Annotated in this window: 107 protein-coding genes, 1 tRNA gene and 2 pseudogenes; 76 read left to right on the top strand and 34 right to left on the bottom strand. The window is 59.1% G+C overall.

Going from position 1 to position 113686, the window contains the following annotated elements:
* Nucleotides 1-73 precede the first annotated feature (73 nt).
* From B5M06_RS03470 to trxC, 3 genes are all read left to right on the top strand, one after another.
* On the top strand, nucleotides 74-1084 hold the full coding sequence (locus B5M06_RS03470; RefSeq protein WP_054067802.1) for a class I SAM-dependent methyltransferase: 1011 nt from the start codon (nucleotides 74-76) through the stop codon (nucleotides 1082-1084).
* Between the two features lie 9 nt (nucleotides 1085-1093).
* A complete protein-coding gene (locus tag B5M06_RS03465; protein ID WP_054067801.1) occupies nucleotides 1094-1300 on the top strand; it encodes a DUF2905 family protein in 207 nt (68 codons plus the stop codon).
* A gap of 188 nt (nucleotides 1301-1488) precedes the next feature.
* Nucleotides 1489-1932: a thioredoxin TrxC gene (gene trxC / locus B5M06_RS03460; protein WP_054067788.1), complete on the top strand. Its 444-nt coding sequence runs from the start codon at nucleotides 1489-1491 to the stop codon at nucleotides 1930-1932.
* Here the strand turns inward: trxC and B5M06_RS03455 are convergent.
* The 4 genes from B5M06_RS03455 to B5M06_RS03440 form a co-directional block, all read right to left on the bottom strand.
* Complete coding sequence (locus B5M06_RS03455; protein WP_080025158.1) at nucleotides 1885-2310, bottom strand: DUF779 domain-containing protein; 426 nt, start codon at nucleotides 2308-2310, stop codon at nucleotides 1885-1887. The two genes, trxC and B5M06_RS03455, sit on opposite strands and share 48 nt — an antisense overlap.
* Nucleotides 2311-2485: 175 nt before the next feature.
* The gene (gene exaC, locus B5M06_RS03450) at nucleotides 2486-4006 is read right to left on the bottom strand and encodes an acetaldehyde dehydrogenase ExaC (protein ID WP_054067787.1); all 1521 of its coding nucleotides are present in this window, start codon (nucleotides 4004-4006) and stop codon (nucleotides 2486-2488) included.
* A gap of 158 nt (nucleotides 4007-4164) precedes the next feature.
* A complete protein-coding gene (locus B5M06_RS03445) occupies nucleotides 4165-5940 on the bottom strand; it encodes an SWIM zinc finger family protein (protein ID WP_054067786.1) in 1776 nt (591 codons plus the stop codon).
* A gap of 13 nt (nucleotides 5941-5953) precedes the next feature.
* Nucleotides 5954-7198, bottom strand: coding sequence for a multifunctional CCA addition/repair protein (locus B5M06_RS03440; protein ID WP_054067785.1), 1245 nt, complete (start codon nucleotides 7196-7198; stop codon nucleotides 5954-5956).
* A gap of 108 nt (nucleotides 7199-7306) precedes the next feature.
* Here B5M06_RS03440 and B5M06_RS03435 point away from each other — a divergent pair, with 108 nt between their 5' ends.
* Nucleotides 7307-7762, top strand: a complete 456-nt coding sequence (locus tag B5M06_RS03435; protein WP_054067784.1) for a hypothetical protein — start codon at nucleotides 7307-7309, stop codon at nucleotides 7760-7762.
* Between the two features lie 65 nt (nucleotides 7763-7827).
* The gene (gene queC, locus B5M06_RS03430; RefSeq protein ID WP_054067783.1) at nucleotides 7828-8532 is read left to right on the top strand and encodes a 7-cyano-7-deazaguanine synthase QueC; all 705 of its coding nucleotides are present in this window, start codon (nucleotides 7828-7830) and stop codon (nucleotides 8530-8532) included.
* Nucleotides 8533-8612: 80 nt separating this feature from the next.
* On the opposite strand, the gene B5M06_RS03425 is transcribed toward queC, so the two are convergent.
* Together B5M06_RS03425 and B5M06_RS03420 are read right to left on the bottom strand one after the other, a co-directional pair.
* Nucleotides 8613-8888, bottom strand: a complete 276-nt coding sequence (locus B5M06_RS03425; RefSeq protein ID WP_054067782.1) for a hypothetical protein — start codon at nucleotides 8886-8888, stop codon at nucleotides 8613-8615.
* Between the two features lie 25 nt (nucleotides 8889-8913).
* Complete coding sequence (locus B5M06_RS03420; protein ID WP_054067781.1) at nucleotides 8914-9486, bottom strand: 5-formyltetrahydrofolate cyclo-ligase; 573 nt, start codon at nucleotides 9484-9486, stop codon at nucleotides 8914-8916.
* Nucleotides 9487-9501: 15 nt separating this feature from the next.
* Between B5M06_RS03420 and B5M06_RS03415 the strand changes: the two genes are divergently transcribed.
* A complete protein-coding gene (locus B5M06_RS03415) occupies nucleotides 9502-11487 on the top strand; it encodes a lytic transglycosylase domain-containing protein (protein ID WP_054067780.1) in 1986 nt (661 codons plus the stop codon).
* Nucleotides 11488-11884: 397 nt separating this feature from the next.
* Here the strand turns inward: B5M06_RS03415 and B5M06_RS03410 are convergent, their stop codons facing one another.
* Entirely contained in the window at nucleotides 11885-12817 is a 933-nt protein-coding gene (locus B5M06_RS03410; protein WP_240183989.1) for an MBL fold metallo-hydrolase, read from the bottom strand.
* Nucleotides 12818-12831: 14 nt separating this feature from the next.
* On the bottom strand, nucleotides 12832-14538 hold the full coding sequence (locus B5M06_RS03405; protein WP_054067778.1) for an AMP-binding protein: 1707 nt from the start codon (nucleotides 14536-14538) through the stop codon (nucleotides 12832-12834).
* Between the two features lie 185 nt (nucleotides 14539-14723).
* Here B5M06_RS03405 and B5M06_RS03400 point away from each other — a divergent pair, with 185 nt between their 5' ends.
* From B5M06_RS03400 to B5M06_RS03355, 10 genes are all read left to right on the top strand, one after another.
* Nucleotides 14724-15206, top strand: coding sequence for an Lrp/AsnC family transcriptional regulator (locus B5M06_RS03400; RefSeq protein WP_054067777.1), 483 nt, complete (start codon nucleotides 14724-14726; stop codon nucleotides 15204-15206).
* 616 nt (nucleotides 15207-15822) lie between these two features.
* Entirely contained in the window at nucleotides 15823-16533 is a 711-nt protein-coding gene (locus B5M06_RS03395) for a GNAT family N-acetyltransferase (protein ID WP_054067776.1), read from the top strand.
* A 117-nt stretch (nucleotides 16534-16650) separates the two neighbouring features.
* Nucleotides 16651-17529 carry an HlyC/CorC family transporter gene (locus tag B5M06_RS03390; RefSeq protein ID WP_054067775.1) on the top strand — a complete coding sequence of 293 codons (879 nt, stop codon included), beginning with the start codon at nucleotides 16651-16653 and terminating at the stop codon, nucleotides 17527-17529.
* Between the two features lie 23 nt (nucleotides 17530-17552).
* Nucleotides 17553-19091 (top strand): apolipoprotein N-acyltransferase, encoded by a 1539-nt coding sequence (gene lnt / locus B5M06_RS03385; protein ID WP_240184029.1) that lies wholly within the window; start codon nucleotides 17553-17555, stop codon nucleotides 19089-19091.
* 170 nt (nucleotides 19092-19261) lie between these two features.
* Nucleotides 19262-19786 (top strand): bifunctional 3-hydroxydecanoyl-ACP dehydratase/trans-2-decenoyl-ACP isomerase, encoded by a 525-nt coding sequence (fabA, locus tag B5M06_RS03380; RefSeq protein ID WP_054067773.1) that lies wholly within the window; start codon nucleotides 19262-19264, stop codon nucleotides 19784-19786.
* Nucleotides 19783-21003, top strand: a complete 1221-nt coding sequence (gene fabB / locus B5M06_RS03375; protein WP_054067772.1) for a beta-ketoacyl-ACP synthase I — start codon at nucleotides 19783-19785, stop codon at nucleotides 21001-21003. Before fabA ends, fabB begins: the two co-directional genes overlap by 4 nt.
* Nucleotides 21004-21103: 100 nt before the next feature.
* A complete protein-coding gene (locus B5M06_RS03370) occupies nucleotides 21104-21661 on the top strand; it encodes a D-glycero-alpha-D-manno-heptose-1,7-bisphosphate 7-phosphatase (protein WP_054067771.1) in 558 nt (185 codons plus the stop codon).
* Between the two features lie 39 nt (nucleotides 21662-21700).
* Nucleotides 21701-22462: a lysophospholipid acyltransferase family protein gene (locus tag B5M06_RS03365; protein ID WP_054067770.1), complete on the top strand. Its 762-nt coding sequence runs from the start codon at nucleotides 21701-21703 to the stop codon at nucleotides 22460-22462.
* 38 nt (nucleotides 22463-22500) lie between these two features.
* Complete coding sequence (locus B5M06_RS03360) at nucleotides 22501-23208, top strand: M48 family metallopeptidase (RefSeq protein WP_054067769.1); 708 nt, start codon at nucleotides 22501-22503, stop codon at nucleotides 23206-23208.
* Between the two features lie 140 nt (nucleotides 23209-23348).
* Complete coding sequence (locus B5M06_RS03355) at nucleotides 23349-23774, top strand: rhodanese-like domain-containing protein (protein ID WP_054067768.1); 426 nt, start codon at nucleotides 23349-23351, stop codon at nucleotides 23772-23774.
* A 243-nt stretch (nucleotides 23775-24017) separates the two neighbouring features.
* On the opposite strand, the gene galE is transcribed toward B5M06_RS03355, so the two are convergent.
* Both galE and lysM read right to left on the bottom strand, forming a co-directional pair.
* On the bottom strand, nucleotides 24018-25037 hold the full coding sequence (gene galE / locus B5M06_RS03350; protein ID WP_054067767.1) for a UDP-glucose 4-epimerase GalE: 1020 nt from the start codon (nucleotides 25035-25037) through the stop codon (nucleotides 24018-24020).
* Nucleotides 25038-25108: 71 nt separating this feature from the next.
* Entirely contained in the window at nucleotides 25109-25588 is a 480-nt protein-coding gene (lysM, locus tag B5M06_RS03345; RefSeq protein ID WP_054067766.1) for a peptidoglycan-binding protein LysM, read from the bottom strand.
* Nucleotides 25589-25806: 218 nt separating this feature from the next.
* On the opposite strand from lysM, the gene B5M06_RS03340 reads away from it, so the two are divergent.
* From B5M06_RS03340 to rfbC, 5 genes are all read left to right on the top strand, one after another.
* Nucleotides 25807-26580 carry a type III pantothenate kinase gene (locus B5M06_RS03340; protein WP_054067800.1) on the top strand — a complete coding sequence of 258 codons (774 nt, stop codon included), beginning with the start codon at nucleotides 25807-25809 and terminating at the stop codon, nucleotides 26578-26580.
* 74 nt (nucleotides 26581-26654) lie between these two features.
* The gene (gene rfbB, locus B5M06_RS03335) at nucleotides 26655-27713 is read left to right on the top strand and encodes a dTDP-glucose 4,6-dehydratase (protein ID WP_054067765.1); all 1059 of its coding nucleotides are present in this window, start codon (nucleotides 26655-26657) and stop codon (nucleotides 27711-27713) included.
* Nucleotides 27710-28600: a dTDP-4-dehydrorhamnose reductase gene (gene rfbD / locus B5M06_RS03330; RefSeq protein ID WP_054067764.1), complete on the top strand. Its 891-nt coding sequence runs from the start codon at nucleotides 27710-27712 to the stop codon at nucleotides 28598-28600. The genes rfbB and rfbD overlap by 4 nt, the downstream gene beginning before the upstream one ends.
* A 60-nt stretch (nucleotides 28601-28660) precedes the next feature.
* The gene (gene rfbA / locus B5M06_RS03325) at nucleotides 28661-29548 is read left to right on the top strand and encodes a glucose-1-phosphate thymidylyltransferase RfbA (protein WP_054067763.1); all 888 of its coding nucleotides are present in this window, start codon (nucleotides 28661-28663) and stop codon (nucleotides 29546-29548) included.
* A complete protein-coding gene (gene rfbC / locus B5M06_RS03320; RefSeq protein WP_054067762.1) occupies nucleotides 29545-30093 on the top strand; it encodes a dTDP-4-dehydrorhamnose 3,5-epimerase in 549 nt (182 codons plus the stop codon). The genes rfbA and rfbC overlap by 4 nt, the downstream gene beginning before the upstream one ends.
* A 1000-nt stretch (nucleotides 30094-31093) precedes the next feature.
* On the opposite strand, the gene B5M06_RS03315 is transcribed toward rfbC, so the two are convergent.
* Nucleotides 31094-32233: a TFIIB-type zinc ribbon-containing protein gene (locus tag B5M06_RS03315; protein WP_240183988.1), complete on the bottom strand. Its 1140-nt coding sequence runs from the start codon at nucleotides 32231-32233 to the stop codon at nucleotides 31094-31096.
* Between the two features lie 159 nt (nucleotides 32234-32392).
* Nucleotides 32393-33502 carry an SPFH and helix-turn-helix domain-containing protein gene (locus tag B5M06_RS03310; RefSeq protein WP_054065216.1) on the bottom strand — a complete coding sequence of 370 codons (1110 nt, stop codon included), beginning with the start codon at nucleotides 33500-33502 and terminating at the stop codon, nucleotides 32393-32395.
* Between the two features lie 347 nt (nucleotides 33503-33849).
* Between B5M06_RS03310 and glyQ the strand changes: the two genes are divergently transcribed.
* From glyQ to B5M06_RS16950, 5 genes are all read left to right on the top strand, one after another.
* Nucleotides 33850-34788, top strand: coding sequence for a glycine--tRNA ligase subunit alpha (gene glyQ, locus B5M06_RS03305; RefSeq protein WP_054065215.1), 939 nt, complete (start codon nucleotides 33850-33852; stop codon nucleotides 34786-34788).
* 473 nt (nucleotides 34789-35261) lie between these two features.
* Entirely contained in the window at nucleotides 35262-37376 is a 2115-nt protein-coding gene (gene glyS, locus B5M06_RS03300; RefSeq protein WP_054065957.1) for a glycine--tRNA ligase subunit beta, read from the top strand.
* 97 nt (nucleotides 37377-37473) lie between these two features.
* On the top strand, nucleotides 37474-38712 hold the full coding sequence (locus tag B5M06_RS16805; protein WP_114070903.1) for an oligosaccharide flippase family protein: 1239 nt from the start codon (nucleotides 37474-37476) through the stop codon (nucleotides 38710-38712).
* A gap of 10 nt (nucleotides 38713-38722) precedes the next feature.
* Entirely contained in the window at nucleotides 38723-39667 is a 945-nt protein-coding gene (locus B5M06_RS03290; RefSeq protein WP_080025157.1) for a glycosyltransferase family 2 protein, read from the top strand.
* 147 nt (nucleotides 39668-39814) lie between these two features.
* Nucleotides 39815-40945, top strand: coding sequence for a hypothetical protein (locus tag B5M06_RS16950; protein ID WP_162777389.1), 1131 nt, complete (start codon nucleotides 39815-39817; stop codon nucleotides 40943-40945).
* Between the two features lie 89 nt (nucleotides 40946-41034).
* Here B5M06_RS16950 and B5M06_RS03285 read toward each other — a convergent pair.
* Nucleotides 41035-42349, bottom strand: a pseudogene (locus B5M06_RS03285) (integrase core domain-containing protein).
* Nucleotides 42350-42421: 72 nt separating this feature from the next.
* Between B5M06_RS03285 and B5M06_RS03280 the strand changes: the two are divergent.
* Nucleotides 42422-42754: pseudogene (locus tag B5M06_RS03280) on the top strand (transposase); the annotation flags it as partial.
* Between the two features lie 152 nt (nucleotides 42755-42906).
* On the opposite strand, the gene B5M06_RS03275 reads toward B5M06_RS03280, so the two are convergent.
* Genes B5M06_RS03275 through B5M06_RS03265 form a run of 3 tightly spaced genes read right to left on the bottom strand, consistent with a single transcriptional unit; the run spans nucleotide 42907 to nucleotide 45593 of the window.
* On the bottom strand, nucleotides 42907-43731 hold the full coding sequence (locus tag B5M06_RS03275; RefSeq protein ID WP_080025155.1) for a glycosyltransferase: 825 nt from the start codon (nucleotides 43729-43731) through the stop codon (nucleotides 42907-42909).
* Nucleotides 43732-44610 (bottom strand): glycosyltransferase, encoded by an 879-nt coding sequence (locus tag B5M06_RS03270; RefSeq protein WP_054065840.1) that lies wholly within the window; start codon nucleotides 44608-44610, stop codon nucleotides 43732-43734.
* Entirely contained in the window at nucleotides 44607-45593 is a 987-nt protein-coding gene (locus B5M06_RS03265; protein ID WP_240183987.1) for an MraY family glycosyltransferase, read from the bottom strand. Before B5M06_RS03265 ends, B5M06_RS03270 begins: the two co-directional genes overlap by 4 nt.
* 217 nt (nucleotides 45594-45810) lie before the next feature.
* On the opposite strand from B5M06_RS03265, the gene argB reads away from it, so the two are divergent.
* The 15 genes from argB (at nucleotide 45811) to B5M06_RS03185 (ending at nucleotide 61704) form a co-directional block, all read left to right on the top strand.
* Nucleotides 45811-46701, top strand: a complete 891-nt coding sequence (gene argB / locus B5M06_RS03260) for an acetylglutamate kinase (RefSeq protein WP_054065842.1) — start codon at nucleotides 45811-45813, stop codon at nucleotides 46699-46701.
* Nucleotides 46702-47246: 545 nt separating this feature from the next.
* Complete coding sequence (locus B5M06_RS03250) at nucleotides 47247-47972, top strand: response regulator transcription factor (protein WP_054066143.1); 726 nt, start codon at nucleotides 47247-47249, stop codon at nucleotides 47970-47972.
* Nucleotides 47973-48088: 116 nt separating this feature from the next.
* Nucleotides 48089-49165 (top strand): sensor histidine kinase, encoded by a 1077-nt coding sequence (locus B5M06_RS03245; protein ID WP_054066144.1) that lies wholly within the window; start codon nucleotides 48089-48091, stop codon nucleotides 49163-49165.
* A 90-nt stretch (nucleotides 49166-49255) separates the two neighbouring features.
* A complete protein-coding gene (slmA, locus tag B5M06_RS03240; RefSeq protein ID WP_054066145.1) occupies nucleotides 49256-49945 on the top strand; it encodes a nucleoid occlusion factor SlmA in 690 nt (229 codons plus the stop codon).
* 209 nt (nucleotides 49946-50154) lie between these two features.
* A complete protein-coding gene (locus tag B5M06_RS03235; protein WP_077345550.1) occupies nucleotides 50155-50850 on the top strand; it encodes a TetR/AcrR family transcriptional regulator in 696 nt (231 codons plus the stop codon).
* A gap of 42 nt (nucleotides 50851-50892) precedes the next feature.
* On the top strand, nucleotides 50893-52689 hold the full coding sequence (locus tag B5M06_RS03230; RefSeq protein WP_054066146.1) for an acyl-CoA dehydrogenase C-terminal domain-containing protein: 1797 nt from the start codon (nucleotides 50893-50895) through the stop codon (nucleotides 52687-52689).
* Between the two features lie 57 nt (nucleotides 52690-52746).
* Nucleotides 52747-53181 (top strand): DUF2147 domain-containing protein, encoded by a 435-nt coding sequence (locus B5M06_RS03225; RefSeq protein ID WP_054066180.1) that lies wholly within the window; start codon nucleotides 52747-52749, stop codon nucleotides 53179-53181.
* An 87-nt stretch (nucleotides 53182-53268) separates the two neighbouring features.
* Nucleotides 53269-55671: a 3-hydroxyacyl-CoA dehydrogenase/enoyl-CoA hydratase family protein gene (locus B5M06_RS03220; protein WP_054066147.1), complete on the top strand. Its 2403-nt coding sequence runs from the start codon at nucleotides 53269-53271 to the stop codon at nucleotides 55669-55671.
* Nucleotides 55672-55694: 23 nt separating this feature from the next.
* Nucleotides 55695-56120: an endonuclease domain-containing protein gene (locus B5M06_RS03215; protein WP_077345552.1), complete on the top strand. Its 426-nt coding sequence runs from the start codon at nucleotides 55695-55697 to the stop codon at nucleotides 56118-56120.
* Nucleotides 56121-56135: 15 nt separating this feature from the next.
* Nucleotides 56136-57332, top strand: a complete 1197-nt coding sequence (locus B5M06_RS03210) for an acetyl-CoA C-acyltransferase (protein ID WP_054066149.1) — start codon at nucleotides 56136-56138, stop codon at nucleotides 57330-57332.
* A gap of 3 nt (nucleotides 57333-57335) precedes the next feature.
* Nucleotides 57336-58355 carry an alpha/beta hydrolase family protein gene (locus tag B5M06_RS03205; protein ID WP_080025153.1) on the top strand — a complete coding sequence of 340 codons (1020 nt, stop codon included), beginning with the start codon at nucleotides 57336-57338 and terminating at the stop codon, nucleotides 58353-58355.
* A gap of 1 nt (nucleotide 58356) precedes the next feature.
* Nucleotides 58357-59214, top strand: coding sequence for an acyl-CoA thioesterase (locus B5M06_RS03200; protein WP_054066150.1), 858 nt, complete (start codon nucleotides 58357-58359; stop codon nucleotides 59212-59214).
* Nucleotides 59215-59280: 66 nt separating this feature from the next.
* Nucleotides 59281-60069: an enoyl-CoA hydratase gene (locus B5M06_RS03195; RefSeq protein ID WP_054066151.1), complete on the top strand. Its 789-nt coding sequence runs from the start codon at nucleotides 59281-59283 to the stop codon at nucleotides 60067-60069.
* A 394-nt stretch (nucleotides 60070-60463) separates the two neighbouring features.
* Nucleotides 60464-60955: a thioesterase family protein gene (locus B5M06_RS03190; protein ID WP_054066152.1), complete on the top strand. Its 492-nt coding sequence runs from the start codon at nucleotides 60464-60466 to the stop codon at nucleotides 60953-60955.
* Between the two features lie 146 nt (nucleotides 60956-61101).
* Nucleotides 61102-61704 carry a bactofilin family protein gene (locus tag B5M06_RS03185; RefSeq protein WP_054066153.1) on the top strand — a complete coding sequence of 201 codons (603 nt, stop codon included), beginning with the start codon at nucleotides 61102-61104 and terminating at the stop codon, nucleotides 61702-61704.
* Between the two features lie 306 nt (nucleotides 61705-62010).
* Here B5M06_RS03185 and B5M06_RS03180 read toward each other — a convergent pair whose 3' ends face one another.
* Nucleotides 62011-62463 (bottom strand): acyl-CoA thioesterase, encoded by a 453-nt coding sequence (locus B5M06_RS03180; RefSeq protein WP_054066154.1) that lies wholly within the window; start codon nucleotides 62461-62463, stop codon nucleotides 62011-62013.
* A 45-nt stretch (nucleotides 62464-62508) separates the two neighbouring features.
* Between B5M06_RS03180 and B5M06_RS03175 the strand changes: the two genes are divergently transcribed.
* From B5M06_RS03175 to B5M06_RS03160, 4 genes are all read left to right on the top strand, one after another.
* Entirely contained in the window at nucleotides 62509-64329 is a 1821-nt protein-coding gene (locus B5M06_RS03175) for an ABCB family ABC transporter ATP-binding protein/permease (RefSeq protein ID WP_054066155.1), read from the top strand.
* A 39-nt stretch (nucleotides 64330-64368) separates the two neighbouring features.
* The gene (locus tag B5M06_RS03170) at nucleotides 64369-65301 is read left to right on the top strand and encodes a 2-hydroxyacid dehydrogenase (protein WP_054066181.1); all 933 of its coding nucleotides are present in this window, start codon (nucleotides 64369-64371) and stop codon (nucleotides 65299-65301) included.
* A 193-nt stretch (nucleotides 65302-65494) separates the two neighbouring features.
* The gene (locus B5M06_RS03165; protein ID WP_205245358.1) at nucleotides 65495-67315 is read left to right on the top strand and encodes a Na/Pi cotransporter family protein; all 1821 of its coding nucleotides are present in this window, start codon (nucleotides 65495-65497) and stop codon (nucleotides 67313-67315) included.
* A gap of 270 nt (nucleotides 67316-67585) precedes the next feature.
* A complete protein-coding gene (locus B5M06_RS03160; protein WP_174566390.1) occupies nucleotides 67586-67942 on the top strand; it encodes a DUF1304 domain-containing protein in 357 nt (118 codons plus the stop codon).
* 128 nt (nucleotides 67943-68070) lie between these two features.
* On the opposite strand, the gene B5M06_RS03155 is transcribed toward B5M06_RS03160, so the two are convergent.
* From B5M06_RS03155 to B5M06_RS03145, 3 genes are read right to left on the bottom strand one after another with little or no spacing between them, the layout of a single operon-like run.
* A complete protein-coding gene (locus B5M06_RS03155) occupies nucleotides 68071-69108 on the bottom strand; it encodes a DctP family TRAP transporter solute-binding subunit (RefSeq protein ID WP_054066157.1) in 1038 nt (345 codons plus the stop codon).
* A 44-nt stretch (nucleotides 69109-69152) separates the two neighbouring features.
* Nucleotides 69153-70451 carry a TRAP transporter large permease gene (locus tag B5M06_RS03150; RefSeq protein WP_054066158.1) on the bottom strand — a complete coding sequence of 433 codons (1299 nt, stop codon included), beginning with the start codon at nucleotides 70449-70451 and terminating at the stop codon, nucleotides 69153-69155.
* A complete protein-coding gene (locus tag B5M06_RS03145; protein ID WP_054066159.1) occupies nucleotides 70448-70996 on the bottom strand; it encodes a TRAP transporter small permease in 549 nt (182 codons plus the stop codon). The genes B5M06_RS03150 and B5M06_RS03145 overlap by 4 nt, the downstream gene beginning before the upstream one ends.
* 244 nt (nucleotides 70997-71240) lie before the next feature.
* Between B5M06_RS03145 and B5M06_RS03140 the strand changes: the two genes are divergently transcribed.
* From B5M06_RS03140 to B5M06_RS03120, 5 genes are all read left to right on the top strand, one after another.
* Nucleotides 71241-72191 (top strand): LysR substrate-binding domain-containing protein, encoded by a 951-nt coding sequence (locus B5M06_RS03140; RefSeq protein ID WP_054066160.1) that lies wholly within the window; start codon nucleotides 71241-71243, stop codon nucleotides 72189-72191.
* A gap of 286 nt (nucleotides 72192-72477) precedes the next feature.
* Complete coding sequence (locus B5M06_RS03135) at nucleotides 72478-73374, top strand: amino acid ABC transporter substrate-binding protein (protein WP_054066161.1); 897 nt, start codon at nucleotides 72478-72480, stop codon at nucleotides 73372-73374.
* Between the two features lie 107 nt (nucleotides 73375-73481).
* The gene (locus B5M06_RS03130; protein ID WP_054066162.1) at nucleotides 73482-74237 is read left to right on the top strand and encodes an amino acid ABC transporter permease; all 756 of its coding nucleotides are present in this window, start codon (nucleotides 73482-73484) and stop codon (nucleotides 74235-74237) included.
* A gap of 3 nt (nucleotides 74238-74240) precedes the next feature.
* The gene (locus B5M06_RS03125; RefSeq protein WP_054066163.1) at nucleotides 74241-74912 is read left to right on the top strand and encodes an amino acid ABC transporter permease; all 672 of its coding nucleotides are present in this window, start codon (nucleotides 74241-74243) and stop codon (nucleotides 74910-74912) included.
* 30 nt (nucleotides 74913-74942) lie between these two features.
* Nucleotides 74943-75680 carry an amino acid ABC transporter ATP-binding protein gene (locus tag B5M06_RS03120; protein WP_054066164.1) on the top strand — a complete coding sequence of 246 codons (738 nt, stop codon included), beginning with the start codon at nucleotides 74943-74945 and terminating at the stop codon, nucleotides 75678-75680.
* A 104-nt stretch (nucleotides 75681-75784) separates the two neighbouring features.
* On the opposite strand, the gene B5M06_RS03115 is transcribed toward B5M06_RS03120, so the two are convergent.
* Complete coding sequence (locus B5M06_RS03115; protein ID WP_240183986.1) at nucleotides 75785-76555, bottom strand: siderophore-interacting protein; 771 nt, start codon at nucleotides 76553-76555, stop codon at nucleotides 75785-75787.
* Nucleotides 76556-76655: 100 nt separating this feature from the next.
* Here B5M06_RS03115 and pyrC point away from each other — a divergent pair, with 100 nt between their 5' ends.
* From pyrC to B5M06_RS16800, 4 genes are all read left to right on the top strand, one after another.
* The gene (pyrC, locus tag B5M06_RS03110) at nucleotides 76656-77699 is read left to right on the top strand and encodes a dihydroorotase (protein WP_054066166.1); all 1044 of its coding nucleotides are present in this window, start codon (nucleotides 76656-76658) and stop codon (nucleotides 77697-77699) included.
* A gap of 118 nt (nucleotides 77700-77817) precedes the next feature.
* Nucleotides 77818-78642, top strand: a complete 825-nt coding sequence (locus B5M06_RS03105; protein WP_054066183.1) for a DUF3025 domain-containing protein — start codon at nucleotides 77818-77820, stop codon at nucleotides 78640-78642.
* A gap of 95 nt (nucleotides 78643-78737) precedes the next feature.
* Nucleotides 78738-79613 (top strand): protease HtpX, encoded by an 876-nt coding sequence (htpX, locus tag B5M06_RS03100; RefSeq protein ID WP_054066167.1) that lies wholly within the window; start codon nucleotides 78738-78740, stop codon nucleotides 79611-79613.
* 159 nt (nucleotides 79614-79772) lie between these two features.
* Nucleotides 79773-80336, top strand: coding sequence for a YXWGXW repeat-containing protein (locus B5M06_RS16800; RefSeq protein ID WP_114070910.1), 564 nt, complete (start codon nucleotides 79773-79775; stop codon nucleotides 80334-80336).
* Between the two features lie 64 nt (nucleotides 80337-80400).
* Here the strand turns inward: B5M06_RS16800 and B5M06_RS03095 are convergent, their stop codons facing one another.
* Nucleotides 80401-81303, bottom strand: a complete 903-nt coding sequence (locus tag B5M06_RS03095) for a LysR family transcriptional regulator (protein ID WP_054066168.1) — start codon at nucleotides 81301-81303, stop codon at nucleotides 80401-80403.
* Nucleotides 81304-81431: 128 nt separating this feature from the next.
* Here B5M06_RS03095 and B5M06_RS03090 point away from each other — a divergent pair, with 128 nt between their 5' ends.
* From B5M06_RS03090 to B5M06_RS03000, 19 genes are all read left to right on the top strand, one after another.
* On the top strand, nucleotides 81432-83552 hold the full coding sequence (locus B5M06_RS03090; RefSeq protein ID WP_054066169.1) for a 3-hydroxyacyl-CoA dehydrogenase NAD-binding domain-containing protein: 2121 nt from the start codon (nucleotides 81432-81434) through the stop codon (nucleotides 83550-83552).
* A gap of 195 nt (nucleotides 83553-83747) precedes the next feature.
* The gene (locus tag B5M06_RS03085; protein WP_054066170.1) at nucleotides 83748-84944 is read left to right on the top strand and encodes an acetyl-CoA C-acyltransferase; all 1197 of its coding nucleotides are present in this window, start codon (nucleotides 83748-83750) and stop codon (nucleotides 84942-84944) included.
* 25 nt (nucleotides 84945-84969) lie between these two features.
* Nucleotides 84970-86166 carry an acyl-CoA dehydrogenase family protein gene (locus B5M06_RS03080; protein WP_054066171.1) on the top strand — a complete coding sequence of 399 codons (1197 nt, stop codon included), beginning with the start codon at nucleotides 84970-84972 and terminating at the stop codon, nucleotides 86164-86166.
* A 25-nt stretch (nucleotides 86167-86191) separates the two neighbouring features.
* Entirely contained in the window at nucleotides 86192-87328 is a 1137-nt protein-coding gene (locus B5M06_RS03075; protein ID WP_054066172.1) for an acyl-CoA dehydrogenase family protein, read from the top strand.
* Between the two features lie 112 nt (nucleotides 87329-87440).
* Complete coding sequence (locus B5M06_RS03070; RefSeq protein WP_054066173.1) at nucleotides 87441-88247, top strand: oxepin-CoA hydrolase, alternative type; 807 nt, start codon at nucleotides 87441-87443, stop codon at nucleotides 88245-88247.
* A gap of 81 nt (nucleotides 88248-88328) precedes the next feature.
* Nucleotides 88329-89570: a CaiB/BaiF CoA transferase family protein gene (locus B5M06_RS03065; protein WP_054066174.1), complete on the top strand. Its 1242-nt coding sequence runs from the start codon at nucleotides 88329-88331 to the stop codon at nucleotides 89568-89570.
* 108 nt (nucleotides 89571-89678) lie between these two features.
* The gene (locus tag B5M06_RS03060) at nucleotides 89679-90683 is read left to right on the top strand and encodes a Bug family tripartite tricarboxylate transporter substrate binding protein (RefSeq protein WP_054066175.1); all 1005 of its coding nucleotides are present in this window, start codon (nucleotides 89679-89681) and stop codon (nucleotides 90681-90683) included.
* Between the two features lie 24 nt (nucleotides 90684-90707).
* The gene (locus tag B5M06_RS03055; RefSeq protein WP_054066176.1) at nucleotides 90708-91691 is read left to right on the top strand and encodes a Bug family tripartite tricarboxylate transporter substrate binding protein; all 984 of its coding nucleotides are present in this window, start codon (nucleotides 90708-90710) and stop codon (nucleotides 91689-91691) included.
* A gap of 129 nt (nucleotides 91692-91820) precedes the next feature.
* Nucleotides 91821-92570, top strand: coding sequence for an electron transfer flavoprotein subunit beta/FixA family protein (locus B5M06_RS03050; RefSeq protein ID WP_054066177.1), 750 nt, complete (start codon nucleotides 91821-91823; stop codon nucleotides 92568-92570).
* 154 nt (nucleotides 92571-92724) lie between these two features.
* Nucleotides 92725-93657 (top strand): electron transfer flavoprotein subunit alpha/FixB family protein, encoded by a 933-nt coding sequence (locus B5M06_RS03045; RefSeq protein ID WP_054066719.1) that lies wholly within the window; start codon nucleotides 92725-92727, stop codon nucleotides 93655-93657.
* Nucleotides 93658-93997: 340 nt separating this feature from the next.
* Nucleotides 93998-94270 (top strand): FmdB family zinc ribbon protein, encoded by a 273-nt coding sequence (locus tag B5M06_RS03040; protein WP_054066720.1) that lies wholly within the window; start codon nucleotides 93998-94000, stop codon nucleotides 94268-94270.
* An 8-nt stretch (nucleotides 94271-94278) separates the two neighbouring features.
* Complete coding sequence (locus tag B5M06_RS03035; protein ID WP_054066721.1) at nucleotides 94279-94902, top strand: DUF502 domain-containing protein; 624 nt, start codon at nucleotides 94279-94281, stop codon at nucleotides 94900-94902.
* Between the two features lie 45 nt (nucleotides 94903-94947).
* Nucleotides 94948-96750, top strand: coding sequence for an aspartate--tRNA ligase (gene aspS / locus B5M06_RS03030; RefSeq protein ID WP_054066722.1), 1803 nt, complete (start codon nucleotides 94948-94950; stop codon nucleotides 96748-96750).
* A 136-nt stretch (nucleotides 96751-96886) separates the two neighbouring features.
* Nucleotides 96887-97360 carry a dihydroneopterin triphosphate diphosphatase gene (gene nudB / locus B5M06_RS03025; protein WP_054066723.1) on the top strand — a complete coding sequence of 158 codons (474 nt, stop codon included), beginning with the start codon at nucleotides 96887-96889 and terminating at the stop codon, nucleotides 97358-97360.
* A gap of 29 nt (nucleotides 97361-97389) precedes the next feature.
* Nucleotides 97390-98160, top strand: coding sequence for an endonuclease/exonuclease/phosphatase family protein (locus tag B5M06_RS03020; protein ID WP_054066747.1), 771 nt, complete (start codon nucleotides 97390-97392; stop codon nucleotides 98158-98160).
* Between the two features lie 68 nt (nucleotides 98161-98228).
* Entirely contained in the window at nucleotides 98229-98969 is a 741-nt protein-coding gene (gene folE, locus B5M06_RS03015; RefSeq protein ID WP_054066724.1) for a GTP cyclohydrolase I, read from the top strand.
* Between the two features lie 98 nt (nucleotides 98970-99067).
* Nucleotides 99068-99949 carry an EamA family transporter gene (locus tag B5M06_RS03010; RefSeq protein ID WP_054066725.1) on the top strand — a complete coding sequence of 294 codons (882 nt, stop codon included), beginning with the start codon at nucleotides 99068-99070 and terminating at the stop codon, nucleotides 99947-99949.
* A 15-nt stretch (nucleotides 99950-99964) separates the two neighbouring features.
* Nucleotides 99965-100189 carry a hypothetical protein gene (locus B5M06_RS03005; RefSeq protein ID WP_054066748.1) on the top strand — a complete coding sequence of 75 codons (225 nt, stop codon included), beginning with the start codon at nucleotides 99965-99967 and terminating at the stop codon, nucleotides 100187-100189.
* Between the two features lie 108 nt (nucleotides 100190-100297).
* Entirely contained in the window at nucleotides 100298-100945 is a 648-nt protein-coding gene (locus B5M06_RS03000) for a LysE family translocator (protein ID WP_054066726.1), read from the top strand.
* A 91-nt stretch (nucleotides 100946-101036) separates the two neighbouring features.
* On the opposite strand, the gene B5M06_RS02995 is transcribed toward B5M06_RS03000, so the two are convergent.
* The 5 genes from B5M06_RS02995 to B5M06_RS02975 all read right to left on the bottom strand — a co-directional run bounded on the left by B5M06_RS02995 (nucleotide 101037) and on the right by B5M06_RS02975 (nucleotide 106417).
* Nucleotides 101037-102539: an ABC transporter substrate-binding protein gene (locus B5M06_RS02995; protein ID WP_054066727.1), complete on the bottom strand. Its 1503-nt coding sequence runs from the start codon at nucleotides 102537-102539 to the stop codon at nucleotides 101037-101039.
* 148 nt (nucleotides 102540-102687) lie between these two features.
* Nucleotides 102688-103554, bottom strand: a complete 867-nt coding sequence (locus B5M06_RS02990; RefSeq protein WP_205245372.1) for an ATP-binding cassette domain-containing protein — start codon at nucleotides 103552-103554, stop codon at nucleotides 102688-102690.
* Nucleotides 103551-104594: an ABC transporter ATP-binding protein gene (locus B5M06_RS02985; protein ID WP_054066729.1), complete on the bottom strand. Its 1044-nt coding sequence runs from the start codon at nucleotides 104592-104594 to the stop codon at nucleotides 103551-103553. Before B5M06_RS02985 ends, B5M06_RS02990 begins: the two co-directional genes overlap by 4 nt.
* A gap of 18 nt (nucleotides 104595-104612) precedes the next feature.
* Entirely contained in the window at nucleotides 104613-105458 is an 846-nt protein-coding gene (locus tag B5M06_RS02980; protein ID WP_054066730.1) for an ABC transporter permease, read from the bottom strand.
* The gene (locus B5M06_RS02975; RefSeq protein WP_054066731.1) at nucleotides 105455-106417 is read right to left on the bottom strand and encodes an ABC transporter permease; all 963 of its coding nucleotides are present in this window, start codon (nucleotides 106415-106417) and stop codon (nucleotides 105455-105457) included. The genes B5M06_RS02980 and B5M06_RS02975 overlap by 4 nt, the downstream gene beginning before the upstream one ends.
* A 204-nt stretch (nucleotides 106418-106621) precedes the next feature.
* Between B5M06_RS02975 and B5M06_RS02970 the strand changes: the two genes are divergently transcribed.
* A complete protein-coding gene (locus B5M06_RS02970) occupies nucleotides 106622-106873 on the top strand; it encodes a YfhL family 4Fe-4S dicluster ferredoxin (protein ID WP_054066732.1) in 252 nt (83 codons plus the stop codon).
* 59 nt (nucleotides 106874-106932) lie between these two features.
* Here the strand turns inward: B5M06_RS02970 and pth are convergent, their stop codons facing one another.
* From pth to B5M06_RS02935, 7 genes are all read right to left on the bottom strand, one after another.
* On the bottom strand, nucleotides 106933-107586 hold the full coding sequence (gene pth, locus B5M06_RS02965) for an aminoacyl-tRNA hydrolase (RefSeq protein ID WP_054066749.1): 654 nt from the start codon (nucleotides 107584-107586) through the stop codon (nucleotides 106933-106935).
* A 122-nt stretch (nucleotides 107587-107708) separates the two neighbouring features.
* Nucleotides 107709-108326: a 50S ribosomal protein L25/general stress protein Ctc gene (locus B5M06_RS02960; protein ID WP_054066733.1), complete on the bottom strand. Its 618-nt coding sequence runs from the start codon at nucleotides 108324-108326 to the stop codon at nucleotides 107709-107711.
* A gap of 128 nt (nucleotides 108327-108454) precedes the next feature.
* Nucleotides 108455-109414 carry a ribose-phosphate pyrophosphokinase gene (locus B5M06_RS02955; protein ID WP_054066734.1) on the bottom strand — a complete coding sequence of 320 codons (960 nt, stop codon included), beginning with the start codon at nucleotides 109412-109414 and terminating at the stop codon, nucleotides 108455-108457.
* A 42-nt stretch (nucleotides 109415-109456) separates the two neighbouring features.
* A tRNA-Gln gene (locus B5M06_RS02950) sits at nucleotides 109457-109533 on the bottom strand.
* A 44-nt stretch (nucleotides 109534-109577) separates the two neighbouring features.
* Nucleotides 109578-110441 (bottom strand): 4-(cytidine 5'-diphospho)-2-C-methyl-D-erythritol kinase, encoded by an 864-nt coding sequence (ispE, locus tag B5M06_RS02945; RefSeq protein ID WP_054066735.1) that lies wholly within the window; start codon nucleotides 110439-110441, stop codon nucleotides 109578-109580.
* 42 nt (nucleotides 110442-110483) lie between these two features.
* Entirely contained in the window at nucleotides 110484-111005 is a 522-nt protein-coding gene (locus B5M06_RS02940) for a lipoprotein insertase outer membrane protein LolB (RefSeq protein WP_054066736.1), read from the bottom strand.
* A gap of 5 nt (nucleotides 111006-111010) precedes the next feature.
* A complete protein-coding gene (locus B5M06_RS02935) occupies nucleotides 111011-112759 on the bottom strand; it encodes a tetratricopeptide repeat protein (RefSeq protein ID WP_054066737.1) in 1749 nt (582 codons plus the stop codon).
* A gap of 56 nt (nucleotides 112760-112815) precedes the next feature.
* On the opposite strand from B5M06_RS02935, the gene mutM reads away from it, so the two are divergent.
* Nucleotides 112816-113652, top strand: a complete 837-nt coding sequence (gene mutM / locus B5M06_RS02930) for a bifunctional DNA-formamidopyrimidine glycosylase/DNA-(apurinic or apyrimidinic site) lyase (protein WP_054066738.1) — start codon at nucleotides 112816-112818, stop codon at nucleotides 113650-113652.
* The last annotated feature ends 34 nt before the right edge of the window (nucleotides 113653-113686 follow it).

Genomic DNA, 113686 nt, shown 5'->3' with positions numbered 1-113686 from the left:
AACGAGTGCCTTGCACTCGCACATTGACAAGGCCATTGCCCAGGCTGGCGGATGGATTGGCTTTGACCGTTTCATGGCGCTGGCGCTGTATACGCCGGGGCTGGGCTACTACGCGAACGACACTGCCAAATTCGGTGCGCTGCCCGATTCCGGCAGCGACTTTGTGACGGCGCCGGAGATCTCTCCCGTATTCGGCCAGCTGGTAGCGGCGCAGATGGCCGAAGCCATGGAGCGCACCGGCACGCGTGAGATCTGGGAGTTTGGTGCAGGCACGGGCGCGCTGGCGCTGCAGATACTGGACGAGCTGCAGCGTCTGGGCGTGGAGGTGGAGCGCTACACCATCGTCGATCTGTCCGGCACGCTGCGCGCGCGCCAGCAGGAGCGCCTGGCACCCCATGCCCCCAAGGTGGTCTGGGCCAGTGCGCTGCCCGAGCACATGCAGGGCGTGATCGTTGGCAATGAGGTGCTGGATGCCATGCCCGTGCAGATCATTGCGCGCGTCAACGGCCAGTGGTTCGAGCGCGGTATTGCCGTGGAAAACGGCCAGCTGGTCTGGGCCAACCGCCCCACGGACTTGCGCCCGCCGCTGGAGGTGGATGGCGAGCACGATTACGAAACCGAGATTCACGCCCAGGGCGAAGCCTTTATCCGTACGCTGGGTGAGCGCCTCACGCGTGGCGCGGCCTTCTTCATCGACTACGGCTTTGGCGAGTCGGAGTACTACCACCCGCAGCGCCACATGGGCACCATGGTCTGCCACTACCAGCACCAGGTGGACAGCGACCCGCTGGACAAGGTGGGCCTCAAGGACATCACGGCCCACGTCAACTTCACAGGCACCGCCGTGGCGGCGCAGGATGCAGGCTTTGAGGTGCTGGGCTACACCACGCAGGCGCACTTTCTCATCAACTGCGGCCTGCAGGCCAAGCTGGACGCTCTGAGCCAGACTGAGCGCGTGCCCGCCATGAAGCTGATGATGGAGCATGAAATGGGCGAGCTGTTCAAGGTCATCGGTCTGGCCAAGGGCGTGGAGCCCTGGGACGCGCTGGGCTTTGTGCGCGGTGACCGCACCCACCGCCTGTAGGACGTGCCCATGATTCGCTGGATGCTCCTGATCTTTATTCTGCTGGTGCTCGTCAACAGTGCCACAGGCATCATCCAGAAGATCGGGCTGGGCCGTCTGCCGGGCGACTTCAACTTCCGCTTTCTGGGGCGGCAGTTCTTTGTACCCTTTGCCAGCGCGGTGCTGGTGACGGTGCTGCTGTTCAGCCTGATCAAGCTGGTGGCCTGGTTGCTCTAGAAATAAAAGCTGTCAGCGCTTGTATTGACTAGGTTTCAGATGGTTTTGATACTGAGATCAAGCAAACACAAGCGCTGGCAGCTTCATTTTCAGGAGTTTTCAGGCATGGATGCTGCGGCACTTGCAAACACGGCAGGCAGCACCACCTGTGAAGCAGCTTGTCTTCCAGTTTTTTCAAGGACTGCACCATGACTGTTCTCGCACCCCTGCACGTTGTCTGCCCCCACTGCCACAAAACCAACCGCGTGGCCGAGGCAGATTTGTCCGCCGCTCCCAACTGCGGCAGCTGCCACCAGCCCCTGTTCACCGGCCAGCCCGTGCAGCTGGATGCGGAGAGCTTTGCCAAGCACGTGGGCCGCAGCCATCTTCCGGTCGTCGTGGACTTCTGGGCCCCCTGGTGCGGGCCATGTCGCATGATGGCTCCCGCCTTTGCGCAGGCAGCCCAGCAGCTGGAGCCAAACGTGCGCTTTGCCAAGCTTGATACCGAGGCCTATCCCCACGTGGCCGCACCCTACGGTATCCGCAGCATTCCCACCATGATCATTTTTGAAGACGGCAATGAAGTCGCCCGCATCTCTGGCGCATTACCTGCGGGTGACATCGTGCGCTGGGTGCGGGCGCAGATGGGGTGATGAGTCACAGGCATTGACTGGCGGCAGCTGCGCCAGCTCTTCATCCGTAAACACGCGCGAGCGGGTCAGAAAGGCCTTGCCTTCCGGCCCTTCCAGCGAGAGTGTGCCGCCGCCATGGCCCTCGATCACGTCGATGATGAGCTGGGTGTGCTTCCAGTATTCGAACTGCGAGGTGCTCATATAAAACGGCAACCGGCCAATCTCGCCAAGCTTCACATCCCCGGGGCCAATGGTGAGCTCGCCCTCGATATAGCAGTTGGCTGCGCTGTTGTCGCAGCAGCCACCCGACTGGTGAAAGAACAGGCGCGGGCCGTGCTTGGCCTTGAGCACTTCGATCAGCTCCAGCGCGGCAGGCGTGGCTATCACGCGATCAACCATGGTGTGCTCCTTCTCAAAAGATAGCTGCTCAGGCTTGCTGCATGGGCGCTAGATGCCAATTTCATCCATAAGAAGGGTGGCGTAGCGCCCCGCAGGCGAGGCGCGCTCGCGAAGGCAGTAGCAGCGCTACGGCGAGCGGGCGCAACGACGCATCCGGGGTGCTATGACAGCCGTCTCAGAAGAAGCCCAGCTTGGTTTCGGAGTAACTCACCAACAGATTCTTGGTCTGCTGGTAGTGGTTGAGCATCATCTTGTGGTTTTCACGGCCAATGCCGGACTCCTTGTAGCCACCAAAGGCCGCGTGGGCCGGGTAGTGGTGGTAGCAGTTGGTCCACACACGCCCGGCCTTGATGCCGCGGCCCATGCGATAGGCCACATTACCGTTGCGGCTCCAGACGCCCGCCCCCAAGCCGTAGAGCGTGTCATTGGCAATTTCCAACGCTTCCTCCTCGGTCTTGAAGGTGGTCACGGCCAACACGGGGCCGAAGATTTCCTCCTGGAAGATTCGCATCTTGTTGTGGCCCTTGAAGATGGTGGGCTGCACATAGTAGCCACCGTCCAAGTCTGCACCTAGCTGGGCCTGCGCACCGCCGATCAGCACCTCGGCACCTTCCTGTTTGCCCAGATCAAGGTAGGACAGGATTTTGGTGAGTTGCTCCTTGCTGGCTTGCGCACCCATCATGGAGTTGGGGTCCAGTGGGTTGCCATGCTTGATGGCTTGCACACGCGCCAGCGCGCGTTCCATGAACTTGTCGTAAATCGACGCATGGATCAGTGCGCGGCTGGGGCAGGTGCAGACCTCACCCTGATTAAAGGCAAACAGCACCAGACCTTCGATGGCCTTGTCGAGGAAGCTGTCGTCCTTGTCCATCACATCGGCAAAGAAGATGTTGGGCGACTTGCCGCCCAGTTCCAGCGTGGCGGGAATCAGGCTGTTCGAGGCCGCCTGGGCAATCACGCGGCCTGTGCTGGTGGAACCGGTGAAGGCAATCTTGGCAATGCGCTTGCTTTGCGCCAGCGGCATGCCGGCCTCACGGCCAAAGCCGTTGACGATGTTGAGCACGCCCGGCGGCAGCAGGTCGCCAATCAGGTTTGCCAGCACCAGGATGCTGATGGGCGTCTGCTCCGCAGGCTTGAGCACCACACAGTTGCCAGCGGCCAGCGCAGGCGCAAGCTTCCACGCAGCCATCAGGATGGGGAAGTTCCACGGAATGATTTGGCCGACCACACCGAGGGGTTCATGGAAGTGGTAGGCCACGGTGTCGTTGTCGATCTGGCTGATGCCGCCTTCCTGCGTGCGGATAGCACTGGCAAAGTAGCGGAAGTGGTCGGCAGACAGTGGAATATCAGCGTTCAGGGTTTCGCGGATCGCCTTCCCATTGTCGATGGTTTCCACATAGGCCAGCAGTTCGCGGTTGGCATCGATGCGGTCGGCAATTTGCAGCAGAATGTTGGCGCGTTCGGTGGCGCTGGTTTTGCCCCAAACATCGGCCGCGGCGTGGGCAGCATCCAGTGCTTTTTCAATATCCGCAGCTGTGCCGCGCGCCGCCTTGGTGTAGATCTTGCCGGTGATGGGCGTGACCACGTCAAAGTACTGGCCTCCTGCCGGTGGAACCCACTGGCCGCCAATGTAGTGGTCGTAGTGGGCTTGATACTGGTGCAGTGCACCAGGTTGTCCGGGGAGTTGATAAACCATGACAGCACTCCTTTCAGATGACGGAATAAGGCTTGGAAAGCCCATATTCCGTCGTCTGTCGGTTCCGTGGGAGCGGGAATTCCCTTGTCCTACAGACGTTGCAGCGCAGCTATCAGGGTTCAGGTCGTTAACCAGCGCGATGTTGGCGCTGGCAGCCCTCAGTCGGCAGGCAGGGTGATGGCTTGCAAGCCTTCCATGAACTTGCGCTTGGCCTTGTAAGTCAGGCGCAGTGATTGCAGCCATGCCTGTGCATCAGCCTGCGGCATGCGTTGCACGACCAGTTGCACCAGCCGAAGGGCCTGGGCATACGGGCTGGACGCTTTTTGCATTTCGCGATCAAAAAGTGGCTGCAAGATGCCGACGGCCTGTGCAGCATGGGTGGCTGGCAGGCGCACGGCGAGCTGGCACAGAGTTTCTGTCTCGCAGCTGGCGCTGGGGCGCTGCATGATGGTCAGCGCATATTTCCAGTCGTTGTCCCGCAGCAGCCAGCGGATGGCATCGCCCATATTCTTGTACGGACTTGGTGATGCCTGCTCCCACATTTTTTCGATCAGCGCATTACGGGCGGAAAGGCGGGTATGACCGCAGGCCACGGCGCACTGCAGATACAGCGCCAGTTGAGGGCCCTCGTGCGAACGCTCCAGCGCCAGCTGTTCGGACAGGGCCAGCGCCTCCTGGTCCCAGCCATCACGCATGTAGCAGGCCAGGAGTGCCTGGCGCAATGCAAAGCTGGAGGGGTGGTGCTGCACGCCGAGCTGGGCCATGGTCATGGCTTCGCGGTGGCGCTGGTGGCGTTCACAAAAGCGATAGGCATCCAGCCATTCATCATCGGTCTGGGCTGTCTGCTGCATCAGTGCGATGAGGGCGCTGACGTCCATGCTCTGCTCCATGGCCCACAGATAGCGCTTGCGCAGCAGATAGCGTTTGCGGGAACGCTCCCATGCATCTGGGTTGAAGACCTTGTGTCGTGAGTGGGCAGGTGCCGGGGGAGAGGCTTTGCACCATGCCTCCCACTGCGCCACGGCATGTCGGCAGTAAGCCTGCTGCAGTGGCGTGCCCGCGTGGCGCAGAAAGGCTTCCTCGTCCCAGTTGCCGAGCGGGTCTTCTTCCAGCAGCTTCAGCCAGTCCTTGAGCCAGTTGGCTGGTGGCGGCGTGGCCTGTACGCTGCGCATCAGCATGTCCTGTAGCCAGACATGCAGATCGTAGAGCTGGCCATAGGAGTCATCGGCTGTCTCCCACAGTTTGTACAGACGGCGCAGTGCCATGGTGCAGGCGGTGCGGATGCTGTCGGCCTGCGTGGGTAGCAGGTCTTCCCAAGTTTGTAGTGCCTGCATGGCATGTTCGGCCCAGCGGCTCAGTTCTCGGCCATACAGACCTTGTCTCTGGGGCATGGCCTTGGTGAGAAAGCTGCGCCATTGCGCGGGTGTCATGGGCGTGTGCTTGGCCTGCTCGGTCTGTCGCCACAGACGTAGTTGCAGGGCAAATTCCGGACTGCGGTCGCACTGTTCGGTAATCCAGGTGTGCAGGGCCTGCAGTGACTGCGCTTGCAGAAAGTCCATGTCCGCCTGCATTTCTTGCAGGCGTGGCGACAGCTTGCGTGCCGGTGTGCCGGTGGAGGCATTGGTGTCGGCCGGTGTCTGTGTGGATTTCCAGGTCAGATAGGCGGCTACCATGTGTTTGCAGACGTACACGGTCTCTGCATGCGGACAGGTGCAGGTGGACTCCTCTGGATGCTCCACATCCAACTCTACCCTGTAGGGTGTGCTGCCTTCCACCGTGAAGCACAGGCCTTCATGGCCGTTTTCGGGCTCCAGAGCGGTGACGGTATCGTCCAGAAAATAGTTAATGCCGCTTTCGCGAATGGCAGCACTGGTGAGTTTGCGCCACGCTGCGGGTAGCTCGGGAATGGCGGGAGACTGGCTGCGAAATGCCATGAGAGGTTCGTACTCAGGTGTTGGAGTTCAGGAATTGCTGCAATGCTGTGGTGCGTGCAGCGCTGACGGCCTCCCCAATCGCCTTGCCTTTGAGGCCTTGCTCCGCAGCGGTTCTGGCAATCGTGGCTGTATCCACCTGCAGCGCTGCCTGCAGGGCGTTCCATAGCCGTTCGCGCTGGGGGTAGGGGCGGTTTTCAAAGCCGGTGCGCCCACGTGCATCGCATTCACAGGCCAGCAGGGCCTGGGCAAAGCGCTCGGGTTTGCGGATGGCGTCGCAGCGCTCCAGCAGGCGCATCAGCGCGGCCGCACCAAACTCCTGGCTGCGGTGGATGTTGCCGTGCTCGCGTGCCACCAGATCGGCCAGTTCCTTGCAGTCATTGGGCACGCGCCAGCGTTCGCACACGGGCTTGAGCAGCTGGGCGCTGCGCTGCTCGTGGCCGATGTGGCGCGGCAGCATATCGGCAGGTGTGGTGCCCTTGCCAAAGTCATGGCACAGGCAGGCAAAGCGCACGGGCAAGGGGGCGTCGAGCTGCGCGGCCATGTCCAGCACCAGCATGGCGTGGATGCCGCTGTCCACCTCAGGGTGGTATTCGGTGCGCTGCGGCACGCCCCACAGGCGGTTGAGCTCCGGCAGCAGCACTTGCAGGGCACCGCAGGTGCGCAACACTTCGAACATGCGAGAAGGGGCCGCTTCCATCAGCCCACGGCTGATTTCCTGCCACACGCGCTCTGGCACCAGGTGGTCGGCTTCACCAGCCTCCACCATTTCACGCATGAGCTGCATGGTGTCCGGGTGGACGCTGAAGTCGGCAAAGCGCGCCGCAAAGCGTGCCACGCGCAGGATGCGCACCGGGTCTTCGCGAAAAGCTTCGGTCACATGGCGCAGTACTTTGGCCTGCAAATCGGCCTGGCCGTTGTAAGGGTCAAAAACGTCACCAGTGCCCGTCCAGTCTGCGGTAGCAGCTATGGCATTGATAGTGAGGTCACGCCGTGCCAGGTCTTCTTCCAGCGTGACATCGGGCGAGGTGTGCACCACAAAGCCACGGTAGCCCACACCGCTCTTGCGCTCGGTGCGGGCCAGCGCGTATTCCTCGTGGGTCTGGGGGTGCAGAAAGACGGGGAAGTCTTTGCCCACGGGCGTAAAGCCGCGCGCGGTCATGGCTTCGGGTGTCGCGCCAACGACCACCCAGTCGGTGTCATGAAAAGGACGTTGCAACAGGCGGTCGCGCACGGCACCGCCGACCTGGTAAATCTTCATGCTGTGAAGTGTAGGCGGGCGCAGCGCGTTGCGTTTCCCGGGTGCTGAGAAGACATGGGCTTTGTTGGTAGAGTCGCTGCCTTCTTCTTGCTATTGTTGGAGAGCCTTATGTCCATATTGTCAGATCTCACCATTGCCCAACTCAATCCCGATGGCAGCGTGCCGCTGCCGGAAGACCCCGCTGCACAGGCCGAAAAAGCCGCTGCCGCGCTGGAGCGTGAAGCGCAGTTCGAAGCCATGCAGGCCCAGATGCAAGAGCTGCAGGAGATTCTGGCCAGGCCGCTCAAGGACATTCTGGCCGAGCATGAAAAGCTCAAGCAGAACGCGGCGGCCTGGGATGCCTATGCTGCCATGTGGATGCTGGGCCAGCGCGCCATGCGCCGCGTGGCCATGGACCTGGCAGCCAAACAGGGCCTGAGCGAGGAAGAGGTGGTCCAGCGTGCGCTGGACTATGCCAACAGCGTGCTCAATGTTGAGGATGAAGACCTGGGCGGCACGCTCAAGCCCGCGCAGCTGGAGCACATTGGCCGCCACAAGGCCTTTTTGCGCAAGCAGTTCAAGTAGCAGCAGCTACGCGCTGCGTAGTCTCCGCAGCAGCAGGGCCGGGGCATGTGCTGTAATTGCGCGCCATGCATACCTCGGCTCTTGTGATGTTTTCCGGTGGACAGGACTCCACCACTTGTCTGGCCCATGCGCTGTCCAAATACGAGCGCGTGGAAACGCTGGGTTTTCACTACGGTCAGCGCCACAGCGTAGAAATGGATGTGCGCCTGGATGTGCGTGAAAAGCTGCGTGCAGGTTTTCCGCAGTGGGCCAGCCGCCTGGGCGAAGACCATGTGCTGTCGCTGGACGTGCTGCAGGAAATTGGCGGCTCTTCGCTCACCGATGATATGGCCTTTGCCCTGCAGGCTGATGGCCTGCCCAACACCTTTGTGCCCGGGCGCAACCTGCTGTTCCTGACGGTGGCGGGGGCGCTGGCCTACCGCCGTGGCATTCAGGTCATCGTCACCGGCGTGTGTGAAACAGACTTTTCAGGCTATCCCGACTGTCGGGACGACACCATGAAGGCCATGCAGCTGGCACTCAATCTGGGGCTGGAGCGCCGCCTGCGCATTGAGACGCCGCTGATGTGGATCGACAAGGCGCAGACCTGGCAGATGGCCCAGGACCTGGGGGGCGACAAGCTCGTGGAGCTGATCGTCAAGGATACGCACACCTGCTACCAGGGCACGCGCGATGTGCTGCATGACTGGGGCTACGGCTGCGGCAGCTGCCCGGCCTGCGATCTGCGTGCCAAAGGCTGGCAGCGCTGGAAGGCCACGCAGGCTTCATAAAAAATAGCTGCTCGCGCTTCAACTACAAGGTTTTCAGATAGAAAACTATCTGAAACCCTTTATTTTTGAGCGCTACAAGCTCACTTTTTTGCAGATTTGCTGGGTTGCATGCCACGCTGGCCGGAGCGGATCTGCTCGGCCATGTCGCTGAGCCAGGCCTGGCTCTCGGGGGTGTCAAACAGAAAATCCCAGATGGCATTGTGCTGGCGCATGGTCAGACTGGCGGGGCCGTGCTTGCGCATATGGGCATGCAGGCGGTTGACCTCTTCGCGGGTCAGGGGCTCGCGCATGATGGTCAGCGGAGGGCGACGGCGAATCAGGCGCTGGGGAACAGATTTCTTTTTGCGAGCAGGCATGCCAATCTCAATCTAACAAACGGCCTTACACAGGCCAGACCACACCATTGTCGTTGAGGATGGTGTCCAGCGGCAGGTCGTGGGGCTGCGGCGTGAAGTCTTCGATAAAGCCCGGCGCAAAGCCCAGTCCCACGGTGTAGGGGCGGGGTGTCAGCGCGGCCAGTGTGCGGTCGTAGAAACCACCACCATAGCCCAGCCGGTAGCCCCCGGGGCCATAGCCTACGCAGGGTACAAAAAGCAGGGTGGGAGTGAGTACTTCCGTATCCTTGGGTTTGGGAATACCGTAGGCGTCTTCTTCCATCGGGCATCCGGGGTACCATGCATGAAAACGCATGGTTTTGGTGACTTTGTCGATCACGGGCAGGCCAATGCGGCGGCGCAGCGGTTTGTCCAGCAGTTCGCCGTCTTCCTTCCAGCGGTGCAGCACGGGCAGGGGGTCGAATTCGCCCTTGATGGGCCAGTAGGCACCGATGATGGTGTCGGGCCGGTCCACCAGCCAGACGCGCATCACGCGCTGCAAATCATCGGCACGCTGTAGGCGGTCAGCCATATTCAGGCGTTGTTGCACCAAGGTGCGTCGTAAGGCTGCTTTGTCCATCACATAATTCCCAGTATGCAATTGCACAAGATTCTGACATCGCTTTGCGCCGCCGCGATTTTTGGCGGCGTGGTTTCCTCGGCGAGTGCCCAGACGGCACCCGGAGATAAGGTGCTTTTGCAGATGCAGGAAGCTGCACGCAAGGGCGACAAATCCCGGCTGACCGCACTGCTGCCGCAGGCGGCAGGCCATCCGCTGGAACCCTGGGCTGCCTACTGGGAGCTGAAGGCACGCTTGCCCGAGGCCACACAGGCGGAGGTGGATGCCTTCCTGCAGCGCTGGCGCGGCACCTACCAGGAAGACCGCCTGCGCAATGACTGGCTGCTGCTGCTGGGCCAGCGCCGTGCATGGGCAGACTTTGACCAGCAGCTGGCGGAATTCCGCATGCGTGACGACAAGGAAGTGCGCTGCTATGAGCTGGCCGTGCAGACCATTGAAGGCCGCGCAGCGCCAGAGACGGCAGAGGAAGTGCTGCGCCTGTGGTACGGCCAGCGCGATGGCGACGATGGCTGCACCTATGCCGCCAGCGAGCTGTATGCCGCCCAGCAGCTCAAAGACCATGCGGTCTGGAAGCGTGCCCGCATTGCGGCAGAAGCCAACCGCCAGACGGCCGTGCGCCGTGCCGTGGCCATCGTGGCACCGGACTCCGTACAGCACGTGGCCGAGGTCTTTGCCTCCCCCATCAAATACCTGGCGGGCACCAGCAAAGTGCGTGGCAATACCCGCCGTGAACTGGCGGTGCTGGCCCTGCTGCGCGTGGCCAATCAAAACCCTGCACAAGCCGCAACGCTGATGGAAGATACATGGGCCAGCCAGCTGAGCGCCGAAGAGCGCGACTGGGTCTGGGGCGTGATTGGCAAGGTCAGTGCACGCCGCCTCTCGGACGATGCCGTGGGCTACTTCGCCAAGGTCAGCAAGCCCGGCCGCATGCCTGACGATGCCCAGGAGTGGATGGTGCGTGCCCAGCTGCGTGCAGGCAACTGGCATGCCGTGCGCAAGGCGATTGATGCCATGCCTGCAGCTTTGCAGGCGGACAGCACCTGGGTGTACTGGAAAGCACAGGCCCTGCTGCGCGATCGCCGCGCCAGCGAGGCAGACCAGGCACAGGCCCGCCAACTGCTGCAAAGCATTGCAGGCGTGAAGGGCTTCTACGAAAAGCTGGCGCTGGAAGATTTGGGCCAGGTGGTGCAGATGCCGCCAGCCCCCGCGCCGCTGACCCCGGCTGAAAAAGCCGCTGCCGCCCAGAACCCGGGTCTGCAGCGTGCGCTGTATGCCATCAACATGGGCCTGCGCAGCGAAGGCGTGCGGGAGTGGAACTACACCATTGGCCTGCATACCCCCGGTGGTATGAAGGACCGTGAGCTGCTGGCCGCTGCTGACCTGGCCTGCCAGAAGCAGGTGTGGGACCGCTGCATCAACACCAGCGAGCGCACCCGCGAAGTGGTGGACTGGAACCAGCGCTTCCCCATGCCTTTCCACGATGCGGTGATTGCCCAGTCCCAGAGCATTGGTCTGGACCCGGCCTATGTGTATGGCCTGATTCGTCAGGAAAGCCGTTTCATCATGGATGCACGCTCGCATGTGGGCGCTTCGGGGCTGATGCAGGTCATGCCAGCCACGGCCAAATGGACGGCCAGGAAAATCGGCATGACGGATTTCAAGCCGCACATGATCAATGACCGCGATGTGAACATCACCATCGGCACCTCCTACCTGAAGCTGGCGCTGGATGACTTTGATGGCTCCATGCTGCTGGCCGCAGCGGGCTACAACGCAGGCCCCGGCCGCCCCCGTAACTGGCGCAACGGTCCGGTGCTCGACGGTGCCATCTGGGCAGAGAACGTGCCGTTTACGGAAACGCGGGACTATGTGAAGAAGGTGCTGTCTAACACCACCAACTACGCTGCTTTGATTACCGGCCAGCCCCAGTCGCTCAAGGCCCGTCTGGGAAAGGTGGGCCCCAAGGACACCGTCACGGCGTACAACCGCGATTTGCCTTAGGGGTTATTCCTCTCTGGGGGGCGGTAGCGATGGGGCCATCACTGCCTCCAACCAAAGCAGGCGGTGTGGCATGCGTCAGGCAGGCCCCCACCCTAACCCTCCCCCAGTGGGGGAGGGGATTCTTTTTTCCCCACTTCAGCATCCTTCATACCCTCACCCCAGCCCTCTCCCACAAGTGGGAGAGGGAGTCTTTTTCCTTTGCCCAGTGAGGGAAGGTATTCTTTTCCCCTCTCCCGTTTACGGGAGAGGGTTAGGGTGAGGGTGAATTTCTAGATGCAGGCAGGGTGGTGTGCGCCAGATTGGCCCCCACCCTAACCCTCCCCAGATGCGGGGAATGGCATTTTCTCCTTCCCCCTCTGGGGGAAGGCAGGGATGGGGGCCAGCACGCCCCTTCCAGTTAACGGTTCATCAATACAGGCGTGCCGTCGAGCAACTCCAGCGTGGCGGCCCTGCTGTCCACCAGTTCCTGCACCAGCGCATCCAGCCATGCCTGCAAGGGCTGGGCCGCGAAATAGCGTTCGTGCAGCATGCCCATATAGGGTGTCTGTGCGCACCAGGCCCACACCTGCGTCAGTGGCAGCTGCTGCCACTCCAGCAATTTGTATTTGAGCAGCACCTTGGCCGCGTAGCGTGCATGGCGTTCAGGCTGCTGCATGAAGTGCTGTAGCCGCCTGCGTGCTGTGGCCAGTGCGGTGCTTGCATCGCTGAACACGGGGCCATGCCCGGGCAGTACGAGCGCGGGTTGCAGGGCTTCAATCACGTCAAGCGTTGCAGCGACTTCTTCAAAGGCCTGCGTGCCTTCGATTTCCGGAAAGACCACGCCAAAGCCGTTTTCCCAGAGTGCATCGGCTGAGATCAGCAGACGCCGCTCAGGCTCGAACAAGATGATGGAATGCGGGTCATGGCCTGGCGCGGCATGGATGTGCCAGGGACGGCCACCCAGTGCAATCTCCGTGCCCGGCTGCAGCACATGCTCGGCGTGAAATGGCGGGCAGGCCTGGCCGGTCGGGGTGTAGCTCAGCGCTTCAGGGTTCCAGTTGGCCACATGTTGCGCCTGACCTGGCGCAATCCAGGTCTGTACCTCGGGCCACGCGGCCTGCAGCGCCGCATTGCCGCCACAGTGGTCGCTGTGCAGATGGGTGTTCAGAATGCGCCCCAAAGGCCGTGTGCCGATACAGCTGCGCACCAGGGACAGTGTCTGCTCGGCATGGATGCAGTAACCGGTGTCCACGATGGTGGCGGCATCGGCATCCAGAAACACGATGTTGTTGGCCGAGAGCCAGCCACGCTCCAGAAAAAACATACTGGGCCACAGGCCCGGAGTGGTCATGGTGTGCGGCATCTTCAATGCGGCTGTGCAGGCGTTGCTGCCGGGTTGTCGCGCAATGCGCGGCGCAGGATCTTGCCCACATTGGTTTTGGGCAGTTCGTCGCGGAACTCGATGTACTTGGGGCGCTTGTAGCCTGTCAGGTGGTCGTGGCAGTAGCGCAGCAGGCGGTCTTCGGTCAGGCTGGGGTCGCTGCGCACCACAAACACCTTGATGGCTTCGCCCGAATGCTCATCTGGCACGCTCACGGCAGCGCACTCGAGCACGCCAGGGCACAGCGAAATCACGTTTTCCAGCTCGTTCGGGTAGACGTTGAAGCCGCTGACCAGAATCATGTCCTTCTTGCGGTCAATCAGCTTGGTGTAGCCGTTTTCATCCATCACGCCGATGTCGCCGGTGCGCAGGTAGCCATCTGCGGTAAATGCCTTGGCGGTTTCCTGGGGCTGGTTGTAGTAGCCCTGCATCACGTTCGGGCCGCGAATGCAGATTTCGCCTGCAGCGCCAATGGGCAGGTCGTTGCCGTCGTCATCCTTGATGGCGATTTCCACGCTGGGCAGCGGCAGACCGATGGTGCCGCTGAAGGTGGTGGCGTTGACCGGGTTGTTGGTGCCAATGGCGCAGGTTTCACTCATGCCCCAGCCCTCCACCATGACCCTGCCCGTGACCTTCTGCCATTGCAGGGCTGTACCTTCGGAAGCAGCCATGCCCCCCGCCTGCGTGACGGCGAGTGAGGAAAAGTCGATCTGGCGGAACTGCTCGTTCTGCAGCAGGGCATTGAACAAGGTATTGACAGCGGGCAGGGTGTGGAAGGGGCGCTTGCGCAGCACGGCCACAAACTTGGGAATGTCGCGCGGGTTGGGAATCAGGCTCAGGCTGGAGCCCTGGCGCAGGGTGAGCAGCAGCAGTGTCAGCGCGAAGATGTGGTACAGCGGCAGCGCAGCAATGCCGTGCAGCTTGCGCATGTCGGCGCGGCCTTCGTAGGCGGGAGCAAACCAGGCTTCGGCCTGCAGCGTGGCGGCAATGATGTTGCGGTGCGTCAGCACAGCGCCCTTGGCGAGACCGGTGGTGCCCCCCGTGTACTGCAGAAAGGCAATGCTGTCGTGGTCCAGCTGGGGGCGCTCCAGCGACCGCTGTGCGCCGCGAGACAGCGCTGTTCTGAACGGGGTAAGTGTGCAGCCGTTCAGCGGCAGCTCAAACGCAGGCACCATCTTGGCCAGGTGACGCACGGCAAAGGTGATCCAGCGGCCATACACCGGCCCCAGCAGGTCGCCCATGGCCGTCAGGCAGATGTGCCGGATGCCGCTGCGTGGCAGCACTTCGGCCAGGGTGTGGGCAAAGTTTTCCAGAATCACGATGGCGGTCGCGCCAGAGTCCTTGAGCTGGTGCTCCAGCTCGCGCGCTGTGTAGAGCGGATTGACATTGACACAGGTGTAGCCGGCGCGCAGCACGGCAGCCATGGTCACGGCAAACTGTGGAATATTGGGCAGCATGATGGCCACGCGTGCACCAGGCTCCAGCTGCAGGCTCTGCAGCCATGCACCCAGCTGGCGCGAGCGCTGCTCCAGCTCCCGGTAGCTCATCCACACGTCCATGCAGACGCTGAAAGGCTGGTCCGCATATTTCTGCATGGACTCTTCCAGAAGGTCTACAACGGAGCGATAGATGCTGGTGTCAATCTCATGGGGAACACCGGCGGGATAGTGCTTGAGCCACAGATGGTCCATATCAGCCTCTCTTGTGCGTGGTGAGATGGACCATTGTTGAGTTGGCTGCGGTAGCGCATGAATGGGGCTTTTCCCGGTGTCAAGGGTTTGCGCTGAGGCAGTGTTTTGCGCCAGATAGCGTTTTGTTTGAAAAATGCAGTCTTAAGTCTTATATATGAGTTGCCGCATGCATAAAATCTCGGCTCATGAGCACAGAACATAACCTCGATAAGCTGGATCGTTCCATTTTGCGCCGCTTGCAAGAAAATGGACGAGAGACATACGACGTGATTGGCGAGCAGGTGGGGCTATCGCCCAGCGCGGTGCTGCGTCGCGTCAAGCGCCTGGAAGAGGCCGGCGTGATTGAGCGTTATGTCGCACTGGTGCCGCCCGAAAAAGTGGGGCTGGGCCTGACGGCCTACCTGAATGTGCGTCTGGAAAAAAGCACGGAAACCCACAAGCGCAACCCCATGGATGCCTTCAAGCAAAGCGTGCAGGGCTGGCCTGAGGTGGTGGAGTGTGCATCGCTGACCGGTGAGATGGACTACCTGCTGCGCGTGGTAGTGGCTGACATGCAGCACTACAGCCGCTTCATCATGGAAACCCTGCTCAAGCACCCCAGCGTGTCGGACTGCAAGACCAGCTTTGTGCTGGACCGTGTAAAAGCTACCACAGCAGTGCCTGTTTAAAAACAATAGCTTGTAGCGCTTGTAAATAAAAGAATTCAGGTAGAAAAGTATCTGAAAACATTGCTAATCAAGCGCTAGCAGCTATTGATTTTGATGATTTGAGACTCTGTCATGGCAGCACCTGCGGGTGCTGTTGGTTTTTCTGTGGTGCAAAAGCCATGTTCTGTGCGTAATATGCCCTTCAGGGAGGCATGTAAACCTGCACGACAGGGTTTTGATGCTGCAATGCAGTAAATTATGGAAAACCCTAGGGCGTGTTCACATAAACATTGGGTTCGCGCAGCCACGACAAGGCTGGCAATGCGCGACGCACGGCGCAGCGCGGGTGCGCACCCGCGCAAGGTGGGCAACAATGCAGTGGCAGCCTTGTCGTGGCTGCCCCTGATTATGGAGCTCACAAATGGGGTTGAAGGCTTGGGGCGGTCTGCGTTGTTGCGGCGGCTTGCAAGGCGCTCGGCATTGCTGCGCCACCGCGCCTAGCACCCCATCCCCAAGCCTTCAACGCGAATCTCAAGCTTTATGTGAACACGCCCTAGTTCTGCCTGCCATCCTCTCCGGGGCATGCAGCTGTACCGACTTGTACCTCAGACTCCGCCGTTTGCAGAGGAATTCATCCATGACTGAGCTGATCCGCTGGATTACCACGCCCTGGAAAGCAGGCAGGGAGTTGCTGCGCCGGTCATCGGCCAAGCGCAATGTGCCTGCGCTGGTGCCGATTCGTGAACTGTCCGAGCGCCACCGCGCACGCATCCGCGCCCACCTGCTCAAGCTCGATGAAGGTGACCGCTACCTGCGCTTTGGCTATGCCGCCAATGACGAGCAGGTGGTGCGCTATGCCGACAGCCTGGACTTTGAGCGCGACAACATCTTTGGCATCTTCAACCGCCGCCTGGAGCTGATCGCCATGGCCCACCTGGCCTATACCGATCTGGCCGAGCACCGCAACTGCGCGGAGTTTGGTGTGTCAGTGCTCAAGACAGCGCGCGGTCTGGGGCTGGGCACACGGCTGTTTGCACGGGCCATGCTGCACGCCCGCAACAAGGGGGTGAACATGATGTTCATCCATGCACTGAGCGAAAACACGGCCATGCTCAAGATCGCCCGCAACGCGGGTGCTCGTGTGCGCCGCGATGGCACGGAGTCTGAGGCCTACCTGCAGCTGCCAGAGCCCAGCCTGGACAGCCGTATTTCCGAGATCTGGGGCAACCACGTGGCCGAGGTGGACTACCAGTACAAGAAGCAGGCCAAGCAGTTCTGGACCATCCTGGCCGATGTGCAGGAAATCCGCCAGGGCGTGCGCGATGGGCGCAATCAGTCTTCCCCTTGAAGCAGAGGTCTTAAATATGCCTGTGCCGGGGTGATGTGGGGCCTGCCATTGCCCTCAGGGCAGAATCCGCTATCCTTGAGGCCCTGTTCATAACGGCATGTCCTGCACTGAAAGACTGTGTCAGACCCGCATCCTGCGCGCCACGCTGAGCGCGAAGATAAGCGTACTTTTCTCCAAAAAATCATCGAGTTCATCCATCCAGGGCTGGATTCCAAGGATGAACTGATCGAAACCCTGGCCGAGGCTGAAGACAACCAGGTCATCGGCACCGACGCCCGCGTCATGCTCGAAGGTGTGCTGCGCATGGCAGACCGCACGGCCGCCGACATCATGGTGCCCGCACCCAAGATGGATGTGCTGGACATCAATGCGCCGTACGACGAGCTGCTGGTACAGGTCATTCGCGACGCGCACTCGCGCTTTCCCGTCTATGAAGGTGACAGGGGCAACATCATTGGCATTCTGATGGCCAAGGACTTGCTCAAGCTGCAGCGCGCTCCCACCCTAAATGTGCGCGCCCTGCTGCGCCCGGCATCATTTGTGCCGGAAACCAAGGGGCTGTACGACCTGCTGCGCGAATTCCGCAGCAATCGCCACCACATGAGCATCCTGATTGATGAGTTCGGCGAAGTGGCCGGGCTGGTCACCATGGAAGACGTGCTGGAAGAAATCGTCGGCGAGATTGAAGACGAGTTCGACATCCCGGAAGAAAACAGCGACATCTTTGCGCTGGCAGACGATACCTACCGCGTGGCCGGGCAGACCTCGCTGGAGCAGGTGGAAGAAGCCTTCGGGGTGCAATTTGCGCACGACGATGCCGACGACTTTGACACCATTGGCGGCTGGATCAGCCACGCCATGGGGCGTCTGCCCAAGCGCGGCGAAGTCTTCGAGGCGGAAAACCTGCGCTTTGTGGTGCTGCATGCCAAGGGTGGCGCCGTGCGCTGGTTCCAGGTCACACGCCTGGAACGCAATGGACACAGCGAGGCTGCATGACAGCTGCCCTTGACCGCAAGGGCATGACGCCGCACAAGGCACGCTGGCTGTGGCCACTGGCCCTGGTGCTGGCTGGAACGCTGCAGGCCGTGGCGCTGGCCGTACCCCAGACCGGGCAGCCGCAGTGGTGGCTGCAGGTGCTGGCACTGTCCGTACTGTGCGCTGCCTTGCAGCAGTCGCGCAGCAGCAGGCAGGCAGCATGGTGGGGCGGCCTCTTTGCCACAGCCTGGCTGTCGGCCACCTTCTGGTGGCTGTTTATTTCCATGCATACCTATGGCGGCCTGCCTGCGGTGCTGGCCGTGCTGGCCGTGCTCGCACTGGCGGCTTTTCTGGGCAGCTACTACGCGCTGCTGATGGCGCTGTGGCGCCGCTGGGCGCGGCCTGGCTGGCAGGCTGTGGGCCTGTTCGCCGCCTGCTGGACGCTGGGCGAGCTGGCGCGCGGCACGCTGTGGACAGGCTTTCCCTGGGGGGCGATTGGCTACGCCCATGTGGATGGGCCGCTGTCTGCGCTGCCTCGCTGGGGGGGCGTGTATGGCACTGGTGCGGTAGCAGCCGTGCTGGCCATGGCGCTGGTGCAGTTGCGTGTGCTGGCACAGCGCCCCAGGCTGGCGCTGGTGGCAGCTGGTGTCTTTGGCCTATTGCTTGGTGGTGCATGGTTCAGCCAGCAGCAGGCGCAGCAGCAGCCGGGGCGTGCAGCGGTGGATGTGGCCTTGTTGCAAGGCAATATTCCACAGGATGAAAAGTTCATGCCGGGCTCTGGCGTGGTGCAGGCTTTGCAGTGGTATGGCGAGCAGCTGTTGCAGGCGCCAGCCTCTTTGGTTGTCGCGCCTGAAACGGCCTTGCCCATGCTGCCACAGCAGCTGCCTTATGGCTATCTGGAGGCGCTGGAGCAGACCTATCGCGCGCCAGAAAGTCGCTCGGCTGCGCTGATTGGCATTCCTTTGGGTGACAGCGTGCAGGGCTATAGCAATTCCGTCATCGGCTGGGTGCCCGGGGAAATGACAGAATATCGCTACGACAAGCAGCACCTTGTACCTTTTGGGGAGTTCATTCCTCCCCTGTTTCACTGGTTTGTGCGCATGATGGAAATTCCGTTGGGCGACTTCCGGCGAGGCAGTCTGGGGCAGGCTTCCATGGACTGGCATGGCGAGCGCTGGGCTCCCAATATCTGTTACGAAGACTTGTTCGGCGAAGAACTGGGCATGCGTTTTGGCGATGAGGCCCATGCTCCCACGGTCTTTGTCAATGTCAGCAATATTGCGTGGTTTGGCGACAGTGTGGCCATCGACCAGCATCTGCAGATCAGCCGCATGCGTGCGCTGGAGTTTGAGCGCCCCATGCTGCGGGCTACCAACACCGGGGCGACCGCAGTGATTGATCACCGGGGCGTTGTGACTGCTGCTTTACCTGCTGTGACCCAGGGCGTGCTGCTGGCGCAGGTGCAGGGTCGTGATGGGGTGACACCTTTTGCTCGCTGGGTGTCGCGATGGGGCCTGTGGCCGTTGTGGCTGTGCTGTGTTGCAGTCATCGCTTTGTGTGTTTGGCAACACAAGAAAAATTGAGCATTGGAGTGTGATTGCGACCTTGTGGGAAGATCGCCAGATCTTTCTTCTCCAGATACCCTGTGGACATTCCATAATGTGCGGCTGTGCGCAGCACATTTACACTGTCGCGATTACACACACGAGAAACCAAAGCAGTGGGCTCACCCACTGTAAAGCAAGTTAGAAAAATGGCTGAATCTTTTTCCTACGAACAACTGATCGCTTCTGGTGAGGGTAAGTTGTTCAAGCCCGACAGCGGGCGTCTGCCCCTGCCTCCCATGCTGATGTTTGACCGCATCACCCACATCGACGCTGATGGTGGCGCGCATGGTCTGGGCAAGATCGTGGCTGAGCTGGATGTCAACCCTGACCTGTGGTTCTTCAAGTGCCACTTCCAGGGCGACCCCGTCATGCCCGGCTGCCTGGGGCTGGATGCCATGTGGCAATTGATCGGCTTTTATCTGACTTGGTTGCAGCTGCCTGGCCGTGGTCGCGCGCTGGGCGCTGGCGAAGTGAAGTTCACCGGCGAAGTCGGTCCTGACGTGAAGCTGGTGCGCTATGAAATCGATATCAAGCGCGTCATCAAGCGCAAGCTGAACATGGCCATTGGCGATGCTCGCTTGTTTGCAGATGGCAAGGAAATTTATGTAGCGAACGACCTGCGCGTAGGTCTGTTCCTGCGTGAAGGTGACGGTCAAGGGACTGCGGCATGAAAAAACGCGTAGTGATCACGGGTGCGGGCATTGTCTCGTGCATTGGTAATGATTTGGCGACGGTAGAGACTTCGCTGCGCGAAGGACGCTCCGGCATCAAGGCCATGCCCCAGTTCACCGAACTGGGCATGCGCAGCCAGGTTGCCGGCATCCCCGAGATCGACGTGGAAGCGCGCATTGACCGCAAGCAACTGCGCTTCATGGGCGATGCTGCAGCGTATGCACAGATCGCTCTGGGAGACGCCATTGCCCAGGCTGGTCTGACGCCTGAGATGGTGAGCCATCCTCGCACCGGCCTGATCATGGGCTCGGGCGGAGGCTCTCCTGCCAACCAGATCGAAGCCGCTGACACCCTGCGTGAAAAAGGCATTCGCCGTGTAGGACCCTACCAGGTCACACGCTGCATGAGCTCGACGGTGTCGGCCTGCCTGGCGACCAACTTCAAGGTCAAGGGCATCAACTACTCCATCACCTCGGCGTGCTCGACCTCGGCGCACTGCATTGGCGCTGCGGCGCAGCAAATTGCCTGGGGCATGCAGGATGTGATGTTTGCGGGCGGCGGCGAAGAGCTGTCCTGGGGTATGTCGCTGCTGTTCGACGGCATGGGTGCCATGTCCAGCAAGTACAACGAGACCCCTGAGAAAGCTTCGCGTGCCTACGATGCCAACCGTGACGGCTTTGTGATCGCTGGCGGTGGCGGTGCTGTGGTGCTGGAAAGCCTGGAGCATGCCCTGGCCCGTGGTGCTAACATCCTGGCGGAAGTGGTCGGCTTTGGTGCAACGTCGGACGGTGAAGACATGGTCGCTCCATCGGGTGACGGTGCGGTGGCCTGCATGCAGCAAGCCATGGAAACCGTGGATGGCCCCATCGACTACATCAACACGCACGGCACATCGACCCCTGTGGGTGACATGCAGGAAGTGCGCGCCATGCAAAAGCTGTTTGGCGACAAGGTGCCTCCTTTCTCGTCCACCAAGTCGCTGACCGGCCACTCGCTGGGCGCGACCGGCGTGCAGGAAGCCATTTACTGCCTGATCATGCTCAACAAGGGCTTTATCGCAGGCTCGGCCAATGTGGAAACACCTGATCCAGCACTGGGCGATATGCCTCTGGTCGCACAGACCCGTGATGCGCAGCTGACCACCGTGCTGTCCAACAGCTTTGGCTTTGGCGGCACCAACGCAAGTCTGGCACTGCGTCGCTGGACTGGGGCCTGAAGTCCCTGCAATTTGAGAGCGGCTGTTAACGGTGGCATTGATCGCCAGCTAACGCCGCTCTTATCATGTGCACATTTGCTGCATTTTCTGCGCCTAACTTATGAAGCTCGCCATCCTTGACCGCATAGGCACTCTCAATGCCGAGGGTGAAAACTCCATAGTGGCGCTCAAGGACTGGATGCCGCAGCCAGGCGTGCTCGATGCGGTGGCGCAACTCAATCGTGCTGGCTGGCAGGTTACCCTGGCAACCAATCAACCCGGCATTGGGCGCGGCAGTTTTGATGTGAATGAGCTCAACGCCATTCATCTGCGCATGCAGCGAGAAATGGCTGCCGTGGGCGCACGCATTGAGGCTGTTTTCTTTTGTCCCCACACCCCTGACGACGCCTGTTCCTGCCGCCTGCCTGCGCCTGGCATGCTGCAGCAGATTGCCCATCGCTATGGGGCAGAGCCCCACGAGGTCTGGGTGATCGGTCAGGACCTCAGGCATCTGCAAGCGGGCCAGGCCATGGGTGCCCATGTCGTGGCATTGCGGGTCACTCCGACTGCGGAGGACCCAGGCCTTGGGCAGAATGTTCCGCAGTATGACTGCTGGCAGGCGCTGGCCGATGCGCTGGCGCCCGATGCACAGCAAGCTGCATCGCCCGCCGCAGACTGAGGCCTGGCGCAGGCGCTGCCCCTTTTTTAGGACTGTTTCATGTCGTTTATTCGCTCTTTGATCCACCTGCTGTGGATGAGCATCACTGTCATTCCCTACACCCTGCTGATCTTGCTGGTACGCCTGTTCGGCGGCTCGCCGGCGGCGCGCTGGACGATTGCGCGTGCCTGGCTCAAGCTCAGCGTTGACAGCGCAGGCTGGTTCTGCGGCGTGAAGTACCGCGTGCAGGGCATGGAGAACCTGCCCACCGATGCACAGCAGGGCGTGGTGTTGCTGTGCAAGCACCAGTCCACCTACGAAACCTTCTTGATGCCAGCCATCATGCCCCGCGCACTGGCCTATGTGTTCAAGAAGGAGCTGCTAAGCATTCCTTTCTTTGGCTGGTCTATTGGCAGCCTGGACATGATCCACATTGACCGCAAGCACGGCTCGCGCGCCTTCCACAAAGTGGTGGAGCAGGGCAAGCGCCTGCTGGCGCAAGGCATCTGGGTCATCATGTTCCCTGAAGGCACACGCGTGGCGCGTGGTGAGGTCGGTGAATACAAGACGGGTGCGACCCGCCTGGCCATCATGACCGGCGTGCCTGTGGTGCCCATTGCCGTGACCTCGGCCAAGTGCTGGCCCCGCAAGTCTTTTGTGAAAAAGCCCGGCGTGGTGGATGTCTCCATCGGCCCCATGATTGACAGCACCGGCCGCAAGCACGAAGAGCTGATGGCCGAAGTGCAGAACTGGATTGAGGCGGAAATGCGCCGCCTGGATCCTGAAGCCTATTCCAGCACCAGCCATAGCACTGCAGCGTGAGCCCGGTGCTTTTGCGGCATCCCCAAGCCACGCACACGGTGGAACTGAACCGTGTCAGCGTGGCTTATTTGCTGGTGCGCAGCAGCCGGCGCAGCATCGGCATGGAAGTGAGTGCGCAGGGGTTGACGGTGCGTGCCCCGCTGCGCGCATCGCATACGGTGATTGAGTCCGTACTGCGAGAAAAAACGCGCTGGATTCTGCAAAAACTCAGCGATCGTGCGGTGCGTGTCGACAGCACGCCACGTGTGCACTGGCAGGACGGCAGCAGCATGCCTTTTCTGGGTGGCGAGTTGCAGCTGCGTCTGCACCCGCAGGCCCCGCGCACGGGGGAGCTGCTGAGCATTGGGCCGCAGCGCTGGGTATTGCATCTGCGTGCTGATGTCGAGGCCAGTGCCGAGCAGGTGCGTGCCGTGGTGGCTGCCTGGTGGCTGCGCCATGCACGCCAGCTGTTGACTGAGCGTCTGCAGCATTACGCACCCGCCATGGGGGTGCAATGGCGCAGTCTGCGCCTGTCCAATGCCAGAACGCGCTGGGGCAGTGCCAAGGCAGATGGCTCCATCATGCTCAACTGGCGGCTGCTGCACTATCGCCTGCCTGTGCTGGACTATGTGGTCATCCACGAGCTGGCACATTTGCGCCATATGGACCACAGCCCGCATTTCTGGGCCGTGGTGGAAAGTGTGTGTCCAGACTATCTGCAGCTGCGCCAGGCACTCAAGCAGCCATGCCCTGACTGGGCTATATAAAAAAGAGCAGCTTGCGCTTGATCCACCTTGTTTTTACATATAAACATATGTGAAAACTAACGCATACAAGCGCTACAAGCTACTGTTTTTAATAGCTTATTCATGCCACACTTGCACTTCATTGACTGGAGTTTGCAAGCATGACCACTTCTTCACATCACTTGAAAGTTATTCCTCAGAGCGCCTATGCGGGCGATATTCCTGCACCTCTGGCATGGCAATGGGTGCAGTCGGGTGAGGCGGTGCTCGTCGATGTGCGCACCGATGCGGAGCGTGCCTGGGTGGGTCAGGTGCCGGGAGCCATTCCCGTGGAGTGGAAGCAGTGGCCCGGCATGACAGACAACCCCAGTTTTGATGCGCAGTTGCGCGCTGCTGTGCCTGCGGGTGGCAAGGTCGTGCTGCTGTGCCGCAGTGGTGTGCGCTCTGTCGCCGCTGCCACGCGAGCGGCGCAGCTGGGTATTGAGGCTTACAACATCCTCGAAGGCTTTGAGGGCGATGCCGATGCCAACCGCCAGCGCGGCAAGCTGGGCGGCTGGCGCAAGCAGGGCCTGCCCTGGTTTCAGTAAGCGGTGTATTTGACGCACTTCCCTCACCCCAGCCCTCTCCCACAAGTGGGAGAGGGAGTCTTTCTCCTTGGAAGGGGGTGCTGCCTCAAACATAGGCAGGTGGTGCGGCATGCGCCAGGCTGGCCTCCTCCCTCACCCTCCCCCAGCGGGGGAGGCATTCTTTTCCCTCTCCCGTTTACGGGAGAGGGTTAGGGTGAGGGGGATTTGCTTCCTCCCAAAGAAGGGAGGGAAGCAAACCACAGCTTAGCTGCGATAGCCGTTCGGATTCCGGCTTTGCCAGCGCCAGGTGTCGGCGCACATGGTGGCCAGGTCGTGTTCGGCCTTCCAGCCCAGTGTTTCCAGGGCATGCTGGGGGTTGGCGTAGCAGCTGGCAATATCGCCAGGGCGGCGGTCGGTGATGGCGTAGGGCAGGGCTTTGCCGCAGGCCTGCTCAAAGGCGTGGATGACTTCCAGCACGCTATAGCCTTGGCCCGTGCCCAGATTGATGGTCAACAGCTCAGGCTGCGCCAGCGACTGCAGCTTTTCCAGGGCCTTCACATGGCCGCGTGCCAGGTCTACGACGTGGATGTAGTCGCGCACGCCGGTGCCATCGGGTGTGGGGTAGTCGCCACCAAACACCTGAATGCGTTCACGGCGGCCCACCGCCACCTGAGCCACATAGGGCAGCAGGTTGTTGGGAATGTCGGCAGGGTCTTCGCCAATCAGCCCGCTGGGGTGGGCGCCGATGGGGTTGAAGTAGCGCAGCACGGCCAGCGACCACTGCGGGTTGGAGTGGTACAGGTCAGCCAGAATTTCTTCCACAAACAGCTTGCTGCGGCCGTAGGGGTTGGTCACGCTGGTGCGGTGCTGCTCATCCAGTGGCAGGTATTCTGGCGCGCCATAGACGGTGGCGGAGGAGCTGAACACCAGCTTGAACACACCGCAGGCCTGCATGGCACGCAGCAGCACCAGGGTGCCATTGACGTTGTTGTCAAAGTAGTCCACCGGCTGGGCAACCGATTCCCCCACGGCTTTTTTGCCCGCAAAGTGCACCACGCTGTCAATCTGGTGCTCTTTCAGGGCGCGCTCCAGCGCAGTCTGGTCGCGCACATCGCCTTCGATCAAGGCAATGCTGCGGCCGGTGATCTGCTGCACACGGCGCACAGCCTCAGGATGGCTGTTGCTGAAGTTGTCAAAAATCACCACATCGTGACCACTCTGGATCAGTTCGATGGCTGTGTGTGTACCGATATAGCCGGCACCGCCGGTGAGCAAGGTTTTCATAGTGCAGGTCTCTCAAAAGACAAAGCGCTCCTGCAGAGCGCTTCGTACTTGCCGCTAGGTGCGGGCTGGCTTTACAGCGCAGGAATGCGCAGCTTCTGACCGGGGTAGATCTTGTCGGGGTGGGTCAGCATGGGCTTGTTGGCCTCAAAGATCACGGGGTACTTGTTGGCATCGCCATAGTACTTCTTGGCAATGGCAGACAGGGTATCGCCACGCACCACGTCGTGGTACTGGGCTTCTGGCTCGGGGTTGAGCACGGTCATCTGGTTGTCTACCGAGGTGACGCTCGAGACATTACCGCAGCACAGGGTGACTTTTTCCTTGATGGCCTGTGTGGGCGCTTCGCCCGTCACGGTCACTTTGCCCAGAGCAGCGTCATAGCTGACCTTGAGGTTGCTCACGCCCAGGTTCTGGACGTTGATGTAGTTCTCAATGGCACTGGCGGCCTTGGCGTTGAGCGCTTCCTGGTCGTTGGCGACGGTTGCAGCTTGTGCTTCCTTGCCGCCAAACAGTTTTTCACCAGCTTCTTTGATGAAACTAAACAGGCTCATGCGTGGACTCCCGAAAAGGTGATGAGGCTTGCAATGTAGCATCTGGACAGGGGCGGTCCAAGCACAGGGCGGTATCAGTCCACGATTTCTGACAAAGCAGCTGCGCCGCATTTTCGAGCTGCATAGCGCGACTCCTTGGTCCAAAAATATGGCGCGCATCAGGGGGAAGTCGTGCAAAGCGCATGGAGTACACAGAAAAAATCTTGATAATGCCGCCCATGACTTTTTTGGCCATTGACATCGGAAACACCCGCCTGAAGTGGGCAATGTACGAGGCTCCACACCCAGGCGCAGCCTTGCTGGCACATGGTGCGGAGTTTCTGGAGCACATTGAGCGCCTGGCCGAAGGACCGTGGAGCAAGCTGCCCACGCCCACCCATATGCTGGGCTGCGTGGTGGCTGGAGAAACTGCACGCCGCCGTGTGCATGACCAGATCGAGCTCATGCTGGGCTGGGATTTTGAGCCGCACTGGGTCGTGCCATCTGCGCAGGAAGCAGGGGTCACCAATGGCTACGACCACCCCATGCGTTTGGGGGCAGACCGCTGGGTGGCGATGATTGGTGCGCGTCACCATGTTCTGCAGCGCGGCCCCGAGCGCCCTCTGGTGGTGGTCATGGTGGGCACGGCCGTGACTGTGGATGCGCTGGATACCCAGGGCAACTTTCTGGGCGGCCTGATTCTGCCCGGCCACGGCATCATGCTGCGCGCACTGGAAAGTGGCACGGCAGGCCTGCATGTGCCGACTGGCTCCGTCACGCCTTTCCCCAAGAACACCAGCGACGCATTGACCAGTGGCGGTACCTACGCCATTGCCGGCGCGGTCGAGCGCATGTACCAGCACCTGTATCTGCATTGCAGCATGGAGCCCGCCTGCATCATGGCTGGTGGTGCAGGCTGGAAGATGGTGCCCAGCATGACCCGGCCGTTTGAGCTGGTCGACAACCTGATTTTTGAAGGCCTGCTGGTGATGGCACAGCAGCGCTGGAAATAGCGCATCACTGGCTTGGCTCATGGGGTGCGCACGATAATGCACCCTTGTCTGTAACGTACTGAGAGCTTCTTCCCATGATTCTTGTAACTGGCGGCGCGGGTTTTATTGGCGCCAATTTTGTTCTGGACTGGCTGGCACACCATGACGAGCCTGTGATCAATGTGGATAAGCTCACCTATGCAGGCAACCTGGAAAACCTTGCTTCCCTGCAAGGCGATGCGCGCCACATCTTTGTGCAGGCAGACATTGGCGACAGTGCTGTCATAGGCCAGCTGCTGGCCCAGCACCAGCCTCGCGCCGTGGTGAACTTTGCGGCAGAAAGCCATGTGGACCGCTCCATCCACGGCCCGGAAGACTTTATTCAGACCAATGTGGTGGGTACCTTCCGTTTGCTCGAAGCAGTGCGTGCCTACTGGAATGGGCTCGAGGGTGAGGCAAAGACCAGTTTCCGCTTTCTGCATGTGTCGACCGATGAGGTCTATGGCACGCTGTCGCTCACAGACCCAGCCTTCACCGAAGAGAACAACTACGAGCCCAACAGCCCGTACTCAGCCTCCAAGGCTGCTTCAGACCACCTGGTACGGGCCTGGCACCACACCTATGGCCTGCCGGTGCTCACCACCAACTGCAGCAATAACTACGGCCCGCTGCATTTCCCGGAAAAGCTGATTCCACTGATGATCGTCAACGCCTTGGCAGGCAAACCCTTGCCCATCTATGGCGATGGCCAGCAAATCCGTGACTGGCTGTATGTGCGCGACCATTGCAGCGCCATTCGCCGCGTACTGGAAGCTGGCAAGGTGGGTGAGACCTATAACGTTGGCGGCTGGAACGAAAAAGCCAATATCGACATCGTCAAGACCGTGTGTGCGTTGCTCGATGAACTGCGCCCGCGTGCGGATGGCAAGTCCTATGCCGAGCAGATCACCTTTGTGACCGACCGCCCCGGCCATGACCGCCGCTACGCCATTGATGCGCGCAAGCTGGAGCGTGAACTGGGCTGGAAGCCTGCGGAAACTTTTGAAACGGGCATTCGCAAAACCGTGCAGTGGTATCTGGACCACCCCGAATGGGTGGCGAATGTGCAGTCTGGCAGTTACCGCGATTGGGTGCAAAAGCAATACAGCGTATGAAAATCCTGCTCTTAGGCTGCCATGGCCAGGTCGGCTGGGAGCTGCAGCGCAGCCTGTCTGTGCTGGGTGATGTCGTGGCTTTGCACCGTGGCAGTGCCCCTCTGTGCGGTGACTTGAGCCAGCCAGACGCGCTGGCGCAGACGGTGCGCAGCGTGCGGCCGGATGTCATCGTGAACGCGGCTGCGCACACAGCGGTGGATAAAGCAGAAAGCGAGCCAGAACTGGCGCGCCTGCTCAATGCCACATCCCCCGATGTGCTGGCGCGTGAAGCGGCCGCTTTGGATGCCTTGCTGGTGCACTACAGCACCGACTATGTGTTTGATGGCAGTGGTGATGCGCCGCGTGATGAAGACGCCCCTACAGCGCCGCTGTCGGTCTATGGCCAGACCAAGCTGGAAGGGGAGCAACTGATTCAAGCCAGTGGTTGCCGCCATCTGATTTTCCGTACCAGCTGGGTCTACGCCGCACGCGGTGGCAACTTTGCCAAAACCATGCTGCGTCTGGCGCAGGAGCGCGAGCAGCTGAGCGTGATCAACGACCAGTTTGGCGCGCCCACGGGTGCCGACCTGCTGGCCGATGTGACAGCCCATGCCATCCGCCATGTGCAGCAGCACCCTGAGCATCTGGGCCTGTACCACTGCGCAGCTGGGGGAGAGACTACTTGGCATGCTTATGCGCAGTATGTGCTGGAAGCAGCACGCCAGCTGCAGCCTGCATTGCCGCTGAAGGTGCAAAGCATTGCAGCAGTGCCGACCAGTGCCTTCCCCACGGCGGCCCAGCGCCCACACAACTCGCGGCTGGATACGGCCAAGCTGCAAACCCATATGGGGCTGCGCTTGCCCCACTGGCAGCAGGGCGTGGAGCGCATGCTGCAAGAAATTCTATGAACCAAATTGGCTGCCAAGGCTTGTGTGTCAAGCGCAAGCAGCTATCAAAAAAGAAAAACCATGACCCAAGCACGCAAAGGCATCATCCTCGCAGGCGGCTCTGGCACACGTCTGCACCCTGCTACCCTGGCCATCAGCAAGCAGCTGCTGCCGGTGTATGACAAACCCATGATTTACTACCCGCTGAGCACGCTGATGCTGGCGGGTATTCGTGACATTCTCATCATCAGCACCCCGCAGGACACGCCCCGTTTTGAGCAGCTGCTGGGCGATGGCAGCCAGTGGGGCCTGAACCTGCAATACGCCGTGCAGCCCAGCCCTGATGGGCTGGCACAGGCTTTTCTGATTGGTGAGCAATTCCTCAACGGTGCGCCCAGCGCGCTGGTGCTGGGCGACAACATCTTCTACGGCCATGACTTCCAGAAGCTGCTGGCAGGGGCGAATGCACAAACGACAGGCTCCACGGTGTTTGCCTACCACGTGCAAGACCCAGAGCGCTATGGCGTGGCCGAGTTCGATGCCCAGGGCAAGGTACTCTCGCTGGAAGAAAAGCCTGCGCAGCCCAAATCCAACTACGCTGTGACAGGCCTGTATTTCTATGACAGCCAGGTGGTGGAACTGGCCAAGTCGCTCAAGCCTTCGCCACGTGGTGAGCTGGAAATTACCGACCTGAACAAGCTGTACCTGCAGCAAGGCCAGCTGAATGTGCAGCTTATGGGCCGTGGCTATGCCTGGCTGGATACGGGCACGCATGACAGCCTGCTGGAAGCTGGCCAGTTCATCGCGACGCTGGAGCAGCGCCAAGGCCTGAAAGTGGCCTGCCCAGAAGAGATTGCCTTCCGTGCAGGCTGGATTGATGCCGCGCAGCTGGAAAAGCTGGCGCAGCCGCTACTCAAGAACGGCTACGGCAAATACCTGATGCAATGCCTCAAAGGTGGTGCGCGATGAAAGCCACACCAACAGCCATTCCTGATGTGATGGTGATTGAGCCCAAGGTGTTTGGCGATGCACGGGGTTTTTTTTATGAAAGCTTTAACCAGCAGGTGTTCAACGAAGCTACGGGCACAAATTTTGAGTTTGTGCAGGACAACCACAGCCGCTCCAGCAAGGGCGTGCTGCGTGGCTTGCACTATCAGCTGCCTCCGAATGCCCAGGGCAAGCTGGTGCGCGTGGTGCGCGGTGCGGTGTGGGATGTGGCAGTCGATATCCGCAAAGATTCCCCCACGTTTGGTCAGTGGGTGGCAGAGACACTGACAGAAGACAACCACAAGCAGTTCTGGATTCCACCGGGCTTTGCCCATGGCTTTGTGGTGCTGAGCGACACGGCCGATTTTCTGTACAAGACCACGAACTACTACGCGCCTCAGTCTGATCGTGGAATTGCATGGAATGACCCAGACCTAGGTGTTCAGTGGCCGGATCTGGGTATGGAGTTTGTGCTGTCGGACAAAGACCAGAAGCAGTCCGCGTTCAAAGACGCGGAAGTGTTTTGATCAGACATACCCCTCACCCGCATCTTGTCCCTCCCCCGCTGGGGGAGGGCTAGGGTGGGGGCCAGCCTGACGCCTGATTGAGCGACTGTGTTTGTTCCAGGCAGTGTTGGCCCCCATCCCCACCTTCCCCCAGAGGGGGAAGGAGAACACCCCCTCACCCTAACCCTCTCCCGTAAACGGGAGAGGGGAAAAGAATTCCCTCCCCCACTGGGGGAGGGCTAGGGTGGGGGCCAGTCTGACGCCTGATTGAGCGACTGTGTTTGTTCCAGGCAGTGTTGGCCCCCATCCCCACCTTCCCCCAGAGGGGGAAGGAGAACACCCCCTCACCCTGACCCTCTCCCGTAAACGGGAGAGGGGAAAAGAATTCCCTCCCCCACTGGGGGAGGGCTAGGGTGGGGGCCAGCCTGACGCCTGATTGAGCGACTGTGTTTGTTCCAGGCAGTGTTGGCCCCCATCCCCACCTTCCCCCAGAGGGGGAAGGAGAACACCCCCTCACCCTGACCCTCTCCCGTTTACGGGAGAGGGAATAGCAAAGGCTCAGCGCATGGGGTTTTACTCCCTCTCCCACTTGTGGGAGAGGGCAGGGGTGAGGGTGATTCTTTCCCTCCCCCGCTGGGGGAGGGCTAGGGTGGGGGCCAGCCTGACGCCTGGTTGAGAGACTGTGTTTGTTCCGGGCGGTGTTGGCCCCCATCCCCGCCTTCCCCCAGAGGGGGAAGGAGAACACCCCCTCACCCTAACCCTCTCCCGTAAACGGGAGAGGGGAAAAGAATTCCCTCCCCCACTGGGGGAGGGTTAGGGAGGGGCCCAGCCTGACGCCTGATTGAGCGACTGTGTTGGTTCCTGGCAGTGTTGGCCCCCATCCCCGCCTTCCCCCAGGGGGGGAAGGAGAACACCCCCTCACCCTAACCCTCTCCCGTAAACGGGAGAGGGAATAGCAAAGGCTCAGCGCATGGGTTTTACTCCCTCTCCCACTTGTGGGAGAGGGCGGGGGTGAGGGTAGCTACTGCTGCATCACTCCCAGCACCACCGCTGCCACGACCAGCGCACACAGCACCGCAAAGAAAATCTTCACCCAGCTATACGGCCGCTCGCCCGCAATCTGGCCGGTGTAGCCGTTGGCAATGATCTGGTAGTGCTTGCGCCCATAGGTGTATCCCACCACCCACACTGGCACCAGCACATGCTTGAAGGTGCGGCCTGCATACTCACGCTGCACGCGCAGGTTGCGGTAGGTGTCACCGGGCACCTGGCGTGCGCACATGGCTTGCACCTGTGCATCCATATCCTGCTCATTGTGCTTGGCGGCCTTGTGCAGATCGACCTGGTAGCGCTCTACCGTCCAGCCTCGCACAAACTCGGGCGTATAGGGTTTCAGGTCTGTGGTGGTGGGGAAGGGTTCTACCTCGCGCAGCAGCTTGGGGTGCACGCCCACCGTGCCTGGCACCAGTTCATCATCAAAAAAGTGGCGCAGATGGCCTGCGGCGGGTTGCCAGCGCACATGGCGCACCTGCCGTGTCTGCGTGTTGCCATTGGCATCGCGATAAGTCTCGGTGGTGTAGTAGTAATAACCGGCTTCGGCCCACCACTGGGCGCTGACATGGGCGTCAAACGTCCAGTAGGGCAGGTACACGCCATGCAGCGTATCGGTCAGGGCGGCGTGCTTGAGCTTGTTGGGCGCAAACCAGCGCGAGCCATACCACTGGCGAATGTGGTCGCGGATCTGTCCATCGCTGATCTTGAACGGCAAGATGCTTTGCGGCGTGATGGCGTCATTGCGCTCCTCATGGGCCACGATGGATGGTGAGCCACAGAAGTCGCAGCGCTGTGCCACGCGCCCGTCCATAAAGACGGAAATGGCGTGGCAGCTCTGGCATTGGGCTTCATAGCGCTGGCTGCCCCAGCCGCGGCCTGTGGCCGGGTTGCGCAGGGCTTCCGCCAGGTCTTGCTCTACCACCTCCTGCCCCAGTTCCTCGCGCACCTCATCGCTCCACGGCACCACCGTGCCGCAGTACGGGCATTTGAGCGACTGGGCCTTGGCATTCCATTCCAGATTTGCGCCGCACTCCGGACAGGGGTGCTTGCGCACCATGAAGGGTTTGGGAGCGTCAGGGGCTGGTTGATAGGCAGCAGAGTCAGTCACAAGCAGTGAAATGGTGAAACAGGCAAGAGGTGGGATTTTTACACCCTCACCCTAACCCTCTCCCGTAAACGGGAGAGGGAATAGCGAAGGCTCAGCGCATGGGGTGTTGCTCCCTCTCCCACTTGTGGGAGAGGGCTGGGGTGAGGGTCGTTTGAAACCTCACCCCCTCAAAAACGCATCCAGCGCCGCCTGCGCAATGCGCCAGTTGGCGCCAATCTTGCGGCCTTTCAGGTTGCCAGCTTCCAGCTCTGCCAGCACATCGGCCACATCCACTCCTAGCAGCTGGGCGGCTTGCTCTGGGGTGTAGACCTGCAGGCCAGCAGCCGGTGCAGGTGCCTGTGCCGCCTGCGCGGCAGCGGGAGAAAACGCATCATGTGCCACCTGTGCGCCAAAGGCTGGTTGCCCTGCAGCAGGCTGCTGCATCTGCTTCATCATCTCCTGCGCCATGCCAAAGCCCATGGCCATGGTGGCGGGAATGGTGGCAGCAGCCGCACCTTCGCCGCCATTGGCCATGGCCTGGCCCATCTGGTACTTCACATAGTCGTTCAGATTGCCAATGGCGCTCATGCTGGAGCGCTTGTCGATGGCCTGCTCCACCTCGGGCGGCACAGAGACGTTCTCCAGCACAAAGCTGGTCACTTCCAGACCGTACTTCTCCACCATCGCCGGGTTGATGATCTGTACTAGCGCATTACCCAAATCGCCATAGCGCGTGGCCACATCCAGCACGGGCACCTGCGCCTTGGCCAGTGCTTCGGTAAACACGCTCACGATGCGCGAGCGCATGGTGTCGGCAAACTCGTCGATGCGGAAGTTCTGGTCCGTGCCAGCCACTTCCTTCAGGAACTTGGCGGGCTCCACAATGCGGAAGTCATACGTACCAAAAGCGCGGATGCGCACCACGCCAAAGTCCTTGTCGCGCATGAGCACGGGGTTGGATGTGCCCCACTTGTTGCCCGTAAACAGGCGCGTGTTGATGTAGTAGACATCGCACTTGAAGGGCGACTGAAAACCGTACTTCCAGCCGAGGATGGTGGAGAGCACCGGCACGTTCTCTGTGCTGAGCGTGTGCTTGCCGGGGCCAAACAGGTCGGCATACTGGCCTGCGGCCACAAACTGCACCTGCTGCGATTCGCGCACGATCAGCTGTGCGCCGTTCTTGATCTCCTTGTCCTCATCGGGCCAGCGGTAAGACAGGGTGTCGCGCGAGTCATCCGTCCACTCGATGACTTCAATCAGCTGGTTCTTGATGATGTTGAACAGGTTCATGCCAGTGTCCTCGCGGGTGGTTCAAAAAGCTGCAAAGCATTGTAGGGTGCTGCGGATTGCTAAAAGATGAGCGACTGGCGCTTGCAATTCAAGTATTTCAGGCCAAAAAGATATTGAAATCAAAGCAAATAAAGCGCTAACAGCTCACTTTTTGAGAGGTAAGTCTGGCTGGGCTTCACTGACACACCAACAGCTACAGAAACTTGGCAGTAACACGCCTAGAATCTTCGCTTTACGCGCCCGTGCGCGGCATCAGCCGTGCCTGCAAGTTGCCGGGCCTTTCTGAACACCCATAACGACCGCCTGCGTAGGCCAATGGCCTGTGCGGCACAGACACCGCTAACGTCATGCTGAGCTTCCAACAAATCATTCTGAAACTGCAGTCCTACTGGGCCGAACACGGCTGTGCATTGCTCCAGCCCTATGACATGGAAGTAGGCGCAGGCACATCGCACACCGCCACCTTCCTGCGTGCCATTGGCCCTGAGCCATGGAAGGCCGCCTATGTGCAGCCCAGCCGCCGCCCCAAGGACGGCCGCTATGGCGAGAACCCCAACCGCCTGCAGCATTACTACCAGTTCCAGGTGGTGCTCAAGCCCGCGCCTGACAACATTCTGGAGCTGTACCTGGGCTCGCTGGAAGCCTTGGGCTTTGACCTGAAGAAAAACGACATCCGCTTTGTGGAAGACGACTGGGAAAACCCAACCCTTGGCGCATGGGGCCTGGGCTGGGAAGTCTGGCTCAACGGCATGGAAGTGACCCAGTTCACCTACTTCCAGCAAGTCGCTGGCATTGACTGCAAGCCTGCCACGGGTGAGATCACCTACGGCCTGGAACGCCTGGCCATGTACCTGCAGGGCAAGGAATCGGTGTACGACCTGGTCTATACCGATGGCCTGACCTATGGCGACGTGTTCCACCAGAACGAAGTGGAACAGTCCACCTACAACTTTGAACACTCCAACGCCGACTTCCTGTTCAGCGCCTTTACTGCGCACGAAGAGACCGCCAACAAGCTGATGGAAGCACAGCTTGCTCTGCCTGCGTATGAGCAAGTGCTCAAGGCCGCCCACACCTTTAACCTGCTGGACGCACGCGGCGCCATCTCGGTGACCGAGCGTGCCGCCTACATCGGCCGCATCCGCAACCTGGCCCGCGCCGTGGGCAAGAGTTATCTGGACAGCCGCGCACGCCTGGGCTTCCCCATGGCCCCCAAGGCCCATGCCGAAGAAGTGCTGGCCGAACTGGCCAAGGCCGCCGAGCAGCAAGCCAAGAAGGCCGCTTGATCCGAAACCTCCCTCCCCCGCTGGGAGAGGGCAGGGCCAGCTAGAGAAAGACACCGCATGCAGTGCTTTGTGACCAAGACAGTGCCGCACATCTACTCCCTCCCCCGCTGGGAGAGGGCAGGGCCAGCTAGAGAAAGACACCGCATGCAGTGCTTTGTGACCAAGACAGTGCCGCACATCTACTCCCTCCCCCGCTGGGAGAGGGCAGGGTCAGCTAGATAAAGACACCGCATGCAGTGCTTTATGACCAAGACAGTGCCGCACATCTACTCCCTCCCCCGCTGGGGGAGGGCAGGGGTGGGGGCCAGCCTGCCAGTAGCTGGTACCAGCCATTACCATCTGCCGTATTCACTCCCTCTCCCGCTTGCGGGAGAGGTCCGGGGTGAGGGTGAGGACTCTCCCACCAAAATTTATGCAACAAATTCGCCCCTGACGCCCACCACACAAGCGCCAGCAGCTATCAAAAAATTACCATGAACGCACAAAACCTCCTCGTTGAACTGTTTGTTGAAGAACTGCCCCCCAAGGCCCTGAAAAAACTCGGCGATGCCTTTGCGGGCGTGCTGTTTGACCAGCTCAAGGCCCAGGGCCTGCTGGCATCCAGCGAATCACGTGTGACGGCCTATGCCTCGCCCCGCCGCCTGGCGGCACACATCACCGAAGTGCTGCCTCAGGCCGAAGACAAGGCCGTGTCGCAAAAGCTGATGCCTGTCTCGGTGGGTCTGGATGCCGAAGGCAAGCCCACCCCCGCACTGCTCAAGAAGCTGGCGGCACTGGGTGCAGACGAATCTGCCGTGGCAGGCCTGAAGCGCCAGGGTGAAGGCAAGGCCGAAGCGCTGTACTACGAATCCACTGTCAAGGGCGCGCAGCTGGCCGATGGCGTGCAAAAGGCACTGGACGAAGCCATTGCCAAGCTGCCTATCCCCAAGGTCATGCGCTACCAGTTGCAGGATGGCTGGACCAGCGTGCACTTTGTGCGCCCCGCCCACGGTCTGGTCGTCATGCATGGCACGCAGGTGCTGATTGGCGTGAAGGCACTGGGCCTGACTGCAGGCAACACCACCCATGGCCACCGCTTTGAAGCCAAGGCAGAGCCCGTAGTGATCCAGAGCGCAGACAGCTATGCCGAACAGCTGCGTGAAGAAGGCGCAGTGATTGCCAGCTTTGCCGAGCGCCGTGCTGACATCGTGCGCCAGCTGCAAGCTGCGGCTGAACGCATTGGCGGCGGCGTGCGCCCCATTGAAGACGAAGCCCTGCTGGATGAAGTCACCGCCCTGGTCGAGCGCCCCAATGTGCTGGTCTGCGAATTTGAAAAAGAATTCCTGGCTGTGCCGCAGGAGTGCCTGATTCTGACCATGAAGGCCAACCAGAAGTACTTCCCCCTGCTGGACGCCAACGGCAAGCTGACCCACCAGTTCCTCATCGTCAGCAACATCAGCCCCGCAGACCCATCGGCCGTGATCGGCGGCAATGAGCGCGTGGTGCGCCCCCGTCTGGCGGATGCCAAGTTCTTCTTTGACCAGGACCGCAAAAAGACGCTGGAAAGCCGTGTGGAAGGTCTGGGCAAGGTGGTCTATCACAACAAGCTGGGCACCCAGGGCGAACGCGTAGAGCGCGTGCGCGCCATTGCCAAGGCCATTGCACAGCAACTGGGCGATGCACAGCTGGTGGCACAGGCTGATCTGGCCGCCAAGCTGGCCAAGACCGACCTGGTGACCGACATGGTGGGCGAATTCCCCGAGCTGCAAGGCATCATGGGCCGCTACTACGCCCTGAACGACGGTCTGGATGTAGCCGTGGCCGACGCCATTGAAGACCACTACAAGCCCCGCTTCGCCGGTGATGAACTGCCCCGTGGCGATGCAGGCGTGGTCGTGGCGCTGGCCGACAAGCTGGAAACCCTGGTCGGCATGTTCGGCATTGGCAACCTGCCCACCGGCGACCGCGACCCCTTCGCCCTGCGCCGCCACGCGCTGGGCGTGATCCGCATGCTGGTGGAAAAAAACCTGCCACTGGAACTGCACGCCCTGCTCCAAAGCGCTGTGCCAGCCTTTGGCGACAAGATCACAGACGCCACGGCCCAGTTGGAAGACTTTTTCTTTGATCGCCTGTCCGTCAGCCTGCGTGAGCAAGGCTATAGCGCACAGGAAGTGGATGCCGTACTGGCCCTGCGCCCACAGCGCCTGGCAGACGTACACAAACGCCTGGAAGCCGTGCGCGCCTTTGCCGCCCTGCCAGAAGCGCAGGCACTGGCTGCAGCCAACAAGCGAGTGAGCAATATCCTGAAAAAGGCTGAAGGGGAGATTCAGGCACATGTGAATGAAGCACTGCTGGTAGAGCAGGCAGAAAAAGATCTGTATGCCGCTCTGCAAACCGTAGCCCCCAAGGCCCAGCAGCAATTTGAATCAGGCGACTACACCGCCAGCCTGCAAACCCTGGCTGCTTTGCGTGCGCCAGTCGATGCCTTCTTTGAGCATGTGATGGTGAATGCGGAGGATGCGGCTTTGAAGGCCAATCGCTTGGGATTGCTGGCTACGCTGCATGCTGCGATGAATCGGGTGGCGGATTTGGCGAAGTTGGCTGTTTAATTATTAACTAGTTCTTTATTTTTAAAGAGGAAAGAACTGGCAAACGAAGTGCAAACCTGTGCAAATTAATTTACATAGGTTTGTATTTGACTTCATTATGAAAAGTAAGATTTTTTTAAATTTTTTTATCCTTAATATAGAAAAATTTTTCTCAATAATTTCAGGAATCATTGTCAGTGGAGTTCTTGCGCGTGCCTTAGGTAGTCAAAATTATGGAGATTTTCAGTACTTATTATCGCTTGTTGCAATATTTTCAGCGATTTCTTTTTTTTGTGGTGCTGAAGTATTGTTGCCGAGGTTGGTTGAAAATAAGAAGAGTGAGGAAGAGTGTTATATACTTAATGCTGCATTTCTCATAAGGATTACGGCCGGATTCTTTGCGGCAATTTTATTTTTTGTATTTTATTTTTTTAATAATGGATGGACTGTAGGGTTAATTTTCTGTGTGGTCATATGTTTAAAAGAGGCTCTTTGTATTTCAATTGTCTGGTTTCAGTCTGAATCTCTAAATAGAGTTTGTGCTTACGTTTTTTTATTATTTAATGCTTTGAAGTTGTTGTCGATATCAGCATTATATTATTTTGAAGTATATAGTATATCTGTATATATTTTTATATATGCTTTTGATATGCTGGTGCCTGTTGTTGTTATATTTTATCTATTCATTTTGAAATCTAACTTCAATATAAATCTATTCATTAGCGATAAAAATTCTCATTTAATTAAAATTTTTTTATTTCAATCATTTCCTTTTTTTGTTGGTGTTGTTGCAATGATTTTTTTTAAAAAAATGGATAAGATCCTTATTAAAAATGTCATTTCTGAAGCAGAGTATTCTATGTATGTTGTTGCATCTCAAATTTATGAGAATTTTTCGTTTGTAGGGGTGCTCGTATTAACGGTTTTAGGTCCTGCTTTGGTGTATTCAAAGAAGAATTTGAATGAAGTTGAATTGGGTGTATCAAAAATAATTAAATTTCAATTTCTGTTGTATATATTGATATGCTTATTCTGTTATTTTTTTATGAGTGATTTTATAAATATTGTTTTTGGAAGGGAGTATGCAAACTCTATTAGTTACATATACCTATTTGTTTGTTTGATTTTTTTGGTTTTTATAGATGAATCTATTTCTATGCTGTATTTGAAATACAAGAAAGGAAATATTTTTTTTCTTAAATGGGTGATTATGGTGATTGTTTTTATTTTATTTTATTTTATTTTGTTTAAAAATTACTTTGCGAATGGATTGATATTTTCTTATTTTGGGGCATATTCTTTTATATTGGCCTTTCATTATTTCTTGATAAAGATTAAAAAAGTGCTTGACTTTTAAAAGGGAATAAATGATATCAGTAATACTTCCATGCTTTAATGTTGAAAGATATATAGAGCGTTGCTTTGCATCTTGTATTGCTCAAACATATCAAGATTTTGAAATGATCTTTGTTAATGATTCATCTACAGATGGAACTTTAAATAAGCTGAGAGAATTTGAGTGTCGAGATAGTAGAGTAAAAGTTATTGATTTAAAGACCAATGTTGGTACATTCCATGCTAGAAAAGCAGGCTACGAGGCATCATTGGGCGATTATATTTTTTTTCTTGATCCTGATGATGAAATAACCTCCGATTTTTTGGAGTTGATGTTAAATGAGTCGATTCAGAAAAATGCTGACATTATATTTTGTAAGCTCGATATTAGACCGAATAAGATATATAGAACAGAAATGCAAGTTCCGAAAGAATCAGAAAGGGATAAAATTTTCGAGAATTGTGTCTTAAATTTAAAACACATACCGAAAGGTAATCCTGGTAAATTTTATAAAAAAGCATTGGTTGAGAATGCATATAATATCTTGAAATTTATTGAAAAAAGATTTATATATGCAGAAGATGTAGTTTTCTTTTTTGCGGCATTGTTGAGTGCTAATAGGATTTCATCTGTTAATGAAAGTAAATATATTTACTATTTAAATAATTCTTCAATTACTCAAAGTAGGAATATTGATAAAATTAGATATAATATTGAGCAGTTGGAAATAGCAATAAAGTCATTAAAAATTTTATCTGAAGATAGGAGTGATATAGCAAAAAGAACATCAGAAGTTTTAGTTGATTCTTTGAATTATGATAAGAAGTCACTAGAGAGAAGTATATTTGTGTATAGTAAAAATAATTATGGATATTTTTGTAAGACTATTGAGATGCTGAGCATAAAAATATACTGGAAAAACTTGGTAAAGCTTTTTATTTTCTTTATTTCTTTTTCAAATATTAAATTGGTGTAGTCGGCCTGTATTGACCCAGCGGTTTCTGCACAGCCCCCCTGAGTCAGAATAGTTGCCGCCTCGATAGAAATCGAATGAACAGTGGCGAATGATGTTCCCCCTGCTTATTAGAGGTTTTATAAATATATATGTGAGATATATCAATATATGGGAAATGTTGTTTCTAACTTTTTTGTATTCGTCTTATTTTTGGCGGGTTTGAATTTTCTTAGGGCTTATTTGTTGGGGGCACTATTAATTTTCTTTTATATAATTCTTGTCGGAAAAAAAATAAAAATAAAAAAATTCATGTTTTTTATTTGGTTTTTTGGTTTTTTTGGATTTGTGTTTCCTTTTTTTATTGGGATGATGCATGGCAATGTTAATGTGTCAAATGATCAGCCTTTGACTTTTGTTTTGATTCATTTTTTTAATCTATTTTTGTTGGGCTATATATTTTCTTTGCTAAGCTGTCGTAGACAAACAATTGGTATCATTGCTCTATCAGTTGGTTTTTTTCTAAGTTCCGTGAGTTCTGTTTTTTATAGCATATCGCAGGGGGTGGTGCATGGGTATGGTGCGGTTTATTTGCCTTTTAGTGATGTCATCGTAAATTCTCCAATGTTCTCGATGAGTTTAGTCCCTATTTCAATTTTGATAATATACTTTTTATTTGAAGTTAAGTCTGGTGTTCTGTATAAGTTTTTATCGTTATTAGTACTTCTTTTAGCTGTTTTTTGTGGGGCGTTTTTGGGTGGGAGAACATATTTTCTATGCTTGTTTATATACTTATTTTTTATAGTTTTTTGTAAATTCACAATAAAAAAAATATTTTTGGTTTTTTTTGTTGTTTTAATCGCTTTTATTTTTTTATATGTAAGTAAAGATTTATTAGCATCTGCTTTTGATTTGCTCAGTAATAGATTTTCAAATGGCTTGGAAAGCAAGCGATGGATGCATTATAGACATGGATTTTTTGAAATGCTTAATAATCCATTAGGTGGGTTTAGTGTTGATGATAATATAGAAAATACTAAATGGTTTCATAATATATTAATAGATGCTGCAAGGCTTGGTGGTTGGATTTCATTTGTTTCTATTATTATTATTTTTGCTCTACCATTTGCAAAAGCATTTGTTGCTAGAGAAATATTTTTTCCTTTTTCTTTATTTTGTATAGCTTTTTTGCTTATGATGCAAGATGTGATATTGGAAGGGCATCATGGGATTTTATTTTTTTCTTTGTTATGTATAATTAATATCTACTCACGTGGGAGCGTAAAATCTGAGTCGAAATAGTGCTAGGGAACCTCTGCATAACTCCCCAACGCATGTGCTTGCACATGCGTGCTGGATGCCGGAGCATGTCAAGATAGTTGTCGCCTCATTTATGCAGCGAAGGGTATTTTTTGATCGGTGACGCTGATCCTTTCTGGGTTCAAAGCCACATGGTTAATGTGATGCCAATTGCGGGTATGGCGGCTCCAGCGGGCAGGCATCGTCTGCCTGGCCTGTTCATAAACTTGTCTGCGTTTGCGCAGGATCTCGATGTCCTGACCGGTATGGCGCTGATGCGGGGTCACATACTGGATGCCGCTGTGGCGGTGTACATGGTTGTACCAGTGTGCAAACTCAGCCGCCCATTGCCTGGCGTGTGCCAGTGATTGCATTCCTTGGACTGGGAACTCTGGGCGGTACTTGGCTGTTTTAAACAGCGACTCCACAAAGGCGTTGTCATCACTCACGCGAGGTCTTGAGTACGAGGGTTTGATGCCCAGCCACTGCAGCATGGCCAGTACCGTGGTCGCTTTGAGTGTGCTGCCGTTGTCACCGTGCAATACCGGCTGCTGCGGCAACGCTGCGATGCCCTGAGCCAAGGCGGTGCGCCGCAGCAGTTGGATAGCATGCTCTGAGCTGTCACTGTCATGCACTTCCCAGCCTACGATTCGGCGGCTGTACAGATCCGAGCTGGCGGCATGTCTGCAAATCTAGGCTCATTGACCACACGCAAGATCTCCTGGCGTTCGGTCTGCGTCAATGCATGTGCAGGCACTGGCCGTACCGCATCTGGGCGTCTATCGGCACCAATACAGCTGCCAGCAGCGTTGCTGCGCCAACGCTGCAAAGTGCGCACATCAATGCCTGCGACTTCACATGCAGCTCGCAACCTGGCACCCTCACGGTGTGCCTGATCAATGTCCCGGACCAGTTTCTGGCGGGGATCCAAGGGAATCATTCTTCCCCGTCCTCTCGCATCATCGCCTCGAGTTTTTTTGATAGCACCAGCAGCGCTGCCGTCTCTGCCAAGGCCTTTTCCTTACGCCGCAATTCACGCTCCAGCACCTGTATGCGTTTGCGATCTTGCTTGCGTGTGCTGGCACTGCTATCAGATGCCTGAGCGCCTAAGCCTTGCTCTGCACTGAGCCGCCACTGCTCCAGCTCCTGCGGATAAACCCCATGGCTGCGACACCATTCGTTTTTGCTGTGCTCATCCATGGCAGCCGTGGTCAGCAGCGCATTAAAGCGGGCTGCTGGTGTCCATTGCGTCACTTGCGCGGGCTTGGCCAAGGCATCACTGAGCCAACGCTCCAACGTGGATTCACTCACCCCAGTTTGCAGCGAGACCTGCTGCAAACTGGCGCTTTGCGGTGGTAGCAACTTCGCCACCACGCTATCTTTGAAGGCTTGTCCGTATCGAGCCACTTGTTTCCTCTACTGTCTTCGCCCCTGTTCATTCGATTTCTATCGAGGCGGCAACTATTCTGACTCAGCGGGGGAATGCAAGGGGCAGACAAACGTCCAGATATGCCGCAGCCTACACAGGAGCGCCAACTGCGCTGGCATGTCGCCATGAAACGCCACAAGCGCAAGGAGCTGGATTTGAACCATCCCATAGACGCTCTGACAGAGCGACTGGAGCAAGTGAAATCCAAGATCAGGGCCAAGGTTGAACATGCCTTCAGGGTAATCAAATGCCAATTCGGTCACCGCAAGGTTCGCTATCGAGGCTTACAAAAGAACACCCAGCAGCTACACACCTTGTTCGCTTTAGCCAACTTGTGGATGGCTCGTGGGCGCTTGCTGAAAGCAGGGAAAAATATGGCGTAAAGCCAGGGCCAAAATGGCCCATGCCCGCCAAAGGCGGGCATTAAAGATGGATGTGCTGTCTAAATTGTGCCTGGATCGCCAGTAGCGAGACTCATAACATCCCAAAAAGTCAGTTATGCAGAGCATCCCTAAGTATGGTATTATGTAATAAATCATTTTTTATATTCTATAAACCCAGTTATTTTTCCTTTGATTGATGCTTTTACTTTTGAAATATCAGTTTTTTTAAATAATTTAAATAAGGCGTGAAATATAGATGCTATTAATAAAATAAAACCAATGAAATTTCCTTGTTTTTTACACAAAGCTCCAAATCCTTTGGCATAATTAAATATTTTCTTCTCATCATTTTCATTAAAATTTTGATGCGGATGAGTGATTACAATTTCATTAGAATAATAAATATATCCTGGTGTTCTTAATGCGTAATCTAAATCTTCACACGATGGATAAATGGAGCCTAGTCCGAAATTCTCATCGAAAAAAACTTTTGTATTTTTATAAACTATATTGACTGATGTTGAAAAAAGCAATTTTTCATGTTCTTTTAAAAATCTTTCTTTTTTGGGCCATTTTTTGAATAAATCATTTCCTGTTTCAGAGTCTACTATTTTTCCATAAATTAAAATTTTATTTTTTTCTTTAGTCTTTATTAAGACTTTAAATAAAGATTCGAAGTAGTTTTCATCTAATTTACAATCAGAATCTATGAACGTATAGAGATCAGTTTTTAAATTTTTTAACCCAATATTTCTATTGTAAGCAAGGCCCAACTTACTAGAGTGGATATATTTAATATTGGGGTAAAGTTTTTTGCAAAACTTGCTTCTTTCTTTATGATTTTGATCAATAAATATAAGACTTATTTTGAATAATGATTGATTTTCTGTTTTTTTATTTAAATCTTTTAAAAATTTTTCTATTGTTTTGTCCTCATCAAGAGAGGCGCAAATGAAAGTTAATTCAGTATTTTCCATTTATATCCAGCCTACTGTATGAAAAATCCAAAGTAAAATTGCTTCTTTCGGGTTTCTTCTAAAGTGAAAAGGATTTGATTTTACTTTGCTGATTATTTCTTTTGAGTGTTTTTTTTCAATAGATTTAATTATGTCTATAACATCTTTTTGATATTGTTTATTTTTTAGAATTTTTATTCTATTTATGGCTTGTTTGAAGCCGATATTAGCTCCTACTTGGTTGCTTGAATGTTGTCTATAGTAGATGTTCGGCTGATTGTCTATATGCCATTTGAAATTGTTTTTTCTTGCAAAAGCATATATGTACCAATCGTGATGAAATGGGGCAGGGGTTAAGTTGTATAGTTCTCTCTGCAGGATAGTTGCAAAAATTTTTGTCAATATGTAGGTGCACCCGGGGCCTGCTGGTTCAAAATAGTAATCATATTTTTTTTGTGGATAAGATTTTTTAATGATTTTGTTTTTTCTGTTTTCATCATCCCAAAAGCACTCAACATCACTAGAGTAACCCGACGCCTGCTCTTTCTCAAGAATCTGAATGCCTCGAATGATTTTTGATGGCTTCCATATATCATCTTGGTCAGATAAGGCAATAAAATCAAATTCTTCAAAATCTACATTTTTAATAAGATAGTAAAAATTCTTTCCAGCAGAACCAAAGCGTTCTTTGCCTTCATTAATAATAAAAATATTATTATATATTTTTTGAAGTTGCTGGCAAATTTCTAAGGTTCTATCTGTTGATGCGTCGATGCTGATGTATATATAAATATCTACATCAACTTGGTTGACGATAGACTCAATTTGTTCTTGAATATATTTTTCGCCGTTATAGGCAGCAAGCAAAACGGCTACTTTGGGTAATTGTTTGGTTTTCATTTCTTTGGCACCCAGCTAAAAAAAGCCAACTTACTATACATAGCCAGATACACCAAAATGCTAGCAACCAGCAGCACAGCACACAGCCATGTGTACTGATAGCTAAAAACCGCTGCAGCACAAGGAAGGGCTGCATACAGCCATAAAAAGGGCGAAGTCAGGCCGTTTTGCAGTGTTTGTGAAAATTCACCATAAATCTTGCGAGCCCAGCGTTTGTTGGCCAGCATATGCAGGTGTACTCCATCAGGTTGGCTGGGGTGGTAGCCTTCTCGCAGTGATTTGCGTACAAAGCTAAAGCCAACTTCAATAATAGGATACGAACAAATCAGCAAACTGGCCCAAGGCGATACCTGTGCATTGCGTGCTGGCAGCAAAATGGCAATCCAGGCCAACGTAAAGCCCAGAAAATACGCGCCCCCATCGCCCAGAAAAATTTTGCCGAAGGGCCAGTTCACCAGAAAAAAGCCTAGCACTGCGCCCGCAATAATCAGGCAGGTAAAGGCCAGGGGAATATCGCCTACTTCACGTGCAATCAGGCCAAAGGCTGCGAGCATGATGAGGGCAACGCCTGCAGTCAGGCCATTAAAGCCGTCAATGATATTGATGGCATTGGCTACGCCACCCACGGCAAAGGCAGTAAACAGCACAGACACAGCAGTAAAGCCCAGCAGCCAGTCCACACCCCAGATATCTACGCTGGTGAGCGACACGCCCGTAATGCCCCAGCCCAGCAGGCCCGAGGCCATGGTGGCGAGCAGGCGGGTTTTGACCGAGACTTTTTTGGTGATGTCTTCCAGCAGGCCAAAGATAAAGGCGGGCATGCCTGCCATCAAAATAGCACTAAGGATTTGACGCTTTTCTGCAGCGGCTGGGCTGTGGCTGGAGAAGGCATAGCCTGCCAGCACACCCACGACCAGAGCAATGCCTGCAATGCGCGGGGTGGGAGCGGTGTGGAACTTTTGCACGCCGGTGCTGGAGTCCATGGAGAAGGCACCATGCCACTTCTTGGTGCCTACGAGGAACAGGCAGGTGAGCAAAGATGCTATAGCGGCGATGAGGGCATCAAGCCGAGCCAGCTCTAGCGGGGAAAAGTGATTGAAAAACATGTGGGAGCGTGACCATGTGTGCCGCCAGCGTGGACTGGGGCACAATGCGAAGTTTGTTTGACCTTATTGTCCCATGTACTGCTGGTAGATGACCATGACAACCCTTTCCCACATCACCCCCCGCGACAAAGCAGAAATTCTGGCGCAGGCGCTGCCTTACATCCGCAAGTTCCATGGCAAGACCATGGTGATCAAGTATGGCGGCAATGCCATGACCGACCCTGCGCTGCAGGCAGACTTTGCCGAAGACGTGGTGTTGCTGAAGCTGGTGGGGATTAACCCGGTGGTGGTGCATGGCGGGGGGCCGCAGATTGAGACTGCACTGAACCGACTGGGCAAGAAGGGTGAGTTCATCCAGGGCATGCGTGTGACGGATGCCGAGACCATGGAAGTGGTGGAGTGGGTGCTGGCTGGTGAAGTGCAGCAGGACATCGTGGGCCTGATCCATCAGGCAGGTGGCAAGGCCGTGGGCCTGACGGGGCGTGATGGTGGTTTGATTCGTGCCAAGAAGCTGAAGATGCTGGACAACAAGGACCCCAGCATTGAGCACGATGTGGGCCAGGTGGGCGATATTGTGTCGATTGACCCCAGTGTGGTGAAAGCACTACAGGATGACGCTTTCATTCCCGTGATCAGCCCCATCGGCTTTGGCGAAGAAAACGAGAGCTACAACATCAATGCCGACGTGGTGGCCAGCAAGCTGGCAACCGTGCTGCAGGCAGAAAAGCTGGTGCTGCTGACCAATACACCCGGTGTGCTGAACAAGTCTGGTGAGCTGCTGACCGATCTGACCGCCCGTGAAATTGACGGTCTGTTTGCGGATGGCACCATCTCTGGCGGCATGCTGCCCAAGATCAGCGGCGCGCTGGACGCGGCCAAGGCGGGTGTGAATGCCGTGCATATCATCGATGGCCGCGTGCCGCACTCCATGCTGCTGGAGATTCTGACCGACCAGGCTTACGGCACCATGATCCGCAGCCACTGAGCGAGCGATTTACCCTCACCCTGACCCTCTCCCGTAAACGGGAGAGGGTATTTTTTCTTTGGTGCATGCACTCCCTCTCCCACTTGTAGGAGAGGGCAGGGGTGAGGGTGATTCTTTCCCTCCCCCGCTGGGGGAGGGTGTGGGGCAACCCAATGCATCCCCACTACCTGCCTGACCATCGCCTGTGTGTACTCCCTCTCCCACTTGTGGGAGAGGGCAGGGGTGAGGGTGATTCTTTCCCTCCCCCGCTGGGGGAGGGTGAGGGTGGGGGCCAACCTGGCTTTGCTGCTTCACCTGCTCATATTCAGGGCAGTGCCCGGCCCCCATCCCTGCCTTCCCCCAAGGGGGACGGAGTAAAGGCCAGAGGGTGGTCTGGGTCCAGCTTTTTCTCTTTCTTATCGGCCAAAGCATGCAAAATCGGGTGCTGGATTTCACTGCAGATCAATAACGACAAAAAACCTGCTGGGGGATTGCACCGCCAGCTACGGTAGATCTGTACCAGCGCAAACAAAGCATGCACATCCAAAAAAGGGGAGGAGACAGTCATGCGCCTTTTGTTGGTAGAAGATGATTTGATGGTGGCCAGCGGCATCAAGCTGGGGCTGACCGATGCGGGCTATGCGGTGGACTGGGTCAGCAGCGCAGAGCGTGCGCTGGAGGCGCTGTCCAGTGAGTCGTTTGATATTGCCATTCTGGATATTGGCCTGTCTGGCATGGACGGGCTGGAGCTGCTGCACCGCATCCGCGGCAAGGGCATGGCCTGTGCCAGCATGCCGGTGCTGATCCTGACAGCGCGCGATGCGCTGCATGACCGTGTGCGGGGGCTGGATCTGGGCGCGGACGACTACATGGTCAAGCCCTATGAATTGCCTGAGCTGCTGGCGCGCTTGCGTGCGCTGCTGCGTCGCTCTCAGGCTGCCAACAGCGCGGTGCTGCACTTTGGCCCCTTGACGCTGGATACGGCAGCACGCAGCGCCGGCGCGTGGCTGGGCGGGCAGGAGGGCGTGGGTGAGTTCCAGACCATTGACCTGGGCCCACGTGAGTGGACGGTGCTGGAGTATCTGATGATCCATGCCCCCAAGCCTGCCAGCAAGGACAAGCTGCTGCAGGCGCTCACGGGCTGGGACAAGGAAATCACGCCCAATGCCGTGGAGGTCTACGTCTCGCGCCTGCGCGCCAAGCTGGAGCCGTATGGCGTGGCCTTGCGCTCCATCCGGGGCTTTGGCTACCGGCTGGATGTGATTCAGGCCGAAGCAGTCGCCACTGTCTGAGGCGTTGTATGAAAAAAGTAGCTGCCAACGCTGATCAATCAAGCTTTTCAAATACTTTTCATGCTGAATACGAAATTTGACAAGCGCTGGCAGCTATTGTTTTTGAGGTTCAGCCCATGCGCCTGAGCACGCACAAGCGCTGGTTGCAGCTGCTGTGCTGGCTGACTGTGCCAGTGCTGGCCTTGCTGGCTGCTGCCGTCTGGCTGGGCTGGCGACTGGCCCAGCAGTTGGCCCAGCAGCAGAGTGAGCCGCTGGCTGGATGGTCTGCGCTGGCAGTGCCTGGCCTGGTATTGGTGCTGATGCTGTTGGTGTGTCTGGGCGTGACATGGCTGTGGCTGCGCAAAGTGCTGCAGCCGTGGGCCGCACTGGCCCAGCTGACGCAGGAGCGCGCGCCGCTGGATTTGCGTCCTGTGGAGCTGCAGGCCACGGATGCCCCTGAGGTGCGCAGTATGGTACATGCGCTCAACCGCCTGCTGGAGCGTCAGCGTGCGTCTACCGATGCACAGCAGCGCTTTGTGGCGGATGCCGCGCACCAGCTGCGTACACCGCTGGCGGCGCTGCAGTCCCAGGTCGAGGCCTGGGCGCTCATGGCCCGGGCTGCGCCCGAGCAAAGCATTGTGCTGCCTTGTGAGCAGGTGGAGCGCCTGCGCCATGCATCGCGCCGCACCACACAGCTGGCGAACCAGCTGCTGGCGCTGTCGCGCGTGGACAGCGGCCTCAAGCAGGGCACGGCGATGGAGCGCGTGGATATCAAAAGCCTGTGCGAGGCTTTGTTTGAGTCATTTCTGGACAGCGCGATTGCCAAAGAGATTGATCTGGGGCTAGAGGCCGAGGCCGCCCATGTCTCTGGCCATGAGTGGCTGCTGCGTGAAATGCTTGGCAACATTCTGGACAACGCCATCAAGTATTCCCAGTATGGTGGTCAAGTGACTTTGCGCTGTGGCCGTCGTCATGCGGAAGGGGGACAATCGCGGGTCTACGTGGAGGTGGAAGACGATGGCCCCGGGGTGCCAGTGGGTGAGTACACACGCCTGACACAGCGTTTTTATAGAGTGGCAGGGTCTACGGCGGATGGCTCCGGGCTGGGGCTGGCCATCGTGCAGGAAATCGCACAGGCGCATGCGGCGCAATTGAGTTTTTCTGCCGGATTAGCGGGGCGGGGCCTGCGTGTACTGCTCTTATTTAAAGAGTAACGCGGTATGATTTTGCTGATTTGACAATCAGTTACCTTGCGGATTCTCTGTGAGAGAATGAGTCGATTTACCTGTTGATTTGCTTGCCTTATGTCCGAATCTGAAGTTCTGAACCCTCTGACCGAAACAGCCGAGACTGTTGTTGCAACTGCTACGTTGGAAGAGGTTCCTCGTACGCGCAAGCGTCCCAAACCCGGCGAGCGTCGTGAGCAGATTCTTCAGGCGCTGGCGGCCATGCTGGAAAAGCCCGGCAGTGACCGCATCACCACGGCTGCATTGGCGGCAAATCTTTCTGTCAGTGAAGCTGCGCTGTACCGCCACTTTGCGAGCAAGGCACAGATGTTTGAAGGCCTGATCGATTTCATCGAGCAGTCGGTCTTCTCTCTGGTGCAGCAAGTGATGGGCCGTGATGGCGAGGTGCTGGAATTCACCCCCGAAGACGGCGCACGCCGCGCCGCACGCATCGTGGCCCTGGTGCTGCAGTTCGCAGAGCGCAACCCCGGCATGGTGCGTGTGCTGGTGGGCGATGCTCTGCTGCTGGAGCATGAGCGCCTGCAGGTGCGCATGAACCAGTTCTTTGAGCGCATCGAATCTACGCTGCGCCAGTGCCTGCGCCCTGCGGCTGGTGCACTGGGCTCGGCCACGCCTACGGTGGAAGCACAGGTCGCCGCCAGCGTGCTGATGAGCTTTGTGCAGGGCCGTCTGCTGCGCTTTGTGCGCACAGGCTTCCGTCGCCAGCCTACCGAGCATCTGGACGCCAGCCTGGCGATGCTGATCTGAGCAGGCCAGAGCATCGTTCACGGTGAGCAAAAACATGCAGGGTGACCGCTTCGGTGGTCACCCTTTTTTTTATTGTCTGCAGGCAGCCGGATATTGCCGGAATGCGTCAGGCGGAAAGTGCATCACGCAAGGGTTAGCACCTATGCGCAAAGTGGGGCAATGTTTTTACGATTCAAAAAAGAACGAACGTTCGTTTTATTTGTGAATGCATGTCCTCTATCCCACATATTTTCCCCACGGTCCCATCTTCTCCTTCCGAGCTGCAGCGTAAAACGCGCAGCGTAGCCACGGGGCACCGTGCTTCCCCCAAGGGGCTGCAGACCAAGGCCTACATCATTGATACGGCCTTGCAGCTGGCCATGCACAACGGGCTGGAAAGCCTGTCGATTGGCAGTCTGGCAGAAGCCACCCAGATGAGCAAGTCAGGCGTTTTTGCGCATTTTGGCTCGCGCGAAGAGCTGCAGATTTCCGTGATCCGCGAATACCACCAGCGCTTTGAGCAGGAGGTATTTTTGCCCGCCATGCAGGCACCGCGCGGCCTGCCGCGTCTGCGTGCGCTGTTTGATAACTGGATGAAGCGCACCACCATTGAGCTCGACTCCGGCTGTATCTACATCAGCGGTGCCATTGAGTTCCAGGACAACATCGGCCCCGTGCGTGAGGCGCTGGTCAACTCCGTGGGTACTTGGCATGTGGCGCTGCGCCGCGCCATTGGTCTGTGCAAGGAGCTGGGCCACCTGCAGCCCGATGCAGACGAGAACCAGATTCTTTCGGAAATTCACGGCCTGATTCTGGTGCTGCACTACGAGGCGCGCTTTCTGCGCAGCCCCGGTGCCTTGCAGCGCGCATTGACGGGCTTTGAAAACATTTTGCTGCGCTACGGCGCATCCCCCACCCAGGCGTAAGCCGCTTTCTGTTGTTATTGCTGATTCATTAGGAGACCAACCATGCCTAGCTATAACCCACCGCTGCGCGACATGCAGTTCCTGCTGCACGAAGTGTTTGGCGTTGAACAAGAATACAAGGCCATGCCCAAGCACGCGGAGGTGGATGCTGACACCATCAACGCCGTGCTCGAAGAAGCAGGCAAGTTCGCGGCCAATGTGGTGTTCCCGCTGAACATCAGCGGTGACGAAGAAGGCTGCAAGCTGGACGCCACCACCCACGAGGTGACAACGCCCAAGGGCTTCAAGGAGGCCTATCAGCAATTTGTGGAAGGAGGCTGGCCTGCACTGTCCTGCGACCCTGCCTACGGCGGCCAGGGCCTGCCTTTTGTGGTGAACTCGGCCCTGTACGAAATGCTCAACAGCGCCAACCAGGCCTGGACCATGTACCCCGGCCTGTCGCACGGCGCGTATGAAGCCCTGCACGCACACGGCTCTGATGAACTGAAGGCCAAGTACCTGCCCAAGCTGACCAGCGGTGAGTGGACGGGCACCATGTGCCTGACAGAGCCCCACTGCGGCACCGACCTGGGCCTGCTGCGCACCAAGGCAGAACCACAGGCCGATGGCACCTACAAGATCACCGGCAACAAGATCTTTATCTCTGCGGGTGAGCATGACTTCACCTCCAACATCGTGCACCTGGTGCTGGCGCGTCTGCCTGACGCACCTGCAGGCTCCAAGGGCATCAGCCTGTTCGTCGTGCCCAAGTACAAGGTGAACGCCGATGGCTCGCTGGGTGAGCGCAACGCCATCTACTGCGGCGGTCTGGAACACAAGATGGGCATCAAGGCCAACGCTACCGCCCAGATCGTGATGGACAGCGCTGTGGGCGAAATGGTGGGCCAGCCCAACAAGGGCCTGCAGGCCATGTTTGTGATGATGAACGCAGCCCGTCTGGGCGTGGGCAACCAGTCGCTGGGCCTGACCGAAGTGGCCTACCAGAACGCGCTGGCCTATGCCAAGGACCGTCTGCAGATGCGCAGCCTGTCCGGCACCAAGGCCAAGGACAAGCCTGCGGACCCCATCATCGTTCACCCCGATGTGCGCCGCATGCTGCTCACAGCCAAGGCCTATGCCGAAGGTGGCCGTGCGCTGTCTACCTTCTGCGGGCTGCTGATCGACAAGGAACTGAACCACCCCGACGAAAAGGTGCGCAAGGACAGCGCCGAGCTGGTGGCGCTGCTGACCCCCATCGTCAAGGCCTTCCTGACCGACAACGGCTGGATTTCCACCACCGCTGCGCAGCAGGTGTTTGGCGGCCATGGCTTCATCAAGGAATGGGGCATGGAGCAGTTTGTGCGCGACAACCGCATCAACATGATTTACGAAGGCACGAACGGCATCCAGGCGCTGGACCTGCTGGGCCGCAAGGTGCTGAGTAACCAGGGCGCAACGCTCAAGAAGTTCGGCAAGCTGGTGGCGCAGCTGGTGGAGGAAGAAGGCGTCAACGAAAAGATGGCCGAATTCATCAACCCCATCGCCGTGCTGGGCGAGCAGATGACCAAGTTCACCACCGAAATTGGCTTCAAGGGCATGCAAAACCCCGACGAAGTGGGCGCTGCTGCCGTGGATTACCTGCGCGTGGCCGGTCACCTGGTGTTTGGCTACTTCTTTGCCCGCATGGCCCAGGTGGCACTGCGCAAGATCGCCGAAGGCAATACCGACTCCTTCTACCAGGCTAAGTTGCAGACCGCACGTTTCTACTTTGCGCGCCTGTTCCCTGAGACAGCTTCGCTGATGCGCACCGCACGCGCTGGCAGCAAGGTGTTGATGGATACGGATGCTGCTCTGCTTTAAATAGCTGCAGCCGCTTGTATTTCCAGCAATGTGTAGGTGTTTGATTCGGAGATCCCCATGAAAAAAGCGCTAGCAGCTCTGGTTTTTGTAGCTATCGGTACGCCCGTCATGGCCCAGATGTCGCCCGTCGGCCTCTGGAAGAGCGTGGATGAAAAAACCGGTGCCCCCAAGTCGGAAGTGCGCATCTCCGAAAGCAGCGGCGTGCTGACCGGCAAGGTGGAGCGCATTCTGCGCGAAGGGGCGGACCCCAGCGCTGTCTGTGACCAGTGCACGGACGACCGCAAGGGCAAGCCCATCGTGGGGCTGGAAATCATCCGAGGTGCCAAGCAGGCCGAGGGCAAGACCGTCTGGGAAGACGGCAAGATCCTCGACCCTGAAAACGGCAAGACCTACACCCTGCGCCTGACGCCTGTGGACGGCGGCCAGAAGCTGGAAGTGCGCGGCTCCATCGGTCCGTTTGGACGCACCCAGACCTGGGTGCGCGTGCAGTAAGAAGTACTTCGCTGACCCGGCCTGCTGTGCACCATCCTGGTGGGGTGCCATGCAGCGCCGAGGCTCGGCATTCAATGGAACACTCCCATGTCCCGATTCAATGTGAAAAAAGTTGCCGTGCTGGGTGCCGGTGTGATGGGGGCGCAGATCGCGGCCCATCTGGTGAACGTGAAGGTGCCGGTCATCCTGTTTGACCTGCCCGCCAAGGAAGGCCCCAAGAGCGCGATTGCCGAGAAGGCGATTGCCAATCTGAAAAAGCTCAAGCCCTCGCCCATTGGCGTGGCTGAAGATGCCGACCTGATTCAGCCTGCCAACTATGAAGAGCACCTGAAGCTGCTCAAGCAGTGCGACCTGGTCATCGAAGCCATTGCCGAGCGCATGGACTGGAAGCTGGATCTCTACACCAAGATCGCTCCCCATGTGGCCAAGCATGCGCTGGTGGCATCCAATACCTCGGGCCTGAGCATTACCAAGCTCTCCGAAGCTTTACCAGAAGCCATCAAGCCACGCTTCTGTGGCATTCACTTCTTCAACCCCCCACGCTACATGCCGCTGGTGGAGTTGATTGCCACGCCGACCACCGAGCCCGAAGTGCTCGACCAGCTCGAAGCCTTTGTGACCAGTGGTCTGGGCAAGGGCGTGGTGCGCGCCAAGGACACGCCCAACTTCATCGCCAACCGCATCGGCATTGCAGGCATGCTCTCCACCATCAAGGAGGCGGAAAACTTCGGCCTGACCTACGATGTGGTGGACGACCTGACGGGCAAGAAGCTGGGCCGCGCCTCGTCCGGCACTTTCCGTACCGCGGACGTGGTGGGCCTGGACACCATGGCCCATGTGATCAAGACGCTGCAGGACAACCTGAGCCTGGAGACCGATCCCTTCTACGACAGCTTTGGCACGCCGCCTGTGCTGCAAAAGCTGCTGGAGCTGGGCCACCTGGGTCAGAAGACCAAGGCCGGTTTTTACAAGAAGGTGGGCCGCGAAATTCTGCAGTTCGAGCTGGACAGCGAGGATTACATCCCTGCTGGGCAAAAGGCCGATGCCGTGTACGCCCGCATGCTTAAAAAACCTGCGGCGGAACGCCTGAAGCTGCTGCGCAATGCTGAAGGTGCGCCCGGTCAGTTCCTGTGGGCGATTTTGCGCAATGGCTTCCATTACGCCGCTGTGCATCTCGAGAGCATTGCCGATTCAGCACGTGATCTGGACCAGGCCATGCGCTGGGGCTTTGGCATGAAGCAGGGCCCCTTCGAGCTGTGGCAGGAAGCGGGCTGGCTGGAAGTGGCCAAGATGATTCAGGAGGACATCGACGCTGGCAAGGCGCTGTGCAAGGCGCCGCTGCCCAGGTGGGTGTTTGAAGGGCCGGTGGCCGAGGCTGGTGGCGTGCACACCGCCGAAGGCTCGTGGAGCCCCACGCAGGGCAAGTTTGTGCCCCGCCGCGTGCTGCCCGTGTATGAGCGCCAGATCTTCCCCGAGCGCCTGCTGGGTGAAACCAATCTGCCCGACTGGAAGACCGCTGGCACCACCATTTTTGAATCCAAGGCACTGCGCACCTGGACGCTGGATGGCGAGGTGCTGATCGCCAGCATCAAGAACAAGATGCACGCCATCAGCCCCGAAGTCATGGAAGGCCTGATGGAAGCCGTGGACGTGGCCGAGCAGGACTTCAAGGGCATGGTGATCTGGTCGGGCGACGCGCCTTTCAGCGTGGGCGCTGACCTGGAAGCCACCATGCCAGCCTTTGTGATTGGTGGCGCAGATGCCATCGAAAGCATTGAGCAGGAGCTGCAGAACCTGATGCTGCGCATCCGCTATGCCCAGGTGCCTGTGGTGTCTGCCATCCACGGCATGGCGCTGGGCGGCGGCTGCGAGCTGGCCGTGTACTCAGCACGCCGCGTGGCCCACATGGAAAGCTACATCGGTCTGGTGGAAGTGGGCGTGGGGCTGATTCCCGGTGCCGGTGGCCTGACCTATATCGCCCGCCGCGCGGCGGAAAACGCGAAGTCCAGCACGGGCAAGGACTTGCTGCCCTTCCTGACCGAAGGCTTCACCGCAGCCGCCATGGCCAAGGTGGGCACATCGGCCATCGAGTCGCGCAAGCTGGGCTATCTGCTCGATTCCGACATCATCGTGCCGCACAAGGACGAAGTGTTGTTTGTGGCCATCAATGAGGTCAAGTCCATGGCCGACGGTGGCTGGCGTGCACCGCTCAAGCGTCCTTTCCCCGTGGCAGGCCGCAGCGGCATCGCCACCATCAAGGCGCAGCTGGTGAACATGCGCGATGGCGGCTTTATCAGCGCCTATGACTTCAAGATCGCCTCGATGATTGCGGAGATCGTCTGCGGCGGCGAAGTGGAGGCCAATTCGCTGGTGACCGAGGAATACCTGCTGGCCATGGAGCGCAAGGCCTTCTGCCACCTGATTGGTCAGCCCAAGACCCACGAGCGGATTCTGGGCATGCTCAATACGGGCAAGCCTGTGCGTAATTGATGAAGTAATTCAGATTGCAGGTTATGGCCGATCTACCCCTGAAACAGTCCAAAGACTCCCTCTCCCGCTTGCGGGAGAGGGCAGGGGTGAGGGTGCTGGCTCGAACACTGAGACATTCCTCCACAGATGCGGAGCAATTGCTTTGGCGTCACTTGCGCGCAAGGCAATTAGGTGGTTGCAAGTTTCGCCGTCAGTACCCGTTTGGGATTTATGTGCTGGATTTTGTATGCCTTGAGCGCAACCTCGTGATAGAGCTCGATGGTGGCCAGCACAACGAAACTGAACAGATGCGCCATGACCAGATTCGTACAGCGTGGCTGCAGGCGCAGGGCTTTGTCGTCCTGCGTTTCTGGAACCACGAGGTACTGCAACAAACCAGCGATGTGCTTGCGCGTGTGCTGCAAGCCCTCACCCCAACCCTCTCCCACAAGTGGGAGAGGGAGGAATAACAAGGACACATCATCATGAGTAAACAAGTACAAGACGCGTACATCGTTGCCGCTACACGTACCCCCATCGGTCGTTCGGGGCGCGGTTACTTCAAGAACACCCGTCCGGATGATCTGCTGGCCGCCTCCGTCCGCGCTGCGCTGCAGCAGGTGCCTGCGCTGGACCCCAAGGCGATTGAAGATGCCATCATTGGCTGCTCCTTCCCCGAAGGCGAGCAGGGCATGAACATGGCGCGCATGGTCATGGGCATGGTGTTCCAGCACCCTGTGGGCGGTATTACCGTCAACCGTTTCTGCGCATCCGGTATCTCGGCCATCCAGATGGCTGCAGATCGCATCCGTGTGGGTGAGGCCGATGTGCTGATCGCCGGTGGTGCGGAGTCCATGAGCATGGTGCCCATGGGTGGCAACAAGCCTTCGTTCAACCCCGAGGTGTTTGCCCAGGATGAGAACGTCGGCATTGCCTACGGCATGGGCCTGACGGCCGAGAAGGTGGCCCAGCAGTGGAAGGTGAGCCGCGAGCAGCAGGATGCCTTTGCGCTGGAGTCGCACCTGCGTGCCATCAAGGCGCAGCAGGCCGGTGAGTTCACGGACGAAATCACGCCCATCGAAGTCATCGAGCGCACGCCCAATCTGGCGACTGGCGAAGTCATCACCAGGAGCCGCACCGTGAACCTGGATGAAGGCCCTCGCCCAGACACCACGCTGGAAGCGCTGGGCAAGCTCAAACCCGTGTTTGCAGCGCGTGGCTCGGTCACGGCCGGTAACTCCTCGCAGACCAGCGACGGCGCAGGCGCGCTGATTCTGGCCAGCGAAAAAGCCGTCAAGCAGTTTGGTCTGACGCCACTGGCCCGCTTTGTGAGCTTTGCCGCACGTGGCGTGCCACCCGAAATCATGGGCATTGGCCCCATCGAAGCCATTCCTGCTGCGCTGCGCTATGCAGGCATCAACCAGCAGGACATTGACTGGTACGAGCTGAACGAAGCCTTTGCTGCCCAGTCTCTGGCCGTGATGAGCACGCTGGGTCTGGACCCCGCCAAGGTCAATCCCATGGGCGGCGCAATTGCGCTGGGTCACCCCCTGGGGGCGACTGGCGCCATCCGCGCAGCGACCGTGGTGCACGCCTTGCGCCGCCACAACCTGAAGTACGGCATGGTCACCATGTGCGTGGGCACCGGCCAGGGCGCGGCGGGCATCTTCGAGCGCGTCTAAGCCATGGACGATGCAGCCACGGATTACGCAGTCGCCGTGCGCTGGCAGTCGCTCAGTCTGGAGGTGCCCGGCGTCGCTGGCCCTCTGGCGCTGCGGCGCTGCCAGCCTGTGGATGCACCGGTACATGCCCAGGCAGTGATTGCGGCGGCGGTGGGCGTGCCACAGCGCTACTACACGGCGTTTGCCCAGTGGCTGGCTGCCCACGGCTATGCCGTGACCACGTTTGACTACCGTGGGCATGCGGAGTCACTGCATGGGCCGCTGCGCAAGGCCAAGGCCAACTTGCTGGACTGGGCAGCCGACTGCGCCGCCGTGGCCCAGCATGTGCGTGCCCAGGCTCCGCAGTTGCCGCTGTACTGGCTGGGCCACAGCGTGGGGGCGCAGCTGCCCGGCATCAACGGCAGTGATATGCCCATTGACGGCATGCTGGCCATTGCCAGCGGCAGCGGCTACTGGCGAGATAACGCACCGCCCACGCGGCGCAAGGTGCTGCTGTGGTGGCATGTGATTGCGCCGGTGGTCACGGCCGTGTGCGGCTGCCTGCCGGGCAAAAAGCTGGGGCTGGTGGGCAATCTGCCTGCGGGCGTGCTCTGGCAGTGGCGCAGATGGTGTCTCCACCCCAACTATGGCATTGGGGTAGAGGGTGAAGCACTGCGCAAGGCATATGCAGCGGCACGTTACCCCGTGCATGCGTTTTCGGTCGAGGACGACGAGATGATGTCGTGGCGTTCCACGGCATCACTGGTCGGCTGGTACCGCAACAGCGCGCAGCGCATCGAACGCCTGCGCATGCTGGATGTGCCTGGTCGCCGTATCGGGCACTTTGGGTTCTTTCGTTCCGAGATGGAGTTCAGCCTGTGGCCCCGCGCACTCGCGGTGCTGGAGCGCTGGAATCTGGGAGAGGTGACGCCTAAAGGTCAGCCCTCTGCAAGCAATGGCGCTACAGTCATGGGCATGGAACGCAGGGCCATGGCTGCCAGCAGGCAGTGTGGTCAGGGTGAGCTTTTCTCGGAGAACCCATGATATGAGCACCGTTCAAGACGCCAACACCACCGTTGTGTCAGGTTTCCATCCGCTGGATGTCGCGCTGCGCATGACGCCGCAGCACGACGGCAGCATGCAGGCCACTGCGCCTGCGGCCTACTGGAACATGGTCGGCCCCTATGGAGGGATTACGGCCGCACAGATGCTGCAGGCTGTGCTGGCCCAGCCCAACCTGCTGGGTGAGCCGGTTTCCATCACCGTCAACTTTGCCGGGCCTGTGGCCAGTGGTGATATGCGCATCGAAGCCGTGGCTGTGCGCACCAACCGTTCGACCCAGCACTGGACCGTGAGCATGGGCCAGCGCAATGCGGAAGGCGAATACGAGATCTGCACCACCGCTACGGTAATCACCGCCGTGCGGCGTGAGACCTTCAGCATGGACAGCCTGGACCCACCTGCCATGCCAGATCCTGCAACCTGCGAGCGTTACGACACCCAGGGCGCCATGGAATGGCTGCACCGCTACGACATGCGTGTGGTGCAGGGGGCGATTCCCACGGTCTGGGACGACAGCGGGCAGGAAAGCATTTCCCAGCTGTGGGTGCGCGATGACCCGCCACGTCCGCTGGACTTTCCGGCGCTGGCGGCCCTGTGCGATGTGTTTTTTCCCCGTATCTGGCTGCAGCGTGCGCGCCGGGTACCTGCAGGCACGGTCGGTATGACCGTATATTTCCACGCTGGCTCCGAACAGCTGGCACAGCAGGCAGATCGCCATGTGCTGGCACAGGCCAGTGCACAGGCATTTCGCAATGGCTATTTTGACCAGACCGCCCAGCTCTGGGATGCCGAAGGCAGCCTGCTGGCGACCAGCCACCAGATCGTTTATTACAAGGAATAAGGCGGCAACGGCACAGCCAGCGCTGTGCTGTGCTGTGCTGCCTTGTTGCTTTATTCAGGAAAACCTATGACAGAAACCGCTCACCAAGACATCCTGGTGCATACCGAAGCCGGTGTGTGCACCATTACTTTCAACCGTGTGGACAAGAAAAACTCCATCACTCAGACCATGTATGCGGCGCTGGCTGAAGCGCTGCGCAGCGCAGCGATCGACGAGGCCGTGCGCGTGGTGGTGATCCAGGGCGATGCCACCGTGTTCAGCGCGGGCAATGACATTGGCGACTTCCTTGCCCGCCAGAGTGGCCAGCCGCTGACCCAGGAAGCGCCCGTGTTCCAGTTCCTGCATGCGCTGGCCGATTTCCCCAAGCCCCTGATTGCTGCCGTGGCAGGCCCGGCCGTTGGCATTGGCACCACCATGCTGCTGCATTGCGATCTGGTCTATGCCGGTGACAACGCCGCCTTCTCGCTGCCCTTTGTGAACCTGGGTCTGTGCCCTGAAGCAGCATCCAGTCTGCTGCTGCCCCGCCTGATGGGCTACCACCGCGCCGCCGAAGCGCTGATGCTGGGTGAACCCTTCATGGCAGAAGCCGCGCTCGAAGTGGGCCTGGTCAATCGCGTGGTGCCACCGACCGAGGTCAATGCCTATGCCCAGTCGCAGGCGGCCAAGCTGGCGGCCAAGCCCATGTCGGCACTGATCGAAACCAAGCGCCTGATGAAGGCCGGCCAGCGCGACGCCATCAAGGCGCAGATGGCGACCGAAGGCGAGAGCTTCAGCCGCATGCTGGTTGAGCCCGCTGCCCGCGAAGCCTTTACCGCGTTTATGGAAAAGAGAAAACCTGATTTCAGCAAGTGCTGAAATCGAGGCGGAGCTTGTCTCCGCCGAATGGCGAAGCCAAGGTTTACTCTTTCACTAGAAAAGAAAGCCAGACTTCAGCAGGTGCTGAAGTCGGTAGGCATGCGTAAGCAGGCCGTACCGCGCAGCGGGCGAGTGCTTTCGCCAAAAGAGAAAACCTGATTTCAGCAAGTGCTGAAATCGAGGCGGAGCTTGTCTCCGCCGAATGGCGAAGCCAAGGTTTGCGCTTTCACCAAAAACGTAAGCCCGATTTCAGCCAGCTCTAAGCTGGCCTGAATACCGAGCTATAAAAACAAAAGCTGCCAGCGCACGTAATACCTTGGTTTTCAAATGATTTCATCCGAAAACCAAGCAATATCAAGCGCTGGCAGCTCTTTTTTTGAGAGAGGTTCATGCCATGACACCCAAGCCATCCCAGTCTGCACAGGCGCTGCAGTTCGAGCCCGAGTTTCTGGCCGCACTCAAGCATGTGACGGAGGAATACGTCAGCTTCAACAAAGTGCTGGGGCTGAAGCTGGAAAGTGCTGATGCCACCACGGCCCTGGCCAGCATGGAGATGAAGCCAGATCTGGTGGGGCACCCGGCCATCAACCGCATCCACGGCGGTGCCATCAGCGCGGCGCTGGACGCGGTGGGTGGCGTAGCCGTCATGGCCGCCCTGGGTGCCAAGCACATGGCAGAGCCATGGCAGCAGCGCGTGGAACGCTTTGGCCGTATTGGCACCATTGACCTGCGCGTGGACTATATGCGCCCAGGCATTGGTCAGCGCTTTGTGGTGCGTGCGGAAGTGCTGCGTCTGGGCTCGCGCGTGGCCACGACACGCATGGAGTTTCTGAGTGAAACGGGCGAGCTGCTCTCCGCTGGCATGGCTGCGTATATTGTTTCCTGAGTCTGCAGCGCCGTGCTATCTGTTTGAGAGCGCAACACACGTAAGCAGACGCCACAACCGTAGTCTTTGCTTACGGCTGTTGCGAAACCAGCGAGCGTGTGCAGCGGCAGGATTCCTATGCTCAAGACTTTCATTGAGGAGGATCCATGACCGTGAGCAACCCATTCTTTTCCAAGCGAGAGCCGCAAAGCTTTGTCAACCGCCCCAGCAATCCCGTGGGCGGCTTCAGACCTGCAGGCAACGCCGCAGCAGAGCCTGCTGCATCCACCGTGCACGAATCTGTTCCCAGCAGCATGGTCCATGGCAACAGTGCTGCGCCTGCTGCGGCAAGTGCTTCCAGCAATACGGCAGACCAGGGCGGCAGCAAGCTGACCGTAGGCCCCAACATCAAGCTCAAGGGCGTAGAAATTACGGACTGCGACACACTGGTGGTCGAGGGGACGGTCGAGGCCACCATGGATTCGCGCGTCATCCACATTGCGCAGCAGGGCGCTTTTCACGGTGCTGCAGAAATTGATATTGCCGAGATTCATGGCGAGTTTGCGGGCTCGCTGACCGTGCGTGAAAAGCTGGTGATCCACAGCACCGGGCGCGTCAGCGGCAAGATTCGCTACGGCAAGATCGTGATTGAGGAGGGTGGCCAGCTCTCGGGCGAGATTGAAGTGGGCGTAGGGCAGCGTACCAAGGCCGTGACCAGCAGTACGGCAGCAGCCAGCAAGCCCAAGACGGCAGAAGCAACATCAGCCTGAGTGCCCGCGCGGCCCAGGTGGTGCAGGGCCTCACCATCGAGGTGATGCATAAGCCTTGGCAAACCCTCACCCCAGCCCTCTCCCACAAGTGGGAGAGGGCGTTGCATCCCAGCTTTGTTCCCTCTCCCGTTTACGGGAGAGGGTCAGGGTGAGGGGCATTTTCTCCTACCCCCTCTGGGGGAAGGCAGGGATGGGGGCCGGCAGTGCCTGGAATCTGAGCAGGTTGGGCAGCATGCACCAGCTTGGCCCCCACCCTCACCCAGCGGGGAGGGAAAAGAAACAGTGGGAGAAAAAGCCTGCCCCGCCTCAGTCCTGCTGGGGCAGGATGGCCGTAGGCGCAGTTTCCGGTGCAGGTGTGTTCAGCGGGCGGGGGCGGCCTTCGTCATCAATGGCGACATAGGTCAGCACGGCTTCGGTCACCTTGACGTACTGGCCCTGGTGGCTCATGCGCTCGGCAAACACTTCCATGTCCACGGTCACCGAAGTGCGGCCTACGTGGGTAATGCAGCCATACAGCGACACCACATCGCCCACGCGCACGGGGTGCTTGAAGATGAACTCTTTCACAGCCACGGTGGCCATGCGACCACCGGCCAGGCGCATGGCCAGTGTGCAGCCTGCCAGGTCCACCTGAGACATCACCCAGCCACCAAAGATGTCGCCATTGGCATTGCAGTCGGCTGGCATGGGAACAACCTTGAGCACCAGCTCTTTATCAGTAGGCAGTGCAACGCTGGGCAAGTCAGGAGAACGAGGCATGGGTGACAATTCGGCAGTAAAACAAACAGACCCGGATTGTCCTCCATGCGTCGCAGCGGTTCACACGAAACACCAGATCCCTCCAGCACTTCAGTGGCTAATGCTGCGGAATGGGCCGCCCTGCGGCGCCTGCTCCCCTATCTGTGGCAGTACAAATGGCGCGTGCTGGCCGCCTTGCTGTTCATGGTGGCAGCCAAGCTGGCAGTGGTGGGTGTGCCGCTGCTGCTCAAGGAACTGGTGGATGCGCTGGATGTGAAGCCGGGCGATGGCAAGGCGCTGCTGGTCGTCCCCGTAGGGCTGCTGCTGGCCTACGGGGCGCTGCGCTTTTCGACCTCGCTGTTTACCGAGCTGCGCGATCTGGTCTTTGCCAAGGCTACGCAGGGGGCATCGCGCGCGATAGCACTGTCCACGTTCCGCCATCTGATGAGTCTGAGTCTGCGCTTTCACCTGGAGCGCCAGACCGGCGGCATGACGCGTGACATCGAGCGTGGAGTGCGCAGCACCGAGTCACTGGTGTCCTATTCGCTCTACAGCATCCTGCCCACCTTGATTGAAATGCTGCTGGTGCTGGGCATTCTGGCGGTGAGCTTTGACTGGGGCTTTGCAGCCATCACAGCCGTGGCGCTGGTGTGCTACATCACTTTCACCGTCAAGCTCACGGAGTGGCGCACGCAGTTCCGGCGCGCCGCGAATGCGCAGGATTCGGCCGCCCACACCAAGGCGGTGGACGCGCTGCTGAACTACGAAACCGTCAAATACTTCAACAACGAAGACTTTGAGGCGCACCGCTATGACGAAAACCTGCAGGAGCTGCGCCGCGTACGTCTGAAAAGCCAGCGCACGCTGAGTCTGCTCAATGGCGGCCAGCAGCTCATCATTGCTACGGCGCTGGTGGCCATGCTCTGGCGCGCCACGCAGGGGGTGGTGGCAGGCACGCTGACGCTGGGCGACTTTGTGATGATCAATGCCTTCATGATTCAGCTGTACATACCGCTGAATTTTCTGGGCACGCTGTACCGCGAAATCAAGCAGAGCATGGCAGACCTTTCGCGCATGTTCACCCTCATGGACCGCGAGCGCGAGGTGGCAGATCAGCCATCGGCCCAGCCGCTGCAGCTGCACGAACAGCCCGAGGTACGCTTTGAAGAGGTACGCTTTGCCTATGACCCAGAACGCCCCATCCTGCAGGGCGTGAGCTTTAGCGTGCCAGCGGGCAAGACCGTGGCCGTGGTCGGTGCATCCGGCGCAGGAAAGAGCACGCTGGCACGCCTGCTGTACCGCTTTTATGACGTGCAAAGCGGCCGCATCACCATTGCGGGTCAGGACATCCGTGGTGTGACGCAGGACAGCCTGCGCCGCGCCATTGGCATCGTGCCGCAGGACACCGTGCTGTTCAACGATACCGTGGCCTACAACATCGCCTATGGCCGCACGGGAGCCACCCAGCAGGAGGTGGAGGAAGCCGCCAAGGCTGCGCGCATTCATGACTTCATCATCTCTACCCCGAAGGGCTATGCCACCAGGGTGGGGGAGCGTGGACTCAAGCTCTCAGGCGGCGAAAAGCAGCGCGTGGCCATAGCGCGCACCCTGCTCAAGAACCCGCCGATACTGATCTTTGATGAGGCGACCTCAGCGCTGGACAGCCAGACCGAGCGTGCCATTCAGCAGGAACTGGCCAGCGCCGCTCAGGGCAAGACCACACTGGTGATTGCACACCGCCTGTCTACCGTGGTCGATGCCCATGAGATTCTGGTCATGGACGGTGGCCAGATCATCGAGCGCGGCACACACGCACACTTGCTGGCCCAAGGTGGCCGCTATGCCCAAATGTGGGCGCTGCAACAAAGCGCAGAGCATTCAGAATAGGCGCTTTGACCTTGACCGACCTTTTCTGCCATGTCTGCCTTGAAGCCTGTTCTCCTTGTTTTGCATGTGCTCTCGGAAGCACACCGTGACCAGCTGGCCCAGCACTTTGAGGTGCTGTACGCCCCCGATGCCCAGCAGTGTGCACAGGCCATTGCCGAGCATGGCGCGCAGGTGGAGGTGGTGCTGACCATTGGTGCGATTGGCCTGAGCGCTGCGCAGATGGATGCCATGCCTCGCCTGCGTCTGGTCGGGGCGCTGGGTGCAGGCTATGAAAACATTGATCTGGCCCATGCCCGTGCGCGTGGCATTGGCCTGTTCAACGGTGCTGGCACCAACGACAACTGCGTGGCCGATCACGCCTTTGGCCTGGTGCTGGCGGCTGTGCGCGGCATCGTGCATCTGGACAAGCTCACGCGCCAGGGCGTATGGCGCAATGCCATTGAGCTGCCGCCCAATGTCTCGGGTAAGCGCCTGGGCATTCTGGGGCTGGGCACCATCGGCCAAAAGATTGCCCGCCGCGCCGAGGGCTTTGACATGCCTGTGGGCTATCACAACCGCAAGCCTAAGGCGGGGGTGTCCCACACCTACTTCGACAGCGTGCTGGGGCTGGCCGAGTGGGCCGATGTGCTGGTGGTTGCCACGCCCGGTGGCGCAGCCACCAGGCATCTGGTAAATGCCCAGGTACTCGATGCGCTGGGCCCACAGGGCTATGTGGTGAATATCGCGCGTGGCTCGGTGATCGACACCGCCGCGCTGGCGCAGGCCCTGCATGAAGGTCGTCTGGCGGGAGCCGGGCTGGATGTGTATGAGAGCGAGCCGCTGCCGCCTGCCGAACTGCTGGACAGCAGCAAGGTGGTGCTGACACCGCATGTGGCGGGCTGGTCGCCCGAGGCCGTGCAGGCCACCGTGGATTTGTTCCTAGACAACAGCTTGCGATATTTCTCCGGGCAATCCCTAATCACCCCGATCTAAGTGCAGTCTGCCACTTACACTGCGCGGTTTCGTTGACAACTGCTTACATCCTGCGCGCTAGTAATGCAGCACTGCCTGCAGCATTGCCTGCAGCATTGCGCGCTGTGCATGCCCATGCAAGCTGGGTGTATGGGGTAGTTAGAGACCCCAGCAAAAAGAACAACTGAAAAAAAGGTGTGATGTGTTCAGCCCTGTGTATTCCAAACATTCGCTGATGGTTCTGGCGCTGGCGGCGCTGGCGTGGTCGTTCTGGTGGAGTAGCGGCTGGCTGCAGCTGTGTGCCGGGCTGGCGCTGTTTCTGTTCGGCATGCAAAGCCTGGAGCAGGGCCTGAAGAACCTGGCCGGCGGCAGGCTGGAGCAGTGGTTGGGCAAAAGCACATCCACGCCCTTCAAGGGGCTGCTGTTTGGCTCGGTCGCCAGTCTGCTGCTGCAGTCCAGCACACTGGTGTCGCTGCTGACCATTGCTTTTCTGAGTGCCGGGTTGATCACGCTGGTGGGCAGCATCGCCGTGCTGTTTGGTGCCAACCTGGGTGCCACCAGCGGTATCTGGCTGCTGGCACTGGCAGGGCAGAACATCAGCATGTCCAAAGTGGCCATGCCGCTGCTGGTGTTTGGCATTTTGCTGGGCATGTCGGGCGACAGGGGCAAGGCCGTAGGTCGTCTGCTGCTGGGCATTTCGCTGATCTTCATGGGCATTGATGAGATCAAGTCCGGCTTCTCCAGCTTTGGGGATCTGCGGCTGGACCGCTACAGCGCCGATGGTGCGATGGGTGCACTGCTGTTTGTGGGCGTGGGGACATTGATCACGGTGGTCGTGCAGTCCAGCCACGCCACGCTGATGCTGACACTGGCTGCACTGGCCAGCCAGCAGCTGGCGCTGGATCAGGCGCTGGCCATTGCTATTGGCTCCAACCTGGGATCGGCCGTATCAACAGGTGTCATGGGCCTGATTGGCAGCGCGCGCAGCGGTCAGCGTCTGGCGGTGGCACACATGGTGTTCAACGGTACGACGACGGTGATTGCCTTCTTCCTGCTGCCGCCCATGACCTGGCTGGTCGTGCACGCCACAGGCTGGATGGGTATGGGTGACAACACCCTGATTCAGCTGGCCATGTTCCATACCCTGTTCAATGCCATGGGCGTGCTGGTGTTCTGGCCTTTTCAGCAGCAGCTGGCCCAGGCGCTGGAGCGCTGGTTGCCTGACGCGCAGGAGCCTTCGGTGCTGATTGAAACCGGTGCTGGGCAGGTGGTACAGCTCACACGGGCGCGCTATCTGCAGACCACATCCTTGCAGACGGCAGAAAGTGCCAGCAGTGCCGTGGCCAAGGAGTTGCAGCACATGGCACGTCTGGCGCTGGAGGTGGTGGCCCACGCGCTGTATGCACCACCTGATGTGCGCCATGGCCCGGAGCGCGAAGACCCGCAGCTGCGCAGCCGTCTGGAGCACCAGGCCATCAATGCCGATGTGCTCTACCGCAACCACATCAAGGGGGTGTATGCCGATCTGCTGGAGTTCATGGGTCGCATGGATCAGCCGCTGGATGGCGCGCAGCAGGCGTTCTGGCACAGCAGCCAGGTGGCGGCCTTTCAGCTGGTAGATGCGGTCAAGGATGCCCACCGCCTGCAGCGCAATATGCACAAATTCCTGATGCAGCCCGATGACTCCGCCGCGCGCAGCAGCTATCTGGAGCTGCGCCTGTACATGCTGCAGACCTTGCGCGACATCCATGCCCTGAGCGTGGCGGACATGCCTGAGTCGCAATGGACGCAGGAGCTGCATGCGCTGGATGCCAGCATCGCCGCGTTTGATGCCCAGTTCCGCAAGCATCTGTTTGCAGCCATCCGCGGTGGTCTGCTTGACAGTCTGACCGTCAGCTCTTTGATGAATGACCTGGGCTTTGCCCAGACCATCATCCATGTGCTGCGCCAGGTGCTGCTGCTGGGTGAGGGGCACGAAGCTATTCGCCAGCAGCAGCTGCTGATGGGGGATGCGCCGCTGATTCAGGCGGCGTGAGGATAGGCATCCAAAAGGCCGCTAGCCCAGGTCCATCGTGCGCAGGTAGCTACTTTTCTTGATGTCGCTGGGCTCTGTGGCGGCGTTCGCCAGTTCCGATGGCGTGGTGCGCGGGCCGCGTGCTCCGTGGCAACCCGGCTGGTGCTGCGCAGGCGGCGCCCCTAAGATGGGGGACCCCGGCGCTGGCGTGCGCCCGTTGTCCCATGGGCGCCACTGTGGGGCGCAGCCCAGGGGCCTCCACCATCACTACACACATCGGGAGCCTCACACATGCAATGGCTGGCCAGTTTCCTTGTCGCCGCGGTGGCGATCTTGCACCTCTACATCCTCGTGCTGGAGATGTTTCTGTGGACCAAGCCCCAGGGCCGCCGGGCATTCGGCATGACGCAGGAGCAGGCCCAGCAGACCAAGGTGCTGGCGGCCAACCAGGGGCTGTACAACGGCTTCCTGGCCGCGGGGCTGATCACGGGCCTGTGCATGGGCGCCGAAGGGCTGGCCTTCCAGGTCTTCTTTCTGGCCTGCGTCATGGTCGCTGGGGTCTATGGTGCGATGACGGCGTCCAAAAAGATCTTGTTCATCCAGACCGTGCCGGCCGCCCTGGCCCTGGCCGCCGTGCTGGCGGCGTGAGCCGGCGCATGCCTCGGCCTGCGCCGCCCCTGCGGGCACGGGTGCGGGTGGGGCAGGCATAAAAAAACGGCGCAGACCGTGCGTGGGTCTGCGCCGTGCAAGCGGGGCCGGTCAGGCCCCGGAATGCATCACTGCTTGCGCTCGGCAATGGCTTTTTCTGCCATTTCCACCAGGTTGGTGCCAATCTGTGGCTTCCACTTGGCATAGACGCTCTTGGTGGCATCGGCAAAGGCCTTGCGCTGCTCCAGTGTCAGATCGGTCACTTCCACGCCCAGGGCATTCAGATCCTTGATCAGCGGCTTGTCAGCTTCCATGGTGCCCTTGCGGGAGATGGCGATCTGCTCCTTGGCAGCATCCAGTGCAGCCTGCTTGACGATGGCCTGGTCTTCAGGCGTCCAGCTCTTCCACACGTCCTTGTTCACCACAAAGATCAGCGGATCGTTCATGTAGCCCCACAGGGTCAGGTACTTCTGGCCCACGGTGTTGAGCTTGGCAGCCATGTACACGGGGATGGGGTTCTCCTGGCCATCCACGGCACCGCTGGCCATGGCAGGCTGGGCGTCTGCCCAGCTCATCTGTGTGGGGTTGGCGCCCAGTGCGGTGAAGGTGTCCAGGAACAGGGGAGAGCCCACGACACGGATCTTCAGGCCCTTGAGGTCTTCAGGCTTGGTGATGGGGCGCTTGGAGTTCGAGATTTCGCGGTAGCCGTTCTCGCCCCAGGCCAGTGGCAGCACGCCGGCCTTGTTGATGGTCTTGAAGATTTCTTCACCCACGGGGCCTTGCACCACGGCGTCCACGGCGGCGTAGTCCGGGAACAGGAAGGGCAGGGAGAACAGGTTCAGGGCCTTGACCTGGGGCGACCAGTTGATGGTCGAGCCCACGGCCATGTCGATCACACCCTGGCGAATGGCGCTGAATTCACGGGTCTGGTCACCCTGCACCAGCGAGGTGCCGGGGTAGAGCTTGATATTGATGCGGCCATCCGTGCGCTCGCGCACCTTGTCGGCCCAGATTTCTGCACCCTTGCCCCATGGAAAGGCCGTGCCCAGCACGACCGACAGGCGGTACTCATCCTTGTACTTGGGCTGTGCATGGGCCGTGGGCAGGCCCAGAGTCAGCAAGGTGGCGGCAGCGGCGGTGGCCGTCAGAAAGCTACGCAGTTTCATGGCTTGTCTCCTTATGAAGCTTGAGTTTTTGTGCGAAAGAAAAATCAATAGCCCAGCCGCTGCGGCAACCACAGCGCAATCTGGGGGAAAACAGCGACCAGCAGCATGGCAACGCACATGGCCAGTACCAGCCAGATCACCCAGCGGGTGGTCTGCTCCATGCGTACGGCAGCAATCTTGCTGGCCACCATCAGGTTCACGGCCATGGGTGGGGTGAACTGGCCAATGGCCACCGTGAGCACCAGCAGCACGCCGAACCAGACCACATCCCACTGGAAGTGCAGCATCAGCGGCGCCAGCAGTGGCACAAAGATCAGCAGGATGGAAATGCCGTCCAGGAACATCCCCAGCACCAGCAGCATCACGATGAGCAGGGCGAGGATGCCGGTTTCGCCCAGGCCCGAGTTCACAATGGCGCGGGTGATCGGGTCAATCACGCCGAGTGTGGACAGCGAAAAGGCGAAGACCCCGGCCAGCGAGACCACCAGCAGGATGACGGCGGACAGCTCGCCCGCCTCGCGGAAGATGTCAAACAAATCGCGCAGCTTGATGGTGCGGTGGATCACCATGCCGACGAACAGACCGTAGAACACGGCCACTACGGCGGCTTCGGTCGGGGTAAACCAGCCAGCGCGCATGCCGCCCAGAATCACCACGGGTGCGGCCAGTCCCCAGATGGCTTCACGCAGGCTTTTCCAGAACGGTGGCCGGGGCAGGCTGGCTTCCAGCTGGCCCATCTTGTGGCGGCGCGCCATCCATACGGCGGGAATGATGAGCGCCAGCCCGGCCAGAATCCCGGGGAAAACGCCCGCAGCAAACAGCGCAGGTACGGATGCACCGGGCACGAGCACCGAGTACACGATGAAGGCCACCGAGGGTGGAATCAGTATGTCCGTCGCGGCAGCGCCTGCCACTACGCTGGCGGAAAAGGGGGCAGGGTAGCCTGCACGTGCCATGGCGGCAATCATCACGCCACCTACGGCAGCTGCCGTGGCGGGGCCAGAGCCAGAGATACCGCCCATGAACATGGCCACGCAGATGGCAACCAGCGGCAGCATGCCGGGGCCGCGGCCCACGATGGCCACCGCAAAGTTCACCAGACGGGCCGCCACGCCAGAGCGATCAAAGATGGAGCCCACCAGCACAAACATGGGAATGGCAAGCAGGGGGTACTTGCCCAGGCCTGCATAGAAGTTCTGTGGCACGGCCAGCAGGCCGAACCACTGCACGTCCATATTGGCCAGTGCGATACAGGCTGCGCCTGCCAGTCCGAGCGCAGCCCCGATGGGCACGCCCAGAAACATCAGCACCAGAAAGGCGACAAACAGCAGGGTCACAATCATGCCTTGTCTCCCTGCTTGTCTTCTGGGGTCACGTCTTCATACGAGCGCTTGCCCTGGCGGATGAACAGGCCGATGGCACGCAGCGTGATGGCCAGCGAGCAAACTGGAAGCCAGATGGAGTACCACCACTGCGGCACGCCGATACCGGGCGAGGTTTCTTCATAGCGCCATTCATCCCAGACCAGGCGGGTGCTGAGCACAGCGATGATGGCAAAAAGCAGAGCAGTACAGGCAGAGCCCAGGCGCGCCAGCGCCTTTTTTCGGGCTGCAGAACCACGGCTGGTGAAAAACTCGATGCGGATGTGCTGGTCGCGTGCGACAGCGGCACTGCCTGCGACCAGGGCCAGCACAATCATCAGAAAGATGGAGATTTCCTCGGTCCAGGCGAACGAGGCATCCGTGAAGTAGCGCACCAGCACATTGGCAAAGGTAATCAGGGCCAGCAGGGCCATGATGATGACGGTGAGCCAGTCTTCAATACGCAGAGAACGTGGCTCGGCAGAGCCTTCGGCCTTGGCGGCCGGGCTGGGATGGTGGTCAGACATGTCGCGGAATCGGAAACAAGAGCTAGGCAAATGACCGAACGTGCCCCTGCACTGCAGCAGGCAACTGGGGGTGGCCCAGCGTTCGATATCGATTCCGGACTGGTCCGTGTTGTGCACGTCAGCCGGATGCGGGGCGCAGGCAAGGGTGGCCAGCACGCCGTGCCACATTATTGGTGGATTTATTCATATTGACTATGTGCAAGTTCACCTGCCGTCAGATTGCGGCAAGGCGATAATCGCGGTTATGGAAACCAAATGGCTTGAAGACTTTGTCAGTCTGGCTGAAACGCGCAGCTTCAGCCGATCCGCCCAGCTGCGACATGTGACCCAACCGGCGTTCTCGCGCCGGATACAGGCCTTGGAGGCATGGGCCGGGACTGATCTGGTCGACCGCAGCTCCTATCCCACGCGTCTCACCCCCGCAGGCAAGACCATGTATGAGCAGGCGCTGGAGATGCTGCAGGCATTGCAAAGCACCCGCTCCATGCTGCGTGCCCATGCCAGTAGTGACAAGGGCATGGTGGGCTTTGCTGTGCCCCATACCCTGGCCTTCACATTTTTCCCTGCCTGGGTGTCGCAGGTGCAGGAGCAGTTCGGGCCGTTCAAAAGCCGTCTGATTGCCCTGAATGTGCACGACGCCGTGATGCGCCTGGTCGAGGGCGGCTGCGACTTTCTGATTGCCTATCACCACAGCTCCCAGCCTCTGCAGCTGGACCCTGCGCGCTACGAAATGGTGCGCCTGGGCGAAGAGCTGCTGGCACCTTACGCCAAGCCGGATGCCGATGGCAATCCTCTGTTTACCTTGCCCGGCACGGCAACGCAGTCCCTGCCCTTCCTGGCCTATGGTCCCGGAGCCTATCTGGGCCGCCTGACGGAGCTGCTGCTCAAGGAAGCGGACATGCCCGTGCATCTGGAGCGTGTCTATGAAACCGATATGGCTGAAGGTCTGAAGGCTATGGCCATTGAAGGCCATGGTGTGGCCTTCCTGCCTTTTAGTGCCGTACGCAATGAACTGGCAAGCGGGCGTCTGGTCAGTGCCGTGCCCGCTGGTTCGAGCAAATTCCAGCTGCCCATGGATGTGCTGGCTTACCGTGAAAAGCCAACCAGCAAGGACAACCACAAGTCCGTAGGCCAAGCCCTGTGGAGCTTTCTGCAGCATCAGGCGGTGCAGCAGGAGAAAAAGAAGGCAGACTGACCACCATTGCAATCAGACTGTGAAAAAAGCGACTTTCTTTCAGGGAAGTCGCTTTTTTTTCATGGTCTCCACGCAATATGCGATTTCAGGGTTTTCACTAGAGAAACTTGTGTTTCTGGCACAGATATAGCTTTTACGATGGTAGTCATTCCACTTGGCGATGCTGAGGCTGGAATTTGACGTGTCGCTTGCATGACAATAGTTTCTCGTTATGCGTAGCAGGCATGACTCTATGCATTCGTATACAAGCATGCATGTTCACCAAGTTTGATCAGAGGAGCACTCTATGAAGAAACATTTGCTGGCGGTAGCGGTGATGGCTTTGGCGGCAGGTAGTGCAATGGCACAGGCCAATGACACGCTGTCCAAGATCAATTCGTCGGGCAGCATCACGCTGGGGGTGCGCGAGTCTTCGGGCGCACTGGGCTACACACTGGGTGATGGCAAGTACGTGGGCTTCCACACCGAAATGGCCGAGAACATTGTTTCTGATCTGGAAAAGAAGCTGGGCAAGAAGATTGACAAGAAATACCAGCCTGTGACCTCGCAGAACCGTATTCCTCTGGTGGTCAACGGTACGGTGGACATCGAGTGCGGCTCGACCACCAATGACATGAACCGTCAGAAGGACGTGGACTTTGCCAACACCACCTATATCGAGCAGGTGCGCATTGCCACCCGCAAGGACTCTGGTATCAAGGATGTCAAGGACCTGAACGGCAAGACCGTGGCCACCACCACAGGCACCACATCGGTGCAGCTGCTGCGCCAGAACAAGCGTGCCGAAGGTATTGAATTCAAGAACGTAATGGGCAAGGACCACGCCGACAGCTTCCTGCTGCTGGAAACCGGCCGTGCGGACGCCTTCGTGATGGATGGCTCCATCCTGGCGGGCAATATCTCCAAGTCCAAGAACGCGGGTGACTTCGTGATCGTGGGTGAAGCACTGTCTACCGAGCCCATCGCCTGCATGGTGCGCAAGAACGATCCTGAGTTCCTGAAGGCCGTGAACGAATCCATCGCCCGCCAGGTCAAGGACGGCACGCTGGAAAAGCTGTGGGACAAGTGGTTCATGCAGCCTATCCCTCCTGCCAATGTGGCCGTGGGTCTGCCCCTGTCTGACGCTACGCGTGAGGCATGGAACAACCCCAACAACAAGCCCAAGGAAGCCTACAACAACTGATCCATCAGTGAAAAACGCCCCGCCTGCCGGAACGCGGAGCGGGGCGTTTTTGCTTCCGGGCCAGCTGCACCGCTGGTCCATTGCAGGTTTAAGTGGAAGGAAATCCTATGAATTGGGATTGGCAGGTGTTCTGCGAGGACACCATCGATCGTGAAGTGCGCGGCAGCTGCTTCGGCTCTGACGGCGACATCACCTATCTGGACTGGATGCTGTCGGCCTGGGGCTGGACCGTGTCTGTGTCTTTGCTGGCTTTGGCGCTGGCCCTGGCTGCTGGCCTGGTGATCGGTACCTTGCGTACTCTGGAAAACCGCCCCTGGACGGTGCGTTTTGGCAATGCGTGGGTGGAGCTGTTTCGCAATATCCCGCTGCTGGTGCAAATTTTTATCTGGTACCACGTGGTGCCAGCCATCTTCCCTGCCATGAAGTCGGTTTCCGGCTTCATCCTTGTGGTGCTGGCGCTGGGCTTTTTCACTTCGGCGCGTATTGCAGAGCAGGTGCGCTCCGGCATTCAGGCGCTGCCCCGCGGTCAGCGCTATGCCGGTCTGGCCATGGGCTTTACCACCTGGCAGACCTACCGCTATGTGCTGCTGCCCAATGCGCTGCGCATCATCATTCCGCCGCTGACCAGCGAGACCATGAATATCTTCAAGAACTCGTCCGTGGCGTTTGCGGTGTCGGTGACAGAGCTGACGCTGTTTGCCATGCAGGCGCAGGAAGAAACCGGCCGTGGCATTGAGGTCTACATGGCGGTGACGGGGCTGTATGTGATTTCGGCCTTCGCCATCAACCGCATCATGGCTTTCATTGAAAAACGTACCCGCGTGCCGGGCTTGTCTGCAGCCTCTGCGGCAGGAGGGCACTAAGCCATGAATCTCGCACTTGATTGGTCTTTTTATAACTGGGAGCTGATCAGCCAGTTCGTGCTCAAGGGCTTTTACTTCAGCGTGATGCTGACGGTGATTGCCACGCTGGGTGGTGTCTTCTTTGGCACGCTGCTGGCGCTGATGCGCCTGTCTGGCAAGGCCTGGCTGGTGCTGCCTGCGACGATCTACGTCAACGGCATGCGCTCCATTCCCCTGGTGATGGTGATCCTGTGGTTCTTCCTGCTGATGCCCATGATCATCGGCAAGCCCATTGGCGCGGACCTGTCGGCCATCATCACCTTCATCGCGTTTGAGGCAGCGTACTTCTCCGAAATCATGCGCGCGGGCATTCAGTCGATTCCGCGTGGCCAGGTCTATGCCGGTCAGGCGCTGGGCATGAGCTACAGCCAGAACATGCGTCTGGTGGTGCTGCCACAGGCCTTCCGCAACATGCTGCCCGTGCTGCTGACACAGACCATCATTCTGTTTCAGGACACCTCGCTGGTGTATGCCATTGGCGCCTACGACATGCTCAAGGGCTTTGAGGTGGCGGGCAAGAACTTTGGTCGCCCCATGGAAGCCTATCTGGCCGCGGCGGCTGCGTACTTTGTGATCTGCTACAGCCTGTCGTATCTGGTCAAACGTCTGCACAAGAAGATTGCCATCATCCGCTGATGCGTGGTCTGAAGGATTGAGGATTTATTCATGATTGAACTCAAGAACGTCTCTAAGTGGTACGGCAGCTTTCAGGTGCTGAACGACTGCTCCACCAGCATCCAAAAGGGTGAAGTGGTGGTGGTGTGCGGCCCTTCGGGCTCGGGCAAGTCCACACTGATCAAGACCATCAACGCGCTGGAGCCCATCCAGAAGGGGGAGATCTGGGTCAATGGCATTGCCGTGCATGAGCCCAAGACCAATCTGCCTCAGCTGCGCTCCAAGGTCGGCATGGTGTTTCAGCACTTTGAACTGTTTCCCCACCTGACCGTGACCGAGAACCTGACCATTGCCCAGGTCAAGGTGCTGGGCCGCAGCATGGACGACGCCAAGCAGCGCGGCCTGAAGATGCTGGACCGTGTGGGCCTGATGGCACACAAGGACAAGTTCCCCGGTCAGCTCTCGGGTGGTCAGCAGCAGCGCGTGGCGATTGCGCGTGCCCTGTCCATGGACCCCATGGTCATGCTGTTTGACGAACCCACTTCAGCGCTCGACCCCGAAATGGTGGGTGAAGTGCTGGACGTGATGGTGGGCCTGGCCAACGAAGGCATGACCATGATGTGCGTGACGCACGAAATGGGCTTTGCCCGCAAGGTGGCCAGCCGCGTGATCTTCATGGACGTGGGCGGCAAGATTCTGGAGGACTGCTCCAAGGACGAGTTCTTTGGTAATCCCGAAGCCCGCCAGCCCCGTACCAAGGACTTTCTGGGCAAGATCCTGCAGCACTGAGTCAGCAGGCATCACCCCACAAAAAAGCCGCTGGTTTCAGCGGCTTTTTTTATGCCCAAACTGCCTTCAGCGCCCATGCAGCAAGCGCTGAAAGCTATGGTTTTTTATGCCTGATCGGCCAGTTCTGCGTGGTGTGCAGCTTCGCCCTGCTTCCAGTAGGCGGCAATGCGCATGCGCTTGGGCGATGCACCCTTGGCCACAGCAATCTTGCGCAGTGCAGCCATCTCGCTGTGTTCGCCTGCGGCCCAGACAAAGCCTTCGCCTTCTGGCCACTCCAGTGCCTGGGCGGCATCGGTGAGCGCATCTACCCACTGCAGATCAACCTGTGCTTCCGAGGTCAGAGTGCGGCGGTCGGCGGCAGGCACGGCCAGGCGCACGGTCACGCGTGCCGTGTCAGGCAGTTCGGCCAGCGCGCGTTCTACGGCAGGCATGCCGCTGGCATCGGCCAGCATCCAGTACCAGTCAAAGTCCTTGCGAATCACCATGGAGCCGCGTGGGCCAGCCACGCCTACCCAGGAGCCCATGGGGGCCGTGCGTGCCCATTCGGTGGCGGGGCCGTGCTCGTGCAGGGCAAAGTCCACGGTCAGGGTGTTGGTGGTCCAGCGCAGCGGTGTGTAGTCGCGCATGGTGGGGCGGGGGCCGTCGATCAAGGGTTTGCCATCCACCATCTGGGGCAGCAGGGGCTTTTCCAGGCCATCTTGCGGCAGGATGAGCTTGAAGTGGTCATCAAAGCCATCGCTGCAGAAGTCGCGCAGCTCGCCGACCAGCGTCAGGCGCAGAAAACCGGGGCTGATCTGTTCGCGCGAGAGCAGCTGCAGATGGCGGGCCTTGAAGGGGTGGCGCACGCGCTCAAAGGCGGGTGCTGTCGTTGTCATTTCCTGTGTCATAGCTTTTCTTCTTTTCAATTGAGAGCGTTTCTCATTATGCACGCCATGTGTTGCGTGGCGCGCAGGCAGTCAATGTGACAATAGGGCTATGACTTCCCCCATGACCCTGACCATTACCCGCCCCGATGACTGGCACCTGCACGTGCGTGATGGCGATGCCATGCGCTGCGTGGTGCCCCACAGCGCACGCCAGATGGGCCGTGCCATCATCATGCCCAACCTCAAGCCACCGGTCACCACGGCCGAGATGGCGGCCGCCTACCGCGAGCGCATCCTGTCGGCCGTGCCAGCAGGCAGCAAGTTCCAGCCTTTGATGACGCTGTACCTGACCGATAACCTCACCCCTGAGGAAATCGTGCGCGCCAAGGCCGCAGGCGTGGTGGCCTGCAAGCTCTACCCCGCAGGTGCTACCACCAACTCCGACCACGGCGTGACCGATCTGCGCAAGATCTACCCCACGCTGGAAGCCATGCAGCGCGAAGGCCTGGTGCTGCTGGTGCACGGTGAAGTGACCGACCAGAGCATTGACCTGTTCGACCGCGAAGCTGTGTTCATCGAGCAGCAGCTCAAGCCACTGCGCAAAGACTTCCCAGAACTCAAGATCGTCATGGAGCACGTGACGACCAAGGAAGCGGCCGAATACGTGGCTGCGGCCGATGACTTTCTTGCTGCCACCATCACGCCCCAGCACCTGCTGTTCAACCGCAATGCCATCTTCCTGGGTGGCGTGCGCCCGCACTTTTACTGCCTACCCGTCCTCAAGCGCGAAACCCACCGTCTGGCCTTGGTGCAGGCTGCGACCAGCGGCAGCAAGAAGTTCTTCCTGGGCACGGATAGCGCGCCGCATGCAGCCCATCTGAAGGAAGCTGCCACCGGCTGCGCAGGCTGCTACAGCGCCCATGCTGCCATCGAGATGTATGCCGAGGTGTTTGACAACGCCGGTGCGCTGGACAAGCTGGAAGCCTTTGCGTCCTTCAACGGTGCAGATTTCTACGGTCTGCCCCGCAATACCGACACCATCACTTTGGTCAAGGAAAGCTGGACACCGCCTGCGAGCTTTGAGTACGGCGAAGGTGCCATCCTCAAGCCACTGCGCTTTGGTGAAGCCCTGCCCTGGAAGATGGTGGATTAAAACTGATAGCTGCTTGCGCTTGCTAATCAAGCATTTGCAATAGTTTTATAGTCCAAAGCCTTGAAGGAGCTGCGCTGGCAGCTCCTTTTTTATGAATGAAGCACGTATCGCATCTGTCATGGACACCATCAACCCCTTTGCACCGCATGCGTGGGTGTCCAGCATCGACTGGTCCCGCCCCTGGCTGGCCAGCGTGGCGCGCATTGGCCAGCCCATGGTGGCACAGATTGCGCAGGGGCTGCCTGTGCATGCGGCGCTGAACCAGTATCTGCCTGCTGCGCTGCAGGAGGCTGGTCTGCGCTTTGTGCCACAGGAGGCACTGCCGGACGGTGTGGCGTATGAAACCTTTATCCGCGAGCAGCGCTGCGTGCCTACGCGGGACCATTTGCACGACGTTTTCAACGGGCTGATCTGGCTGCACTGGCCACAGCTCAAGCTCCATCTGAACCAGCTGCAGGCACAGGCCATTGCGCGCGATGGTGTGGGCCAGCGCCGGGGGCCGCTGCGCGATGCCATCACCGTGCTGGACGAAAACGGCGCCATCTGGCTGGCACCGCAGCCGCTGGTGGAGGCTTTGCGTGCGCGCCAGTGGCAGCGCCTGATGGTGGAGCTGCGCCCGCTGTGGGCGCAAAGCTGCCTGTGGCCGGTGGGCCATGCCCTGCTGGAAAAACTGGTGCAGCCACGCAAGCCGATGACCGCCCATGTGCTGTGCCTGCCGTGGACGCCAGACACAGCTGCCGCCCTGCAGGCATCTGGCGATGCGGTCAGTAGCGCGCTGGATGCGCATGTGGCACGCGACATGCTTGTCTGTGCCGATGTGCTGGCCACCAAACCCTTCAGCCCTTTGCCCGTACTGGGTGTGCCGGGGTGGTGGCCACAGAACGAGGAACTTTCCTTTTATGATGATCCTCTAGTGTTTCGCGCAGCGCGCCCCACAACATGACGCTAACCAGCGGGCGCTGCTTGAAATGGGGCACCATTGCCCATACATCCATACACAGTCATTTGTTTTCCCCTCTTTGAGGAGAATCACACCCCATGAAACGTATTGCACTTTTTCTGTTGACCAACATTGCCGTCGTGGCCGTGCTGGGTATTACGGCCAGCCTGCTGGGCGTCAACCGTTTTCTGACCGCCAACGGCCTGAATCTGGGCGCACTGCTGGGCTTTGCCTTCATCATGGGTTTTGGTGGCGCCATCATTTCGCTGCTGATCTCCAAGCCCATGGCCAAGTGGACCAGTGGCGTGCATGTGATCACACAGCCGCGCAACGCTGATGAAGCCTGGATTCTGGACACCGTGCGCAAGTTCGCCGACAAGGCCGGCATTGGCATGCCTGAAGTGGGTATCTACGAAGGCGAACCCAATGCCTTTGCGACTGGCGCTTTCAAGAACAACGCCCTGGTGGCGGTGTCTACCGGCTTGCTGCAAGGCATGACGCGTGAAGAAGTCGAGGCCGTGATCGGCCACGAAGTGGCACACATTGCCAATGGCGACATGGTGACCATGACGCTGATTCAGGGCGTGATGAACACCTTTGTGGTGTTCCTGTCGCGCATCATCGGCTACGCCGTGGACAGCTTCCTGCGCAAGGGCGACAGCGAAAACTCCGGCCCCGGCATTGGCTACTACGTGACCACCATCGTCATGGACATTCTGCTGGGCTTTGTGGCTGCCATCATCGTGGCCTGGTTCTCGCGCCAGCGCGAATTCCGCGCCGACGCAGGCGCTGCGCAGCTGATGGGCCGCAAGCAGCCCATGATCAACGCCCTGGCACGTCTGGGTGGCATGGTGCCCGGTGAGCTGCCCAAGACGGTGGAAGCCATGGGTATTACCGGCCATGTCGGCAAGCTGTTCTCTACCCACCCTCCGATTGAAGAGCGTATTGCAGCCCTGCAAAGCAGCCAGTATTGATAGAGGTATGAAGCCCTGAGGGCTTCATCCGCTGTCACAACTTGCATCCCATCTTTACGCAGGCTTTACCGCCGTGACACCAACCCCGGTCAGCATCTGACCGGGGTTTTTCGTTATGTACAGGTACGGGCTGCCCCAGCCCATGAACAAGGAGCCGCCATGCCACAGTCGATTGCCTTGCCTAACAGCCGCTGGATGCGCTGCGCTGCCGTGGTGGCCTGCCTGGGTGGCGCGGCCTTGCTCAGCGGCTGTGTGGTGCCACCGGTAGACAGTAGCTACAGCAGCACGACCGTCTACACCACCTATGGCTACCCGCCACCGCCGCGTGTGGATTACCGCTACCGCGCACCTTCTCCCCGGCATGTCTGGCAGGCAGGGGGCTGGTTCTGGACGGGCAGCCGCTATGACTGGCGACCTGGGTACTGGATGCCGCCGGGCCATCGCCCCGCACCACCTCCGCCGCCACCACACCGCCCGCATATACAGCCGCCACGACCGCATCAGGCCATGCCTGCGCCGCAGCCACGCCCGCCGATGCTGCGCCCGGACAGCAGGCCACGTCCCCCACAGATGCGGCTGCATGAAAGACCTGCACCGCAGCAACATGCTCGCCCCAGCCAGCCTCGGCCCGAGCATGCACGGCCCAGTCCGCAGCGCCGTGATGAGGGGCGGGAGCACAGGCCATCGCGGCGTGACCGTGATGATGCACGCCAACGCTCCTGACAGCTAATGTCTGAAGTCTGAACGCAGCGTGCTGAGCCCGCCTAAGTGCGGGCTTTTTGCTGTTTTAGTGGCTGGGTGGCGTTTCACCACGTGCTCTGGCCAGCAGAAAGTCAATGCAGGTGCGCACCGCCTTGGTCTGGTGGCGGTTGGGCAGATACAGCAGATACATTTGCGTGCCAAAAATGCTCAGGCGGTATTCGCTCAAGGTGGTCAGCACCTCGCCGCTGGCAATCTGGTCCTTGACCACATAGTCGGGCACCAGCCCGACGCCCAGCCCCGCCAGAATGCCTTCGCGCAGAAACGGAAAGTGCTCGGAGCTGAGCGTGGGCTCCAGCATCACTTCCTGGCGCTCCAGCCCCTGATAGGCCGAAAGCCGCAGCTGGCGGCCAATCACGCCCGAGGTAATCAAGGGGCTGGCACGCAGCTCCAGTAGCGTCTTGGGCAGGCCGTGCTGTGCGGCATAGCCTTTGGAGGCGCAGGCCACATAGCGCACATCGCCCAGCGCACGCGCCACCACGGACAGCGGGGGCTCCGGCATCACCCGGATCGCAATATCGACCTCATCGCGCAGGTTGTCGGCACGGTTTTCAAACAGTACGTCCAGCACGATGCCGGGGTACAGCTGCTTGAACTCGATCAGCCACGGGCTCATCACCATCTGCCCATAGCCGCTGGGCACACTGATACCTACGCGCCCGCGCAGTTCCTGCCCCAGGCTGGTGATGGTCTCGCGTGCAGCCAGCATTTCGTTGTGGATGTTGCGGCCATGCTCGTACAGGCGCAGCCCCACCTCGGTGGGCTCTACGCGCCGGGTGGTGCGCTTGACCAGTTGCACGCCCACCTGCTTTTCCAGCTGGGCCAGGTGGTAGCTCACGTTGGCGCGCGTCATCTTGAGCTTGCGTGCCGCCTGGCTGAGGTTGCCGCTGTCAATGATTTCCACCAGCAAGGTCAGCGATTGCAGGTCCATCTAGGGTTTTCCCTTGTTATTGTTCAAAGTTATTTGACACTCTGTCAATTTATGCAGCGATTGTAAAGAACCATTGTCGTAGTAAAAACGGCTTTTCCCCGTACAACGCATATCCGGAGACCTGTGTAATGAGTTCTGCGAGCACCGCATCCGTAGTTCAGACCCGCCTCGATGGCGAGGTTTTGGTGGTCACTGTCAACAATCCACCCGTGAACGCTTTGGGCCAGGCCGTACGTGCTGGCCTGCTGGCTGCGGTGGAACAAGCTGCGGCGGATGCTGCCGTCAAGGCCGTGCTGATCGTGGGCGAAGGCAAGGCCTTTATCGCCGGTGCGGACATCCGTGAATTTGGCAAGCCCGCCATGCCTCCTTCGCTGCCCGAGGTGTGCAACGCCATTGAAGCCAGCGGCAAGCTGGTTGTGGCTGCCATCCATGGCGCGGCACTGGGCGGTGGCCTGGAGATCGCCCTGTCGGCCCACTACCGCCTGGCCCTGCCCAAGGCGCAGCTGGGTCTGCCCGAAGTGAACCTGGGCCTGCTGCCTGGCGCCGGTGGTACGCAGCGTGCCCCCCGCGTGATGGGTGTGAAGGCCGCGACCGAGCTGATGCTCAGCGGCAAGCACCTGAACGCCAAGGCGGCAGTGGCAGCTGGCCTGGTCGACAAGCTGGTCGAGGGTGACGACGCCCTGGCCGCTGGCCTGGCCTACACCCGTGAACTGCTGGCAGCCGGTGGCGCCGTGCGCCGCACCCGTGACATCGAGATCGCTGACAAGATGGCCGCACTGGCCGATCTGGAAGCGCTGGCCATCGAGACGGCCAAGAAGGCGCGTGGCCTGTTCTCACCCATGAAGATCATTGAATGCGCCAAGGCGGCGGTGGAGCTGCCCTTTGAGCAGGGTCTGGCCAAGGAGCGCGAGCTGTTCCTGCAGTGCCTGGAAAGCCCACAGCGCCAGGGCCTGATTCACGCCTTCTTTGCCGAGCGTGAAGTCAGCAAGATTCCCGAGGCCAAGGCCGCTGCTCCCCGTGCGTTTGCCAAGCTGGCCATCATCGGCGGTGGCACCATGGGCGCAGGCATCACGGTGGCAGCGCTGGATGCAGGCTTCCCCGTGATCATGATTGAGCGTGATGCCGAGTCCATCGCCCGTGGTCAGGCCAATGTGGAAAAGGTCTACAACGGCCTGATCGCCAAGGGCCGTATGACTGAAGAAGGTAAGGCCGCCATCATGGCGCGCTACACCCCTTCGACCAGCTATGACGACCTCAAGGACGTGGACCTGGTGATCGAAGCCGTGTTCGAAGACCTGGACGTGAAAAAAGCCGTGTTCAAGGAACTGGACCGTGTGTGCAAGCCCGGTAGCGTGCTGGCGACCAACACCTCCTACCTGGACATTGATGCGATTGCTGCTTCCACCAGCCGCCCACAGGACGTGATTGGTCTGCACTTCTTCAGCCCCGCCAACATCATGAAGCTGCTGGAGATCGTGGTGCCCGCCAAGGTGTCTGCAGACGTGGTGGCTACCGCGTTTGAGCTGGCCAAGAAGCTCAAGAAAGTGCCCGTGCGTGCCGGTGTGTGCGATGGCTTTATCGGCAACCGCATTCTGGCGGTGTACAAGCAGGCGGCTGACTACATCATGGAAGATGGTGCTTCGCCCTACGAAATCGACGAAGCCGTGCGCGCCTTTGGCTACCCCATGGGCCCCTTCCAGGTGACGGACCTGGCCGGTGGTGACATTGGCTGGGCCACGCGCAAGCGCCGCGCTGCGACCCGTGATCCCAAGGCACGCTACGTTCACGTTGCCGACCGCATCTGCGAGCGTGGCTGGTTTGGCCAGAAGACCGGCCGTGGCTTTTATCTGTACCCACAGGGTGCACGTGTGGGCCAGCCTGACCCCGAAGTGCTGGCCATTGTGGACGAAGAGCGTGCCAAGAAGGGTGTGACACCCCGCAAGTTCACGCCGGAAGAAATCATCCGCCGCTACATGGCTTCCATGGTCAACGAAGGTGCCAAGGTCGTGGAAGAGGGCATTGCCCTGCGTCCGCTGGACGTGGATGTGACCTTTATCTCCGGCTACGGCTTTCCCCGCTGGCGTGGTGGCCCGCTGAAGTGGGCCGACATGCAGGGTCTGGACAAGATCCTGGCGGACATCAAGGAATTCGAGAAGGAAGACCCGCTGTTCTGGAAGCCTGCTGCGCTGCTGGAAAAGCTGGTGGCCGAAGGCAAGAACTTCGATTCGCTGAACAAGGCTGCGGCCTGAGGCTTGCAACCAGGAGGAAGGGGCGCCAAGCCCCATCAGGGAGCGTGGTGAGAGAGCGCAAAGACGTTCCTTGCCATATTCATAAAAAACGTAGCTGCCAGCGCTTGATTGACAAGCTTTTCAGATAGAAAACTATTTGAAAACAAGCACTGGAAATCGCTGGCAGCTATCAAAAACAGTAACGAGACACATACCATGCGTGAAGCCGTCATTGTTTCCACCGCACGCACACCGCTGACCAAGTCGCACCGTGGCGAGTTCAACATCACGCCAGCCGCACAGCTGGCCGCGTTTTCCGTCAAGGCGGCCGTGGAGCGCTCGGGTGTAGACCCCGAGATGATCGAGGACCTGATCCTCGGCTGCGGCAACCCCGATGGCTTTCAGGGCCGCAACCTGGGCCGCCAGACCGTCATCCGTGCCGAGTTGCCGCTGAGCATTGCGGGCACCACCATCACGCGCTACTGCGCTTCGGGGCTGCAGTCGATGGCGATTGCTGCAGGCCGCGTGGTGGCTGAAGGGGTGGACGCCATGATTGCCGGTGGTGTGGAAAGCATTTCCGGCATCCGCCCTGGCAACAATTTGCCCACCGACATGGACCCCTGGCTGGTCGAGCACAAGCCCGAGCTGTTCATGGCCATGATTGACACCGCCGATGTGGTGGCCAAGCGCTACAACATCTCGCGTGAAGACCAGGATGCTTTCTCGCTGCTGAGCCAGCAGCGCACCGCCGCAGCACAGGCTGCCGGTCTGTTTGATAACGAAATCATTGCCTGCGCCACCAAGATGGCGGAGAAGAACAAGGAAACCGGCGAAGTCACCTACCGTGACGTTGTCGCCACCAAGGACAACTGCAACCGCGCCAGCACCACGCTGGAAGGCCTGGCCAAGCTCGAACCCGTGAAGGGCCCCGGCAACTTCATCACCGCCGGTAATGCCTCGCAGCTGTCCGATGGCTCCAGCGCCTGCGTGGTGGTGGAGGCCAAGGTGGCTGAGCGTCTGGGCCTGAAGCCCCTGGGCGCCTTCCGTGGCTTTGCCGTCGCTGGTTGCGAGCCTGACGAAATGGGCATCGGCCCCGTGTTTGCCGTGCCCAAGCTGCTGGCGCGCCACGGCCTCACGGTGGATGACATCGATCTGTGGGAGCTGAACGAAGCCTTTGCTTCCCAGGCGCTGTACTGCCAGCGCCAGCTGGGCATCCCCATGGAACGCCTGAACGTCAACGGCGGCGCGATCTCCATCGGCCACCCCTTTGGCATGACGGGCGCACGTCTGGCCGGTCACATCCTGCTCGAAGGCCAGCGCCGCAAGGCCCAGGGCCAGAAGGTGAAGTACGGCGTCGTCACCATGTGCATCGCCGGTGGCATGGGCGCAGCAGGCCTGTTTGAAATTTTCTGATCTGGTTTTTCCCCGAGGAATAGCAATGGATTTGCAATTTACCCCCCAAGAACAAGCCTTCCGCGCGGAAGTGCAGGCCTTTCTGAAAGAAAAGCTCAGCCCCGAGCTGGCGCACAAGGTCCAGAGCGGCCAGATCCTGGGCAAGCAGGATCTGCAGGGCTGGCACGACGTGCTCAACGAGCGCGGCTGGCTGGCCAACCACTGGCCCAAGGAATACGGTGGCCCAGGCTGGGGTGCGGTCGAAAAGTTCATCTTTGAAACCGAGTGCGCGCTGGCTGGTGCCCCCCGCCTGGTGCCCTTTGGCGTGAACATGCTGGGCCCCGTCCTGATCAAGTACGGCAATGAGCAGCAGAAGAACTACTGGCTGCCCCGCATCCTCAATGGTGCGGACTGGTGGTGCCAGGGCTATTCCGAGCCCGGCTCCGGCTCCGACCTGGCCTCCGTGAAGACCACGGCCGTGCGCGATGGCGACCACTACATCGTCAATGGCCAGAAGACCTGGACCACGCTGGGCCAGCACGCCAACATGATCTTCTGCCTGGTGCGCACCAACAAGGAAGTCAAGGCACAGGCCGGTATCAGCTTCCTGCTGATCGACATGAACACCCCCGGTGTGGAAGTGCGCCCCATCATCACGCTGGATGGCGAGCACGAAGTCAACGAAGTGTTCTTCACCGACGTGAAGGTGCCTGTGGAAAACCTGGTGGGCGAAGAGAACAAGGGCTGGACCTACGCCAAGTACCTGCTGACCTACGAGCGCACCAACATCGCGGGCGTGGGCTTCTCCATGGCTTCGCTGGAAAAGCTCAAGCTGGCTGCCAGCCGCACGCTCTACAACGGCAAGCCCCTGATTCAGGACCCGCTGTTCGCTGCCCGTCTGGCCAAGGTCGAGATCGATCTGGAAAACATGAAGACCACCAATCTGCGCGTGATCGCCGCCGTGGCGGGTGGCGGTGTGCCCGGTGCAGAAAGCTCCATGCTCAAGATCAAGGGCACGGAAATCCGCCAGGAAATTCTGTCGCTGATCCGCCGCGCCATGGGCCCCTATGCCGTGCCGTTTGAAGAAGCTGCCATGCACGGCACCAATACGGAGCCTACCGTGGGCCCCGAGGAAGCATTCTCGGCCGCTGCGGCCTACTTCAACTACCGCAAGCTGTCGATCTTCGGCGGCTCGAATGAAATTCAAAAGAACATCATCTCCAAGATGATCCTGGGCCTCTGATTCAGGCGAGAGAAGGAACAAGACCATGAACTTCGAACATACCGAAGACCGCCGCATGCTGGCGGACACCTTGAACCGCTTTGTCTCTGAGCAATACGGCATCGAGCATCGCAACAAGCTGGCCTATGGCGAAGAAGGCCACAGCCCCGAGCTGTATGCCCAGTTTGCCGAACTGGGCGCCATTGGCGCGCTGTTCAAGGAAGAAGACGGCGGCTTTGGCGGCGCAGGCTTTGACATCAGCGTGGTGTTTGAAGCCCTGGGTCGTGGCTTGGTGGCCGAGCCCCTGCTGGGCGCACTGGTGGTGGGCCAGGCCCTGATCGCTGCGGGTACCGAGTCGCAAAAGCAAAAGCTGGAAGACATCATCGCGGGTGGCGTGATTGCAGCGCTGGCGCACGACGAGCCCGGCAGCCACTATGAGCTGAACAATGTTTCCACCACCGCAGCCAAGTCGGCCAGCGGCTGGGTACTCAACGGCGCCAAGGGCGTGGTGGCATTTGGTGCCAAGGCGGATCTGCTGCTGGTGTCTGCCCGCACATCGGGCAGCCAATACGACCAGGATGGCATCAGCCTGTTTCTGGTGGATGGCAGTGCGGCTGGCATCACCAAGCGCAGCATGCAGCGCTTTGAAGGCGGTCGTGTGGCAGAGCTGAAGTTGGACAACGTGCAGCTGAGCGCTGACGCGCTGCTGGGTGCTGAAGGCAAGGGCTACGAAGTGCTGGAGCGCATCAGCGGCTATGCCGTGCTGGCACTGGCTGCGGAATCCGTGGGTGCCATGGATGTGGCCAAGCAGCACACGCTGGAGTACCTGCAGACCCGCAAGCAGTTTGGCGTGGCCATCGGCACCTTCCAGGCATTGCAGCACCGCATGGCGGATGTGCTGCTGGAAGTGGAGCAGGCACGCTCTGCCGTGATCAATGCGGCAGACGCCATCGACAACGCCGAAGGCGCAGCCAAGGCCAAGGCGCTGGCTGCTGCCAAGTACACCGTGGGCTATGTGGGCACCAAGGTGGCACAGGAAAGCATCCAGATGCATGGTGGCATTGGCATGACCTGGGAGCTGCCACTGGCGCACTACGCCAAGCGTCTGGTCATGATCGACCACCAGTTCGGTGACGAAGACCACCATCTGGCGCGCTTTATTGCGCTGAACCAGGCAGCGTAAGCACTGCCTCGCCAGACAGCTGGCGCTGTCTGGTACGTGTAGCCCCTGCCTGCCGTGCAGGGGCTGCTGCCCGCTGGCAGCAAGGCCAGCGTTGCATATCCGGAGACATGCTGTGAATACCCCCCTGTTGATCCGCCGTGAGGCAGAGGTGCTCATCCTCTCCAACAACAACGTCGCTGCACGCAATGCCCTGTCGCCCGAGTTCTATGCAGCCGTGACGACGGCACTGGTGCAGGCGGCAGAGGACAGCAGCATTGGCGCCATCATCCTCACGGGTGAGGGGGGCCACTTTTGCGCAGGCGGTGATCTGCGCCAGCTGGCCAAGCGCCGGGAACTGCCTGTGCAGGAGCGCCGCGAAAAGCTCGAGGGCCTGCACCACCTGATCCGTGCTGTGCGCGACTGCCCCAAGCCCGTGATTGCTGCGGTCGAAGGCGCAGCCGCAGGTGCGGGGCTGTCGCTGGCGCTGGCCTGCGACATGCTGGTGGCGGCCAAGAACAGCGTGTTTTCGGTGGCCTATGTGAAGGTCGGCCTCACGCCCGATGGTGGTGCAACGGCCTTTCTTTCGGAATTCGTGTCACGCCAGGTGCTGACCGAGCTGTGCCTGACCGGCGAGCGCATCAGCGGCGAGCGCATGGCCCAGCTGGGTGTGGTGAACCGGCTGGCAGAGCCCGGGCAGGCCATCGTGCATGCACTGGCGCTGGCGCAGCAAGTCGCTCAGGGACCGGAGCTGGCCATGTCGCGCATCAAGCACCTGTGCCGTGAAGCACCACGCAATACGCTGGAGCAGCAGCTGGAGCTGGAAGCGCAGTACATGGTGCAGTCGCAGGAGAGCGCAGAGTCTCGCGAAGGCATTGCCGCTTTTCTGGAAAAACGCAGCCCGCAGTTTCGCCAGCCTGCATCTGTGCCGCTGACAGAGTAGGGCTGGCATGACCAACACATTGCGCATCACGGCGGAGACAGGTGTGATGCGTGTAACCAAAGGCTCTGGGAGACGAGAACAATGACACAGACAACACTGCCTGAAGGCATGGACTTTCCCTTGGAGGGAGTGCGCGTACTGGACCTCTCGCGTGTGTTTGCAGGTCCTTTGTGTGGCCAGGTGCTGGCTGACTTTGGTGCAGAGGTGATCAAGGTCGAGCACCCGCTGCGCGGAGATGACACCCGCGACTGGGGCATGCGCATTGGCAAGACCGAAACCACCTACTACAACAGCATGAATCGCAACAAGCGGTCCATCACGCTGGATCTGCAAAGCGCCGAAGGTGTGCAGATCATCTATGAGCTGTTGCCGCAGTTTGATGTGGTGATTCACAACTTCAAGCACGGCGGTGCGGACAAGCTCGGCCTGGGCTACGAAAAGCTCAAGTCCATCAAGCCGGACCTGATCTACTGCAGCATTGCGGGCTACAACAGCGACACGCCCGAGGCACACCGCCCGGGCTATGACCTGGTCATCCAGGCTGAAGCGGGTCTGATGGCTATCAATGGTGAAGAGGGCACACCGCCGCTGAAGTTTGGCGTGGCCGTGGTTGATCTGATGACCGGCATGTACGCCGCGCAGGCCGTGCTGGCGGCGCTCTACCGCAAGAGCCGCACAGGGCGCGGTCGCCAGATTGAGCTGGCACTGTACGACTGCGGCCTGACCATCAATGGCTACTACGCGCTGGACGCCATGCTGTTGGGCCACGACACACAGCGCTATGGCAATGCACACCCTTCCATCGTGCCCTATGGCCTGTTTGATGCGGCCGATGGCCCGCTCATCATCGGCGTGGGCAATAACCGCCAGTACGAGGCCTTCTGTCGCCATGTGATTGAGCGCCCCGACCTGTTTGAAGACCCACGCTACGCCACCAATGTGGAACGTGCCCGGAACCGCCACGAAATCCTGCCGCTGCTCAAGCAGGTCATCGCCAGCCACCCACGTCAGCAGTTGCTCGAACGCATGCGTGCCGTAGGCATCCCCTGCGGTGAAGTTGCGGGCCTGCATGAAGCCCTGACCAGTGAGCGCACACGACAGGCTGGCATGTTCCACCAGATGCCGCACCCCGTGGTCGGCCAGACCTGGGTGTTTGCGCCGCCCTATCGTCTGGACGGTCAGCGCCTGCCCATCCGCAATGCACCGCCCACGCTGGGTGACTCCACGCGTGCTGTGCTGCAGGAACTGCTGTCCATGAGCGATGAACAGCTGCAGTCCCTGAAGGACAAAGGCGTGCTCACACTGCCTGAGCAGCAGGGCTGATTTTTCTGGCCGGGTCTGTGCATGACTGCTCCCAAAGAGGGCAGCGTGTTCAGGGAGGAGGCCCGGCTGCTTTCTATATCCACACCGCAATTTCTGGGAGACAACCACATGGATAGCACACACACCACAACACGCCGCCACATCCTGGCAGCAGCGGCTGCGGCAGCAGGTACCAGCCTGATCGGCTTGCCTGCCTGGGCCCAGGCCAACTATCCCAGCAAGCCCATCCGCTTTGTCGTGCCCTTTAACCCCGGTGGTGCGACCGACATCGTCGCGCGCGTGCTGGCAGAAGCCATGTCCAGGCAGCTGGGCCAGCCCATCATTGTGGAAAACAAGGCCGGTGCATCGGCCATGCTGGGCACGGACCAGGTCGCCAAGTCGGCGCCCGATGGCTACAACGTGGTGGTGTCGCTGAGCACTTCGCTGCTCATCAATCAGTTTCTGTACTCCAAGATGGCCTACAACCCCCAGAAGGACTTGCTGATGCTGTCGGAGATTGCCTCCGCCCCTGTCACACTGGTGGTCCATCCTTCTGTGCCTGCCAACAACATGCAGGAGCTGCGGGCCTGGGTGAAGGCCAACAAGGGCAAGGTGTCGTACGGCAGCTGGGGGGTGGGCTCCTACGCCCACCTGGGTGGTGCCTATATGAGCAAGACCATGGATGCCGACATGAGCCATGTGGCCTACCGTGGCGAGGCGCCCATGATTCAGGAACTCATTGGCGGTCAGCTGCAGCTGTGCTTCTCCAGCGCACAGAACACCAAGCCTTTTATTGAAACTGGCCGCCTCAAGGCCATTGGCGTAACAGGCAAGCAGCGCATGTCTGTGCTGCCTGATCTGCCCACCATCTACGAGCAGGGCGTGACCGATGATGCCTACGCCATCGCCGGTTTTGTCGGCATGGCGCTGCCTGCTGGTACGCCCAAAGAGGTTGTGGATGCGCTGTATGCAGCGCTCCAGCAAGCCTCGCAGGACCACAAGGTGCAGGAGCGCCTGGACGGAGCAGGCTTTCTGCCCGTGTTCAGCACCCCGGAGGCCTTTGCCCAGTCCTATGCCGAGGCAGCCCCCATCTGGAAGCAGCTGATTGAAGTGGCTGAGGCCAAGGTCGACTAAACAACAACGAACGGAGACAGAATCATGCGTTTGACAAACATCACCCGCCGCACCCTGCTGGCAGCCGCTGCCACCCTGGTAGCCGGATCGGCCTGGGCGCAGGCCCCATGGCCCAGCAAGCCCATTACCCTGATTGTTCCTTTCCCTCCCGGAGGGCCCACCGACGTGGTATCGCGCATCGTGGGCAAGGAGCTGGCAGACCGCCTGGGTCAACCTGTGATTGTGGAAAACAAGGCTGGTGCTTCGGGATCGATTGCTGCACAGCAGGTCAAGCGTGCAGCCCCTGATGGGCACACCCTGATGATGCTGGCCACTCCCACACTGTTTGCACCGCTGTTTTTCAGAAACGCCGGCTATGAGGTCACCAAGGACTTCACACCCATCTCCATGGTCTATGACCTGCCGATTGCCATGGTGGTCAATCCCGAGAAGCTGCCTGGCGTGACTACGCTGCCGCAGCTGATTGAAACTGCACGCGCCAAAAAGGGCGAGCTGAACTACACCACCTCTGGTGCTGGCAGCTTCGGCCACATGAGCATGGAGCTGCTCAAGGAGATGGGCCAGTTCGATATGCAGCACGTGGCCTACCGTGGCGGCGTGCCTGCCATTACTGACACCATTGGCGGCCAGGTGCCCATCATGTATGCCGACCTGGTCGCGGCCCTGCCGCATATCAAGTCCGGCAAGCTGGTCGCGATTGCCGTGGGCTCGCCCGAGCGTGTCTCGGTCATCCCTGAAGTCAAGACCATTGCCGAGCAGGGTATTGATGGCTTCTCAGCCGTATCGCTGGGCGCATTGCTGGGCCCCAAGGGCATGGATCCTGCAGTGGTCGAGCGCCTGAACCAGGAAGTTCAGGACATCCTGGCGCAGCCCGATGTGCAGCAGCGCATTCTGGGCGCTGGAGCGATTGCCAAATTCATGCCAGCGGCAGAACTGCAGCGCAGTCTGGAAGCGGACTACACCAAGTGGTCCAAGGTGGTGAAGGACAAGGGCATGGTGGCGGAGTAAGTCGTTTTGCTCATATCACCTCGCTATTTGTGAAGTCACAATTTCAAATTATTGAATTCATAGCTGCTGGCGCTTGATGTATAAGCGTTAGCGACCGTTTTAACCAACAATTTCTGAAAGAGCAAAACCATGAAGGTATTGGTCCCAGTCAAGCGCGTGGTGGACTACAACGTCAAAGTCCGCGTGAAGTCCGACGGCACAGGCGTGGACATCGCCAACGTCAAGATGAGCATGAACCCCTTTGACGAGATTGCCGTCGAAGAAGCCGTGCGCCTGAAGGAAAAGGGTGTGGTCACCGAGGTGATCGCTGTCTCCTGCGGCGTGACCCAGTGCCAGGAGACCCTGCGCACGGCCATGGCCATTGGTGCGGACCGTGCCATCCTGGTGGAAACCAATGAAGAGCTGCAGCCCCTGGCCGTGGCCAAGCTGCTCAAGGCCCTGGTGGACAGGGAGCAACCCGGCCTGGTGATTCTGGGCAAGCAGGCCATTGACGATGACTGCAACCAGACAGGCCAGATGCTGGCGGCGCTGGCAGACCTGCCACAAGCTACTTTTGCCTCCAAGGTGGAAGTGGCTGGCGACAAGGTGAACGTGACCCGTGAAGTGGACGGTGGCCTGGAAACCCTGAGCCTGTCCACCCCCGCAGTGATCACCACCGACCTGCGCCTGAACGAGCCCCGCTACGTGACCTTGCCCAACATCATGAAGGCCAAGAAAAAGCAGCTGGACACCGTCAAGCCTGAAGACCTGGGCGTGGATGTGGCCCCCCGCATCAAGACCCTGAAGGTGGCAGAGCCTGCCAAGCGTGGCGCTGGTGTGAAGGTACCCGATGTTGCAACGCTCGTAGAAAAACTCAAAAACGAAGCGAAAGTGATCTAACCCCCTGAGCCGCTTCGCGTCTTCCCCCAAGGGGGACGACAGCCTCGCGTCGGGGCGGCCCTAGCTCGCTGTCTCTGGCTTTGAGACGTGCGGGTTTTGAAGGTCGATGCCCGTTCGCGGACTTCGTAAGAACGTAAAGAATTTTGGAGTTGAAATGACTTCCCTCGTTATTGCTGAACACGACAACGCCTCCATTAAGGGCGCAACCCTGAACACCGTCACGGCTGCTGTGGCCTGCGGTGGTGATGTACACGTGCTGGTGGCTGGTGAAAACGCCGCTGCTGCAGCCGCTGCTGCTGCCCAGATCGCAGGTGTGTCCAAGGTCATCCACGCCGATGGCGCAAGCTTGAAGGACGGCCTGGCCGAGAACCTGGCTGCACAGGTGCTGGCCATTGCCGGCAACTACAGCCACATCCTGTTCCCCGCCACTGCTTCCGGCAAGAACGCCGCCCCCCGCGTGGCCGCCAAGCTGGACGTAGCCCAGATCAGCGACATCACTGCTGTGATCTCTGCTGATACTTTCGAGCGCCCCATCTACGCAGGCAATGCCATTGCCACCGTGCAATCCGCTGACGCCACCAAGGTGATCACCGTGCGTACCACCGGCTTTGACGCTGCCGCTGCTACCGGCGGCTCTGCAGCCGTTGAAACCGTGGCGGCTGTGGCTGATTCGGGCAAGAGCGCCTTTGTGGGCCGTGAAGTGACCAAGAGCGACCGCCCTGAGCTGACGGCCGCCAAGATCATCGTCTCCGGTGGTCGTGCGCTGGGCTCGGCCGAGAAGTTCAACGAAGTCATCACCCCGCTGGCCGACAAGCTGGGCGCGGCCATTGGTGCTTCCCGTGCAGCCGTGGATGCAGGTTACGCCCCCAACGACCTGCAAGTGGGCCAGACTGGCAAGATCGTGGCACCTCAGCTGTACATCGCAGCCGGTATTTCGGGCGCGATCCAGCACCTGGCAGGCATGAAGGACTCCAAGGTCATCGTGGCCATCAACAAGGACCCTGAGGCTCCCATCTTCTCGGTGGCGGACTATGGTCTGGAAGCCGATCTGTTTGCCGCAGTGCCTGAAATGGTGGGCAAGCTGTAAAAAGCTTTTCAGCTGCAAGGCTGCCAGTACAGGAGGAGCCGCAAGGCTCCTTTTGTTTTTGTAGCTGTCAGCGCTTGCTACATAAGCTCTGGAGTCATTTTTTAAATAAATTCAGGCTGGCTGTGAGTGGCGGGTGGTTGAGGCTGCTGTCATTCACCGCAATACCGTCAGCCTCTTGCCAAGTGCCTGTCAAGCATGAAAGCGGGCTTCAAGTAAAATGGAGCGTTTTGCGTGAGGCATGGTCTGTGGCCTGTTCACGCAAGGCAGGAGCCAGTTGAAGCACTGGTTTCTTTTTCAACATTTCATGTTCTTCGCTTTAGCCTGAGCTGACTTTGTAGCTATGCCAATTTATGCGTACAAGTGTGGTGCCTGCGGCCACGCCAAGGATGTTCTCCAGAAGATGTCGGATACCCCGCTGACGGATTGCCCAGCTTGCGGTGCGGCTGCGTTTTCCAAGCAGCTGACAGCGCCTGGCTTCCAGCTCAAGGGTACGGGCTGGTATGCCACCGATTTCAAGGGTGGCTCCAGCAGCGCTGCTTCTGCAGCCCCTGCCTGCGATAACGGTGGCAGCGCCTGCGCCGCTGCCGGTTGCCCCGCTGCTGCGGAGGCCTAAGACCAGCTATGCCTGCATTGCGTAAATGGTTGCTGACCGGCTTGCTGGTCCTGGTGCCCGGCGTGATCACGGTCTGGGTGCTGCACTGGATCATCAGCACGCTGGACCAGACGCTGTATCTGTTGCCAGAGGCCTGGCAACCTGACCGGCTGTTGGGCATGCACATCCCTGGGTTTGGCGTGGTGCTGACCCTGCTGGCCCTGCTGCTCATCGGTGCGATTGCCAGCAATTTTGTAGGCCGAAAGTTGGTGTCTTGGGGCGATGCCATCATCGCCCGTATACCAGTGGTACGCTCGATCTATTCCAGCGTCAAGCAGGTATCGGACACCGTCTTCTCCGACAATGGCAATGCGTTTCGCACCGCCGTGCTGGTGCAGTGGCCCCGTGAAGGGGTGTGGACCCTGGGGTTCATCACCGGTACACCGGCGGGTGAGGTTGCGGGCTATTTGCGTGACGAGTTTGTCAGCGTGTTCGTGCCGACCACGCCCAACCCCACAGGTGGCTACTTCGTGATGATGCGCAAGAGTGACTGTGTGGAGCTTGAAATGAGCGTGGACGCTGCGCTCAAGTACATCGTCTCCATGGGGGTGGTGGCGCCTCCGCCGCTGCCCGTGCCTGACGAAGAACGATAAACAACCTAAGAAAGCGCGTCCCACAAGGGCGCAGGAAGATAAATCATGGCCATGCGCTCTGAATATTGCGGTCTTGTGACCGAAGCCCTGATGGGCCAAACCGTTACCCTGTGTGGCTGGGTAAACCGTCGCCGTGACCACGGTGGCGTGATCTTTATTGACCTGCGTGACCGTGAAGGTTATGTGCAGGTGGTGTGCGACCCAGACCGCCCTGAAATGTTCAAGGTGGCTGAAGATATCCGCAACGAGTACTGCGTACAGGTCAAGGGCGTGGTGCGTGCACGTCCTGCAGGCACGACCAACGACAAGCTCAAGAGCGGTCAGATTGAAGTGCTGTGCCATGAGCTGAACGTGCTCAACGCATCGGTGACACCTCCCTTCCAGGTGGATGACGAGAACCTGTCCGAAAACGTGCGTCTCACCAACCGCGTGATGGACCTGCGCCGTCCCCAGATGCAGCGCAACCTGATGCTGCGCTACAAGACCTCCATCCAGGTGCGTAACTTCCTGGACAAGCTGGGTTTTGTAGACATCGAAACTCCCATGCTGGGCAAGTCCACTCCCGAAGGCGCTCGCGACTATCTGGTGCCTTCGCGCGTGCATGACGGCCAGTTCTTTGCGCTGCCCCAGTCGCCCCAGCTGTACAAGCAGATGCTGATGGTGGCGGGCTTTGACCGCTACTACCAGATCACCAAGTGCTTCCGCGATGAAGACCTGCGTGCGGACCGCCAGCCAGAATTTACCCAGATCGACTGCGAAACCTCCTTCCTGAGCGAAGAAGAAATTCGCGCCATCTTCCAGCAGATGATCTGCGAAGTGTTTCAGCAGCAGCTGGGCGTGGATCTGGGCGAGTTCCCCATCATGACCTACCAGGACGCGGCTTTCCGTTTTGGTTCGGACAAGCCTGACCTGCGCGTGAAGCTCGAATTCACTGAGCTGACCGATGTCATGGCCGATGTGGACTTCAAGGTGTTCTCCACCCCCGCTACCACCAAGGGTGGCCGTGTGGTGGCCCTGCGCGTGCCCGGTGGCGCACAGATTTCGCGTGGCGAAATCGACGGCTACACCGAGTTCGTGAAGATCTACGGTGCCAAGGGGCTGGCATGGATCAAGGTCAACGAAGTGGCCAAGGGCCGCGACGGTCTGCAGTCGCCCATCGTGAAGAACCTGCACGATGCAGCGATTGCTGAAATCTTGAAGCGCACGGGCGCTCAAGACGGCGACCTGATCTTCTTTGGCGCAGACAAGGAAAAGATCGTCAATGACTCCATCGGTGCACTGCGTCTGAAGATCGGCCACAGCGAATTCGGCAAGAAGAACGGCCTGTTCGAAGACAAGTGGGCACCGCTGTGGGTGGTGGACTTCCCCATGTTCGAGCATGACGAGGAAGAAGACCGCTGGGTGGCTGTGCACCACCCCTTCACATCGCCCAAGGATGGCCATGAAGACCTCATGGCGACCGATCCCGGCAAGTGCCTGGCCAAGGCCTACGACATGGTGCTCAACGGCTGGGAGCTGGGTGGCGGCTCGGTGCGTATCCACCGCGCTGACGTGCAGGCCAAGGTGTTTGAAGCCCTGAAGATCACGCCCGAGCAGCAGCGAGCCAAGTTCGGCTACCTGCTGGATGCGCTGCAGTACGGTGCGCCTCCCCATGGTGGTCTGGCCTTCGGTCTGGACCGTCTGATCACGCTGATGACCGGTGCCGAGTCCATCCGTGACGTGATTGCCTTCCCCAAGACACAGCGTGCCCAGGACCTGCTGACCCAGGCACCTTCGCCTGTGGACGAAAAGCAGCTGCGCGAGCTGCACATTCGCCTGCGCAATCCTGACGCAGTGAAGGCATCGTAATTCGATTGCTCTGCAAATAAGAGCTGTTGGCGCTTGTGTATCAAGCGCTAGCAGCCAAAAACATAGAAGGCCTTTGTGGAAACGCAAAGGCCTTTTTGCATGAACAGGGCATGCTTTTGGTGTGAAGATGCAGGGGATGAAGCAGTGTGCTTACAAAATTGCCCAGTCTGTACTGGTGGTGATCTACACGGCGCAAGGCCAGGTCCTGCTGCTGCGGCGTACGCAGGGCGATGGTCTGGGCCAGGACTACTGGCAGCCCGTCACCGGCAGCAAGGATGCCGAGGATGAACCCTGGGCGCAGACGGCTGCGCGTGAGGTCTGGGAAGAAACGGGTATTGACGTCCATGCCCCGGGCTGTGAGTTGCATGACTGGGAACTGGAGAACGTCTATGCGATCTACCCACAGTGGCTGCACCGCTATGCACCGGGCACCTGTATGAATACAGAGCGGGTGTTTGGCCTACGGGTGCCACCGGACATCCGTGTAACCCTGAACCCTCGTGAACATACCGCGTTTGCATGGCATGCTTGGCGCGAGGCCGCGGATCGCTGCTATTCGCCTTCGAATGCGGAAGCGATTCTTCATCTGTCAGCTTTTCTTGTTCCATGACTTCTGAGCCTTCCATTTCTTTGCCACCCATGGAAACCACCGCTTCGGGCTTGCTGGTGCCCAGCGAGCCTGCGATCTTGCGTGTGGCCACCTACAACATTCACAAGGGTGTGCAGGGGCTGGGGCCGACGCGGCGGCTGGAAATCCACAACCTGGGGCTGGCTGTGGAACAGCTCGATGCCGACATCGTCTGCCTGCAGGAAGTGCGCAAGATGAACCGGCGCGAGGCGCAGTACTTTGACAACTGGCCCCATGTGCCGCAGGCTGAATTCCTGGCGCCTGAAGGCTATGAGGCCGTCTACCGCACCAATGCCTACACCAAGGACGGTGAGCATGGCAATGCGCTGCTCTCGCGCTGGCCGGTGCGTGACATCAAGCACCTGGATGTGTCCGACCACCGCTTCGAGCAGCGCGGCCTGCTGCATGCTGAAGTGATGTTCCAGGGTCGCTCGGTCCACACCGTGGTGGTGCACCTGGGCCTGATTGCAGGCAGCCGTGTGCGCCAGATTCAGCAGCTGCACCAGTTCATCGAGCGTGAGATTCCACCGGGCGCGCCCGTGGTGGTGGCGGGTGACTTCAATGACTGGGGTAGCCACATCAAGCATATGCTTGCCGGTTTTGGCCTGCATGAGTATGACGGCGATGGCAGTACACTGACCTATCCTTCACGCCTGCCTTTGGCGCAGCTGGATCATGTGTATGTCCGGGGACTGGAGCCTTTGAGCCTGATGGTGCCGCAGGGCCGCATCTGGTGGCGCATGTCGGATCACCTGCCACTGATTGCTGAATTCAGGCTATGAACTTTCAGTGTTTAATAGTATTTGATTGTTGAATGCTGCCTCCATGATTCACTGTTACCATCCCGCCCATGTTTCAAGATTTGGTTGCCGCATCCGCTACACAGCCTGAGAGCCAAGATCCTCAAGGCAAGCCTGTTTCCCTCAAGATTCGAGAGCGGGTGCAGGCCGCTGGCCGCAGTTTTTTTGCCAACGACAATATCTCGGAATTCATCGAACCCGGCGAGCTGGAACAGCTGCTCGACGAAGTCGAGACCAAGATGCAGGGCGTGCTGGAGAGCATGGTCATTGACACGGCCAATGACCACAACACCAAGGCTACGGCCCGCCGTGTGGCCAAGATGTATCTGAAGGAAGTGTTTGCGGGCCGCTACCATGCGCAGCCCACCATCACCGAATTCCCCAACGCCAAGCACCTGAACGAGCTGATGATCGTCGGCCCCATCACGGTGCGTTCGGCCTGCAGCCACCATCTGTGCCCCGTCATGGGCAAGATCTGGATTGGTGTGATGCCCAACAAGAACACCAATGTGATTGGTCTGTCCAAGTACGCACGTCTGGTGGACTGGATCATGGGTCGCCCCCAGATTCAGGAAGAGGCCATCATCCAGCTGGCAGACCTGATCATGGAAAAAACCCGTCCTGACGGGCTGGCCGTGGTCATGGAGTGCTCGCACTTTTGCATGTCCTGGCGCGGTGTGCGCGAGACGGACAGCAAGATGCTCAACTCCGTCATGCGTGGTGCTTTCCTGAACGACCCCACGCTGCGTCGTGAATTCCTGTCGCTGATTCCCGGTCGCCGTCCGGATTAAGCAGCGACAATCGCTACTCCTGCCAAGGGCTGCGCCATGCGCAGCCCTTTTCGTTGGCTGTCCCGTTTTGCCTTGCGCATTCTTTCGCGCTGCCCTTCATGTCTTTGCAAGCCTTTGCCCTCATCATTTTTGCCGGTGTGATTCATGCGGGCTGGAACATTGCCGCCAAAAAAGCTGGGGGGGATGCACGCTTTGCGTTTTTCACGTCTTTGCTGCTGATTGTGTTCTGGGCGCCCTTGGCCTGGTGGGTAGGGCGCGATGTGGTGGGCAGCTGGGGCTGGCAGGCCTGGGCGCTGGTGGCGGTCAGTGGCGTGCTGCATCTGGCCTATTACGTCATTTTGCTGCGCGGCTACCGCAAGGCCGACCTCACCGTGGTCTATCCGCTGGCGCGTGGCAGCGGGCCTTTGATCAGCTCGCTGTTTGCCATTGTGGTGCTGGGTGAGGAGATCTCGCAGCTGGGCATGCTCGGTGTGCTGGGCGTGGTGCTGGGGGTGTTTCTGATTGCAGGTGGCCCCGGTATGTTCAGGCTGCGCCATGATCCACAAGCGCGTCTGCGCCTGCATCAGGGCCTGTTTTATGGTGTGGTGACGGGTATCTTCATTGCCGCCTATACGGTGGTGGATGGCTATGGCGTCAAGGTGCTGCTGCTTTCGCCCATTCTGATTGACTACTTTGGCAGCTGCCTGCGCGTGGTGCTGCTCTCGCCCGTCATTTTGCGCAATGTGCAGGAGGCCAAATTCCTGTGGCAGCTGCAGTGGCGCTGGGCACTGCTGGTGGCTGTGGTCAGCCCCATTGCCTATGTGCTGGTGCTGTATGCCATGCAAAGTGCGCCCATCTCGCACGTGGCACCGGCACGTGAAGTTTCCATGCTGTTTGCCGCCATCATCGGCGGCCACCTGCTGCGTGAGGGCGATCGCATGGTACGCATTGCGGGGGCCATCTTGATTGCCTTTGGCGTCACGGCCTTGGGGCTGGGGTAAATTGCAGCCATGGTGATGAAAAAGTTTTTGCAGGCGCTGATGTTGGGCGCGGCCCTTGCGCTGCTGGGCACAGGTTCGGCCCACAGTGCTCCCGCTCCCTGGTACTGGTGGATCAGCAAGCACGATGGCCGCCAGATCTGCGCACAGTTCATGCCAGCCAAAGGCTGGGAGCGCGGTGCTGGTCCGTTTGACAATGCGCAGTGCACTTCCAGACGCCGCTCACTGCTGCATGAGCGCTGAGTCCGCAGGGGGCTGGGCTGCCTGATCCCGTCACGCAGGCGCTTGGCATAGCCGCAGCCGCAGGCGCACAATCGGCGCTTTTGTGCGATTGCGAAAGCCTTTTGCCCCATGCCTGCCATTGATACCCTGATTGCTTTTTTTGGTGTTGCCGTGCTGCTGGCCCTGAGCCCCGGGCCGGACAACCTGTTTGTGCTGGTGCAGTCCGCACAGCGCGGCTGGCGGCTGGGCATGTGCGTGGTGGTAGGCCTGTGCCTGGGGATTCTGGTGCACACCACGGCGGTGGCACTGGGCCTGGCTGCGGTGCTGGCAGCGTCAAGCACGGCGTTTACGGTGCTCAAGTGGTGTGGTGCCGCTTATCTGGCCTGGCTGGCCTGGGGGGCGCTGCGAGCGCCTTCACAAGTCAGTGATACGCCTGTGGGCAGCAGCGCGGCACAGCCTTTGCAACTGCGTGAAGCGCTGCGCATGGTGGGGCGTGGCGTGGTGATGAACATCACCAATCCCAAGGTGCTGATTTTCTTTCTGGCCTTTTTGCCGCAGTTTGCCGACCCTGCGCGCGGCAGCGTGGCCTGGCAGATTGCCTGCTTTGGTGCGGTGTTTGTGCTGGCTACCTTTTTGGTGTTTGGCGCCATTGCCTGCTTTTCCGGTGTGTTTGGCGGTCTGCTGCAGCGCTCAGCACGTACGCAGTGGTGGCTGAACCGGTTGGCTGGTGTGGTGTTTCTGGGGCTGGCGGTGCGGCTGGCCACTACGCAAAGATAAAAAACAATAGCTGCTAGCGCTGATTTAAAAAGGACTTCAGATAGAAAACTATCTGAAGTCCTTTGTTTTCAAGCGCTGGTAGCTCCTTTTTTTAATTCTTCTCTGACCAGTGCAGAGCAGACAGGTCGTTCACAAAAATCGGCATGTCCTTCCACAGACCACGCAGGTTCTTGTTCGCAACCGTCACCCACTGCGGCTGGTACAGGAAGCCGTGGACGGCATCGTTGGCCAGCAGGCGCTGAGCCTGGCCCAGCAGCCGTGCACGGTCTGTGGGGTTGGGCGTGTGCTTGATCTTGTCGTACAGGTCGCGGAACTCCTGCGAGTCATAGGCCCAGTAGTAGTCAGGCTTGGCAAAGTTGCCCAGGTCAAAGGGCTCGACGTGGCTGATCATGGTCAGGTCGTACTGCTTGTTGCCATAGGTGCCAGACAGCCACTGCGCCCATTCCACGTTCTGCAGCTTGACTTCAATGCCCACCTTGGCCAGCTGGGCTGCAATGATTTCACCGCCCTGGCGCGCGTAGGGTGCGGGGGGCAGTGTCATGGTCAGTTTCAGGGGGAGCTTCACACCCGCTTCAGCCAGCAGTGCCTTGGCTTTTTCAAGGTCGTGCGGGTTGATGCCCGTGGTGTCCACATAGCCAAAGGCACCGGGTACGTAATGGCTGCCAATGGGCTTGCCATAGCCTTCAGCAGCCCCTTCGATGACGGCCTTGCGGTCAATGGCTGCCGCAATCGCCTTGCGCACGCGCACATCGTTGAGTGGCTTTTTGCCGTTGTTGATGGCCAGAATGGTCTTGGCGCGTGAGCCGCTGACATGCACCTGAAAACGTGGGTCCTTGGCAAACTGCGGCACGCTGCGTGGCGCTGCGCGCGGGAAGGCATCCACGTCCCCTGCCAGCAGAGCAGCGACCTGGGCGGCCGCATCGGGGATGAAGCGGAAAGTGGCGCGTTTGATGCGGATCTTGTTCGCATCGCGGTATTCCGGCCAGGCCACCAACGTGACCGAGCTGCCCTTGCGCCATTGACCCAGCTGGTAGGGGCCGGTGCCCACGGGCTTGGTGCTGTTGGTGGCGGCGCTCTTGGGCTCGACGATGATGGCAGTTGCCTGACCGAGCAGGAACAGGAAGTCCGGGTCGATTTCCTCGGTGACGATTTCTACCGTGTGCGCGTCCTTGACGCTCACTTTCATGCCCGCAAAGCTGCGCTTGTCCTTGTTGGTGCTGCCTTCGCTGCCCGCACGGTCAAAGGAAAACTTCACGGCATCGGCATTGAAGGGTTCGCCGTTCTGGAACTTCACGCCCTTGCGCAGGCGGAAGGTGTAGGTCTTGAGATCGGGCGAGACATCCCAGCTTTCGGCCAGCATGGGCGAGACACTGCCATCGGGGTTGATCTTGGTGAGCGTCTCAAAGATGTTGTAGTGCGTGACCTCAGCAATCGAGGAAGAAGCGCTGGCCGTGGGGTCCAGCACCGGTGGCTCCAGCGTGAGCGCCAGCGTCACAGCATCCTTTTTGCTGGGCTGGGCCATAGCGTGCAGAGGCACGATGGCAGCCAGGCTGGCGAGAGCGCTGGATGCCAGCAAGCTGCGGCGATGAATCATGGTGGAAGTTCTCCCTTGTGTCTCGTTGGATCGATGAAAACCGCGCAGGCCCGTGCACATGTCTGCCGTGCAGCGCGCAGATGGCGGCTCTCCAGTGTGTTCACACCCAGCTGTGCTGCACTGCACAGTCTTGTGAGCAGCCTGCTTTTTACACCAAGTTCTGCTGACTGGCCTGCGCCCGCAGATGACGCAGCGCACGTGCACGGCCCGGAGCGATCTGTGGCACGGCGTTGAGCAGGCTTTGCGTGTAGGGGTGGCGTGCATGCAGGAACAGCTGCTGTGGCGTGCCACGCTCGACGATCTTGCCCTGCTGCATGACGGTGACTTCATCGCACAGGTGGTTGACCACGGCCAGATCATGGCTGATGAGCAGGTAGGTCATGCCAAAGCGCTGCTGCAGATCGAGCATCAGATTGAGCACCTGGGCCTGAATGGACACGTCCAGCGCACTCACGGGCTCATCGGCCACGATGAGCTTGGGGCGCGTAATCAGCGCACGTGCAATCGCAATGCGCTGGCGCTGGCCGCCTGAGAATTCGTGCGGGTATTTGTCCAGATCGCTGGGGTGCAGGCCGACTTCGACCAGTGCCTCTTCTGCCACTTCGCGTTGCTCGCTACGGCTGGAGCGGCTCAGGGCCTGCAGGGGCTCAGCAAGAATGGCGGCAATGCGCATGCGTGGGTCCAGTGATCCGTACGGGTCCTGAAACACCATCTGGTAGTTGCGGCGCATGTCGCGCAACGCACGGCTGCGCAGGCTGTGAATGTCATGACCGTCCCACAGCACCTGGCCGCTGCTGGGGGTATCCAGTCCCATGGCAAGCCGTGCCAGCGTGGATTTACCAGAACCAGACTCGCCCACAATGCCCAGATTGCGGCCGCTGTAGACCTTCAGGTCCACACCCTGCAGGGCATGCAGAAACGCTGGTGCCTGCCACAGCTGGCGGCGTGGCAGGCGATAGCTTTTGCTGACGGCCTGCAGTTGCAGCAGGGGCGGGCGCAGATCGTCGAGCTTCATTTCCATGCCTCCGTATTGCCGGGACGCATGGCCTCAGGGCGCAGGCAGCGCACCTGGTGTACGCGCAGACTGCTGTATTCGGCCTCATGGGGCTGAAAGCTGGGGATGCCTACGCGCGTGGGCCGCTCCTCGAAGCAGCGCTGTTCGGCAAACGAACAGCGGTCTGCAAATGTACAGCCACGTGGCAGAGCGCGCAGCGGCGGCACCGAACCTGGAATGGTCAGCAGGTCCATAGGCTTGCCGCTGGGCTGGCGGGGCGCATCCAGCCGTGGGCGCGCAGCCATCAGGCCACGGGTATAGGGGTGGGCCATGTGGCGAAACAGGGCCGCAGTCGGGCCGCTTTCCACGACCTGACCGCCGTACATGACCAGCATGTCATCCACGTTCTGGGAGATCACGCCCAGGTCGTGCGAGATCAGGATGAGCGCCATGTCACGCTCTGCCACCACATCGTTGATCAGGTCGAGAATCTGTTGCTGCACGGTCACGTCCAGCGCGGTGGTGGGCTCGTCTGCAATCAACAGGTCTGGCTCGCAGGCCAGCGCCATGGCAATGGTGATGCGCTGGCGCTGGCCACCGGAAAACTGGTGCGGGTAGTCATCCACGCGTGCGCTGGCATTGGGAATGCCCACGCGGCCGAGCAAATCTGTGGCGCGGCGCAGCGCCGCTGCACGGCTCAGACCCTGGTGGCGGATCATGGGCTCGGCCACTTGGCGCCCTATGGTGTGTACGGGGTTGAGGGCCGTCATGGGCTCCTGAAACACCATGGCCATGCGGTTGCCGCGCAGGGCCTGCCACGCGCTTTCGCTCTGGCCCACCAGCTCCTGACCGTTCCACAGCATGCTGCCGGTGACGCTGGCGTTGTCTGGCTGCAGCCCCATGAGGGTCTGCACCGTCAGCGATTTGCCGCTGCCCGACTCGCCGATGATGCCCAGCGCATGGCCGCGTTCAAGTTTGAAAGACACATGGCGCAGCGCCTGTACGGCACCTTGATCGCCACGCAGAAACAGATGGAGCCCGGTTACTTCAAGCAAAGGCATGGCAGTCTTTCTGAGGGCTTAGCGCTGGCGGTGCAGGCGGGGGTCCAGCAGATCGCGCAGACCATCGCCCAGCAGGTTCAGGCCCAGCACCGACAGGGCAATCGCCACGCCGGGGAAGATGGCCAACAGTGGGGCCTGGAACATCAAGGTCTGGGCATCGCTGAGCATGCGGCCCCACGATGGCTGGGGCGGCTGCGTGCCAAGGCCCAGATAGGACAGGGCTGCCTCGGCCAGAATGGCCAGCGCAAACTGAATGGTGGCCTGCACGATGAGCACGCCCATGATGTTGGGCAGCACGTGCTGGAAGGTAATGCTGAAACGGTTTTTGCCACAGGCACGCGCGGCGGTGATGTATTCCCGCGTCCAGATGGCATTGGCCGAGGCACGCGTGATGCGGGCAAAGGTTGGAATATTGAAGATGCCAATGGCAATGATGGCGTTGACCATGCTGGGGCCAAACACGGCCGTCATCATGATGGCCAGCAAAATGGCGGGAAAGGCAAAGGTGAAGTCACTCAGGCGCATGATGACTGCTTCCACCCAGCCGCGCAGGGCAGACGCCAGCAGGCCCAGGGCCACGCCAAAGACCAGGCCAATGCCCACGGCGATCACACCCACGGCAATGGAGCTGCGCGCACCCACCATGAGCTGTGAGAGTACATCGCGCCCGAAGGCGTCCGTGCCCAGCCAGTGCTGGCTGTCGGGCAGCAGCAGCTTGGCATCCATGTTCATGGCATAAGGGTCCCAGGGCGTCCAGATCAGGGACAGCAGGGCGCACAGCAGCAGGCAGCTGCTCAGCAGCATGCCCACCAGCAGGTTGGGCTGTCGCAGGCCACGCTGCCAGGCGGAAAAGGGCTGGCTCATAAGTCTCTGGCTTTCACGCGGGGGTCAATGACGGCGTAGAGCACATCCACTATGAAGTTGACCACGATGACCATGGCGGCAAGCAGCATGACGCAGTTGCGCACCACGATCAGATCCCGGTTGGCAATCGACTGAAAGATCAGCCGCCCCAGACCGGGCAGATAGAACACGTTTTCCACCACGATGGTGCCTGCCAGCAAATTGGCAAACTGCAGGCCCATGACGGTGATGACCGGAATCATGGCGTTGCGCAGCACATGGCCCCAGAGCACGGCACGCTGGCTCAGGCCCTTGGCGCGTGCAGTGCGCACAAAGTCTTCGCGCAGCACTTCCAGCACGGCCGAGCGTGTGATGCGCGCCAGAATTGCAGCCTGCACCACGGCGAGCGAAATGGCGGGCAGCAGCAGTGCCTGCAGCGCAGGCCAGAAACCTCCGCCTTCCTCGGCACTCCAGCCCGGAAAACCGCCTGCGGAAAACCATTGCAGCTTCACCGAAAACAGCAGAATCAACAGGATGGCAAACCAGAAATTCGGAATGGCAATGCCCAGCTGTGCCAGACCCATGATGCTGATGTCGCCCAGCTTGTTGTGGTGCGAGGCCGCATAGACCCCTGCCAGCAGGGCCAGCACCGTGGTCAGCAGCATGGCCATCAGGGCCAGGGGAATGGTCAGCGCCAGGCGTTCCTGAATCAGCTCCCACACAGGGGAGTCATAGGCATAGCTGTCACCCAGATGGCCTGTGAAAAAGCCTTGTATCCACTGTGCGTAGCGTTGCAGGGCAGGCTGGTTCAGGCCCAGCTGCTCGGCCAGGGCGACCACGGCTTCCGGATCGGCATCCGGCCCCATCAGCACCTGCGCTGCATTGCCCGGCAGAATTTCGAGCATGGCAAACACCACCACGGATGCACCCAGCAAGGTGGCAATCAGTGTGAGCAGGTGTCTGGCAAGAAAAACACTCATGAATACGAGAGGGTGAGGCGGTCAGAAAAAGTGGGCCCGAGCATAGCGGCAAACCCGGTGCAAAACCGCAGTGCGAAGTACGGAAGTGCGGACTATATCGCTGAGAGGGGCAGCTGCACACGATAATTGGCAGATGTCCCCCGTATTCAAGCCCTGTGTGCCCGCGTTGTGCCGTGGTGGCGATCTCGACCAAGGAGGTGCGCTATGGCACTGATGATCACTGATGAGTGCATTAACTGCGATGTGTGTGAGCCTGAGTGCCCCAATGATGCGATTTCAATGGGGGAGCTGATCTATGAAATCGACCCGCACAAATGCACGGAATGTGTGGGGCACTTTGATGAGCCGCAGTGCATGCAGGTCTGCCCGGTATCGTGCATTCCCGTCAATCCGGATTTCATGGAAAGCCGCGAAGTGCTGCTTAAAAAATATGAGCTGCTCACGCAGGCAAAATAAGGGTTTCAGGCATAAATAAGCTGAAAGCCCTTATCAATACTGCGCAAGCAGCTATGTTTTTAAGCTTGGCCTGATTGGGGCTGCGCCGCAGTGCCTGCGGCCTGCTCAGGCGCTGGCTTGCGTGGTGGCTTGGGGCGTGGTGGTTTATTGGTGTTGATCTGGGCCGTGGCCTTTTCCATGTCACCCGCCACCAGCAGCGGCCAGGCTTTGAGGCTGCGGTCAATCTGCTCGTGAATGGCGTTCCACTGCTCCTGTGGTGGCTTCTTGAGCACCCAGCCTGAGACCTCGCCCTTTTGTCCGGGGTGGCCAATGCCCACACGCAGGCGCCAGTAGTCAGGGCTGCCCAGCTGGGCGTGGATATCGCGCAGGCCATTGTGCCCGCCGTGGCTGCCGCCCTTTTTGAGCTTGACCTGGCCGGGTTCAAAGTCCAGCTCGTCATGCACTACCAGCACTTCCTCGGGCTTGATCTTGAAAAAGCGCGCCAGAGCGCCTACCGACTTGCCCGACAGGTTCATAAAGGTCTGCGGCTGCAGCAGCCACACAGCCTGCCCCTGTACATTGGCGCGTGCCACCAGGCCCCAGTAGCTGCGCTCGGGCTGCAGATGCACCTTGAGTTCACGTGCCAGCCCGTCAATCCACCAGAAGCCGGCGTTGTGACGGGTGTCTTCGTATTCCGGACCTGGATTGCCAAGGCCCACAAACAGTTTGATCATGTTGCGATTATCGGATGTGCCAAAGTCCACGGTATGTGCGCCGCAAAACAAATGGCCCACACAAGGTGGGCCATTTGTTTTGCCTACAGCCCCGGAAGGCTGTAGCGACAGGCAAAAAAGAATTACTTCTTCTTCTTCTTGTCGGTGGTGGCGGCAGCCACAGGAGCTGCAACAGCAGCTTCAGGCAGCTTCACGGACACCAGAGCGGGGTTCTTGTTCGCGCCGCGAGCAATGATCTTCACGCCAGCAGGAGCCTTCACGGACTGCAGACCGGGGATGATCTTGGAAGTCAGCTTGGACAGGTCCACAGCGATGAACTCAGGAGTCTTGGCAGGAGCTGCCAGCACGGACACTTCAGTGATCAGAGGAGTCACAGTGCCGTTTTCCACGGTCACAGCAGGAGACTGCTCAGCGTTTTCGTAACGCAGGGCCACCTTGGATTCCACCTTGGTGTTCTCGTCCACGCGCTGGAAGTCGATGTGCAGAACCAGGGGCTTGAAGGGGTGGAATTGCACGTCGCGCAGCACAACCTTGGTGGTCTGGCCGTCCAGTTCCAGGTCCAGGATCGAAGTGTGGAAAGCTTCCTTCTTCAGAGCGTGGAACAGGTTGTTGTGATCGACTTCGATCTTCACAGCATCTTGGCCAGCGCCAAACAGGATGCCAGGGGTCTTACCAGTAATACGCAGGCGGCGGCTCGCACCCGTACCTTGCAGATTGCGCGTAGTTGCGACGATTTGCATAACAAACTCCAGTTTGAGTGGACCGCGACCAGTCCCACTCGGTTGATAACAAGGCTGTTGCCTTGGATGAAATTTCGGAAAACGCAAGCCTCCCGAAGGAGGCTCACAGCTTTCCGAAGGGAAAACGTTTAGTCCTGGAACAGGCTGCTGACCGAATCACCAGACGAAATACGCTGCATGGTTTCGGCAAACAGAGGAGCCACGGAGAGCTGGCGAATCTTGCCGCAAGCCTGTGCCGCAGGGCTCAGAGGAATCGTGTTGGTCACTACGACTTCGTCGAGCGCATCGCCTTCGGAAATACGCTGGATGGCAGGGCCGGAGAAGATGGGGTGTGTGCAGTAGGCATACACCTTCTTGGCGCCACGCTGCTTCAGGACTTCGGCAGCCTTCACCAGTGTGCCTGCGGTGTCGATCATGTCGTCCATGATCACGCAGTTGCGGCCGTCGATGTCACCAATCACGTGCATCACTTCCGACACGTTGGCCTTGGGACGACGCTTGTCGATGATGGCCAGATCGCACCCCAGCTGCTTGGCCAGTGCACGTGCACGCACCACGCCACCCACGTCAGGAGAGACAACGATCAGATCGTCGTACTGCTTCTGCTTCAGGTCACCCAGCAATACGGGCGAAGCGTAGATGTTGTCCACGGGAATGTCGAAGAAACCCTGGATCTGGTCAGCGTGCAGGTCCATGGTCAGGACGCGGTTCACGCCAGCGGCCTGCAGCATGTTGGCGACCACCTTGGCGGTGATAGGCACACGTGTGGAACGCACGCGGCGATCCTGACGGGCATAGCCAAAGTAGGGAATCACAGCACAGATGCTTTGTGCGGAAGCACGCTTCAAGGCATCGACCATGACCAACAACTCCATCAGGTTGTCATTGGTTGGTGCGCATGTAGGCTGGACCACAAAAACGTCGCGGGTGCGAACGTTTTGCTTGATTTCTACGGTCACTTCACCGTCAGAAAAACGACCAACATCGGCTGCGCCCAGAGACGCGCCGAGGTGCTTGGCGATTTCTTCGGCCATGCCACGATTGGCGTTGCCCGTAAAAACCACGAATTCAGAGTGATTGGATTGCATGAGCTTCCCAGTATTGGGTTTGCTTAAACGCATAAAGATATTTGGCAGGGGAGGAAGGACTCGAACCCTCGCATGCCGGAATCAAAATCCGGTGCCTTAACCAACTTGGCGACTCCCCTACACAGGTCAATTGTCGTCGATAACAATCAACCGGTAGCTTGGTTTATTCTGGAACCCAGTGCAGCAAAGGGTGTTTATCCAGATTTTTGCAAAGTTTGATTTGCCAGCTACTGCTTGCAGCTTGTAAATCAATGTCTTTACTGTCTTGTGCAAACACTGCACTACCTGAGCCCGTCATTGTAGCACGCAATCCTTGGGATTGAAGCCAATTGGTAACTTGCGTTACATCATGACACAGCGCTTCAGCAACTGGCTGCAAGTCGTTGTGGCCAAAGCCGTAGTGATCTGCAGCAAAGTCTGCAATTGTAGCAGACTTTGTGTCGCGTTTGAGCTCAGGCGAGCGAAAGATGCTGGGCGTGTCCAGCCCCGCCTGGGGTTTGATGACCCAGAAGCTGCTGGCGGGTAAGGCTGCATTGCCTTCCAGCGGCGTGATGTGCTCACCAATGCCTTCGACCCAGGCGTTGTGACCATGAATGAAGAAAGGCACATCGGCACCCAGACGCACGCCAATGTCTGCCAGCTGCTGGCGGTTCAACCCCAGCCTCCAGAGGCGGTTGAGCGCGATGAGTGTGGTGGCTGCATCCGAGGAGCCGCCACCCATGCCGGCCTGCGAGGGAATGTGCTTGTCAATCGCAATGCGTACGCCCTGTGTGCAGCCTGTGGCTGCCTGCAGTGCTCTGGCTGCACGCACGCACAGATCGTCAGCGGGCAGCTCCGGAGCGCCGGGGTTCAGGTCCTGGCGAGAGACTTCGCTGCTGCCCTGCAGGCTTTCAAAGTGCAGCTGGTCTTGCCAGTCGATCAACATGAAGACCGACTGCAGCAGGTGGTAGCCGTCCGCACGGCGGCCAGTGATGTGCAGAAACAGATTGAGTTTGGCCGGGGCCGGAACGTCGTACAGGCTGAGCATGAGAAAGTTTGGGGCAGCCCTGGGCTGCCGCTGGTATTTACTTCACTGAAGCGGTTGCAGCACCACGCGCAAGGTAGCCTGAGGTGGTGGGCTGATGCGCTGTGCCGTAATGCGGCCCTGTGCGTGGCGGCTGAGGTCCACCTGCCAGCCTTCAGCTGTCATGGGCTGGCCTTGCAGCCAGCTGAACAGTGCCTGCACTGGCAGTTCTGTGCCAAGGCTCAGGCGAAGCAGCTCCTGCAGGGAGTCGGAGTGGCGCATCTGACTGCCTTGTTGCAGTACTGCATGCTCCGGGGTCCACTGCAGCCTGGCAATCTGGGAGCCAAACGGATTGAAAACATCGAGCTGGCCTTGCTCTGCAGAGCCCTGCAACTGGAAAGAAGCGCTGAAGGACTGCTCCTGTGCCATGGGGTCATGCACTTGCAGACCCATGCGGCCACTCCAGGATGTGCGGGCGGTGTCCTGTGGGCGAGGTGGCGTGCTGCATGCCGACAGTGCCAATGCGGCCGCCAGTCCCAGCCAGCATGCTCGGCGATGTAGTAGGAAAGAGAGTGTGCTGGTGTGCATGGTGATCAGGGACGAACTTGCAGACGTTCCAGGGTGGCACGCAGCACGCTGTTGTCAGCATCTGCTTCCATGGCTTTGCGCCAGATCTTGCGGGCACGCTTTTTGTCGCCCAGCTCCCACAACACTTCGCCGAGGTGGGCTGCAATTTCCACGTCATCGCGCTGGGCGTAGGCTTGTTCCAGCAGCTCCTTGGCTTTGCCGTGATTGCCCATGCGAAATTCCACCCATCCCAAGCTGTCAAGGATGAAGGGGTCATCAGGCGCCAGTTGCAGGGCCTGCTCAATCAACTCCTTGGCTTCTGGCAGTCGTATGCCACGGTCGGCATAGGAGTAGCCCAGGGCATTGAGTGCGTGGTGGTAGTCGGGTTGCTTGGCAAGAATGCCTTGCAAAATCTTTTCCATGACCTCCAGCTTGCCTGCACGCTCTGCCAGGATGGCAGTTTCATAGGCAATGTCCGCGTTGTCCGGATGCTGGTCATACAGCGTGCGCTGCAGCAGATAGGCTTCTTGCACTGCGTTGCTGTCGCGCAGCAGCGCAACTTCAGCCTGGCGCTTGCGAATGATCTGCTCCTTGGACTGAGCAGGTACAGCACGAATCAAGGCACGGCCCTGTGCCAGCTTGCCTTGCTTGGCCAGTGCCAGTGCCTTGAGGCTCTGGAGGTTCAGGTCATTGTCACTGTCGGGGATCTTGTTCAGCCAGAGGGTGGCCTGTGCATAGTCTTTTTGCTGCATGGCGATGCGTCCGCCAAGCAAATAGGCTTCGCTGAGTACCTGCTCCTGCTGAGGGTCAGACGAAAGAGACTGCTTGCTGGCCAGATTTTCCACGCGGCGTACGGCTTTCAGCGCCTGCTTCCAGTCGCTTTGCAGTGCATATGCGCTGGCCTGTACCAGCCAGGCTTCTGCCATTTCCGGGTTGGACATCAGCAAAGTGTTGAGCTGCTGCTGTGCATCCGCGATGCGGTTCTGGCCGATCAGCACGCGCGCATAGGCAAGCTGTATCGGGGATGCAGGGTCGTTGGCCATGTATTCCTGAACCAGAGCCTCGGCAGCGAGCTCTCCGGCCTGCAGCAGTTCCAGCGCCAGCAGGGCAGTGGCGGAATCCATGGAGCCTGCGGCATGGGCATGCTGCAAGGCCTGCAGTGCCAGATCCTTTTGCTTGGCCGTCAGGCGCATGTGGCCGATGGTGGACCAGGCAGCTGCAGCGAGCTTGGGGTTTTGCAGATCCTGCTGCAGCGCTTGTTCTACGACGGCAGCGGCCAGAGCCTTGTCAGAAACGCGTCCATAGAGCTGGAGGATGCCTAGATATGTAGCGGTCTTGGCAGCGGGGTCCGTCCATGCCACTTCACGGGCCAGAGGCTCCTGCGTCTCGGAGACACGATTGAGCAGCAGCAGCACGTGCAGCAGAAAACGGTTGGCTTCACGCGAATCGGGAAAGTTCTGCTGCCATTCATTGGCGACAGACAGTGCACGAGGCCCGGCACGTGACTGCATGGCCAGCTCTGCGGCACGCTGGTAGATCGCCTCGTCCTGGCTGTTGCGTGCGGCTTCCATCAGCAGAGCAATGGCGTTGACGAAATCCCCCTGTGCGGCAGACATCTCTCCCACGAGCAGCTCGTAAAACAGCTCGCCGTCCAGCGCGGAGGGCAGAGGTGTGCTGCTGGCAGGGCTGCCGATGGGCGGTGTGCTTTCCGCTGCCGGGGCCTTCTGGGCCTGAGCAGGCAGTGTTCCGAGAACAAGGGAAGTGATCAGGGCCAAGCGCCATTTATGAAGTATGGAAACCATCGAACCATAATAATCCAAGCCTTTACCTGCTGTACGCCAAACGCCAAGATCCAGAACTTCCAGAGGTTGAAGTCACCCGCCGCAGTTTTGCCCGCGAGATCGCGGGAACCCACATATTGGCTGTCACCATGGGCAAGCCCTTGCGCTGGCCACTGGGCTGCGCGCCACAGCAGCTGGTGGGCGCCCAGGTGCTGCAGGTACGCAGGCGTGGCAAATACCTGCTGCTGGATCTGGATCGCGGCATGCTCATGGTGCATCTGGGGATGTCAGGCAGTCTGCGGTTTGCGCCTGATCTGCCGCCAGCGGGCAAGCATGACCACTTTGAGATGCGTACAGACCGCGGGGTGCTGCGTCTGCATGACCCACGCCGCTTTGGTGCGGTGATTGCCACGCAGGGCGAGCACGACCCTGTGGCACGCAAACTGCTTGATGGCCTGGGTATGGAGCCGCTGGACGAGCAAAGCTACAGCTGGCCACGCTTTCAGCATGGGCTGCAGAGCAGCCGCACACCCATCAAGCAATTGCTGCTGGGTGGCAAGCTGGTGGTGGGCGTGGGCAATATCTATGCGTCTGAAGTGCTGTTTGCCAGCCGTATTGCACCGACTGCACCAGCCAACACCATCAGTACCATCAAGGCCAGGCGGCTGTTTCATGCCATTCGTGAGACGCTGGCGCTGGCGGTAGAGCATGGGGGCACGACGCTGCGGGACTTTTCCAGCGCAGATGGCATGGCGGGGCACTTCCAGCTGCAGACCAAGGTGTATGGCCGTGAGGGCCTGCCCTGTGTGCATTGCGCACGCCCCGTCGTATTGCTGCGACAGGGGCAGCGAAGTACCTACTACTGTGCTTCTTGTCAAAAGCTCTAGCCAAAGCGTAGCCGGGCGATGAGCAGTCTGGTTA

This window comes from Comamonas kerstersii, from assembly GCF_002056725.1.
Taxonomy (GTDB): Bacteria; Pseudomonadota; Gammaproteobacteria; order Burkholderiales; family Burkholderiaceae_C; genus Comamonas; species Comamonas kerstersii.
This window is presented reverse-complemented; position numbering and strand designations above follow the sequence as displayed.

Coding starts and splice junctions, on each gene's coding strand:
- queC (WP_054067783.1), top strand. CDS start 7,828: ATGCATACCTCGGCTCTTGTGATGTTTTCCGGTGGACAGGACTCCACC.
- argB (WP_054065842.1), top strand. CDS start 45,811: ATGACAACCCTTTCCCACATCACCCCCCGCGACAAAGCAGAAATTCTG.
- B5M06_RS03135 (WP_054066161.1), top strand. CDS start 72,478: ATGAAGAAACATTTGCTGGCGGTAGCGGTGATGGCTTTGGCGGCAGGT.
- B5M06_RS02990 (WP_205245372.1), bottom strand. CDS start 103,554: ATGAAGCTCGACGATCTGCGCCCGCCCCTGCTGCAACTGCAGGCCGTC.
- nudB (WP_054066723.1), top strand. CDS start 96,887: ATGAAGCAGTGTGCTTACAAAATTGCCCAGTCTGTACTGGTGGTGATC.
- lysM (WP_054067766.1), bottom strand. CDS start 25,588: ATGAGCCTGTTTAGTTTCATCAAAGAAGCTGGTGAAAAACTGTTTGGC.
- B5M06_RS03435 (WP_054067784.1), top strand. CDS start 7,307: ATGTCCATATTGTCAGATCTCACCATTGCCCAACTCAATCCCGATGGC.
- B5M06_RS03245 (WP_054066144.1), top strand. CDS start 48,089: ATGCGCCTGAGCACGCACAAGCGCTGGTTGCAGCTGCTGTGCTGGCTG.
- B5M06_RS03050 (WP_054066177.1), top strand. CDS start 91,821: ATGAAGGTATTGGTCCCAGTCAAGCGCGTGGTGGACTACAACGTCAAA.
- B5M06_RS02975 (WP_054066731.1), bottom strand. CDS start 106,417: ATGAGTGTTTTTCTTGCCAGACACCTGCTCACACTGATTGCCACCTTG.
- B5M06_RS03175 (WP_054066155.1), top strand. CDS start 62,509: ATGCGTCGCAGCGGTTCACACGAAACACCAGATCCCTCCAGCACTTCA.
- aspS (WP_054066722.1), top strand. CDS start 94,948: ATGGCCATGCGCTCTGAATATTGCGGTCTTGTGACCGAAGCCCTGATG.
- B5M06_RS03200 (WP_054066150.1), top strand. CDS start 58,357: ATGAGCACCGTTCAAGACGCCAACACCACCGTTGTGTCAGGTTTCCAT.
- B5M06_RS03095 (WP_054066168.1), bottom strand. CDS start 81,303: ATGGACCTGCAATCGCTGACCTTGCTGGTGGAAATCATTGACAGCGGC.
- B5M06_RS03185 (WP_054066153.1), top strand. CDS start 61,102: ATGACCGTGAGCAACCCATTCTTTTCCAAGCGAGAGCCGCAAAGCTTT.
- B5M06_RS03130 (WP_054066162.1), top strand. CDS start 73,482: ATGAATTGGGATTGGCAGGTGTTCTGCGAGGACACCATCGATCGTGAA.
- B5M06_RS03275 (WP_080025155.1), bottom strand. CDS start 43,731: ATGGAAAATACTGAATTAACTTTCATTTGCGCCTCTCTTGATGAGGAC.
- fabB (WP_054067772.1), top strand. CDS start 19,783: ATGAAAAAACGCGTAGTGATCACGGGTGCGGGCATTGTCTCGTGCATT.
- B5M06_RS03000 (WP_054066726.1), top strand. CDS start 100,298: ATGCCTGCCATTGATACCCTGATTGCTTTTTTTGGTGTTGCCGTGCTG.
- B5M06_RS03145 (WP_054066159.1), bottom strand. CDS start 70,996: ATGTCTGACCACCATCCCAGCCCGGCCGCCAAGGCCGAAGGCTCTGCC.
- B5M06_RS03040 (WP_054066720.1), top strand. CDS start 93,998: ATGCCAATTTATGCGTACAAGTGTGGTGCCTGCGGCCACGCCAAGGAT.
- B5M06_RS03455 (WP_080025158.1), bottom strand. CDS start 2,310: ATGGTTGATCGCGTGATAGCCACGCCTGCCGCGCTGGAGCTGATCGAA.
- B5M06_RS03105 (WP_054066183.1), top strand. CDS start 77,818: ATGGACACCATCAACCCCTTTGCACCGCATGCGTGGGTGTCCAGCATC.
- B5M06_RS03085 (WP_054066170.1), top strand. CDS start 83,748: ATGCGTGAAGCCGTCATTGTTTCCACCGCACGCACACCGCTGACCAAG.
- rfbC (WP_054067762.1), top strand. CDS start 29,545: ATGAAAGCCACACCAACAGCCATTCCTGATGTGATGGTGATTGAGCCC.
- B5M06_RS03120 (WP_054066164.1), top strand. CDS start 74,943: ATGATTGAACTCAAGAACGTCTCTAAGTGGTACGGCAGCTTTCAGGTG.
- B5M06_RS16950 (WP_162777389.1), top strand. CDS start 39,815: ATGGGAAATGTTGTTTCTAACTTTTTTGTATTCGTCTTATTTTTGGCG.
- lnt (WP_240184029.1), top strand. CDS start 17,553: ATGACGCCGCACAAGGCACGCTGGCTGTGGCCACTGGCCCTGGTGCTG.
- glyS (WP_054065957.1), top strand. CDS start 35,262: ATGAACGCACAAAACCTCCTCGTTGAACTGTTTGTTGAAGAACTGCCC.
- B5M06_RS03150 (WP_054066158.1), bottom strand. CDS start 70,451: ATGATTGTGACCCTGCTGTTTGTCGCCTTTCTGGTGCTGATGTTTCTG.
- B5M06_RS03045 (WP_054066719.1), top strand. CDS start 92,725: ATGACTTCCCTCGTTATTGCTGAACACGACAACGCCTCCATTAAGGGC.
- B5M06_RS03060 (WP_054066175.1), top strand. CDS start 89,679: ATGGATAGCACACACACCACAACACGCCGCCACATCCTGGCAGCAGCG.
- B5M06_RS03225 (WP_054066180.1), top strand. CDS start 52,747: ATGAAAAAAGCGCTAGCAGCTCTGGTTTTTGTAGCTATCGGTACGCCC.
- slmA (WP_054066145.1), top strand. CDS start 49,256: ATGTCCGAATCTGAAGTTCTGAACCCTCTGACCGAAACAGCCGAGACT.
- B5M06_RS03370 (WP_054067771.1), top strand. CDS start 21,104: ATGAAGCTCGCCATCCTTGACCGCATAGGCACTCTCAATGCCGAGGGT.
- B5M06_RS03205 (WP_080025153.1), top strand. CDS start 57,336: ATGGACGATGCAGCCACGGATTACGCAGTCGCCGTGCGCTGGCAGTCG.
- B5M06_RS03010 (WP_054066725.1), top strand. CDS start 99,068: ATGTCTTTGCAAGCCTTTGCCCTCATCATTTTTGCCGGTGTGATTCAT.
- B5M06_RS03420 (WP_054067781.1), bottom strand. CDS start 9,486: ATGGACAAAGCAGCCTTACGACGCACCTTGGTGCAACAACGCCTGAAT.
- B5M06_RS03115 (WP_240183986.1), bottom strand. CDS start 76,555: ATGACAACGACAGCACCCGCCTTTGAGCGCGTGCGCCACCCCTTCAAG.
- B5M06_RS02985 (WP_054066729.1), bottom strand. CDS start 104,594: ATGCCTTTGCTTGAAGTAACCGGGCTCCATCTGTTTCTGCGTGGCGAT.
- B5M06_RS03220 (WP_054066147.1), top strand. CDS start 53,269: ATGTCCCGATTCAATGTGAAAAAAGTTGCCGTGCTGGGTGCCGGTGTG.
- rfbA (WP_054067763.1), top strand. CDS start 28,661: ATGACCCAAGCACGCAAAGGCATCATCCTCGCAGGCGGCTCTGGCACA.
- trxC (WP_054067788.1), top strand. CDS start 1,489: ATGACTGTTCTCGCACCCCTGCACGTTGTCTGCCCCCACTGCCACAAA.
- B5M06_RS03395 (WP_054067776.1), top strand. CDS start 15,823: ATGACTGAGCTGATCCGCTGGATTACCACGCCCTGGAAAGCAGGCAGG.
- B5M06_RS16805 (WP_114070903.1), top strand. CDS start 37,474: ATGAAAAGTAAGATTTTTTTAAATTTTTTTATCCTTAATATAGAAAAA.
- B5M06_RS03125 (WP_054066163.1), top strand. CDS start 74,241: ATGAATCTCGCACTTGATTGGTCTTTTTATAACTGGGAGCTGATCAGC.
- B5M06_RS03065 (WP_054066174.1), top strand. CDS start 88,329: ATGACACAGACAACACTGCCTGAAGGCATGGACTTTCCCTTGGAGGGA.
- B5M06_RS03020 (WP_054066747.1), top strand. CDS start 97,390: ATGGAAACCACCGCTTCGGGCTTGCTGGTGCCCAGCGAGCCTGCGATC.
- pyrC (WP_054066166.1), top strand. CDS start 76,656: ATGACTTCCCCCATGACCCTGACCATTACCCGCCCCGATGACTGGCAC.
- B5M06_RS03265 (WP_240183987.1), bottom strand. CDS start 45,593: ATGGACTCCAGCACCGGCGTGCAAAAGTTCCACACCGCTCCCACCCCG.
- B5M06_RS03180 (WP_054066154.1), bottom strand. CDS start 62,463: ATGCCTCGTTCTCCTGACTTGCCCAGCGTTGCACTGCCTACTGATAAA.
- B5M06_RS03090 (WP_054066169.1), top strand. CDS start 81,432: ATGAGTTCTGCGAGCACCGCATCCGTAGTTCAGACCCGCCTCGATGGC.
- B5M06_RS03195 (WP_054066151.1), top strand. CDS start 59,281: ATGACAGAAACCGCTCACCAAGACATCCTGGTGCATACCGAAGCCGGT.
- B5M06_RS03160 (WP_174566390.1), top strand. CDS start 67,586: ATGCAATGGCTGGCCAGTTTCCTTGTCGCCGCGGTGGCGATCTTGCAC.
- B5M06_RS02980 (WP_054066730.1), bottom strand. CDS start 105,458: ATGAGCCAGCCCTTTTCCGCCTGGCAGCGTGGCCTGCGACAGCCCAAC.
- B5M06_RS02960 (WP_054066733.1), bottom strand. CDS start 108,326: ATGCAAATCGTCGCAACTACGCGCAATCTGCAAGGTACGGGTGCGAGC.
- B5M06_RS03405 (WP_054067778.1), bottom strand. CDS start 14,538: ATGGACCATCTGTGGCTCAAGCACTATCCCGCCGGTGTTCCCCATGAG.
- B5M06_RS02995 (WP_054066727.1), bottom strand. CDS start 102,539: ATGATTCATCGCCGCAGCTTGCTGGCATCCAGCGCTCTCGCCAGCCTG.
- B5M06_RS03290 (WP_080025157.1), top strand. CDS start 38,723: ATGATATCAGTAATACTTCCATGCTTTAATGTTGAAAGATATATAGAG.
- B5M06_RS02970 (WP_054066732.1), top strand. CDS start 106,622: ATGGCACTGATGATCACTGATGAGTGCATTAACTGCGATGTGTGTGAG.
- exaC (WP_054067787.1), bottom strand. CDS start 4,006: ATGGTTTATCAACTCCCCGGACAACCTGGTGCACTGCACCAGTATCAA.
- folE (WP_054066724.1), top strand. CDS start 98,229: ATGTTTCAAGATTTGGTTGCCGCATCCGCTACACAGCCTGAGAGCCAA.
- B5M06_RS03400 (WP_054067777.1), top strand. CDS start 14,724: ATGAGCACAGAACATAACCTCGATAAGCTGGATCGTTCCATTTTGCGC.
- B5M06_RS03210 (WP_054066149.1), top strand. CDS start 56,136: ATGAGTAAACAAGTACAAGACGCGTACATCGTTGCCGCTACACGTACC.
- B5M06_RS03410 (WP_240183989.1), bottom strand. CDS start 12,817: ATGACCACTCCGGGCCTGTGGCCCAGTATGTTTTTTCTGGAGCGTGGC.
- galE (WP_054067767.1), bottom strand. CDS start 25,037: ATGAAAACCTTGCTCACCGGCGGTGCCGGCTATATCGGTACACACACA.
- B5M06_RS03055 (WP_054066176.1), top strand. CDS start 90,708: ATGCGTTTGACAAACATCACCCGCCGCACCCTGCTGGCAGCCGCTGCC.
- B5M06_RS03190 (WP_054066152.1), top strand. CDS start 60,464: ATGACACCCAAGCCATCCCAGTCTGCACAGGCGCTGCAGTTCGAGCCC.
- B5M06_RS03445 (WP_054067786.1), bottom strand. CDS start 5,940: ATGGCATTTCGCAGCCAGTCTCCCGCCATTCCCGAGCTACCCGCAGCG.
- rfbB (WP_054067765.1), top strand. CDS start 26,655: ATGATTCTTGTAACTGGCGGCGCGGGTTTTATTGGCGCCAATTTTGTT.
- ispE (WP_054066735.1), bottom strand. CDS start 110,441: ATGCTCAGCCTGTACGACGTTCCGGCCCCGGCCAAACTCAATCTGTTT.
- B5M06_RS03140 (WP_054066160.1), top strand. CDS start 71,241: ATGGAAACCAAATGGCTTGAAGACTTTGTCAGTCTGGCTGAAACGCGC.
- B5M06_RS02955 (WP_054066734.1), bottom strand. CDS start 109,414: ATGCAATCCAATCACTCTGAATTCGTGGTTTTTACGGGCAACGCCAAT.
- fabA (WP_054067773.1), top strand. CDS start 19,262: ATGGCTGAATCTTTTTCCTACGAACAACTGATCGCTTCTGGTGAGGGT.
- B5M06_RS03470 (WP_054067802.1), top strand. CDS start 74: ATGGCGCTGGCGCTGTATACGCCGGGGCTGGGCTACTACGCGAACGAC.
- B5M06_RS03230 (WP_054066146.1), top strand. CDS start 50,893: ATGCCTAGCTATAACCCACCGCTGCGCGACATGCAGTTCCTGCTGCAC.
- B5M06_RS03440 (WP_054067785.1), bottom strand. CDS start 7,198: ATGAAGATTTACCAGGTCGGCGGTGCCGTGCGCGACCGCCTGTTGCAA.
- B5M06_RS03465 (WP_054067801.1), top strand. CDS start 1,094: ATGATTCGCTGGATGCTCCTGATCTTTATTCTGCTGGTGCTCGTCAAC.
- B5M06_RS03270 (WP_054065840.1), bottom strand. CDS start 44,610: ATGAAAACCAAACAATTACCCAAAGTAGCCGTTTTGCTTGCTGCCTAT.
- B5M06_RS03035 (WP_054066721.1), top strand. CDS start 94,279: ATGCCTGCATTGCGTAAATGGTTGCTGACCGGCTTGCTGGTCCTGGTG.
- B5M06_RS03235 (WP_077345550.1), top strand. CDS start 50,155: ATGTCCTCTATCCCACATATTTTCCCCACGGTCCCATCTTCTCCTTCC.
- B5M06_RS03365 (WP_054067770.1), top strand. CDS start 21,701: ATGTCGTTTATTCGCTCTTTGATCCACCTGCTGTGGATGAGCATCACT.
- B5M06_RS03250 (WP_054066143.1), top strand. CDS start 47,247: ATGCGCCTTTTGTTGGTAGAAGATGATTTGATGGTGGCCAGCGGCATC.
- B5M06_RS03155 (WP_054066157.1), bottom strand. CDS start 69,108: ATGAAACTGCGTAGCTTTCTGACGGCCACCGCCGCTGCCGCCACCTTG.
- B5M06_RS03005 (WP_054066748.1), top strand. CDS start 99,965: ATGAAAAAGTTTTTGCAGGCGCTGATGTTGGGCGCGGCCCTTGCGCTG.
- pth (WP_054066749.1), bottom strand. CDS start 107,586: ATGATCAAACTGTTTGTGGGCCTTGGCAATCCAGGTCCGGAATACGAA.
- B5M06_RS03355 (WP_054067768.1), top strand. CDS start 23,349: ATGACCACTTCTTCACATCACTTGAAAGTTATTCCTCAGAGCGCCTAT.
- B5M06_RS03415 (WP_054067780.1), top strand. CDS start 9,502: ATGCAATTGCACAAGATTCTGACATCGCTTTGCGCCGCCGCGATTTTT.
- B5M06_RS03425 (WP_054067782.1), bottom strand. CDS start 8,888: ATGCCTGCTCGCAAAAAGAAATCTGTTCCCCAGCGCCTGATTCGCCGT.
- B5M06_RS03075 (WP_054066172.1), top strand. CDS start 86,192: ATGAACTTCGAACATACCGAAGACCGCCGCATGCTGGCGGACACCTTG.
- glyQ (WP_054065215.1), top strand. CDS start 33,850: ATGCTGAGCTTCCAACAAATCATTCTGAAACTGCAGTCCTACTGGGCC.
- B5M06_RS03340 (WP_054067800.1), top strand. CDS start 25,807: ATGACTTTTTTGGCCATTGACATCGGAAACACCCGCCTGAAGTGGGCA.
- rfbD (WP_054067764.1), top strand. CDS start 27,710: ATGAAAATCCTGCTCTTAGGCTGCCATGGCCAGGTCGGCTGGGAGCTG.
- B5M06_RS03310 (WP_054065216.1), bottom strand. CDS start 33,502: ATGAACCTGTTCAACATCATCAAGAACCAGCTGATTGAAGTCATCGAG.
- htpX (WP_054066167.1), top strand. CDS start 78,738: ATGAAACGTATTGCACTTTTTCTGTTGACCAACATTGCCGTCGTGGCC.
- B5M06_RS02940 (WP_054066736.1), bottom strand. CDS start 111,005: ATGCACACCAGCACACTCTCTTTCCTACTACATCGCCGAGCATGCTGG.
- B5M06_RS03080 (WP_054066171.1), top strand. CDS start 84,970: ATGGATTTGCAATTTACCCCCCAAGAACAAGCCTTCCGCGCGGAAGTG.
- B5M06_RS03215 (WP_077345552.1), top strand. CDS start 55,695: ATGGCCGATCTACCCCTGAAACAGTCCAAAGACTCCCTCTCCCGCTTG.
- B5M06_RS16800 (WP_114070910.1), top strand. CDS start 79,773: ATGCCACAGTCGATTGCCTTGCCTAACAGCCGCTGGATGCGCTGCGCT.